Source organism: Mesorhizobium sp. CA4 (genome assembly GCF_020165075.1).
In the GTDB taxonomy this organism is placed as follows: domain Bacteria; phylum Pseudomonadota; class Alphaproteobacteria; order Rhizobiales; family Rhizobiaceae; genus Mesorhizobium.
Genome location: NZ_JAIUHK010000022.1, coordinates 1 through 98,024, shown reverse-complemented (window position 1 = coordinate 98,024; position 98,024 = coordinate 1). Strand labels below are relative to the sequence as shown.

Annotated in this window: 79 protein-coding genes, 2 tRNA genes and 2 pseudogenes; 38 read left to right on the top strand and 45 right to left on the bottom strand. The window is 61.4% G+C overall.

Features of this window, described 5'->3' with window-relative positions:
* From LB528_RS18870 to LB528_RS18855, 4 genes are all read left to right on the top strand, one after another.
* On the top strand, positions 1 to 2,493 hold a 2,493-nt coding region (locus tag LB528_RS18870), incomplete at its 5' end, for a VCBS domain-containing protein (protein ID WP_224715893.1).
* 200 nt (positions 2,494 to 2,693) lie between these two features.
* Complete coding sequence (locus tag LB528_RS18865; RefSeq protein ID WP_224715892.1) at positions 2,694 to 4,367, top strand: type I secretion system permease/ATPase; 1,674 nt, start codon at positions 2,694 to 2,696, stop codon at positions 4,365 to 4,367.
* A complete protein-coding gene (locus tag LB528_RS18860; protein ID WP_224715891.1) occupies positions 4,364 to 5,704 on the top strand; it encodes an HlyD family type I secretion periplasmic adaptor subunit in 1,341 nt (446 codons plus the stop codon). Before LB528_RS18865 ends, LB528_RS18860 begins: the two co-directional genes overlap by 4 nt.
* 511 nt (positions 5,705 to 6,215) lie before the next feature.
* Positions 6,216 to 6,956 carry a class I SAM-dependent methyltransferase gene (locus LB528_RS18855; RefSeq protein ID WP_224715890.1) on the top strand — a complete coding sequence of 247 codons (741 nt, stop codon included), beginning with the start codon at positions 6,216 to 6,218 and terminating at the stop codon, positions 6,954 to 6,956.
* Between the two features lie 269 nt (positions 6,957 to 7,225).
* Here the strand turns inward: LB528_RS18855 and LB528_RS18850 are convergent, their stop codons facing one another.
* The 3 genes from LB528_RS18850 to LB528_RS18840 form a co-directional block, all read right to left on the bottom strand.
* A complete protein-coding gene (locus LB528_RS18850) occupies positions 7,226 to 7,945 on the bottom strand; it encodes a Crp/Fnr family transcriptional regulator (protein ID WP_224517791.1) in 720 nt (239 codons plus the stop codon).
* 520 nt (positions 7,946 to 8,465) lie between these two features.
* Entirely contained in the window at positions 8,466 to 10,802 is a 2,337-nt protein-coding gene (locus tag LB528_RS18845; protein ID WP_224715889.1) for a mannose-1-phosphate guanylyltransferase/mannose-6-phosphate isomerase, read from the bottom strand.
* Positions 10,803 to 10,814: 12 nt separating this feature from the next.
* On the bottom strand, positions 10,815 to 12,362 hold the full coding sequence (locus LB528_RS18840) for a phosphomannomutase/phosphoglucomutase (protein ID WP_224715898.1): 1,548 nt from the start codon (positions 12,360 to 12,362) through the stop codon (positions 10,815 to 10,817).
* A 673-nt stretch (positions 12,363 to 13,035) separates the two neighbouring features.
* Here LB528_RS18840 and LB528_RS18835 point away from each other — a divergent pair.
* Both LB528_RS18835 and LB528_RS18830 read left to right on the top strand, forming a co-directional pair.
* Entirely contained in the window at positions 13,036 to 14,853 is a 1,818-nt protein-coding gene (locus LB528_RS18835) for a GumC family protein (protein WP_224715888.1), read from the top strand.
* A 169-nt stretch (positions 14,854 to 15,022) separates the two neighbouring features.
* On the top strand, positions 15,023 to 15,823 hold the full coding sequence (locus LB528_RS18830) for a sugar transferase (RefSeq protein WP_224715887.1): 801 nt from the start codon (positions 15,023 to 15,025) through the stop codon (positions 15,821 to 15,823).
* 607 nt (positions 15,824 to 16,430) lie between these two features.
* On the opposite strand, the gene LB528_RS18825 is transcribed toward LB528_RS18830, so the two are convergent.
* The 3 genes from LB528_RS18825 to LB528_RS18815 all read right to left on the bottom strand — a co-directional run bounded on the left by LB528_RS18825 (position 16,431) and on the right by LB528_RS18815 (position 19,100).
* Positions 16,431 to 16,673, bottom strand: coding sequence for a hypothetical protein (locus tag LB528_RS18825; protein WP_224517783.1), 243 nt, complete (start codon positions 16,671 to 16,673; stop codon positions 16,431 to 16,433).
* 234 nt (positions 16,674 to 16,907) lie between these two features.
* Positions 16,908 to 18,215, bottom strand: a complete 1,308-nt coding sequence (locus LB528_RS18820) for a polysaccharide biosynthesis/export family protein (RefSeq protein ID WP_224715886.1) — start codon at positions 18,213 to 18,215, stop codon at positions 16,908 to 16,910.
* A gap of 12 nt (positions 18,216 to 18,227) precedes the next feature.
* Positions 18,228 to 19,100, bottom strand: coding sequence for a glycosyltransferase family 2 protein (locus tag LB528_RS18815; protein WP_224715885.1), 873 nt, complete (start codon positions 19,098 to 19,100; stop codon positions 18,228 to 18,230).
* 245 nt (positions 19,101 to 19,345) lie between these two features.
* Here LB528_RS18815 and LB528_RS18810 point away from each other — a divergent pair, with 245 nt between their 5' ends.
* The gene (locus LB528_RS18810) at positions 19,346 to 20,578 is read left to right on the top strand and encodes a glycosyltransferase (protein WP_411962210.1); all 1,233 of its coding nucleotides are present in this window, start codon (positions 19,346 to 19,348) and stop codon (positions 20,576 to 20,578) included.
* Here LB528_RS18810 and LB528_RS18805 read toward each other — a convergent pair.
* On the bottom strand, positions 20,571 to 21,701 hold the full coding sequence (locus LB528_RS18805; protein WP_224715884.1) for a glycosyltransferase family 4 protein: 1,131 nt from the start codon (positions 21,699 to 21,701) through the stop codon (positions 20,571 to 20,573). The genes LB528_RS18810 and LB528_RS18805 overlap by 8 nt on opposite strands.
* A 195-nt stretch (positions 21,702 to 21,896) precedes the next feature.
* Here LB528_RS18805 and LB528_RS18800 point away from each other — a divergent pair, with 195 nt between their 5' ends.
* Positions 21,897 to 23,174, top strand: a complete 1,278-nt coding sequence (locus LB528_RS18800; RefSeq protein WP_224715883.1) for a glycosyltransferase family 4 protein — start codon at positions 21,897 to 21,899, stop codon at positions 23,172 to 23,174.
* Positions 23,175 to 23,307: 133 nt separating this feature from the next.
* On the top strand, positions 23,308 to 24,453 hold the full coding sequence (locus tag LB528_RS18795) for a glycosyltransferase (protein ID WP_224517773.1): 1,146 nt from the start codon (positions 23,308 to 23,310) through the stop codon (positions 24,451 to 24,453).
* A 112-nt stretch (positions 24,454 to 24,565) separates the two neighbouring features.
* Here the strand turns inward: LB528_RS18795 and LB528_RS18790 are convergent, their stop codons facing one another.
* On the bottom strand, positions 24,566 to 26,017 hold the full coding sequence (locus tag LB528_RS18790) for an oligosaccharide flippase family protein (RefSeq protein WP_224517771.1): 1,452 nt from the start codon (positions 26,015 to 26,017) through the stop codon (positions 24,566 to 24,568).
* A gap of 368 nt (positions 26,018 to 26,385) precedes the next feature.
* On the opposite strand from LB528_RS18790, the gene LB528_RS18785 reads away from it, so the two are divergent.
* From LB528_RS18785 to LB528_RS18745, 9 genes are all read left to right on the top strand, one after another.
* Positions 26,386 to 27,834, top strand: coding sequence for a DUF4214 domain-containing protein (locus LB528_RS18785; protein ID WP_224715882.1), 1,449 nt, complete (start codon positions 26,386 to 26,388; stop codon positions 27,832 to 27,834).
* Positions 27,835 to 27,868: 34 nt separating this feature from the next.
* On the top strand, positions 27,869 to 28,738 hold the full coding sequence (locus LB528_RS30585) for a DUF4038 domain-containing protein (RefSeq protein ID WP_411962209.1): 870 nt from the start codon (positions 27,869 to 27,871) through the stop codon (positions 28,736 to 28,738).
* 116 nt (positions 28,739 to 28,854) lie between these two features.
* Positions 28,855 to 30,027 (top strand): polysaccharide pyruvyl transferase family protein, encoded by a 1,173-nt coding sequence (locus LB528_RS18775; protein ID WP_224517767.1) that lies wholly within the window; start codon positions 28,855 to 28,857, stop codon positions 30,025 to 30,027.
* 242 nt (positions 30,028 to 30,269) lie between these two features.
* A complete protein-coding gene (locus tag LB528_RS18770) occupies positions 30,270 to 31,250 on the top strand; it encodes a glycosyltransferase family 2 protein (RefSeq protein WP_224517765.1) in 981 nt (326 codons plus the stop codon).
* 42 nt (positions 31,251 to 31,292) lie between these two features.
* Positions 31,293 to 32,309: a glycosyltransferase family 8 protein gene (locus tag LB528_RS18765; RefSeq protein ID WP_224517763.1), complete on the top strand. Its 1,017-nt coding sequence runs from the start codon at positions 31,293 to 31,295 to the stop codon at positions 32,307 to 32,309.
* A 364-nt stretch (positions 32,310 to 32,673) separates the two neighbouring features.
* Positions 32,674 to 35,979, top strand: coding sequence for a GNVR domain-containing protein (locus LB528_RS18760; RefSeq protein ID WP_224715881.1), 3,306 nt, complete (start codon positions 32,674 to 32,676; stop codon positions 35,977 to 35,979).
* 528 nt (positions 35,980 to 36,507) lie between these two features.
* Positions 36,508 to 38,400, top strand: a complete 1,893-nt coding sequence (locus tag LB528_RS18755; RefSeq protein ID WP_224715880.1) for a PQQ-binding-like beta-propeller repeat protein — start codon at positions 36,508 to 36,510, stop codon at positions 38,398 to 38,400.
* Positions 38,401 to 38,586: 186 nt separating this feature from the next.
* Positions 38,587 to 39,648 (top strand): NAD-dependent epimerase/dehydratase family protein, encoded by a 1,062-nt coding sequence (locus LB528_RS18750; protein ID WP_224715896.1) that lies wholly within the window; start codon positions 38,587 to 38,589, stop codon positions 39,646 to 39,648.
* A 5-nt stretch (positions 39,649 to 39,653) separates the two neighbouring features.
* On the top strand, positions 39,654 to 40,988 hold the full coding sequence (locus LB528_RS18745; protein ID WP_224715879.1) for a DUF4910 domain-containing protein: 1,335 nt from the start codon (positions 39,654 to 39,656) through the stop codon (positions 40,986 to 40,988).
* Between the two features lie 82 nt (positions 40,989 to 41,070).
* Here the strand turns inward: LB528_RS18745 and LB528_RS18740 are convergent.
* Together LB528_RS18740 and rfbC are read right to left on the bottom strand one after the other, a co-directional pair.
* A pseudogene (locus LB528_RS18740) lies at positions 41,071 to 41,163 on the bottom strand (IS5/IS1182 family transposase); the annotation flags it as partial.
* A gap of 274 nt (positions 41,164 to 41,437) precedes the next feature.
* Positions 41,438 to 41,980, bottom strand: coding sequence for a dTDP-4-dehydrorhamnose 3,5-epimerase (rfbC, locus tag LB528_RS18735; protein ID WP_224517754.1), 543 nt, complete (start codon positions 41,978 to 41,980; stop codon positions 41,438 to 41,440).
* 333 nt (positions 41,981 to 42,313) lie between these two features.
* Here rfbC and LB528_RS18730 point away from each other — a divergent pair, with 333 nt between their 5' ends.
* The 4 genes from LB528_RS18730 (at position 42,314) to LB528_RS18715 (ending at position 45,480) form a co-directional block, all read left to right on the top strand.
* Positions 42,314 to 43,609, top strand: a complete 1,296-nt coding sequence (locus LB528_RS18730; RefSeq protein ID WP_224517800.1) for a class I SAM-dependent methyltransferase — start codon at positions 42,314 to 42,316, stop codon at positions 43,607 to 43,609.
* Positions 43,606 to 44,421: a sugar phosphate nucleotidyltransferase gene (locus LB528_RS18725; protein WP_224715878.1), complete on the top strand. Its 816-nt coding sequence runs from the start codon at positions 43,606 to 43,608 to the stop codon at positions 44,419 to 44,421. The genes LB528_RS18730 and LB528_RS18725 overlap by 4 nt, the downstream gene beginning before the upstream one ends.
* Positions 44,418 to 45,071 carry a PIG-L deacetylase family protein gene (locus LB528_RS18720; RefSeq protein ID WP_224517750.1) on the top strand — a complete coding sequence of 218 codons (654 nt, stop codon included), beginning with the start codon at positions 44,418 to 44,420 and terminating at the stop codon, positions 45,069 to 45,071. Before LB528_RS18725 ends, LB528_RS18720 begins: the two co-directional genes overlap by 4 nt.
* A 124-nt stretch (positions 45,072 to 45,195) precedes the next feature.
* Positions 45,196 to 45,480 carry a hypothetical protein gene (locus LB528_RS18715; RefSeq protein WP_224517748.1) on the top strand — a complete coding sequence of 95 codons (285 nt, stop codon included), beginning with the start codon at positions 45,196 to 45,198 and terminating at the stop codon, positions 45,478 to 45,480.
* A 145-nt stretch (positions 45,481 to 45,625) separates the two neighbouring features.
* On the opposite strand, the gene LB528_RS18710 is transcribed toward LB528_RS18715, so the two are convergent.
* A complete protein-coding gene (locus LB528_RS18710) occupies positions 45,626 to 47,050 on the bottom strand; it encodes a glutamate-1-semialdehyde 2,1-aminomutase (RefSeq protein ID WP_224715877.1) in 1,425 nt (474 codons plus the stop codon).
* 248 nt (positions 47,051 to 47,298) lie between these two features.
* Entirely contained in the window at positions 47,299 to 47,991 is a 693-nt protein-coding gene (locus tag LB528_RS18705) for a response regulator transcription factor (protein WP_224517744.1), read from the bottom strand.
* Between the two features lie 424 nt (positions 47,992 to 48,415).
* Here LB528_RS18705 and LB528_RS18700 point away from each other — a divergent pair.
* Positions 48,416 to 48,546, top strand: a pseudogene (locus LB528_RS18700) (IS6 family transposase); the annotation flags it as partial.
* Between the two features lie 238 nt (positions 48,547 to 48,784).
* Here LB528_RS18700 and LB528_RS18695 read toward each other — a convergent pair.
* The 10 genes from LB528_RS18695 to LB528_RS18650 form a co-directional block, all read right to left on the bottom strand.
* A tRNA-Phe gene (locus tag LB528_RS18695) sits at positions 48,785 to 48,860 on the bottom strand.
* 280 nt (positions 48,861 to 49,140) lie between these two features.
* A complete protein-coding gene (gene yacG, locus LB528_RS18690; protein WP_224517742.1) occupies positions 49,141 to 49,362 on the bottom strand; it encodes a DNA gyrase inhibitor YacG in 222 nt (73 codons plus the stop codon).
* Positions 49,363 to 49,375: 13 nt separating this feature from the next.
* Positions 49,376 to 50,002, bottom strand: coding sequence for a Maf-like protein (locus LB528_RS18685; RefSeq protein WP_224517741.1), 627 nt, complete (start codon positions 50,000 to 50,002; stop codon positions 49,376 to 49,378).
* Between the two features lie 129 nt (positions 50,003 to 50,131).
* Positions 50,132 to 50,350, bottom strand: a complete 219-nt coding sequence (infA, locus tag LB528_RS18680) for a translation initiation factor IF-1 (RefSeq protein ID WP_006200926.1) — start codon at positions 50,348 to 50,350, stop codon at positions 50,132 to 50,134.
* 195 nt (positions 50,351 to 50,545) lie between these two features.
* Positions 50,546 to 50,995: a low molecular weight phosphatase family protein gene (locus tag LB528_RS18675; RefSeq protein WP_224517739.1), complete on the bottom strand. Its 450-nt coding sequence runs from the start codon at positions 50,993 to 50,995 to the stop codon at positions 50,546 to 50,548.
* Between the two features lie 100 nt (positions 50,996 to 51,095).
* Positions 51,096 to 51,581 (bottom strand): UPF0262 family protein, encoded by a 486-nt coding sequence (locus LB528_RS18670; RefSeq protein ID WP_224517736.1) that lies wholly within the window; start codon positions 51,579 to 51,581, stop codon positions 51,096 to 51,098.
* Positions 51,582 to 51,583: 2 nt separating this feature from the next.
* Entirely contained in the window at positions 51,584 to 52,876 is a 1,293-nt protein-coding gene (gene hisD / locus LB528_RS18665) for a histidinol dehydrogenase (RefSeq protein ID WP_224715876.1), read from the bottom strand.
* Positions 52,877 to 52,883: 7 nt separating this feature from the next.
* A complete protein-coding gene (locus tag LB528_RS18660) occupies positions 52,884 to 53,318 on the bottom strand; it encodes a DUF2948 family protein (RefSeq protein ID WP_224715875.1) in 435 nt (144 codons plus the stop codon).
* Positions 53,319 to 53,665: 347 nt separating this feature from the next.
* Complete coding sequence (gene murA, locus LB528_RS18655) at positions 53,666 to 54,958, bottom strand: UDP-N-acetylglucosamine 1-carboxyvinyltransferase (protein ID WP_224715874.1); 1,293 nt, start codon at positions 54,956 to 54,958, stop codon at positions 53,666 to 53,668.
* Positions 54,959 to 55,096: 138 nt separating this feature from the next.
* Positions 55,097 to 55,321, bottom strand: a complete 225-nt coding sequence (locus LB528_RS18650; protein WP_224517728.1) for a hypothetical protein — start codon at positions 55,319 to 55,321, stop codon at positions 55,097 to 55,099.
* Positions 55,322 to 55,542: 221 nt separating this feature from the next.
* Between LB528_RS18650 and LB528_RS18645 the strand changes: the two genes are divergently transcribed.
* A tRNA-Thr gene (locus LB528_RS18645) sits at positions 55,543 to 55,617 on the top strand.
* A gap of 45 nt (positions 55,618 to 55,662) precedes the next feature.
* On the opposite strand, the gene LB528_RS18640 is transcribed toward LB528_RS18645, so the two are convergent.
* Both LB528_RS18640 and LB528_RS18635 read right to left on the bottom strand, forming a co-directional pair.
* Positions 55,663 to 56,409: a GGDEF domain-containing protein gene (locus LB528_RS18640; protein WP_224715873.1), complete on the bottom strand. Its 747-nt coding sequence runs from the start codon at positions 56,407 to 56,409 to the stop codon at positions 55,663 to 55,665.
* 260 nt (positions 56,410 to 56,669) lie between these two features.
* Complete coding sequence (locus LB528_RS18635; protein ID WP_224715872.1) at positions 56,670 to 57,449, bottom strand: thermonuclease family protein; 780 nt, start codon at positions 57,447 to 57,449, stop codon at positions 56,670 to 56,672.
* A gap of 132 nt (positions 57,450 to 57,581) precedes the next feature.
* Between LB528_RS18635 and LB528_RS18630 the strand changes: the two genes are divergently transcribed.
* On the top strand, positions 57,582 to 58,118 hold the full coding sequence (locus LB528_RS18630) for a hypothetical protein (protein ID WP_224715871.1): 537 nt from the start codon (positions 57,582 to 57,584) through the stop codon (positions 58,116 to 58,118).
* Positions 58,119 to 58,153: 35 nt separating this feature from the next.
* Here LB528_RS18630 and LB528_RS18625 read toward each other — a convergent pair whose 3' ends face one another.
* The 10 genes from LB528_RS18625 to LB528_RS18580 form a co-directional block, all read right to left on the bottom strand.
* A complete protein-coding gene (locus LB528_RS18625; RefSeq protein ID WP_224715870.1) occupies positions 58,154 to 58,711 on the bottom strand; it encodes a hypothetical protein in 558 nt (185 codons plus the stop codon).
* Positions 58,708 to 59,283 (bottom strand): L,D-transpeptidase, encoded by a 576-nt coding sequence (locus LB528_RS18620; protein WP_224715869.1) that lies wholly within the window; start codon positions 59,281 to 59,283, stop codon positions 58,708 to 58,710. The genes LB528_RS18625 and LB528_RS18620 overlap by 4 nt, the downstream gene beginning before the upstream one ends.
* Positions 59,270 to 60,433 carry a CpaE family protein gene (locus LB528_RS18615; protein ID WP_224715868.1) on the bottom strand — a complete coding sequence of 388 codons (1,164 nt, stop codon included), beginning with the start codon at positions 60,431 to 60,433 and terminating at the stop codon, positions 59,270 to 59,272. The genes LB528_RS18620 and LB528_RS18615 overlap by 14 nt, the downstream gene beginning before the upstream one ends.
* Positions 60,430 to 61,068 (bottom strand): TadE/TadG family type IV pilus assembly protein, encoded by a 639-nt coding sequence (locus tag LB528_RS18610; RefSeq protein WP_411962208.1) that lies wholly within the window; start codon positions 61,066 to 61,068, stop codon positions 60,430 to 60,432. Before LB528_RS18610 ends, LB528_RS18615 begins: the two co-directional genes overlap by 4 nt.
* A gap of 2 nt (positions 61,069 to 61,070) precedes the next feature.
* Complete coding sequence (locus LB528_RS18605; RefSeq protein ID WP_224715866.1) at positions 61,071 to 61,616, bottom strand: TadE/TadG family type IV pilus assembly protein; 546 nt, start codon at positions 61,614 to 61,616, stop codon at positions 61,071 to 61,073.
* A 5-nt stretch (positions 61,617 to 61,621) separates the two neighbouring features.
* On the bottom strand, positions 61,622 to 63,166 hold the full coding sequence (locus tag LB528_RS18600) for a TadE/TadG family type IV pilus assembly protein (protein WP_224715865.1): 1,545 nt from the start codon (positions 63,164 to 63,166) through the stop codon (positions 61,622 to 61,624).
* Between the two features lie 69 nt (positions 63,167 to 63,235).
* Positions 63,236 to 63,532: a hypothetical protein gene (locus tag LB528_RS18595; protein ID WP_224715864.1), complete on the bottom strand. Its 297-nt coding sequence runs from the start codon at positions 63,530 to 63,532 to the stop codon at positions 63,236 to 63,238.
* Positions 63,519 to 64,973, bottom strand: a complete 1,455-nt coding sequence (locus LB528_RS18590; RefSeq protein WP_224715863.1) for a type II and III secretion system protein family protein — start codon at positions 64,971 to 64,973, stop codon at positions 63,519 to 63,521. The genes LB528_RS18595 and LB528_RS18590 overlap by 14 nt, the downstream gene beginning before the upstream one ends.
* A 52-nt stretch (positions 64,974 to 65,025) precedes the next feature.
* Entirely contained in the window at positions 65,026 to 66,063 is a 1,038-nt protein-coding gene (cpaB, locus tag LB528_RS18585) for a Flp pilus assembly protein CpaB (protein ID WP_224715862.1), read from the bottom strand.
* A gap of 69 nt (positions 66,064 to 66,132) precedes the next feature.
* A complete protein-coding gene (locus LB528_RS18580; protein ID WP_224715861.1) occupies positions 66,133 to 66,306 on the bottom strand; it encodes a Flp family type IVb pilin in 174 nt (57 codons plus the stop codon).
* 499 nt (positions 66,307 to 66,805) lie between these two features.
* Between LB528_RS18580 and LB528_RS18575 the strand changes: the two genes are divergently transcribed.
* The 8 genes from LB528_RS18575 (at position 66,806) to LB528_RS18540 (ending at position 73,796) form a co-directional block, all read left to right on the top strand.
* Positions 66,806 to 68,191 carry a CpaF family protein gene (locus tag LB528_RS18575; protein WP_224715860.1) on the top strand — a complete coding sequence of 462 codons (1,386 nt, stop codon included), beginning with the start codon at positions 66,806 to 66,808 and terminating at the stop codon, positions 68,189 to 68,191.
* Complete coding sequence (locus LB528_RS18570) at positions 68,191 to 69,162, top strand: type II secretion system F family protein (RefSeq protein WP_224715859.1); 972 nt, start codon at positions 68,191 to 68,193, stop codon at positions 69,160 to 69,162. The genes LB528_RS18575 and LB528_RS18570 overlap by 1 nt, the downstream gene beginning before the upstream one ends.
* A gap of 99 nt (positions 69,163 to 69,261) precedes the next feature.
* Positions 69,262 to 70,125, top strand: a complete 864-nt coding sequence (locus LB528_RS18565) for a type II secretion system F family protein (RefSeq protein ID WP_224715895.1) — start codon at positions 69,262 to 69,264, stop codon at positions 70,123 to 70,125.
* A 52-nt stretch (positions 70,126 to 70,177) separates the two neighbouring features.
* Positions 70,178 to 70,723, top strand: coding sequence for a tetratricopeptide repeat protein (locus tag LB528_RS18560; RefSeq protein ID WP_224715858.1), 546 nt, complete (start codon positions 70,178 to 70,180; stop codon positions 70,721 to 70,723).
* Positions 70,720 to 71,244 carry a prepilin peptidase gene (locus tag LB528_RS18555; RefSeq protein WP_224715857.1) on the top strand — a complete coding sequence of 175 codons (525 nt, stop codon included), beginning with the start codon at positions 70,720 to 70,722 and terminating at the stop codon, positions 71,242 to 71,244. Before LB528_RS18560 ends, LB528_RS18555 begins: the two co-directional genes overlap by 4 nt.
* 99 nt (positions 71,245 to 71,343) lie before the next feature.
* Positions 71,344 to 72,141: a sterol desaturase family protein gene (locus LB528_RS18550; RefSeq protein WP_224715856.1), complete on the top strand. Its 798-nt coding sequence runs from the start codon at positions 71,344 to 71,346 to the stop codon at positions 72,139 to 72,141.
* Positions 72,113 to 72,799, top strand: a complete 687-nt coding sequence (locus tag LB528_RS18545; protein WP_224715855.1) for a methyltransferase family protein — start codon at positions 72,113 to 72,115, stop codon at positions 72,797 to 72,799. The genes LB528_RS18550 and LB528_RS18545 overlap by 29 nt, the downstream gene beginning before the upstream one ends.
* A gap of 13 nt (positions 72,800 to 72,812) precedes the next feature.
* The gene (locus LB528_RS18540) at positions 72,813 to 73,796 is read left to right on the top strand and encodes a phosphatase PAP2 family protein (RefSeq protein ID WP_224715854.1); all 984 of its coding nucleotides are present in this window, start codon (positions 72,813 to 72,815) and stop codon (positions 73,794 to 73,796) included.
* Between the two features lie 42 nt (positions 73,797 to 73,838).
* Here the strand turns inward: LB528_RS18540 and LB528_RS18535 are convergent, their stop codons facing one another.
* The 4 genes from LB528_RS18535 to LB528_RS18520 all read right to left on the bottom strand — a co-directional run bounded on the left by LB528_RS18535 (position 73,839) and on the right by LB528_RS18520 (position 83,010).
* Entirely contained in the window at positions 73,839 to 75,113 is a 1,275-nt protein-coding gene (locus LB528_RS18535; RefSeq protein WP_224715853.1) for an ABC transporter substrate-binding protein, read from the bottom strand.
* 101 nt (positions 75,114 to 75,214) lie between these two features.
* Positions 75,215 to 75,826 (bottom strand): lytic transglycosylase domain-containing protein, encoded by a 612-nt coding sequence (locus LB528_RS18530; RefSeq protein ID WP_411962207.1) that lies wholly within the window; start codon positions 75,824 to 75,826, stop codon positions 75,215 to 75,217.
* 254 nt (positions 75,827 to 76,080) lie between these two features.
* Positions 76,081 to 76,449, bottom strand: coding sequence for a hypothetical protein (locus tag LB528_RS18525; protein ID WP_224627496.1), 369 nt, complete (start codon positions 76,447 to 76,449; stop codon positions 76,081 to 76,083).
* Between the two features lie 72 nt (positions 76,450 to 76,521).
* Complete coding sequence (locus LB528_RS18520) at positions 76,522 to 83,010, bottom strand: DUF5801 repeats-in-toxin domain-containing protein (protein WP_224715852.1); 6,489 nt, start codon at positions 83,008 to 83,010, stop codon at positions 76,522 to 76,524.
* A gap of 324 nt (positions 83,011 to 83,334) precedes the next feature.
* Here LB528_RS18520 and LB528_RS18515 point away from each other — a divergent pair, with 324 nt between their 5' ends.
* On the top strand, positions 83,335 to 84,285 hold the full coding sequence (locus LB528_RS18515; RefSeq protein ID WP_224715851.1) for a transglutaminase-like cysteine peptidase: 951 nt from the start codon (positions 83,335 to 83,337) through the stop codon (positions 84,283 to 84,285).
* A 92-nt stretch (positions 84,286 to 84,377) separates the two neighbouring features.
* On the opposite strand, the gene LB528_RS18510 is transcribed toward LB528_RS18515, so the two are convergent.
* Genes LB528_RS18510 through LB528_RS18495 form a run of 4 tightly spaced genes read right to left on the bottom strand, consistent with a single transcriptional unit; the run spans position 84,378 to position 89,933 of the window.
* Entirely contained in the window at positions 84,378 to 85,019 is a 642-nt protein-coding gene (locus tag LB528_RS18510) for a ribbon-helix-helix domain-containing protein (protein ID WP_224715850.1), read from the bottom strand.
* Entirely contained in the window at positions 85,009 to 86,298 is a 1,290-nt protein-coding gene (locus LB528_RS18505; protein WP_224715849.1) for an HlyD family type I secretion periplasmic adaptor subunit, read from the bottom strand. Before LB528_RS18505 ends, LB528_RS18510 begins: the two co-directional genes overlap by 11 nt.
* Positions 86,299 to 86,313: 15 nt before the next feature.
* Complete coding sequence (locus LB528_RS18500; protein WP_224715848.1) at positions 86,314 to 88,446, bottom strand: type I secretion system permease/ATPase; 2,133 nt, start codon at positions 88,444 to 88,446, stop codon at positions 86,314 to 86,316.
* 38 nt (positions 88,447 to 88,484) lie between these two features.
* Complete coding sequence (locus tag LB528_RS18495) at positions 88,485 to 89,933, bottom strand: TolC family protein (RefSeq protein ID WP_224715847.1); 1,449 nt, start codon at positions 89,931 to 89,933, stop codon at positions 88,485 to 88,487.
* Between the two features lie 411 nt (positions 89,934 to 90,344).
* Here LB528_RS18495 and LB528_RS18490 point away from each other — a divergent pair, with 411 nt between their 5' ends.
* On the top strand, positions 90,345 to 91,673 hold the full coding sequence (locus LB528_RS18490; protein WP_224715846.1) for an NAD(P)H-dependent oxidoreductase: 1,329 nt from the start codon (positions 90,345 to 90,347) through the stop codon (positions 91,671 to 91,673).
* Here LB528_RS18490 and proC read toward each other — a convergent pair.
* The 3 genes from proC to LB528_RS18475 all read right to left on the bottom strand — a co-directional run bounded on the left by proC (position 91,648) and on the right by LB528_RS18475 (position 94,831).
* Complete coding sequence (proC, locus tag LB528_RS18485) at positions 91,648 to 92,463, bottom strand: pyrroline-5-carboxylate reductase (protein ID WP_224715845.1); 816 nt, start codon at positions 92,461 to 92,463, stop codon at positions 91,648 to 91,650. The genes LB528_RS18490 and proC overlap by 26 nt on opposite strands.
* A gap of 81 nt (positions 92,464 to 92,544) precedes the next feature.
* A complete protein-coding gene (locus tag LB528_RS18480; RefSeq protein ID WP_224715844.1) occupies positions 92,545 to 93,864 on the bottom strand; it encodes an O-antigen ligase family protein in 1,320 nt (439 codons plus the stop codon).
* The gene (locus LB528_RS18475; protein WP_224715843.1) at positions 93,833 to 94,831 is read right to left on the bottom strand and encodes a glycosyltransferase family 2 protein; all 999 of its coding nucleotides are present in this window, start codon (positions 94,829 to 94,831) and stop codon (positions 93,833 to 93,835) included. The genes LB528_RS18480 and LB528_RS18475 overlap by 32 nt, the downstream gene beginning before the upstream one ends.
* 169 nt (positions 94,832 to 95,000) lie before the next feature.
* On the opposite strand from LB528_RS18475, the gene LB528_RS18470 reads away from it, so the two are divergent.
* From LB528_RS18470 to LB528_RS18460, 3 genes are read left to right on the top strand one after another with little or no spacing between them, the layout of a single operon-like run.
* Complete coding sequence (locus LB528_RS18470) at positions 95,001 to 96,173, top strand: glycosyltransferase (protein ID WP_224715842.1); 1,173 nt, start codon at positions 95,001 to 95,003, stop codon at positions 96,171 to 96,173.
* Positions 96,170 to 96,964, top strand: coding sequence for a WecB/TagA/CpsF family glycosyltransferase (locus LB528_RS18465; protein ID WP_224715841.1), 795 nt, complete (start codon positions 96,170 to 96,172; stop codon positions 96,962 to 96,964). The genes LB528_RS18470 and LB528_RS18465 overlap by 4 nt, the downstream gene beginning before the upstream one ends.
* Positions 96,961 to 97,884, top strand: a complete 924-nt coding sequence (locus tag LB528_RS18460) for a DUF6492 family protein (RefSeq protein WP_224715840.1) — start codon at positions 96,961 to 96,963, stop codon at positions 97,882 to 97,884. Before LB528_RS18465 ends, LB528_RS18460 begins: the two co-directional genes overlap by 4 nt.
* Positions 97,885 to 98,024: the final 140 nt, after the last annotated feature.

The following is a 98,024-nucleotide window of genomic DNA, read 5'->3' as shown; positions in this document are numbered from 1 at the left end:
GTCGACACCTTCACGGTGACGGCGGCGGACGGCACCACCAAGGACGTCAGCTTCACCATCCACGGCACCAATGACGCACCAGTAATTGACCTCAATGGTGCGTCGCCGGGGCCGACCAGCCTGAGCTATACATCCGGATCCGCCGCGACCGCCATTGCGCCCTCGGCAACGATTACAGATATCGACTCCGCCGATTTCAACGGCGGGTCACTGATCGTCGCCTTTACCGCAAACGGCACGTCAGCCGACCAGTTGACGATCCAGAACCAGGGCAACGCCGCCGGTCAGATCGGCGTGAGCGGCAGCAACGTCTCCTATGGCGGCACGATAATCGGAACGTACACCGGCGGTACGAACGGGTTGAAACTCGTCATCACGTTGAACGCCGGTGCCACACCGGCAGCGGTACAGGCGCTTGCCGACCACATCCTCTATTCGAATGCGACAAGCGCCACCACGACTAAGACGGTAACCTATACGTTGGTGGACGGAGACGGCGCGGCCAATGGAGGCACGGACACCGGCACCGCCTCGGCGACGATCAATGTGACAGGTGGAGGCCAAGCCCCCGTTGTAGACCTCAACGGACCGGGCATTGGAAACGATGCCAGCGCAAGCTATCCGCATGGGATCACGCAGCTGTTGATCACACCGTCGGCGACGATCACCGATGTCGATTCGGCAAATCTAACATCGCTGACGATCACCTTGACTAACCCGCAGGACAACAGTGCGTCCGGCATCAGAGAGATACTGTCCCTTAATTCAGCTGCGACCTTTGCTGCTGCAGCTGCGGGGCTGACGGTGACATTTACATCCAGTGTCACGAACAACGGCGATCCAGTCACACTGTCAATCACCGGGACCGCGTCGGTCGCCACATACCAAAGCATTTTGCAAGGAGTTCAGTATTCCGACACGAAGCCTGGCTCGCACATAGCTAGTCCTGCTCGAAATATTGACATCGTCGCCAGCGATGGCGCCAACACCAGCGTCGTGCATCACGTCACGATCAGCGTAGCGGCGCCTGCCGGCACCGCCGGCGAGCCGATCAATCTTGCGCTGACCGATCCGTCGGATGGACAGGTCGTCACCGTGACGGTGAAGGATCTGCCTTCCGGCTGGACCATCGACGGCGCCACGCAGAACGCCGACGGGTCCTGGACGGTGCAGTCCAACGCCGTGCACGAACTGACGGTCACCACGCCGGTCGACTTCGCGGGCGCGGCAGTGCTCGATGTCTCGATGACCTGGACCAACGCCGACGGCACCACGGGCAGCTTGTCGATCGCAGACAATGTCGAGGCCTATGCGCCGGGGTCGCCGATCTTCGCCTGGTCGGGCGACGACGTTCTCACCGGCTCCAGTGGCAACGATCTCTTCGTCTTCTCGCAGCCGATCGGCAACGATACCGTGCACAGCTTCGACGCGGCAGCGGACCAGGTCGATCTCATCGGCTATTCCGGCTTCCAGAGCTTTGCCGACGTTCAGGCGCATATGGCCGACGATGCCAATGGCAACGCGGTGATCACGCTCGGCGACGGACAGTCGATCACGCTGGAGGGCGTGCATTCCTCCGCGCTCGGCGCTGGCAATTTCGCCTTCGACCAGACGCCGGTGGTCAACAACGCGGGCACGATGACGATCGGCGACGGCGCACTGCTGCCGTTGAGCGGCACTATCAACAACAGCGGCCTCATCTCGCTGAACTCGACCGGCAGCGAAACACTGTTGCAGGTTATCCAGCATGGCGTGACGCTGCAGGGCGGCGGGCAGGTCGTCCTCTCCGACAGCGCCTTCAATATCGTCTCGGGCACCGGTCCGGACGTCACCCTGACCAATATCGACAACACCATCTCGGGCGCCGGTGAGTTGGGCGATGGCATGCTCGGCCTCGACAACAGGGGGACCATCATCGCCTCCGGCTCGAATGCCCTCGTCATCGACACCGGCGGCAGCGTGGTCGCCAATTCCGGCACGCTGGAGGCGACCGGTTCGGGCGGCCTGGTCGTCGCCGGCGGGGTCGCGAATTCCGGCATGCTGTGGGCCAATGGCGGCAATATCGCCATCCACGGCGCGGTCACTGGCGAGGGCGATGCCACGATCGGCAATCTGTCGAAGCTGGAATTCGGCGCAGCCTCGTCGACGGACGTGACCTTCGCGCAGAATGCGGCCGGCACGCTGGAGCTCGACGATTCCTTCGACTTCAGCGGACGGATCGGCGGCATCACCAACGACGACAAGCTGGATCTCAACGACGTCCTGTTCGGCTCGGCAACGACGGCCGTCTACCAGGCGAACGCCGACGGCAGCGGCGGCACGCTGACCGTGACCGACGGCACGCACGGCGCCACGCTGCACCTGCTCGGCTCCTACGACGCGAACGGCTTCAAGGTCGCAGATGACGGCCAGGGGCATACCGTCGTGACCTATAATCCGGCCGAGTTCACGTTGACCGGCGTCGGCAGCGGAACGAGCGAGTTCGCCGTGTGACGGAAAGAGGGTGGGCCCGCAACCACGCGCGGCTCCCCCTCTTTTACCGCCGGCCGAGGATTCAAGCTTACGAATTAAGGTTTACACAAGGTTTACGAGCGGATCGCGTGGCTAGGGAGTAGGATCGGTTCCGGGCACGCAGTTTGGACAGGGGGCGGTTCTCCGCTGGGTATGTGAATCTCCAGAACAAATCTAGAATCGTGAGGGATGCGCTTCGCGCCTGCCGCCGCTATTTCCTGTTCGCGGCGGCGTTCAGCCTGGCGATCAATCTGCTTTACCTCGCATCCCCGCTCTACATGCTGCAGATCTACGACCGAGTGGTCACCAGCGGCAGCGAGACGACGCTGGTGATGCTCACCCTGGTGCTGCTCGCCGCCTTTCTGGCGCTCGCCGGTCTCGACCTCGTGCGCGCCGCGATCCTGACACGGGCCAGCGCGCGGCTCGACCGGCTGCTGTCGGCGAGGATTTTGGCGGCTTCCGTCGAGACCCCGTCGCTAGGTTCTTCGCAAAGCCAGCCGATCCGCGATTTTGACACGTTCCGGCAGGTGATCACCGGCAGCGGCATCCATGCGCTGTTCGACCTGCCCTGGTCGCCGATCTATATCGGCATCATCTTCCTTCTGCATCCCTGGCTCGGCTTTTTCGCGCTGGGCTCATCGCTGCTCTTGATCGCCATGGCGGTGCTCAACGAATACATGGTGAGGGCGCCGCTGAAGCAGGCCAACGACCTCGCCACGGCGAACTACAATTTCACCGAGATGAGCCTGAGGAACGCGGAAGTCGTCCGCGCCATGGGCATGATCGACGGCCTCGTCCGCCGCTGGGGGCGCGACCGCGGCCTGGCGCTTCGCCGGCAGGGACAGGCCAGTGACCGGGCGGCGCTGATGTCCGGGCTGATCCGCTTCCTGCGGCTCACCATGCAGTCGCTGATCCTCGGTCTCGGCGCCTATCTGGTCATAGAGCGGCAGATCACCGGAGGCTCGATGTTTGCGGCGAGCCTGCTTCTGGGTAGGGGGCTGCAGCCTGTCGAACAGATCGTCGGGCTGTGGCGCAGCCTTATTCTGGCGCGTGCCGCGCTAGGAAGGGTCGAGAAGCTGCTTGACGGCGGCGCGCAAGGGGAACGTTCGTTCAACCTTCCCAAACCCACCGGCAAGATCGCGGTCGAACAGCTCAGTTTCGCCATTCCCAACCTGCAGAAGGTGTTGTTGCGCGATGTCTCGTTCAAGCTCGAGGCTGGCGAGGCGCTGGGTATCGTCGGCCCATCCGGTGCCGGCAAGTCGACGCTGGCGCGTCACCTCGCCGGCATCATGCGGCCGAGCCGCGGCACGGTCAGGCTGGATGGCGCCGATCTGACGCAATGGGGGCGCGAGGCTCTCGGCGACCATATCGGCTACCTGCCGCAGGACATCGAGCTGTTTTCCGACACAGTCGCCGCTAATATCGGCCGCTTCAAGACCGATGTCGACCGCGAGGTAATCGAGGCCGCCCGGCTCGCCAGCGTGCATGAGATGATCATCCGCCTGCCGCAGGGCTACGAGACGCAGATCGGCGAGGGCGGTGCGGTGCTGTCCGGCGGCTATCGGCAGCGCATCGCGCTTGCCCGTGCGGTGTTCGGCACGCCGAACCTCATCGTGCTCGACGAGCCGAGTTCCAACCTCGATGCCGATGGCGATCGTGCGCTCGCCGAATGCGCGCTGGAGCTGAAGCGTCGCGGCAGCACGGTGATCATCGTCTCGCACCGGCCCTCGACGCTCGCCAACGTCGACAAGATCCTGCTGCTGCGCGACGGCGCCGTCGAGGCCTTCGGCATGAGGAACGAGATCGTGGCGCTGCTCAACCAGCGCGCCGCGCCCATCGCGGTGGCGACCCAATGACCGACATCGCCGCAACCTATAGCAGCCTCACCGGCGCCGACGAGGCGGGCGCCAACCCCGATTCGATCCGGGCGCCGGTGTGGATCGGCCTGCTCATTATCGTCGGCTTCTTCGGCATGTTCGGCGGCTGGGCCGCGATCGCGCCGCTCAACGGCGCGGTGCTTGCCGACGCAGTGGTGAAGGTCGAGGGCAATCGTAAGAGCGTCCAGCATTTCGACGGCGGCACGGTGAGGGAAATCCGGGTCAAGGACGGCGATGTCGTCAAGGCTGGCGATGTGCTGGTCGTGCTTGACGACACGCGAGCTCGCTCCGAGTTCAACCTCTATTCCCAGCAATATGCGCTGCTGCGGGCCACCGATGCCCGCATTCGCGCAGAGATCGACGGCCATGAGGCGGTCGCCTTCCCGAAGGACATCACCGCCGAGCATCAGGCCTATCTGCAGGACGCGATGGCCAACCAGATCGCCGATCTCGAGAGCCAGCGCGCCTCGATGGCCGGCGCCAGGCAGATCCTGCAGAAGCGGATTGCCGAGCTCGACGAACAGATCGACGGCAAGGAGGCGCGCGTCGAGTCTTTCCGCGCCCAGCTCGACTCGACGATCGACGAGAAGGCCGGCCTCAACAAGCTGCTACAGGCCGGATTGACGACGCGCACGCGTATCCTGGAACTCGACCGCTCGGCCGCCGACCTACAGGGCCTGATCGACCAGGCGCTCGGCGAGATCGCGGGAAACCGCCAGAGCAAGGCCGAGCTCGAAAGCCAGATCGCGCAGCTCACCAACGAGCGCCGCGCAAAACTCTCGGCCATGCTGATCGATACCCAGTCGAGCCTTGCCGATCTGGTGCCGAAGATGTTTGCCGCACAGGCCACAGTGGACCGCGCCGTGGTGCATGCTCCCTATGACGGCCAGGTGATGAACCTTACGGTCTTCTCTACCGGCGCGATCGTCGCTCCCGGCCAGACTATCCTCGATATCGTGCCGGCCAGGGATTCGCTGATCGTGCAGGCCCAGGTCAAGGTCGAGGACATCGCCAGCCTGCGCGCCGACATGACGGCGGAGGTCCGCTTCACCTCCTACAAGCAGCGCACCACTCCGGTCATCCACGGTCATGTCGCCCGTATTTCCGCGGACCGTGTCACCGATGCCAAGACCGGCTTTCCCTATTACGTTGCCGATATCGCGGTGGACCCAAAGGAACTCGCCGCCGCCTCGCAGATCCAGCTCTATCCAGGCATGCCTGCCTCGGTGATGATCGTGACCGAAGAACGCACCGCTCTGGACTACATTCTGGGACCGCTGACGGCGACCTTGCACACGGCGTTCCGGCAAAAGTAGAGAGCGCACGCTCGGACTGGCCCGGGTGCTTGCTGAATGAGCTTCGTCGACGCGAAGGTCTGCCTCTGCCAGCGATCTGCTGAAGGCAGACCATCCGTTTCCATGAAGAGTTTCGGGCGCCGGCAGGCGTACGAAAGTCCCCGAGGAAGAGGCGTCGGAGGAGGTTGCGTCGAGGTGGTCCGCCGCCGAACATTTTTTTGGGTGGACCTATCAAAAGATAATTGCCGAAGGCGCTTAATTCGCCAAATCGGCACTATGTGCAGTTGCATTGCAGCGCCACGCATTTGAAGGGGCCGCGGCCGAGGAGTTCCCGACGCTCCCGCTCTGCGTTTCGGGCACCGTGCGCCCGACACACTGTTTTCGCCGCCGGGCGGCGATGCTGTCGCCCCTCTCCCCTTTGATGACTCTGGGGTCAAGTGCCGCTTAGTCGCGTGTCTGCTAATGTTTCCCAACTGAAACTCATTGCAGCCAGAGAGCCGTGGAGAACGGGGCGGCGACGTGTGAGACGGCAATGTCAACGCCGTACAATTTTTCGCAAGGCGATGCGCCGATAGATCTGCAAAGATCGTTCTGGAACAAATGGAACACTGAAATCGGGGGGCGCGAAAAGCATCCCATAAGCGCACGTCAATCAGAGGTCATACGAGGCTGGCTCGAAAGACTGGGCCGAAATGACCTCGATATCCTTGATGTCGGCTGCGGCAATAGCTGGTTCGAGCCGGAACTTTCACGATACGGCAAGGTAACGGCGACCGACCTTTCCGACGAAGTTCTGAGTCGCGCGGCAAAGCGTTGGCCACACATCACTTTCACTGCAGGAGATTTCATGGCCCTGGACTTCGGTCGATCGACATTCGACGTGATCGTCACCCTGGAGGTTCTCTCGCACGTATTCGATCAAAAAGCCTTTGTCCGCAAACTCGCCACCCACCTTCAGCCTGGCGGTTATCTGATGCTGGCAACGCAAAACCGTCACGTACTCGAAAAGTACAATGCGATTCCACCTCCTGCGCCGGGGCAGCTGCGTCACTGGCTTTATCAGCACGAGTTGGCAGAATTGCTCGAACCCGAATTTGCGTCGCAGGAACTTTTCACGGTTTCGCCGGTGGCCCGCGTCGGAGTGATGCGGATCGTGAACTCGTGGAAGCTCAATGCGCCTGTACGCGCCCTCTTTGGCAACCGCGTGGAGCGATTCAAGGAGCGCATGGGCTTCGGGTGGACTTTGATGGCTCTCTCGAGGAAACCTTTTTAGGAGGTTGGCGACGATTGCCTGACGGGTCCAGAACCTTACCTTGGCGCTTAGGTTTCCGGAGATTTTTGCGGCAATCCAATGATGTGCGTGGGTCGTGTCCCGCGAGGTGGTGTAGCTGGGCGGTAGCCGCTCCCGAGCGCGCCCTCAACAGCGCCGTCGCGAGCGAGCGGCGCAGCGGTGGTCATCGATGTTCTTCCGTTAGGGGCGGGTTGCTGACACCAATCCCGGCGCGGCGATGGAGAATTGGAATTCGGACCGGCTGATATGCCTCAACGTTCGATGTAATCGCGCTCGAATCGGGCAAATTTTGTCAAGCCTGGTTCATCGAGCATGCGAACATTGCCTTGGCGGAATTCGAGATATTTGCGCTCGCGCAGTTCCCGCAGCATACGATTGACGTGTATCGGCGTGAGTCCGAGCGCGTCGGCAAGATCGTATTGGGTGAGAGGGCATTCATAGCTGTTGCGGGTGACGGAGCCGATCCGTTCCAGACGCGCCTTCAGTTCGAGAAATAGGTGCGCCGTGCGCGCTAGGGCGCTGCGTCGTCCAACGTTTGTAAGATGTTGAGCGATGACCGATCGGTGTTGCATCAGCGTTTCGAGAATAAGCGAGAAAAGATGTGACGACTTCATGGCAGCACGGGTAAATGCCTTGGTCGAAGCCACCAACACCGAAAGTTCGGTCTGGGCCACGAAAGTCTCGAGAGCACTGCCCGCGTATGACTGGGGCAGGACGATGTCGCCTGTCAGCGCAAAATCCAGGATTTGCCGTTGCCCGCCCTCGAGTTCATGGGAAATGCAACCCCAGCCCGACTCGACTATGAATACGCGGTCGCTGACCTCGCCTTGACCGACGATGACCGACTCTGCCGCATAGCGCTTCGGGGTGAACCCTAGCGCCTTGATCAAAGCAATATCGACGTCGTTGACTGCGACGTACGATGAACGTTTTTCATTCCCGCGCAAAATGGGCCGTGAAGGGTACGTCATCTACAACCCCGCCCAACCTCCTTCCCCCCAAGATAAAATGTAACCGTTCCCGGCCTGGCAGCAAGCAGATTTAGGAGATCACCAGTGGCCCTGGCGCGCGGTTTTTTGCCAAAGGTGCGTCTCAACCGTTAGGACAAGAAGGTTCATAGGCTCACAAGTCACAACGCCTCGATTAGTTCCGCGGGGAGATTGGAAGAGGCCGTTCATTTCTCATATTGGCACAGCTTACAGGCATACTAGCCCGCTTTGCAGTCAGCACACAGAGGTAGACATAGAGGTAGGAATACCGAATTCGCCGTAGCCCTGATATCGTAGGAGGTAGGACCTTGGTCGGGGAAGAGACCAAACTGCCGGAACCAGCTTCGCATTCTGTCGACGTCGTGCGCGCCTCGTGGAAGCAGGACCTTGGCGGAATTTTTAACCGCGCAGGCGCCGGTCGTGGCGGGCTTGGACCACTTCAGAGCAATTCCAGGAAGAAGGCGTGACGGTTTTCCGACCAGAATTGCGTGAAAACAAATAGTTAGAGCAGTTCGGATATTCGCTGAACAGCTTCAGAGTCAGCCGCAGGCGTTCCTGAGAGACGGTTTGCCCGCATCGGAATTGGCAGCGGGAAGGGTTCGACCTGTCCTCCGGTCTTATCCAGATATTGCATCAACGCCGTGACCAAGTGGTAGAAAATGCTTGCAGGGACTTCCGTCGCCGCCGACCTTCCGCGCTCGTCAATCCTGTCGACCCACAAGCCAAGCGGCGCGGGATCGATATGCCATCTGAAGAGACGGGCGACGCGCGCTTCGATCTCCGGTTTCAGGTCAGGCCCGCCGATGCCATCCAGGGCGATGGCCGCCTTAATCGCCTCGCATTGCGGCCAACTTCGGGACAGCCGGTCGAGCGGCATTCCCTGCCGCGACACCGCTGCATAAGCCAGGCCTGTGGCCCGGTTCAATCCGCTGGCGACCGCCGACGAATAGAGCTTCCTCGCAAAGGCCACGAGATCCTTCTGCCCGCTCGCCCGGGAGAAATCGACGAGGAGGGACGCCCATTCGAAATGGTGCCCCGGTTCGGTCCACTGTCCTTCGTCTCCCGGCAATGGCTGCCAATCGGCGTCGAAACGTTCGCCGAGCGTCCAGCTTTCCTGGTCGAAAAAATGGCAGCGGAAGAGATCGATGACGCGTGCCGCCCGACGCAGGTGGGCGCGGTCGCCGGTGGCGTCATGCCAGGCAAGGAAGGATTCCAGCATGTGCATGTGCGGGTTCGAGTTCCGTACCCCGTTCCAGCCAGGCGACTCGAGGAAGCCGCTCAGGGAGCCGTCCTCGAGATGAGTGTCGATGAAACAGAATGTCTCCTGCGCGAGCGGCAAGGCGTCCCGATGGCCGCACCGATGAGCATGGGCAAGCGCCAGGAGCACACAGGAATGGTCGTAGGCGTCCTCCGCCGGGTCGGCCACGCTGCCGTTGGAATTGAGAGTGCGCACCCAGCCGCCGCGGTCAGTGCGGCCGTATTTCGCGAGGAAGCCGATACCGTGGTCGATGAGACTGCCGGCCGGTCCTGCCCAGCCGCGTTCCTTCGCCACCGCGAAAGCGTAGATCTGGCGCGCCATGGTGCGCATGCGCTTGGGTTTGTCCAACGGCCTTGCGTCGAAACCGAGAGCCTCGTGGAAGCCGCCATGCACGTCGTCAACACCTGCCGTGGACCACAGGGGCAGGGTTTCGTCGAAGAGCCAATGCTCGACGCGCCTGCGCCAGGCTCCGCTGATGATGACCCGATCTTCCGACGCCGTGAACTTGGTCTCGAGCCGCCCGCTCTTCTCCAACTGCTCGACAACCTTCTTGACGTTCTGGCTCTTGCTGACGGGGGCAACGAACACCGCATCCGGCGTCGCCACCACCGCTACATGCTTCATGCCGATGACGGTCAGCAGCCTGCCCTGACTTCTAAGGTAGGAGCTGTCGCAATCCATGGCGATGACGTCGCCCATCACGACATTGCCGTCCCGGTCGGTCGGGCTGGTTTCGAGCAGCGACTGCCACGATCCAAGATCGTTCCAGCGGAAGGAAGCCGTGACCATCGCGATGTCGTTCGCATGTTCCATGACCGCGTAGTCGATCGATGTCGACGGGACGGTCGAGTAGGCGCCCTGGGGCAAGTAAATGGCCGAGACGTCGGCCCGCGCAGTCTTGACGGCGCGCTCCGCGCCTTCCCAAATGTCGGGCCTTAAGTCGAGAAATGCCTTCCGCATCGTATCGGCGCGAAACAGGAAAATGCCGGCGTTCCAGTAGAATCGCCCCGAAGACACATATTGGCGGGCCGTCTGGGCATCGGGTTTTTCGACGAAACGCAAAACGGCGGCCACGCCATCGCGTTCTTCCGAAACCTCGATGTAACCATACCCGGTTTCGGGATGTGTCGGCCTTATGCCGAATATGACGATGCTTCCGGAAGCTGCCGCCGGCCTGCCCGCCTCGACGGTTTGCCAGAATTGCGCTTCGGTCGAAATCTCATGGTCGGAGGGAACCACGAGCACAAGGGCATCCCTGCCATGTTCGGAAATCGTCTGCAGTGTGGCTATCGCAACGGCCGCGGCGGTATTGCGGCCGACAGGCTCGAAAATCAGCCGGCCGCCATTGAGGCCGAGGGGACCGATATCCGAGATGACGCGGTCGGCGTGCCGCTCGGATGCTATCAGGTGGATGGGGATCTCGCCGTCCGGCCGCGCCTTGAGGCGCCGGATGGTCTTGGCCAGCATGGAGCCGTCGCCCGAAAGGTCGTGAAATTGCTTAGGATTATCTTCACGCGAGAGCGGCCACAACCGTGATCCGACGCCTCCGCTCATGACAAAACTTACGATCCGGTCCGGCATCGGCCAATGCTCTCAGAATGTCTGGTTGTAGGCTCCGACTTCCGGATTACGGCGCAGGACGGCATCGAGGGCCTCGAACATCTCTCGACGTCGTTCGGGCGAGACGGGGCTTTCCACCACCACGACGATTTCCGGTTTGTTCGACGAGGCCCTGACCAGGCCCCAAGTACCGTCTTGGGCAACGACACGAACTCCATTCACGGTCACCAGATCAGCCAGCGGCTGGCCGGCGAACTCGGTCCCGTCCCCCTTCATTTTCGCGAATTCGCCGACAATCTTCTCGACCACGCCGTATTTCTCCTCGTCAGGGCAGTGGGGCGACATCGTCGGAGTGCCGAAGGTCAGGGGCAGATCGCGGTAAACGTCAGCAACGGTCCTGCCTGGGTTGCGGTCCAGCATCTCGCAGACAGCGATCGCTGTGACGAGCCCGTCGTCGTAGCCGCGGCCTATCGGCGGGTTAAAGAAGAAATGCCCCGACTTCTCGAAGCCAGCCATGGCATGGAGTTCGAGGACGCGTCTCTTGATGTGGGAGTGTCCGGTTTTCCAGTAATCCGTCGTTGCCCCGTTTCGCGCGAGGACGGGATCGGTCATGAAGAGTCCCGTAGACTTCACGTCCGCGACGAAAACGGACTTCGGATACAGCCCGGAGATGTCTCGCGCCAAGATGACGCCGACCTTGTCCGCGAAAATCTCGCTGCCCTCGTTGTCGACGACACCGCAGCGGTCGCCGTCGCCGTCGAAGCCGAGTCCGACATCGGCGCCCGTCGCCAGAACCTTGTCCCGGATCGCATGCAGCATCAGCAACTCCTCGGGATTGGGGTTGTATCGAGGAAATGTGTGGTCGAGTTCCACGTCGAGTGGGATCACCTCGCAGCCGATGCGCTCCAGCACCTGCGGCGCGAATGCGCCGGCGGTGCCGTTGCCGCAGGCAACCACCACCTTCAGCTTTCTGCTGATCTTTTTTCCTGCGGTCAGGTCGTCGATATATGTCTCGCGAAACCCCGGCACGAATTCATAGCTTCCCCCGCCCACCAGATCAAATTCACCGGCCAGCACGAGCGCTTTCAAGGCTGTCATCTCTGCCGGGCCGAATGTCAAAGGCCTTTGCGCCCCCATCTTCACTCCGGTCCAACCGTTCTCGTTGTGGGAGGCCGTCACCATGGCCACCGACGGTGCGTCGAGGGCGAACTGGGCGAAGTAAGCCATGGGAGAAAGCGCCAGGCCGATGTCCTTGACGCGCGCTCCGGCCGCCATCAGGCCGGAGATGAGCGCCATCTTGATGGCCATGGAATAGCTGCGGAAGTCGTGACCGGTGACGATGTCTGGACCCACTCCCATTCGGCCGATCAGAGTGCCGAGCCCCATGCCGATCGCTTGCGCGCCCATCAGGTTGAGTTCGGGCTCGTTCTCGGAGCCCGGATACCCGAACCACCAACGCGCATCGTATTCCCGGAAGCCGGTGGCCTTGACGAGGGCACTGGTTTCGAATGCGAATGTGTTTGGCTTGGCTTGGCCGACTATGTTCACGGTCCACTCCGCAATTTCCGGGCACAGTAGCATGCCGCCGGACACGGACCTCTTCATGAATTCGAGTAGCCCTAACGCCCTGGTTCGCGCTCCTTCATCCAATAGGAGAATGCCCGCCGATGGCCGAAAGGATGTTTTCCAAGTGTGGGAGTCTGTGTTCTGGAGAGTGCGTCCTTCTCGGGCGCTGATGAAGGGTGGGCTGCAAGGTGTCGCTGACCGCATTGAGGTTCCCGTCTCGGAAGAATGTCGAAGAAAGGCGGTTCGTCTGACTCGCGTTCTCGGGGTGATCAGGTTGAAATCGAGAGGGACTCCGCGGCATTCCTCTGAGCGCGGAAAGGATGACGGACTGCGCCGCGTTCTCTTTGGAGGCGTTGGAAAATGGCGAGGGCCCCAGAACGTATGGCCGCGCCGATCGCTGCCCTTGCACGGGACCTGGCGCTCAATCGTGGACGGCCGCTCTCGGTGGACAGCAGATATCATTTGTCGGAGAACGAAAGCGGAACTGCCGTGCATTCTCCCTTCCACTAGGGCGTAGGGCCCGTACGCCAATTGGCGGCGTTTACCTTGCGTGACGCAGGCGTAATCTTCTGCGGCAGCCTGGGATCGAGCCTCAGCTTTCAATGGACACATCGGCCGAATGCCATCGACCGCCTGCACGGGAACGGCGTGTTCGCAGGATTTCCCGCACGCCTGCAGGAGAAATTGAATGAACCGTATGTTCCCCGCTCAGTGGCCCACGGCGACGGATCAGGAGCGTCCCGCGGGCCAGGAGTTTATTGGCCTCTCCGACATAACCGAATTTGTACGACGCTATGTTGGGACTATCGTCGTCTGCCTCGCCGCGGCACTGCTGGTGGCTTGGTTCTACAATTCGACCACCGCCCCGACTTTCACCGCCAAGGCGCAGATTCTGATCGAGCCGAAATTGCCGCAGCACCTGCAGGAAGGCGGCGAAGTGAATCTGTCACTGGATACCGCCCAGGTGGAAAGCCAGATCGCGGTCATGCAGTCAGAAAAGATCGCGGCGATGGTCCTCGACCAGTTGAACCTTGTCGACGACCCCGAGTTCAACCGTCCGCAGACTCCGAGTTTGCGGGAGAGGTTCAGGACGTTTGGAGACATGCTGCTTGACGGGTACGGGCTCCGGAAAAGCGCCTGGATCACCTCGCTTTGGGAGCATTCCGGGCTCAGCGCACCTGAAACGCCCGCGCCGTTGACCGACTACCTGAAGTGGCGGCGCAGCATGTTGATCGTCCGCAACAGCCTCGACATCCGCAGGGTCGGCGTCTCCTACGCGATAGACATATCCTTCACCGCTCTCGATCCCGAGGGCGCAGCCAGGATCGCGAACGCCACCGCGGACGCCTTCGTGCGCGAGCAGATCGAAACCAAGACCGACGCCGCAAAGGAAGGCGGCGCATGGCTCGAGCAACGCCTAGGGCAACTGCGCACCGAGATGAACGAGGCGATGGCGAAAGCGCAGGAGTTTCGGTCACGGCACGACTACAGCGTCGGCCATCAAGCCAAGGGCGGGGGCGACGCCGTGCCGACGCTGGAAGAGCTTGAGGTGACTGCTGAAACGTACCAGAAGATGTACGAAAGCTTCCTCCAGGCTTACACCAATTCGGTAAGCCAGCAATCGTACCCGGTTGCCGACGCAAGGGTGATCACAGCTGCGACGGCGCCGCTTTATCCGAGCGCGCCCCGGCCGAAGCTGCTGCTGGCCCTCGCGGCGGTTACCGGACTCATGGTCGGCATCGGAGTTTCATTTGCAAGGCATACGTTTGACTGGACCATCAAGTCGCCACGCCACATCCGGGACAACCTGGGCGTCGACTGCGTCGGAGAACTGCCGCCCACCAGCTGGAGAATGGATTCCGGCCGTCTCGACGAAGTGGTAAGACACCCGCATTCCCGATACAGCCACGGCCTCAGGAAGGCACGAACGGAAATCGCCCTCGCGCAAACCAGTCACCCGATCAAGTTCCTCGGGCTGACCGCCGTTTCCGACGACAGCCCGAAGAGTTCAGTCGCCAGCAACCTTGCCTCGCTTTACGCGATGTCCGGCCTGAAGACGTTGGTGATTGACGCCGACATCCGGTCGACTATGACCTCGCGGCTGCTCGGCCCACTGCGGGCCTACGGCAAACCGTGCCAGGACCCTATCCGGCTCAACATCGTCCCCGCTCCGGGGCGGCCGTTCGACCTGCTCCCAAGTTCGGCCGTGGATGAAAAGCATCTGCTGGTACCGGGCAAGATGAAGGCACTCCTCGCGGAGCTTGCCGCCGGCGACCTTGCCCCTAACCAACTCGCCGCATACGACATCGTAATCGTCAACCTGCCGACCCTCGCCTCGGGCGCCGACGAACTGATTGTGGGATCCGCCCTGGATGGCGTCCTCATCATCGCCCAGTGGGGCAAGACGCATGTCGAAACGCTGCGAGAACTTGTCAGGACACTGCAAGCCGGCAGGACGTCGGTGCTTGGCGTACTCCTGACGATGTCCAAGCGCCGCAAAGCGTGAACCTCGTATCGGGATGTCCTCCTTTGGAAGTCGCAAAATCGCGTAGGGGGATCATTCCTTGGGATTAGGGGGATAGCCCCGGAGCGTCGCGATACCCCCTTTGCCTTTCTTGCCCGCAAGCCTCAGCCTTGGAAGAGTATCGAAATAATTTCGAACCGGCCATCGCCCTATGACAACAGACGCCTTCGAGAAGCAGCCGCATCAGGGAGCGACGATCTGGATTCATCCATTTCTCCCTGAGCCGGCCGATAGCCGAGCGACAGTTCTGCATGTTGTTGCTTCGCCGGATCCCGATAACGCGGGGGCGGTTTTGGCGGATCTGTCGACCCCCCTGAGGGCAGGAACGACGGACGCTCCCTTGGGAGGCGCCTTGAAGCGGATCATGGATCTGCTAATAGCGATCGCAGCGCTTGTGATGGCCGTACCGATTATGGTGGTCGTTGCCCTGCTGATCAGGATAACGGCAGGAGGTCCGGCTGTGTTCTCGCACAGCAGAGTGGGCTTCGGCGGACAGCCGTTCAATTGCTACAAATTCCGCACGATGGTTGCGAACTCAGAAGAAGTTCTCAAAGCATATCTCGAAGCCAATCCCCAGGTCACCGCGGAGTGGGAGGCGATCCACAAGATCAGGGACGATCCCCGTGTCACATCCCTCGGGTGGATCCTGCGCAAGTCAAGCCTCGACGAACTCCCCCAACTCTTCAACATCATCCGCGGCGACATGAGCTGCGTGGGCCCACGACCTATCGTGAAGGACGAACTCAAGCGCTACGGCGATCACGTGGGGGAATACCTGCGGACGAGGCCGGGGCTTACCGGTCTCTGGCAGGTGAGCGGGAGAAGCAGCACGGACTACCCCAGCCGCGTGGCACTGGATATTCAATATGTGCGGAACTGGTCGGTCTGGCTCGATCTCGTGATTCTGATCAGGACCGTCTTTGCGGTGATGCGTGTCGACAGAGCCTCCTAGAACGGGGATTTCTGCGACGCAAAGAGCTTTCGCTAGGTGATCCCCCATAGAATGGCGCATGGGCGCGGCGCGGCAATTTTTGACCCCAAAATTGTTGTTTGTTAAGCTCCCGAAAGTAAAAATGTATAATGGCGGGCGGGGGTGATCAGGATTGCTCCACTCTATTGGCCTGGCGCTCATTGCCGCGTTCGAGATCGCGTTCCGGCGAATGTACTGCAGGCTACAACCAGGCCGACTTGGTCCTTCGTTTCTATTTTACACTAACTCGATGCGTCCATTCTGTCGCTTCGGTGGACATTTTTAATCCACAAATATTTTTCTACTTGGTATTGCAGGTTTCTGGGTTCGAAGCGCGCGCGACAGGGTAGTGGCCATTTCAGCTTGGCTCATTACCAAGAATGACCTATGTGGTAATGCCGCTCGCGGCGTTCACTGCAATCGTTTTGAAGTAGGGGTCCAATTGGGATTGAGGTCCCTCTGACGCGGTGGTTACTTGGATCGGGAACGAGCGGGGAAGATTCCAGAAAATCCAAGGTTCTATGCGGATTGCAAATGAAGCCTTGTTGCAATCCCTTCAGATGTGAACTGCTCAAAGTGCCGAGGCTGCTCACACGTGGGTGCGTTTCCAATGCACAGAAATCGACAGGCCAACGATGTAGGCGCAGGCCAGTGCGAACGCCAGGACGAGGAATTTGGCGATTGTGATGTAACCCGGTAGCCCAAGGCCATTCCAGGCAAAGCTGCCGATCATGAGCAGAGCTGTCGCCGCGATCAGGGCAGGAGCCTTCAACCGCAGTCCCATCAGAACGCCTGCCGCCGATACGACGACTACACCCATGATCACCGACATCTCCAGCGGCATCCGCAGGGCTGACTGGCGCACCGCGGCAGAAGGTTCCGTCAGGGGCTCGATGAGCCCAGCGAGTGCTCACTGATATGCGGCCTGGAAGTGCTAGGCAAGTGGCAAAGGGCGTTGCATGGGTCCGCACAAGCACGGGATTTGGTCTTGCTGCCCGTCCTTCCACGGCCTCCAGCTGGAGCGGCTTCAGCCTTCAGAGCCCCCGTCGCTGAAATACGAGCTTGATCAGTTGGTACCCTGATCCGGAAGCTTCTCGGCCTGAATGCCGCTGTCTGCGGGCAGGGCAGCCAAACCGGGCTGCGGCGGGGGAATTTCAACCTTCACGGTGTCGCCTGGCTTGATCGGTGTCGTTTCCTCAGCGGCCAGTTCTTCCGAACCGCTGCCCGTCGTCCTGACAATCTTGAAGATCGGCTTGGCCCTTTCAGCGCGTTCCTTGAGAGCGAGCAGGGCTGGAGCCGTGACCGCGGTTTCGTGCAGCAACTGCGATGCGGTGTCCGCTTTGGTGGTAACTTCATTGAGCTGCGATTGCGTTTCCCGCAAAGCCTCGGCGATACCGCTGGCGTGCTGGTTGTTGAGATTGAGAATCTCGATATCGGTCTTGCTCATCTCCTGCCTGACCCGTAACAGCGAGGTCTCGGCAGCCAGTCTGTCGCCCTGCATCTGGGCAACCGTCCCTTCCAGGTTAAGTTCCCTCGGTGCAACGGCCAGCCCCTTCTGGACAAGGGTCGAAACGCCCTCCAGTTCCTTCTGGATGAGTTGAATCTGCTTGTCGCGGAAGGTTAGCTGCTGCTGGAGCGACTCCAGTTCCTTTTCCAGGAAGTCCCTGAGTTCCCTTAGCGAACGCAGTTGCGTCATCATCGCTTCCTTGCGGACGGCAAAGATCCTGCTCTCCTGCTCCATCGCCACCGCGACCGTTGGGTTCGAAGCCCTGTCCTTCAGTTCCGCCGGGAAGGCGATCTCATCGCTGTCGGCCTGCTCGGCTTCCAGCCGCGCTTTGCGCGCAAGCAGAGTGACGCTGCTCAGCGCCAACAGACCCACATCGCCCTGGCCAGCGATAATCTCACGCTCGAGCCTCGGAATGTCATCCTCGCGTATCCGCAAACCGCCGGCGATTCCCAGTGCCTGCAGCACCGTCAGTCCGGGTCTGTAGGGAAACTCGCCGGGCTGCGCCACGTAGCCGACGATGTAGAACGGTCTGTACTGGGCGATCTCGACTGCGACATCCGGTTGCCGGCCGAGGCCCATCTGCCGCATCAGGTGGTCGCCGATTGCGCGGGCGAGGTCGCCCGGTGAGGTGCCCTGTGCGCGTATCTGGCCGACAAATGGCAGGAACAGCGTGCCATCGGCGCCGACGACGAAATCATCGTTAAGAGCGGTCCATTCGAAGATCACGTCCCGCGATGCGCGCCACTCGTATACCTTGAGCCTGACCTTGTCCTGAGGTCCGAGGAGATACTCGGCAGCCACCGCCGGCAAGGCGAAGGCGATCGCCGCCGCCAACGAAGCCGCCACCGTCGCAAGCCATTTCCGCATTGTGTTTCCGCCTCAGATTTTCAAGATGTATTCGGGTTCGATCCGCCCCATGGCGACATGCAGGATCGCGAGCATGTTGCCCCTGAGCCTGCCTCTCCGGTCGACATACGGCTCCGGACGCAGGCTCTTTGCCAGGTTGGCCGCAATGTTCCTGAACATCAGCGGCAGCGCGAAAGAGGCCGGAACGGAGCCTTTCTTGATCAGGTAAATAGCGTTCACGACCTGGGAGTAGCCGAACCGCTCTCCGCTCACCCGCCCCGTTTTGAGGCCGAGATGGACCCCGGTGATTGAGGTCACGCAGACCACACGACCCTTGGATCTCATTTGGCTGGTGAAGTCGATGTCTTCCTGCCAGCCATAGAGGACGAGGCGCTCGTCGAAGCGCAGATCTCCCACAAGCGAGGAACGGAGCGACATGTTGCATCCGTACGCACCGATATGGTCGACCACCGGCGGTCCATCGTGTTTTTTCAGCTCGGCCTCCCGCAAGGCGGCCTCGGCGGCTTGCCAGGTGAGGCCGGCATTCGTGGCGCCGTCTCGGACCACCATGCCCATCACTACCGCCCATCCGTCATTTTCCGCGAAAGCTCTCTCGATCTGTTCCAGATATTCGGCGGATGGGACAAAATCGTCGTCGAAGAACGTGATGATGTCGGAGCGCCCAAGGGCCCGTGCGAGCGCGCTGTTGCGCTGCGCAGCCAGTCCCTTCGGACCGAAAACGAGCGAAACGGGGAAGGGACAGCTTTCCGGCAGTTCGACATGCGTTGCGTCGGGTGCCGACAGGATGATCTCGTCGGGAAGTCTCGTCTGACCGCTCAAATAGCGGAGCAGGCGAGCGACCTGTTCGCTGCGGCCAAGCGTCGGGATGATCACGGTGAGTTTCACGGCCGGTCCATATTTGGTTCAGGCCGACCCTAAATCGGCAAGGGGGCCGAAACAGCCTGCATAAAAGGAGACGGAGGAAGCATGGCTTACCTCCTGGCATCGGCTTTCGGAGTAGCCCCGGTGAACGACCCAGCCATAAGTATTAGGCGAACATGCGCCCGGAGCAGCCTGTAGCCGATCGGACAACTTGCCCGGGCCGTTGCAAGGAATCGAGACTGCTAGCCTGCCGATGCAAAGGGGGAACCATGCTCCACGAACGCGCTTCCGATCTGGCCCTCGCGGCCAGGGTCGATATGCCCATCGAGGAGGTGCCGCCCGCACCGGGGCTTCGCGTCGACAGGTATGCCAGGATAGCTGTCATTCATGACTGGTGCCCGAATTTCCGGGGTGGTGAACGGGTACTGGCGCAGATATGCAAGCAGTTCCCCAATGCTGAGGTTTTCACGCTTTTCGATTTTTTGCCGGCCGAGGTGAAGGAGCAATATTTTCAGGACGTGGAATTCCATACGTCAGCGGCCAACCGGATTCCGATGGTGCAGAAATTCTATCGCTCGCTTTTCTTCTTTTGTCCCTTCCTGATCGAACAGTTCGACGTGACGGGCTATGACGCGGTGATCTCGTCTTCGGCCGCCTTTTCGCGCGGCGTGATCACCAGGCCGGACCAGCCGCATCTCTGTTATGTGCACAGCCCAGTTCGTTACGCCTGGGACGAGCAGTTTTCCTATCTTCAACAAGGGCGGCTTGGCTTCGGCCCCAAGGGGATGCTCTATCGGTACATGCTCCATCGCCTGAGGACGTGGGATACGAGAACCGCGCATGGCCCGGACCTTATGCTGGCCAACTCGAATTATGTCCGTTCCCGGATCCAGCACATCTACGGACGCGAGGCGCGCGTCGTCTTCCCTCCGGTCTCGCTGAGAGAGCTCCCTTGTGTGGAGGACAAGGACGACTACTATGTTTCGGCGTCATTCCTCGCCCCCTACAAGCGCACCGACCTCGTCATCCGAGCTTTCAATGAGATGCCGTCGCGGCGCCTGGTCGTCGTCGGGGAAGGCCAGCAATCGGCCAGCCTGCGGGCGCTTGCCGGTCCCAACGTCACCTTTGCGGGATACCTGCCCCGGCAGGACTATGTGGACACCCTGGCGCGGGCAAAGGCGATGGTCTTCGCCGGCTGCGAGGACTTTGGCATAGCCTTGGCCGAGGCACAGGCCTGCGGAACGCCGCTGATCGCTTTCGGCCGCGGCGGGGCGGTCGACATCGTGCAGCGCCTTGGGTCCTCTCCCGAACCCACGGGCGTGCTGTTCAAGGCCCAGACGGTCGATCACCTCAAGGAGGCGGTCGAACGCTTCGAAGAGAACAGCCATGCCGTGACGCCCCGCGCCTGCGCCAGGAACGCAGGACGCTTTTCGGAAGAGAACTTCGATCGCGCCATCCTGGAATCGCTCGGGGCCGTCCAGGCGCTTCACGAGATCATGTGAGTTCGGGTACTCTGACGACCTTCGTTAGCGTATCGGCGCCGTCTGCGGCGGCCATCGCCTCGAGATAGCGCAAGGCCGTCGCTCGCCAACGATATGCCGAGGCTCTCGCTCGTCCCCTGCGTATCATCTGCTTGCGCTTGTCCTCGCAATCGCGCAGCTGCATGAAACGGTCGAACCATCCTTCCGGGTCGTCGGGCGGCACAAACAGCGCTGCGTTTGCGCAGACCTCGGGCAGGCTGGCTCGGTCGGACACCACCACGGGGCAGCCGACGGCCATCGCCTCGAGGGCGGGAAGGCCGAAGCCCTCGGTGAGCGAGGGGAACGCCAAGCATAGCGAATCCGCAAGGAGAGCCGCCAGTTCGCCGTCCGAGATGCGGCCGAGCCAGTGGATGTTTTGCGCATTGGCCTTGGGTGATCCCGACCTGAAGACGCGCGAATCCGACATGCCGACAACCGCAATCCTGAGCCCGGCCGCGGCAAGGCGCTCGGCCATGTCCAGGATGAGCCTCACATTCTTGTGGGGTGCGGCGCTGCCGATCATGACGATGGTTTGCGGCGAGGCGGCCAGCCGTGTTCCCGCGGAATGTTGAGGCGTCCATTGCAAGACATGCTCATGGCCGTTCGGGGCTAAGAAGGCCCGGTGCACGGGGACGACGCCGCTGCGGACCAACTCCCCCAGCGAATAGTCGGAAACGGTCGAAATGGCCCATGCGGTCCGGCCGAGGCATGGCAGCAAGATACGGTAGAAGCTCCGGAAGGCAAGGGAGTAGCTCTGCGGAGCATTCCAGACGTTCGCATCATGGATGCAGACGATATGCTTGCGGGAAAGCAGAGGTCCTGTGTTGCAGAGGCTGAGCAGTCCGCCGCCGCCGAGAGACGAGGGGAGTTGCGTCTGCTCCCAGATATGGCCGATCGTGCGGCCGATCTCGAAGCGTTCAATGAAAGCCAGGGGAATATCCTCCGACCCGGGCGGGCAGTGCAGTCGAACGTCGAGACCGCGCGCGAGAGGCCCCTGTTCCGCGAGCAAAGCGTCGAGTGAACGGACGACCTCGCGCGCATAGCGCTGGACGCCTGTTGTCGGCTGGGAAAGAAAACGCCCATTGATTGTCCAACGCCGCGCCATGTCGTCCCCCCTTGAACCTTCAATGTGGGGCTGCGAAGGCCTCAGGTCACCATGGCCATCGGGTCATCCGGTAACCCGGAAATCATCCGGATAGGCGAGGATAGGTAGTCCGCCTACCTCAAACATTCGAGGCCCTTCGTGCCTCCCGCGATGCTAGTGTGGTCCGGGCGCCGAAAAGGCCCGGGGGAGGTGGAGATGGGCAAAATCGAGTTCGACACAACGCAATCTCTACCAGCACGATCAGCCGAGCTATTGGATGGACACCGCCCCAGGACACCGCTCGCGACCTCGCTTGCCGGGGACGCCGCATCCTTGATCGGACATACGGCCTGGACATGGTCGGACCGGGAATCGCCGACACGGCGCTGGACGATAAACGGGGATTTCACGACGCTTCGGCCGACCGGCGTAGCCCGCTACGCCAGCGAAGTGACCATGGCCCTCGATGCTCTCCTTTCGGAAGGACATCCGCTTGGCCGCGACATGGAGATCGATCTCGTGGTTCCGCGTCCGCTTCCCGAAACCTTCCGCCTCGACGCCATCTCCGTCCGGATCGTGCCCGAATTCAGCAGGCCACGTCTCCCGCAATTCTGGGTGCAGGCGCAGTTGCCCTGGCATATACCGGGAGGATTGCTGAGCTTCTGCAACCTCGCTCCCATCGCACTGAGGCGCCAGATCGCGTGTATCCACGATATGCACACAAGGCTCATGCCATCGAGCTATGGGCGGGGTTTCCGGTGGGCCCACCGCCTTATCCTGCCGGCGCTCGGCAGGCGGGCTGCCCGCATTACCACGGTCTCGCAGCTCTCGCGCAGCCATCTGGTGGAGTTCGGCATCGCGCCGGACGAGAAGATCGTCGTCACCTACAACGGCAGCGACCATGCGAAGAGATGGGATGCAACGAGATCGTCCCTGACAGTCGACCGAGATAGACCGTATGTCCTCTGCCTCGGAAGACGGGACCAGGAGTACAAAAACATGGCGCTTCTCGCCAGGCTGGCCCCGCTCCTCGACGAGATGGGTCTCGATCTCTGGATGCCAGGCGATGTCGACGAGAAGACGATCCTGCGATACCTCCCGGACATGCCCGCGAACATAGTCCTCCTGGGACGGATCGGGGACGACGACTTCAAGAAGGCGCTCGAAGGCGCCCTGTGCTTTCTGTTTCCGTCACGCATCGAGGGGTTTGGACTGCCCGCCGTCGAGGCGATGGCCTCGGGCTGCCCGGTCGTGGCCTCGACCTCGCCCTGTTTGCCCGAGATCTGCGGGGATTCGGCTCTCTATGCCGATCCCGATGACGTCCAATCATGGGCCGAAACCGTCCGCCTGCTGATGCTCACCCGGGATTTGCGGGAGCGGCTGGTCGCCAAGGGATATGCCAGGGCCAGCAGTTATTCCTGGCGATGGATCGCATGGAAATACCTCGAGCTCATGGTTCACGTCGACGCCGACTTCGGGGAATTCGGCGGTTAACCGGGTTGGCACGGATCAACCCTGCCGGGATGTTCAAGCGGCGAGACCGGGCGGCTCGTTATGCATGCGCGGGAGTGGAATTATAGCTGGAGCGGCATCGCACTCTATCAGATGGTGGCGTGGAGAAGGCAAGATGAACGAACGGATCGGTCCGCGCGGATTACGTGGTCCGGGCGGAATTGCCTGCGCCGGCACCCTTCTCTTCGACAACTCGCTGTCGATCCTGAACAGGACCGGAGCCTATCACATCGCCAAGGACCTGACCCGGGAATTCGTCCCGGCCAGGGCGGGAATCCGGTATTGGCGGCTGGGTTCCTTCGCTCCCGAGGGCCTGGTCCGCAAGATTGTCGCCCGGTTGATGATGCTGGAAATCAACTGGTTCCGGGACAGAGAAATCTTCCTCATCCGTGATAAGGTCGACGAACGCGGCATCCGGCTGTTCCTGGACCCGCTCTACGTCCTGAGGTCACGCCTGACGGAAAACGACATTGTCCTTTGCCACGATGTCGGCCCGCTGACGCATGGCGATCTCTACGACGAACGGACCTGCACCAATTACCGGCTTGCCTACGAGAAAATTCGGCGCGTCGGGCCCGGCATCGTTTTCGTCAGCAATTTTTCCGCAAACAACTTCGGGATCCTTTTCGGGTCCGGTTTCCGATTCCTGAAGACAATCCCGCTCTATCTGCGCACTGAACTGTTCGACGGCCCGGCAGAAGCACCCCCCGGCGTGCGCGGTCCGTTCTTTCTCACCGTCGGCGCGTTCGAAACCCGCAAGAACCAGATCGCCGCCCTGAAGGCGTATCGAGACGGCGGATTCCATGGCCAGGGTGTCGGATATGTGCTGTGCGGAGCGCGCGGCGACGGCTACGCGAAGATTGCGGAACTTGCGGGAACCGTTCCGGGTGTGAGGCTCATGGGATACGTTCCCGACGCACAGTTGCGCTGGCTCTACGGCAATGCCGAGGCATTCGTACTGCCAAGTCTTCTCGAAGGTTTCGGCATGCCGGCACTGGAGGCAGCCTATATGGGACTGTTGCCGATAGTATCCACCGGCAGCGCCCTCGCCGAGGCCGTCGGGGGCGTGTGCTCCCAGGTGCAGCCGGATAGCCCCGCCGCGATCGCGCAGGCGATGGGGACAGCGCTTTCGCGAAGCGCCGCGGAGAAGGTGCAAACGAACCGCTTGCTGCGCGACATCGCGTCAGCTGCAACCAAGGTTTGGTTCCTGCAGCAATGGAGGGAACTGCTGGCCGCGGCAGCAATTCCAAGAAAGATGTGAAACGGGTTTCCGTCCGGAATTTCGGCAAAACCAGCGGATGAAGCGCTTCGCCTTTTCATGAAGCCCAAATTGCGTCACCCGTCCGGGAAGGTGTTCGCAACAGCACCGACAATCATGCCGGAGCAACTGCATTACGGAAGATTCGACCGGCAATCACGATTTCGTCGAATAAGCGATGGCTGGTCACGAACACTCCGGCCAGCCAGCCGGCCGCTGCAAGACACCCAGCGAGTATCGCCTGTCCCAACGACAGGTCGAAGCTGAAGCCGCCGGCAACGACCATGCCCAGTGGACCGAGTACGGTAAACGCGGTAACGACGCCGCTCTTTCGGACGGCGACAGCTATCTCGTCCCACCGCAGCGAAAGCCTGCGACGCACGAAGCTCAAGGACACAAAGGCCTGGAACGGCACAATGAACATCAGGCTCAACGCCGCGCCCATAAGTCCGGCAACCAAGACCGCGCTCGTCATGACGACTGCTGAGACAGGAACGACGATCAACGACCGTACGAACATGTCCCTGATCGAGCCTATCGCCATCATCACCGGGTGGTTCAGCTCGAAGCTGAAGGTGAAAAGGGACGCCAGGGCGATGACTTGCACCAGCGGTGCGACTGCCCGCCATTGGTGGCCGAGCACGATGTCCACGACAGGATAGGATAGTGCGGCGAGGGCCAGCAGCGCAGGCCATTGAAGTCCGGTGATGATTTCGATGGCATGCAGATAGGATCGTTTAAGATCGCCGCCCTGCCTGGCCGAGGCGGAAAAAGCAGGAAGCACGACTGCCATGGCTCCGCCAAGGATCAATTTGTCGGGTATCTGGCACACCGTCAGTCCGCGGCTGAAGAGCGCCGCCGCATGTGGCGACAGGACACGGCCCAGCAACAGGAGGGGCAAGGCTTCATACGCCCTGTAAAGAAACACGATCGCGCCATTGTAACCGCCGAAAGCGGCTATCCCGCGCCATTGCTTGAATGTCGGCCTGAACATCCAGAAATCCGGCCGGAGCGCGATGGCCAGCATGCCGGTGACCGTGCTGCTCGCCAGCCAGGCCCAGGCAAAGCTCATATAGCTGAACCCCGTTAGCGCCAGCGCGATGGTCGCCACCCCTCCCGTCGCCGCCCCGGCAACGTTGATCATGGCGACCTTTCCAAACGCCATTTCACGGCGCATCAGCGTGATGACTTGGATGGAGATCAACTCAACGAACAGGCATACGGATACCAGCCGAAGATAAGGAACCAGCTTTTGTTCGTGGAGGGAGGACGCGAGTATAGGAGCGGCTGCAACCAGAAAGGCTGCAATTGCGGCCGTGAGGGCGAGCATTAAGCTGAAAGTGCCGCGGATGTCCTCCCTGCTCAGGACCGGGCGCTGGATCATGAAACTCGAGCTGGCGAATTCCCGCGCCGACAGTGCGATGCCGAGGATTGCCAGGCTGATCACCGAAATGCCGATTTCCTCGGGAGTCAGGATGCGGGAAACGGCCGCGATGGTGAGAAAATTCACGCCGATCACGATGTAACGATCGCCCGTGCTCAGCAGAAGTGCGCGTTTGACGCTCATGATGGTCCCGGACGCCGGCTGCTAGTGAGCAAGCGCCGACGGTGACGTCCGGGTCCGCCCACCGTTCCCAAGGCAGAAAAACACAGGCCGGCGGTTCGAAGTAGAAACCAAAAGGGGGTAGGGCCATCCCACATTCGGTTGAGACCGAAGAGGCGCCTCAACCCGCTTCTCCGGCGGCAAACACCGCATCCGGAGAAGGTCTCGAAAGCGGTCGCTCTTTACTGGATAGCGTCGCCGCGCGGCCGAAAGGCTATGATGAACCGCATTCGAAAGACGTAGTCGGATGAGGGCGGTCTCCCAATATAGACAGATTGTTGCGACCCGCGACGAGGATAGTGTTGCAGAACTCGTTAGAACGGGGCACTGAAATGTTGAAATGTGCGTTGATCGGGGCGGCTTGTCTGCTTGCCATGGTATCGTCGGCCTCCGGCGACATCCTCTGGGGGGCCAACGGCCACCCGATTACGGCCTATCCGGGCATTTCGGTCGAGCGTCAGTTCGACTACCTCGAAGACTTGGGGATGAAGTCCTACCGCGTGAACATTTCCGACCTTCCCTCGGCAGACAGGTTGGCGGAACTCGTGGCGGAGGGCAAGAAGCACGGCATCGAGGTGCTGCCCGTGATCACCCCCGGCAATATCGATCTTGATAAAGACAACACCGACGAGCTCTACCGCAAGGCGCGGGCTCTGGCAGTCGCATTCGGATCCCGGTTCAAGGATGACATCCGCGCCTGGGAACTTGGCAACGAGATGGAGAACTATGCCATCATCAAATCATGCGAGAAGCGCGACGACGGCACGACTTACCCCTGCGAATGGGGTCCAGCGGGCGGCTCCGGAGTGCTGGATTACTTCGGCCCGCGCTGGGCCAAGGTCAGCGCCGTCCTGAAGGGATTGTCCGACGGCATGAGCGAAGTCGACCCGGGCATCCGCAAGGCCGTGGGCACGGCAGGGTGGGGTCACACTGCGGCATTCGAACGAATGAAACAGGACGGCATCAAATGGGACATTTCGATCTGGCATATGTATGGCCAGGATCCGGAGCCTGCCTTCAAGATGCTCGCCAGCTACGGGAAGCCGATCTGGGTCACCGAATTCAACAATCCTTATGGAAGTCGGCAGGGCGAAAGGCAGCAGGCCGAAGGGCTGATGCGGGCCATGCTGCGCCTCCGCCAACTGCAGGCCAAGTACAATGTGGAAGCGGCCCATATTTATGAGCTTCTGGATGAAACCTATTGGGCGCCCGACTTCGAAGCGTCTATGGGATTGGTGCGGCTTGTCGGCTCCGCGGACCGTGGCTGGAGCCCGGCAGGACCCAAGGCCGCATACATTGCAGCGAGGGACTTGATTCGCGGCCCGCAGCCGCTGCCGAGGCCGCAGCGCAGTTGCGATTTTGCGGACAGCGATAAGATCGTGACCGTTACGATGCGCCAGGCGAGTTTCGCCCATTGCTTGATACTGGGGCGCAAGGCAAGCGACGAAGATGTCGAACGGTGGTCAGTAGCCCTGGACGACGGCTCGGTCGACGTTCCCAAAATGATGATTGAACTGATGCACTCCAGGGAATTCTTGAAGAAGTATTCCATCATCGGCCTGAGCGACCGTACCTATGTCGGCTTCCTCTACCGGCTGCTCATGGACAGAGACAGCGACGGGTACGGGCTAGACGTCTATTCCAAACAGCTGAGGGACGGCTCGATGTCGAGGGATTCCATCGCTCGCGGCATGATCACCTCCAGCGAATTCACCGACAAGTATTCCGTCCACCTCGCCGCGAACGCGAAAACGGCTCATCCCGCCGGAATGGCAAACTAGCCTGCGGTGCGGCCGAATAGAGGTCTGGACTGTCATGGATCTGCGCTTCTGTGGTTACCTGCTGGCTGCGACGGCCTTGGCCGGCCACGCCTGCGAAGCGCCCATGGCCGCCCAGATCCAGCAGCCGTTCCCTCTCGTGGAACCCGGCAAACGATATCTGGAAGACGCTGTCGGCTGTGCCTTTCTGATCAATGGCGACGGCGCGTGGGCGCTGATCGCCGATTTGACGCCCCGCCAATTCCTACGGGGACCGCCCTTTCCTTCGCGAGGGCGACTTCGGCCCTCCCAACGGAGCCTATTTCAGGCAAGCGGACTGGGTATTGCGCACGGCACGCGAATCTCGGTTTCGTGGTGCGGCACGTCCCTTCCTGTCGTGGCTATGGCGACGGGGACCGGGCTGGTACCACGAGATGACCGCTCAGCGCGAGAAGCCCGGGAGCCTACGGCCAATTCGTCGGACAGCGGAAACATCATCTGGGTGGAAGGCGGGGATTACAACCCGCCGGACAGGAGCCTTGTCAGGGCGGTCGAAGAGGGAATCCAGGAAACCGACCCGGATGCCCTGCAAAACGCCCACGGCGCACCCGAAACGGCAGCTCTGGACTGGCGGGAACAGCCTTGGCTTTCGGTGAGCGATGTCTACATCTACGAATCCGTCCACGCGGAGGGCACTTGTCCAGCACGCCTCGGGCGACATGCCTTATTTCCTGATCGAGAGCGCCTACGAACACGAGTTCGGCGGGGACGCCCGTCGCGTGCGGGTGCGTGTCTACCAGGCGCTTCTTTCCGGGGCTTTCGGGCATTCCCGGATCACCCGTTTGCCACCAATATTTTCGCGTCGCCAAAACGCGATCACGCCGATTGGATACCGGAACTCTATGCGCGACCAGTACTAAGCCAATGAGTGCCAGGAACGACGCTGCTGACAGCTCCGACAACCTGGCCAGCGCCGGCGTAATCGCAGGGTCCCGCCAGCTAAGCGGCCGCAACGGGGTGCGCCGAACGCCGCGAAGAATAACGTTGTTCGGGCTCTTCGGCTCCGGCAATTTCGGCAATGAAGGTTCACTCGAAGCAATGGTCGGGTTTCTGAGGAGAGAGAGACCCGAGGTGAAACTGTCATGTGTCTGCGGTGAACCCGACGTGGTCAAACAGGCATTCGCGATCGAGACGTCGCCCATCCGCCGGAATGGCCCGGCGACGGGCCTGTCCGGAAGTATCAACCGCCTCCTCCTGAAAATCCCCGGAAAACTTGCCGATTTCGCGCAGACGATCCGCCGCATCCGCAAGTCTGACGTGATGATCTTCCCGGGCACCGGCATTCTGGACGATTTCGGTGAAAGGCCGGCAGGTATGCCGTACGACATCTTCAAATGGTGCCTTGCCGCTCGCCTCGTGGGGACGCGCATCGCCTTTGTCAGCATCGGGGCCGGCCCGATTAGGAACAGACTAAGCCGCCTTTTTATGACCTCGGCGGCCCGTCTGGCTCACTACCGGTCCTACCGAGACCTGCAATCCAGGGAATTTATGGAAAGTGTCGGGTTCGACACCCGTGGAGACGCGATCTATCCAGACCTCGCCTTCGGCCTGCCCGCGCCAATTCCGTCTCCCCGGGTACTGCCCGAGGCGCTGAGGGTGGGTGTCGGCGTCATGGCCTACCGCGGCTGGTACGGCTTTGCCGAGGGCGGCCAGTCGATCCTTTCCGGTTACATCGGAAAACTGGCGCATTTCGTCGTCCACCTCCTCGACAGCGGCCACGACGTCCGGCTTCTTATAGGTGACGAAGAAGACAGCGTCGCCGTCGACGCGCTCCGGGCAGCCGTGAACGTCCTCCGGCCCGGCTCAAGACTGGCGCACGAACAGGTTCATTCGCTGGGCGACGTCATGGGGCAGATGGCGCTTACCGACATTGTCGTCGCCACACGGTTCCACAACATCGTCTGCGCATTGATGATGAGCAGGCCGACCATCTCGCTGAGTTACGCGAGGAAGAATGATGTGCTGATGGAAGAAGTGGGCCTGGGCGAGTACTGCCACCATGTCGAGACTTTCAATGTCGAAACGCTGATCGCGCAGTTTTCACAGCTGATGGCGGCCAGGGAAAAACACGAACAGGCAATCGGCGGGCGGCTCGTCGAGTTCAGGAAGCAGGTCGACAGGCAAGGCGCCTGCCTTCTTTCCAGCGTGGTCGGTTGAAGCGCAAGGTGTCGATCGCCCCCACGGCGTCTCCAGGTGATGCGTAACCGGTATTCATCCGAAAGTCGCGGACCAGGAGTAAGGGCTACATCCATCGTCTGAAGGTCAAGGACGGCGTCGAAATGCTAGCCTGTTGCGGTCTCACTCGTGCGAGCAGCATCATCGGTGGGAACAATGCTGAAGAAGCTCAAGAGGACGTCGGCGAGCTTGGCGATCCGCATCCTCATCGGAGGTTGTGATTGATGGCTAGCGTCGACATAGTCATCCCTTGCTACAATTATGCGCACTTCCTGCCGCAATGCGTTCAAAGCGTTCTTGTCCAGGGGATCGAGGATGTCAGGATCGTCATCATCGACAACGCCTCCACTGACAACAGCGTCGAGGTGGCGCATCGGCTGGCGGCGACGGACGACAGGATCGAGGTCGTTTGCCATCAGGTGAATGTCGGTTCCCACGCCTCGTTCAACGAAGGCGTGGATTTGGCCCGTGCAGATTACTTCATGATCCTCTGTGCCGATGATTTGCTTATGCCGGGAGCCCTTCGCCTTGGGATGACTCTCCTCGACCGTTTCCAGGAGGTATCGTTCGTGCTGGGCAAGCACATGGCACCATGGGTAGGGAACGACTTTCCTGCCCTGCCTGCGCACGCCGACGGCTGGACCCTGACGGATGGGGATCGTTTGATCGAGACATGCTGCCGGAAGATGAAATTCAACCTGACTGCCCACGCAATGCTTGTGCGGACATCCGTACAGAAAGCGGTCGGCCACTATCGGCCGTCCGTGCCGCTGCTCGACGACCTGGAGATGGCGCTGCGCCTGGCCCGCCACGGATCGGTTGCGGAGCTGTCTGTGCCGCTGGCCATAACGCGCGAGCACGCGACCAACATCTCTCAGGTCATGTGGCACGACGCGCTCCGCAGATTGCAGGAATACGAAACTGTCTTGAGGAGCTTCTTTGCTCACGAAGGCGGCACCATGCCCAACGCATCAACGCTTCATCGCACGGTTCGACACCATTTGGCGGCGGCCGCCTATTGGTCGGCAGTATCGCATCTGGTGCGGGGCAAGCGCGCGGCCGGCGTCGAGCTTTTAAAGTTCGGCCGGAGGCTGGCCCCGGCCTCCATGCTTTTACCGCCCATCGGTCATCTGTTCAGAATGGAAGGCTCCCTCAAACGGGCGAGACAGGTCATTTTACAAGTTCTCGCGAGCACGCGCCCTTAGCCGTATTTTCAGCGTTTTGCAAAGCAACGATTGGGATAGCAGATGTCGGATCTGACTATACCTCCGCCAATTCCCGAACAAAACCGGTGCCCGAAAACCACCGGGAAGGCAGCAGTAGTTCTGATTACTGATCAGAACTACTTTCTTCCGACTTTTGCAACAGCATTGTCCGCGGACGCCCATACCGGAGGCGGCACCCCTATCTGTCTGTTCGTCGTCAATGCGGAACAGGCATGGTTGCAGCAATTCGCCGCGGCTGTTTCCGGGACGAAGATTTCAATCAGGGCGGCGAGCTTCCCGCAATTGGCCGAACTCTCCCGATTTCATCGCGACGTCGTTCCCCCAATCGCGCTGGCGCGGTTGTGGGTCGGTTCACTGTTGGAAGAGGATATCGGACGTCTTCTGTATATCGACGGCGACGCCATGGTGGACGGCGAGCTCGACAGCCTGTTGGCAATTTCGCCGCCCGAGTACGGTCTAATGGCGGTGCCTGATTTCATGAAAATATACATTGACGAGGTAAGTTTGTCTAAGGGAAGAGACATAGACCATCTTAGAGGCTTGGGGTGTAGTCCGACTGCATATTTCAATTCCGGCGTAATATATGCGTCGAAAAACGCATGGAATTCCATCGCATCGTCGGCTGTCAGCTTTCTGCGTGAGCATCCGGAACGCTGCATCGCGTCGGATCAAAGCGCGCTTAATCACGCCGCGCGGGGAAACGTCGACTTTCTGCCTCTTCGCTACAACTATCAGAGCGAATACATGATGGCGTTGGACCCGCGCGAACTAGGAATCAAACCGACGATCTGGCACTTCGTCGGCGCACCCAAACCCTGGGACGCGTCCGACTGGCCCTGGGGTGAGTATTTCAACAAATTCTATCGCCAGGCAGAGTCGCGGCTACGAAACTGCGATGTCACGCTTCCGGTACCCCCAGAGGCGCAGATAGTCGCGGGTCTCTCCCACCGGGAGCGCAGCAGATTTCGTATGAAGTGGGTGTATCCTTGGCGGAGATATACACGCAGGCGGAAGATACTGTCTTTGCTTTCGCAGTGATTGACGAGCAGGCCGAATGGAGGGCGCTCGATAGGACGTTTCGTGCAGCGTTCGTCAAGGGAGCCGCCAACGCATCGAGGCGGCTCCCTTGCTGATCGCAAGAGCCGATGAATAGGTTTGATGGAGGTACGGCAATACGGCAAAAGAATAGTTCGCTCATCCTTGGCGCCGTCTTCTACTCCTATTGCTCCGCTTGCCGGTAAGGCATTGCTCCCCGAAAGTCAGGCATCGGCAACCGCGTCCGGACCAGGGCATTGCTGCGGGTAGCCGGCCTGGAAATTGTGACATACGCGTGGACGCGCCGGGAACCAGCCGTATGAAGGAAACGCAGCGCTGCGGCCGGCTCGGATGGGCCTGACGACAGATGGAGCTCTCGCCTGTCGGTTTCATCGTCTGTGCCGCAGTTCTGCTGACCGCGATTTACTACCGGGCGCCTCTGATCATAGGACTTATCGCATCGCTGGCTTTCGGTTCGACAGCCTTGATGACGCTCAGTTCGCTAGGCGGGTCGTCGCCGCTTATCTATACCTTCTTCGGCGGCCTCATGGTGACGGGGGTCGCCGCCAGGAGGCGGCTCTGGCAGGACCTAGGTGATGTATTCGGCAAGATCCGGGCCATCTGGGTTCTCTCTGGCCTTATGTTTTATGCAGTGGCCGGCGCGTGGCTTTTCCCGCGTCTGTTTGCAGGACAGACCAGCGCTTTCGTGCAGTCCAAGACGCGCCACGGTGTCGTCATAGAGGCCTCACTCGAGCCGGTCTCGTCCAATATCTCGCAAACCGGATATTTCATTCTTGGCGGCCTTGTCGTCATCGCCCTCTGTATCCTGCTCCTGAACAAGAACAGGATGGACGAGATCCGTCGAGGTTTCTTCATCTGGTGCGTACTCCATGTCGCCATGGGAATGCTCGACGTGGCGGGCAAGCTCGCGGGAACCGGGGACCTTCTGCAGGTGATCCGGAGCGCTAGCTACGCGATGCTCACAGACCAGGTCCAGGCAGGCTTCTTCCGCATTGCCGGAGCCTATTCCGAAGCGTCGGCCTTCGGCGGCGTCTCCCTGGCGTGCTTGTCGTTCTGCTATGTCTACTGGCGCAAGACAGGCTCGCGGCTGGCCCGCTGGCTGTCCGGGCTACTGCTGGTCCTGCTGCTTCTTTGTACGTCGTCGACAGCATATGTCGGCTTGGCCGTGCTGAGCGTTCCCGTTGCTTTTTCCCTTGCACGTTCATTTCTGGCCGGTCGCGTCACTGCTGACGAAATCCTGATCGTCACCCTGCTGACGGCCGGGGTCTGCGCGGTAATGGCAATCATCCTCTACAACGAACGAATCCTCGATCCGGTAATTGAGCTCATCGACTCGACCGTCATCAACAAGGGCAGTACAGACTCCGGCCATGAACGGGCTTACTGGAACATCAAGAGCCTCCAGTCCTTTGCCGATACCAGTGGCCTGGGCGTCGGGTTCGGCAGCTCTCGCGCTTCCAGCTGGCCGATTGCCGTTGTCTCGCAACTCGGTTTAGTCGGCAGTCTGATGATGGCGACGCTTCTGGCCGTGGTGATCCGCGGGCTTGGAGGATTGAGGTCTCACGTTGATGGCGAAACCGAAGCGGTGGTGTCCTCCGTCCAGGCATGCGCCTTGGCTGCTATGGTTGCCGCTTCCATTTCGAGCGGGACCGCGGACCCGGGCATCGTTTTCTTCATCGCTCTTGCCGTCGTCGCCGCCACCAGGGTCCGCGCCCGCAGGAACAGGCAGGCCTTCGCGCGGCAGTCGCACGGATATCAGAACTCCCCAGAATTGATCGACGACTCAGCTGCCTCGAGACGCGCGACGACATCCGGGCAGTGGCCGCCGGCGTCCAACAGGCAGGATCCCATCGACCGCGAATTCATCAGCCTGTCGGACATCGCATCCTTCCTGAGGCTGTACACGCGCTCCATCATAAGTTGCTTGGCGATGGGCATCCTTGCCGCGGGATTTTATGTCGTCACCACTGACCGGATCTACATGGCGAGCACCCAAATTCTCATCGAGCCGAACCTTTCCAAGCTCCTCCAGCAGCAGTCGGGCGAAGTAAACCCGTCCCTGGACAGAGCGCAGATCGAAAGTCGGATCGCTCTCATGAGGTCGGAAAAGACCGCGATGATGGTTATAGACGACCTCAACCTGCGGGACGACGCGACGTTCAATCGGCCGCAAAGTCTTACCTTGGCCGAACGATTTGACCGATTCGGCGCGCTCTTGCTGCAAACGCTCGGCTTCCGAACAGGTGAAGATGCCGTCGGGTCCAAAGGCAATAGAAAACCGGCTCCGGACGGCGCCGACAGCACAACGTCCGAGGTCGCGGAATTCGAGCGCAGCCGCCGTACGATGCAGGCTTTTCAGAGCGGACTGGACATGCGTCGGGTGGATGGCTCTTACGCGATCGAAATCTCTTTCAGCTCCCGCGATCCCGAACTGTCCGCCAGGATAGCCAACGCCACCGCGAATGCCCTCGTGCTCGAGCAACTGGGGACCAAGGGAGCGGTGGCGCACGAGGATGGCGTATGGCTCGACCAGCGTCTGGGGGAGTTGCGGAGCCAAATGAACAATGCCACGCGGATCGCCCAGGAATTCCGCGCCCGGCACGACTACAGTGTCGCCAGACCGGCGAGCGTTGCGCTGGCCGAAGGCAATAGAACCGATACGGGAGATGCAGGCGGTGAGACCCAGGAGCGTACGCTCCAAGAACTCGATCTCACCGCGGACATTTACCGCAAGATGTACCGCAACTTCTTGCAGGCCCATACAAGCTCGCTCAGCCAGGAGACGTTTCCGATTGCCGACCTGCGGGTCATCACACCCGCCTCGCGACCGCTGTCGGCCAGCTATCCGCGGCGCGAACTGGTGGTGGCTTTCGGCGCTCTCTTGGGCATGATGGTCGGAATGGGCCTGGCTTTCATCCGCAACATGTTCGACAAGACCATTCGTTCGCCGCGACAAGTCCGCGAGGAGCTCGGGCTGGAATGCGTTGGCGAGCTCCCGCCATTCGGCCGGAAAGGACACATCGGTCCGATGGAAGAGGTGACAAGCGCTCCATACTCGCCATTCAGCCATAGCCTCAGGCGGGTCAAGACTGCGATCGGCCTCGCCGTCAGCGACCGACCGATGAAATGGCTCGGCATTACCTCAACGGCGGATGGCGACGACAAATGCTCGGCGGCAATCAACCTCGCTTCGCTCTATTCGATGTGCAGGCAGCGCGTGTTGCTCGTCGACGCGGACGTCGCTCACCCGCAGTTGACCAAGCTGCTGCTGGCGGGATCCCCTGCCGCTCTCGAGCGGGCAGCGGGCCTTGTTGCGCCAGACATAGTAGCTGTGCCGAACCGGCAGTTCGACATGCTTCTATGCTCGTCCTCCGACGCCAATGAGCTGCTTGTCCCGGAGACGGTGCGAACCGTCCTTGAAGGATTGGAATCGTACGACATTATCATCATAGTTCTTCCGTCGTTCACTTCGGGATCCAAATTGGCGGCCAGCTCGGTTCTCGATGGCGTTATCCTGGTCGCCAGATGGGGCAGAACCTCCACGGACGTACTGAAGGAACTCGTACGGTCGATGCATGCGAGCAGGGCGCCGATAGCTGGCGTGTTGATCACGGGGGCCCCGACACGGTCCCTAAAGCATCTGGCTGCCTAAGGATTGCCCTCGGCAAGCCGGCTTTTCCTCAGCAGGCTGCCACTCTTGTTGCACGAATCGGCAATGCGGCTAGCAAACTCCATTCGTACGGCTTAGGGCACTAGCACAGGTACTCCTTTTGCCGTTCTTGCGGGTAAGGCCCGCTTGCTGGGAGAGTGCCTCGACAAGCAACAGGCGTGGCCACCGTATCGGGACGAAAGGATGGGATCGCCCTTGGCTCCTCTCGGCGATCAATGGGGTCTCGATCTGACTTCTTCTCGTGACAAAGTAAGCGGGAAAAACTGTCGATTAAAGAGAATGGAACGTTCAGTCAACCGAAGGAAGCCGAAGTCACGGCTTATCTATGCTGTCGCGATATCTACCTTTGTAGCCGTGATAGTTGGCGCTGTATTCTACAACAGCCTGCCACAGCCGGCGGATGGGCCGAAGAGTACAAAAATCTTGCACTCTTTGACCTGGAGGTTACAGCTCTATATGCGCAAGGGATTAGGGGGGGTTCCGGACCTTTCCTGGCACGAGCTTCTTCAGATGACGAACCCTTCGAGTGGATTCGTTTTGACGACAACGGTGACGGAAGGGCGCTCCCTGGATGCCGCAGTCAGCAATCCTTTTGTCAGCCCGGAGGATCGGGCCGGCGGCGCTGAGATATTTCAAAGGAACTGCGCGGCCTGCCACGACGGATCGGGGGCACATGCTCCCCTTCTCGATCGGCCACTCAGACACGGCGACAGCGATCTGGCCATTTACAAGGTCGTGCGCGACGGTATTCCCGCCACTTCCATGGCTTCCCACGCTGATCTGTCGTTCGACGACCGTTGGAGGGTTGTAGCTTACATCAGATCGCTTCAGGCCAAAACTCCGGCCACGAGCGACGACACCTTGTTTCACCTTGATATCAATGTGAAGGGCGACGATCTGCTTGCTCCGAACTCGGGCCAATGGTTGACCTATTCGGGTTCTTTGGACGGTCGGCGCTATTCACCGCTTTCCGAAATCACCAAGGAAAATGTGTCCCGACTTCGTGCCCGCTGGATTAGCCAGTTCGACACCGACGACCGGCTTATGGAGGCAACACCGCTCGTCGTCGGCGGAACGCTCTTCACCAGCGTTCCTCCCGCCGGCATCGTTGCCTACGACACGAAATCGGGCAAGGTGATCTGGAAATACGAACGGCCCTTACCCGATAACCTGCCCATGTGCTGTGGCCGCGTAAACAGAGGACTTGCCGTTCTCGGCAACGTGCTGTTTCTGGGCACCTTGGATGGCGTCCTGGTCGCTGTGGACGCCAACCGCGGCAAGGAGATCTGGGAAACCGAGGTAGCCAAGCCCTCCGAAGGCTTCTCAATGACCGGGGCGCCTCTGGTCGCGAACAATGCCGTCGTGGTCGGCGTTGCCGGCGGCGAGTTCGGCATTCGCGGATTTCTGGCGGCCTATGATTCCGCTAGCGGCAAGCAACTGTGGAAATTCAATACCATTCCTGGTCCTGGCGAGCCGGGGCACGAGACGTGGAAGAACGACGCCTGGCGAACCGGCGGCGGCCCGACATGGGTGACGGGCAGCTACGACCCTTCCCTTGATCTCTTATACTGGGGCGTGGGCAATCCGAGTCCTGACTACAATGGCGACGTACGCCCCGGCGACAATTTGTACACTAACAGCGTGATCGCGCTGCGTGCGAGTACCGGGAAGCTCGTATGGCACTTCCAGTTCTCGCCACATGATGAGCGGGACTGGGATTCGAACCAGTCGCCTATTCTTGCCGAACTCGCGATCAACGGCGCCAACCGAAAGGTGATCTGCTGGGCGAACAGGAATGGATTTTATTATGTGCTCGACAGGGTCACGGGCGAATTCCTGACCGGCGTAAACTTTGTTGAGCAGAACTGGGCCGATGGCCTGGATCACGCGGGCCGGCCGATCTTATCCGCGGGCGCTTCGACGGAGGGACGCCTCATATGGCCAGGCGGCGGTGGAACGAACTGGCAAAATCCGGCCTTCGACCAAGGCCAAGGGCTGGTCTTCGTGCCGACCAGCGAAGGGGCATCGATCTTCACGAAAACCGATCCGGACAACGTCCAACGAGGGGAAGGGGGATTGTTTGTTGCAAGCGGGGCAGCGTGGGTCACTCCGCCCGTGCGGGCCGTGCGTGCGCTCGATGCCGCGACCGGCAAGAGGAGGTGGGAATTCCGTTCCCCCACGGCAAAGGACTCAGGTTACGGCGGTCTGCTCGCGACCGCCGGCGGACTGGTTTTCGGCGCCTCCGGAGGGGTGTTGTTCGCGCTCGACTCCGCCACCGGACAAGAGCTTTGGCACATGCCGGTAGGCGGAGAAACAAGAGCAGCTCCGATCTCGTTTGTCGTGGACGGCCAGCAGGTCATAGCGATCGCAGCCGGCCGGGCACTGTTTGCCTTCGGACTGTAGGACCGCCGCCCAGAGTCCCGCTGAGGGAACACCCCAAAGGAGAAGGCGCGCACCATCCAAAAGAACTAATCGGCGGCCAGGCTTCATCCAACAGGGCATTCCGACCGCCTATTGGCGTTCTCGCCCGGCCCTTTCCGCCTCAGTAGGCTCTGCGCAATCCATATCCAGCTTGCGAAGAGATGCGCTATGAAAGTCATGGTAACCGGCCATCAAGGTTACATCGGCTCGGTGATGGTGCCGATGCTGCTCCGCGCGGGGCATTCGGTGACGGGTTACGACAGTGATCTATACCGGCGTTGCACTTTTGCTTTGGGCGGCGAGCAGGCCCCCGTTCCCGCCATCCAAAAAGATGTCAGGGACGTGCATGCGCGCGACCTCGAAGGGTTCGATGCGGTCATCCACCTTGCGGCTCTTTCCAACGACCCGCTGTCCGATCTCGATCCGGACATCACCTACGAGATCAACCACAAGGGCAGCGTCCGCTTTGCAAAGGCCGCCAAGGAGGCCGGCGTGACGCGATTCCTATTCGCATCATCGTGCAGCAATTACGGACAGGCGGGAGAGGCGATGGTTGACGAAACGGGCGATCTGAACCCCATCACGCCTTATGGCTGGTCCAAGGTGCTTTCGGAGCGGGATATTTCCGAACTGGCCGACGGCGGCTTCTCTCCCACCTATTTCCGGCCCGCCACGGCCTACGGCCTGTCGCCTCGGCTCCGCTTCGACATCGTGCTGAACAATCTCGTCGCCTGGGCAGTGACGAAAGGGATGATCCTCCTGAAGTCCGACGGGACACCCTGGCGGCCGATCGTCCACATCGAAGACATTTCCACGGCATTCATCGCCGGACTGGAAGCGCCACGCGAGACAGTCCACAACCAAGCCTTCAATGTGGGATGCACGCAGCACAACTACCGGATCCGCGACATAGCCGAAATTGTCGCCGACGTCGTGCCGGGCTGCCGGCTCGAATTCGCGTCCGACGCCGGACCCGACAAGCGGTCCTACCGCGTCAGCTTCGACAAGATTGCGCGCACCCTTCCTGCCTTCAAGCCGCAATGGGATGCACGCAAGGGGGCAGAGCAGCTTTACCAGGCCTACCGAAAGTCGAATGTCACTCTCGAGGAATTCGAGGGGCCGCGCTTCCAGCGCATCGGCCATATCAGGCATCTTCTAGCCAATGGACTACTGGATGCGCGCATGCGGGTCCCGGAAGCCTCGAGAACACTGGAGGCGGCGGCAGGATAGCCGGCATGGAGCACGTGAAACCCGACGGGACCTGCCCACCGCCGGCCTCCATTGGCGTCGGCCAGCGAATTTACGCCTTGGCCGAACAGCTGTTCCCAATCTGCAGGAGCATCACCGGAGATGGCGTGCGACGGACTCTGGATATCCTGTCACGGCATGTCGATTTGGAGCGGCACGAGGTGCCCACGGGGACGCAGGTGCTCGACTGGACTGTTCCGAGGGAATGGAATATCCGCTCGGCTAGCATCACGGGACCGGACGGGCAGAAGGTCGTCGATTTTGCAAGCTCCAACCTGCATGTCGTCAACTACAGCGTGCGCTTCAACGGTATCCTGCCGCTCGATCAATTGAGAGCGCACATCCATACGCTGCCTGAACAGCCGCAGGTGATCCCCTACCGCACCTCCTATTACGCTCCGGCTTGGGGCTTCTGCATGGCTCACGACCGGCTGGCCCGGATGCCCGACGGTTTCTACCGGGTGGAGATCGATGCCGACCTCGAGGACGGCAGCCTGACCTATGGCGAATACCTGCACCGCGGGTGGACGGATCGGGAATTCCTTCTCTCGGCGCACATCTGCCATCCTTCCCTGGCCAACGACAATTGCTCGGGCTTAGCCCTGCTGGCGACCCTTGCGAGAAGCCTGAGGACAAGGCAAACACGCTACAGCTACCGCTTCTTGTTTGCCCCCGCCACGATTGGCTCGATCACTTGGCTGTCCCGCAACGAGGACCGGGTACATCTCATCGACCACGGTCTGGTGCTGTCTTGCGTGGGCGACGCCGCAAGCCCGACATACAAGCGCAGCCGCTGCGGTGATGCCTTCATCGACCGCGCGATGGCGCACGTGCTCGGGCGGGAAGCCGGGGCTAGGCTGATGGATTTCTCCCCTTACGGCTACGATGAGAGGCAGTATTGTTCGCCGGGCTTCAATCTTCCGGTCGGCATGTTCCAGCGCGGCGTCCACGGCACTTTCCCCGAATACCACACGTCGGCCGATAATCTCGATTTCATCGGGCCGGAGCACCTGGAGGACTCCTTCCGTATCCTGACGGACGTCATCGACATTGTAGAAGAGGACTGGACGCCGTTGAACCTTTCTCCCAAAGGCGAACCGCAGCTCGGCAGGCGCGGTCTCTACGCGGCCCTGGGAGGGCAGAAGTCTTCGGGGGCAACCTCGATGTCCTTGCTTTGGGTGCTCAATCTCGCCGACGGCCGGCATTCGCTTCTCTCTATGGCGGAGCGCTCGGGGCTGCCGTTCATGGAACTGGCGGCCGCGGCAAGATTGCTGTTGGATCATGGTCTGTTGGCCGAGGCCGCGCCTGAGGCGGCTCGCTAGCTGGTGGTGGTGAGGAATTAACTTTTGCGTCGGCAGGATATGGATCGCGCCGAGTGTGACCAAGCCCATCAAGTCAGCAAACCAGCTTGTCGTGGCGGGTTGCGATGCGTCGAAACTGCTTGAGCTTGTTGAAGAAGCGTTCGACCAGATTGCATTCCTTGTAGAGATCTTTGTCGTAGGCAGGATTGCCGACGTGCAGTTTGGTGCCAAGCCGCCCATCTATCAACAGCCGGTTGTTGGTGCGGACCGCCCTTGCCCTTATTCAGCCACCAGGCGTCAGAGGGGCCACCCGAGCCCATTGCGCGTCATTCAACCGATCCGGATCGTAGCTCTCGGCCAAGACTGAAGCACTCTTGAATCTGATTGCCCCAGCCTGCGAATCCCAACCTTAAATCCTCATCGCCACCTGGAGCAGTGTGGAACCGCTTCTGTCCGGCATCACAACCGCGCTAGCACTTCTTCGGCGTCTTCAACAGCGGCCAGTTCATGTCCCTTTGCGATATCGCGGTCGGCATGAAGGGCCAGTTTATCGAAAAGGCGGGGTCGTTGTAGCGGACGCCCGTTGATGCGTGGGGCGTATAGAACTGCGATATGAGGTAGGAGACCTCGACGTCGTTCGTCAGGGTTTGGAGCCCGTGGGCGAAGCCGGCGGGGATGTAAACCTGTTTCATGGTTTCAGCTGTCAGCTCGAAGCCCAGCCAATCGAAGCGTGTCGGCGAGTTCGGACGCAGGTCCACGACCACATCGAAAATCGCGCCTCTGACACAGGAGACGAGCTTCACCTCGGCGTATGGCTCCTCCTGATAATGCAGCCCTCGGAGGGTTCCCCTTCTGATCGAACGCGCCCGGCTGTGCTGGACAAAGCGCGTCACCAGCCCGCAATCGGCCATCTCTCTCTCGCAGAAAAGACGGGTGAACGAGCCGCGGTCGTCAATCACGGGCGTCGGTTCGATCAGCCAGACACCCTTCAGCTCCGTTTCGGTAAACCGCATGTTGCCCCTAAACCCTCGGTGACCGGGCAAGGACCGGCGGTTCGATTGTCGGCACCGGGTGTCTGGACTGAAAGGTCTACCTAAGCCTTAGGTGGCCTCTCCGATCGCGTTATGCCCGGCGGACCGCATTAGCCATTCGGTGGTCCGGCGGCGTCATCGACGCCTGCCGTTTCTCTATAAGAATTAAGGCTGACAACGGATTGGGAAATCGAACCCGGGGGCGCCCCGTCCTAACCTGCATTGAAACAGCAGCACTCTCCACGGGCGCGCGGCGGGTTCACCTTCGGGCCACCGCGCGGCCGTTTTTTCGAGCCATCGCGACAGGAGTACCGAATGAACATTCAGGCTGCCGAAATTGTTTGCGACCCCAAGACGGCACGCCGGAATGTCGGTTGCAGGCTCTGCGGATCGCGCCTGCGCCACACTCTGGTCGACCTTGGCATGTCGCCCCCTTGCGAGAGCTTCCCGCAGGCCGACCAACTTGACCAGATGGAACTCTACTACCCGCTCAACGTCCTGGTCTGCGAGAGCTGCTATTTGGCCCAGCTCAAGGAGTATGTGAGCCCCGAGACCATCTTCGGCGAATACGCCTACTTTTCTTCCTTCTCGACAAGCTGGGTGGCCCACGCGAAAGCCTATTGCGAAGCGATTACCAAGCGACTTGGACTTTGCGCGGACAGCTTTGTCGTGGAACTCGCAAGCAATGACGGTTACCTGCTGCAGCACTTCCTGCCCCTCGGCATTCCAGTCCTCGGTGTCGAGCCGGCGGCCAATGTCGCACGCGTGGCGGTCGAGAAGGGCGTGCCCACCCGGGTCGACTTCTTCGGGGTGCGGCTGGCGCTTCAGATGGTGGCCGAGGGACTGCTCGCCGATCTCATTATTGGCAACAACGTCCTGGCGCAGGTGCCCGACCTCAACGACTTCGTCGCGGGAATGAAAATCTTGCTCAAACCGGAGGGCGTGATCACGCTCGAGTTCCCGCACATCGAGCGGCTGATGGCCGACAACCAGTTCGACACCATTTACCACGAGCATTTTTCATATTTCTCACTGCTGACGATCGACCTGATGGCGGCCCGCCATGAGTTGCGGCTGATCGACGTAGAGGAACTGCCCACCCATGGCGGGTCGCTCCGCGTCTATCTCGCCAACGAGGACAGCAACTGGCTCACCGATGACCGTGTCGCCGAACTCCTCGACCGCGAAAAGCGGCGCGGGTTGACGGAAATGACGACCTACACCTCCTTCGGATACAAGGCGCAGCGCGCGAAACGCGATCTCCTGGCGTTTCTGATCTCGGCCAAAAGCGAAGGCAAGAAGATCTGCGGCTACGGCGCGCCCGGCAAGGGCAACACGCTGCTCAACTACTGCGGCATCGGCACTGACTTCCTGGACTTCACGGTCGACCGCAATCCCTACAAGCACGGCCGTTTCACACCGGGCATGCACATCCCGATCAAACCTATCGAGGCGATCGAACAGGCCAAGCCGGATTACATCTTGATCCTTCCGTGGAACTTGAAGGACGAGATCATCAAGCAGTTGCACCACGTTGCCGCCTGGGGCGCGAAGTTCGTGGTGCCGATTCCTTTCGTAATGGTGATTGATCCATCGGAGTTGCCGAGATGAAAGTCATCCTTTTCTGCGGCGGGCGTGGAACCCGGATACGCGACTATTCCGACAGCATTCCGAAGCCGATGATTCCGCTCGGCCACCAGCCGATCCTGCGCCACGTAATGCAATGGTACAGCGATTACGGGTATGACGACTTCGTCCTGTGCCTGGGTTACAAGGCCAACGTCATCAAGGATTTCTTCCTGAACACTCGGCCGCAGACCTTTTCCGACTGCGTGGTCTCTCGGGGCGGCCAGGACGTGCAACTGCTCGGTGACGCGGTCAAGGACTGGAGCATTACCCTGCTCGACACCGGCATCTGGCGCAACATCGGAGAGCGCCTTTGGGCCGCCAGGGATCATGTCAGGAACGAGAAGATGTTCCTGGCCAACTACTCCGACGGCCTGACCAATGTCGACCTCGACGACGTGATTGCGAAATTCGAGGCAAGCGGCAAGATCGGCTGTTTCCTCGCCGTGCGCGCGCCACTGACATACCATTTGGCCGACATCGCGGAAGACGGGCGCGTGCGCGAGTTCCGCACGACGGACACTGCCGAGATATGGATCAATGGCGGCTACTTCGTATTCCGTACCGAAATCTTCGACTACATGCGCGACGGCGAGGAACTCGTTCTCGAGCCCTTCAGGCGGCTGATCGACGACAACATGCTCATGGCATACAAGCACGAGGGATTCTGGCGTTCGATGGATACGCTGCGTGATTGGCAATCGCTCGAAGACATGGTCGAAAAGGGCGACATGCCCTGGAACAGGAAGATCACCGCCGAGAAGAACAGCCGCAACAGGGTTTTGGCCGCATCATGAAGGGGCTTGGCCTCGCTCGTCGCGGGGAGGAACTATCGATCCTCTGCCTTGGCGCCCATTCGGACGACATAGAGATCGGCGCGGGAGGCACGATACTCGGCCTGATCGCGTCGGGGATGAAAGTGGACGTGCACTGGTGCGTGCTGAGCGCGGGCGGCCAACGGTCGGCGGAAGCCAGGGCTTCGGCCGCGGCTTTCCTCGAAGGATCGCGCTCGTCCAGGGTCGACATTGCGGATTTCGAAGACAGCTACTTCCCCGCCCATAGCCGATCGATAAAGCAGTGGCTGCTAGATGTGAGATCACGGGTTCATCCCGACGTGGTGTTAACCCACGCAAGGTTTGACGCCCATCAGGACCATAGGGAGGTCAACCAACTGACCTGGAACGTCTTCCGCGATCATCTTGTGCTCGAATATGAGATCCCAAAATGGGATGGCGACCTTGGCCAGCCCAATGCCTACGTGTCGCTCACGGCCGACGTGTTGGAACGCAAGATCGAACTCCTCCACGAGCACTTCGGGACGCAGCGCTCGAAGGATTGGTTCGATCGCGAGACATTCGTTGGGCTCGCGAGATTGCGCGGAATGGAATGCCGCGCACCCGAGCATTTCGCAGAGGCCTTCACGCTCCGGAAGGCCAGAATTTTGTAAGAAAAAAGAGCAGTGGATCTGCTAGTAAACTCGCCAGTCGCATTCGGCGAACAGATTTAAGAAGGCCAGCGCGGACGCCAGCTGTGCAAGCCAGAGCCTTTTTGCGATACGCTCTCAGGGGAATATGATCAAGGTGAGGAAACTTGCTCCTGGATTTTCGCTCAGCAAGGTTCGGATCGGAACGATCGAGGGCGGAGAATCCGGGTTTCTGGTGTGGAAATCCAACCATCTGGTTGCCGTCCTTACCCAGATCGACGAGGAGGCGTACTCCACGAAAGGCAAATGGTTCCTTGAGACAGGCTTCGGGCTGCTAACCGGGCAGCACAAGAATTTCGACACGATCGAGGAAGCCGTCATATGGCTGGGCAGACACACCTTCCCGCGGTCTGTTCCCGTTGCGGCGGATTGATAGGCGGGTCCGAGGGGACAAGCTAGCCCGCGCTCTCCCTAGCCCGGCTGGCCGTGCTACGTTTGTCAGTGCGCCTTACATTACTGGACGGCGACAGAGGTGAGATCCTGATCCTCAGCCGAGCGAGAAGGCAGCGTTCACGGCGTCAAGATGTCGCCGCGAGCCGTGTTTCCGGTTGCCTCTTGGTCGTATTGTTCGCGGTTTGAGAATTCTCCGGGTCCGCAACTGTTTCAGCTCGTTCGTCGCCATTGTTGAAGCGGCGGAAGACGACCTGCGAGGGACGGCCTACCAAGAAACGGCTCGTCCCAGACTCCAGGGCCTGCGCGTACACCGCTAACGCATCGTCGACGGCCTCTATAGTCTTCATGAGGGCCGCGTCGTCGTGGGTGAAGCTGACGACGAGAGAGGGCAGAAGCACCCCACGCCTGATCGTCTCCTGCAGGAACAGGGAGCGATATGCCTGCGACGGTTTGCCGTTGGGGTTGAGCGTGGCATAGGCTAGGCAGCAGGCACGGCCGACGACCTTGAAGTGACCGTCTACGCCACGCCGTTTGGCGGCCTCTTCGATCCCTTCCCTTAATTTCGTTCCCTGACGGTACAGGTGCTCGATGACCGGCTCGCTCTGGTAAGTCCGCATGGTCGCGATCGCCGCCGCAAGCGCATGGGTCTCCGCGCCGTGCGTGGTGGACAGCAGGAACACCCTTGGGCGGTCCGTATGCTCAAGGCCGCCGAGCCGCATGTATTCGCGTTTACCCGCGAGGGCGGAGACCGAAAATCCGTTCCCAAGCGCCTTGCCGAATGCCGACAGGTCCGGTTCGATGCCATAGAGCTTCTGCGCCCCGGCCGCATGCCACCTGAACCCTGTGATCATCTCGTCGAGGATGAGCAGCGCGCCCTTTTCCCGACAGAGACCCTGGACTTGATGCAGGAAACCGTCCTTCGGATCGTCGCCGCGGGAAGGCTCGAGGATCAGGGCGGCCAGCTTGCCGGGGTATCTGTCGAACAGGTCCCTTACGGAGGCGATGTCGTTGTAGCGGAAAGTGACGGTCAGGTTTCGGGTCGCCTCCGGAATTCCGGCATTCATCGGCGTTGTCCCGATGAACCAATCGTCCGTCGAAAAGAAAGGGTGGTCGGCGCAGCAGGCAACGAGATCGCGGCCCGTGTAGGCCCGGGCAAGGCGGACGGCTCCCGAAGTCGCGTCCGATCCGTCCTTGCAGAACTTCACCATCTCAGCGCCGATGAGCTCCAGGAACGTCTCGGCGCAGCCGACCTCAATGCTGGCGGGCCGCGTGAAATTGGAGCCGCCGTGGAGGGCCGCCTCCACCGCTCTGAGCACGGTCGGGTAGGCATGCCCCAGCCCGACCGAACGGTTGCCCATGCCGTATTCGATGTACTCGTTCCCGTCGACGTCCCAGACATGGCATCCCAAACCACGCTCGATGAAGCCTGGCGCCAGGACGGGATACTGGTCCTCGCCTTTTGCGTATGTGTGGCTGCCGCCCGGGATTAGCTCGCGGCCGCGTTCCTGCAGGCGGACGGATTCGCGAAAACGAAGGCTTTGCTCAGACATGCGGACCATTCCATCCGGCAGGAAGTCTATAAGTTCGGCTCAGGATTTCGCGTTGTCCATAAGGTCATCGGTTAGCACTTTGGGGGATATCCGGCGCGCACGAGCCGAGCTCTTTGCGCGATGCAACAGCTTTTCGGGGACGGTTAGACCAAGATTATCGCCGCGGATCTCGGCCAGCTCCCAACAGATGATCCACGGAAAACAAAACGGCCCGCTGGATTGACCAGGGGCCGTCTTGCCGCTTGCGATCACTCTTCAGCCACAGCTCCGTCCGCGAAGAGGTCGTTGACCTTATAGGCAACTTCCGTGCGGTTGGTCGCTTTCAGCTTCTTCATGATGTTTCGGATATGGACCTTGACGGTGCTTTCGCGCAGGTTCAGTTCGTAGGCGATGATCTTGTTCGCCTTGCCACGCCGGAGCGCCTGGGCGACCTCAGCCTGCCTGAGCGTGAAAATGCCCGTCAGAGGCCGCGTGTCGCAGTTGCCTGAATCAATCAGGTGCCGCATGGACAGGACACTGCTCGCCGGGACGAAGATGCCTCCTGCCGCTGCAAGGTTGATCGCCTCAACGCAAACGTCGATCGCGACCGAGGTCGGAATATAGCCGCGTGCGCCGCATTCGAGAGCCGCCAGTATCTGTCCAAGGTCCTCGGTGTCGGCCAGGATGACAACAGGGACTGACTTGAATTCGGACGAAATATGCCTGATCTCGTCCGCGATGCCATGATCGGTGACCTTCCGGCCGCCAAGGTTGAAGAGTATGGCGGCGAGAGGAGGGGCTGATGCCTTCTTCACTCGCCATTCTTCGATCGAACCCACCGCGACGACCGCCATGCCGAGTTCGTGATCCTCGAGGGCCGATCCGAGACATTCGCGATCAAGGGCCCTTCCGTCCAGGATAAGGAGGCATTGCCTGCCTGCTTGCTCGTGGACATTCTCCATCCCCCTCAAGGGGATCCCCAACTGATTTGTCGAAGTGTAGTTTTGCAATCCTACTGTAGAACTCATACTCGCACCGCCTTTCCACAGAACGGCTCGCCTTGCGGCGGCCAACCAAAGCCTCCCTCAATCTTTGGAACGTGAAAGTTTGATTCCCAACCTGTTAAAGGCTTCAGGCTGGATCACCCAGCTTGGAGCCTTGAGCAATTTTTTGCTGCCCCCCACCCAGAACAACTTGGGTCAGTTTATGGTCTGTTTATAAGTAGTCTCTAATCTAAGTTAATTTTCAGTAAATTTTTGGGCCATCGAAAGACCGAAGCCAGGCTGGACCCTAATGCGGCGCGCTCCCGGCGGCAGCGCAGTCGCTCGCGAGCGCGCCCTCAACAGTGCCGCAGCGAACGAGTGGTCATCGCGCGGCACGATCTGCGACAGTTGGAGACGCGTTCGCCGGGTACGGCCGATGCTCGGCTTCAAGTCGTTCGCAAGCGCGACTGCAGCCCTGGCCGGGTTCAGATGGTCCATATGATGCGCAAGCGACAGGCAGAAGGCGCGGCCTGACCATCGCATCGGCAAGAGGGGAAACGCTCGCCTCTATCCTGCTCGCCGGTCAGAGGCTCGGCATAAAGGAGGTCGACGACGGCATTTGGCTCGTCAGCTTCATGCACTATGATCTGGGATATATCGACTTGGAACAGAGGACCTTGCAGACCATCGACAACCCGTTCGGCACGAGGTTGTCACCCATGTCTTAGGTACATTCTGTTACCCATGTTTCCGGGCCGTACAAATAAGCTGATGGTGCCCAGAGGCGGATTCGAACCACCGACACGCGGATTTTCAGTCCGCTGCTCTACCAACTGAGCTATCTGGGCCTGCGCCGGCTAACGTGAACCGCCCGCCGGATTTCAGAGGAGCGCCAAGCGGCGCCCCTTGAAAGCGCGTGGGTTATAGCACGAGTATCTTGGCTGTCCAGAGCAATTCCAGGAAAAGTGTGCAGCGGTTTTCCGCCCCGGAATTGCGTAAAAAACAAGAGCAATTCCCGGAAAAGTGCGCGGCTCCATGCCGCTCCTGACCTAAGTAAAAACAAGCACTTAGCTTAGGTGCTGACTTTGTCGCAACGAAAAATTGCTGGATAACAGCGGCCGCCGCCGCTCAATCCTCGTCCTCGGGCGAGGGACTTGGCTTGGCCGCGTCGTCCTCTTCCTCTTCCCCGTCACGGCCGGGGATGACATAGGCGCCTTTCAGCCAGCGATTGAGGTCGATGTCCTTGCAGCGCGCCGAGCAGAACGGATAGTGCTCGCGCGCCGACGGTTTGCCGCATTCGGGACAGGGCCGCTTCGGCCTCAGTGGCGTTACTTTGTCGCCCGAACTCATGTGTAACCTATGCTCATGAGCGCGCGGCGTGCCAGTTCTGGTGCGCCTTGAAGCCTTCGCCGGAAAGCAGCGCCACGCTCTCGTAGAGCGGCAGGCCGACCACATTGGTGTAGGAGCCGACCAGCTTGACGACGAAGGAGCCGGCTAGGCCCTGCACGGCATAGCCGCCGGCCTTGCCCCGCCATTCGCCGGACGCGACATAGGCGTCGATCTCCTCGCGCGGCAGCCGTTTGAAGCGAACCCTGGTCTCCACCAGCCGCTGGCGCAGCTTGCCGCTGGGCGTGATCAGGCAAATGCCGGAATAGACCCGGTGCGAGCGGCCGGAAAGCAGACCGAGGCAATTGATGGCGTCGTCGATCGTCTCGGCCTTGGGCAGGATTCGCCGCCCGACCGCCACCACCGTGTCGGCGGCGAGGATGAAGGCAGGCGCATAGTCCTCCTCGCTTTTCAGCGAGGCCAGCGCCTTCTCGGCCTTGTCCTTGGAAAGGCGCTTGGCCAGCGAGCGCGGATGCTCGGCGCGCAGTGGCGTCTCGTCGACATCGGCGGGCAGCACCCGGTCGGGCTCGATGCCGGCCTGCTGCAAAAGTTCGATGCGGCGCGGCGAACCCGAGGCAAGCACGAGCTTCTGCAGGATGCTCATGGGAGCATGATGCCGAAAAGTGTGAAGCGGTTTTCGGACGACATCGTGCTCCACTCTTTGATTTGGAGCCGGATCTGGATTTCAGGTCGAACAGACCTGAAATCATCCGGCTCGGTGCGCGCCGGACTGTTACTTGAAACGGTAGGTGATGCGGCCCTTGGTCAGGTCGTAAGGCGTCATCTCGACCAGGACCTTGTCGCCGGTCAGCACGCGAATGCGGTTCTTGCGCATGCGGCCGGCCGTGTGGGCGATAATTTCGTGTTCGTTTTCGAGCTTCACGCGGAACATCGCATTGGGCAGCAGTTCGGTGACCACACCTGGAAACTCGAGGACTTCTTCCTTCGGCATTCGATACCTTTGCTTGGATTGCGGTTCCGGCGCCTAGAGCCTGACGCCGAAAAGTGTGAAGCGGTTTTCGGACGGCATCATGCTCTACTCTTGATCTGGGGTCGGATGATTTCAGGTCGAACAGACCTGAAATCATCCGACTCCAACCGGAATTTGCGCGGAACCTATATGATAATCATCCGCTTGTGAACAAGCTTAATCCGGGGCGCTTTCCGCCCCCGGTGCCGCAAAACGTCGGCTTATGCGCGCTTTCAGCCGCTCGCGCACATCGCGATAGGCGGCCATGATGTGTTCTCGGGTGCCGCCTGTGTCGGTCGGGTCGGGCATCGGCCAGTATTCGACCTCGACGGCGAGCGAGCGAGTGAGCTCGAGCGCCGCATGATGCGCCTCCGGCGCCAGTGTGATGATCAGGTCGAAATAATCGTCCTCCATATCCTCCAGCGTCCTGGGTTGGCGCTCGCCAAGCGACAGGCCTTCTTCGGCGAGCACTGCATCGACGAACGGGTCGCGCTCGCCCGCGCGCACACCGGCTGAAGCGACGAAGGTGGTGGCGGGAAGCATGCGGCGCGCCAGTTGTTCCGCGATCGGCGAGCGCACGGCGTTCATGCCGCACAAAAACAGGATCGAGTGGGGCAGGGCGGCCACTAGAGCATGATCCCAAAAAGTGGGAACCGGTTTTTGGAAAAGATCATGCTCCAATAAAGCACTGTATCAGGATGGTGTTTCAACGAAACATCATCCTGATCTAGCCCCGCCAGTGCAGCACGCACACCAGCGTGAACAGCCGGCGCGCCGTGTCGAAGTCGATCTCGATCTTGCCGGCAAGCCGGTCCATCAGCGTCTGCGAGCCTTCATTGTGCAGGCCGCGCCGGCCCATGTCGATCGCCTCGATATGGCTCGGCGTCGAGGAGCGGATGGCCTCGTAATAGCTTTCGCAGATTAGGTAATAATCCTTGACAATGCGCCTCAGCGGCGTCAGCGACAGGATGTGGGTGACGACGTCGGCGCCGTTCTCGCGGCTGACGGCAAAGACCAGGCGCGACTCGGCCAGCGAAAGCTTGAGCTTGTAAGGACCCGCGCCGTCATCATTGACCGGCCGAAAGCTGTTCTCTTCGATGAGGTCGAAGATCGCCACGGCCCGCTCGTGCTCGACGTCGGGCGTCGAACGTCCAATCGATTCGTCGAGCTCGACGTCGATCAGCCTATCGCGGGTTTGGTGATGGCCGGACATCGCTACATGTTCAGCCTGATCGCGACGGAGCGGGCATGGGCATCGAGCCCCTCGGCTTTGGCGAGCGCGATCGCGGCGGGCGCCAGCGCCTTGAGCTGCTCCGGGCCGAGCTTCAGGATGGAGCTGCGCTTGACGAAATCGAGCACCGACAGTCCCGACGAGAAGCGCGCCGAGCGCGCCGTCGGCAAAACGTGGTTGGAGCCGCCGACATAGTCGCCGATCACTTCCGGGGTGTGGCGGCCGATAAAGACGGCGCCTGCGTTGCGCATCCTGGAAAGGAATGCCTCGGCGTCGTCGAAGGCGAGTTCGACATGCTCTGCGGCGATCCTGTTGACCAGCGGCAGCGAGGCCTCGAGTGTCGGCACCAGGATGACGGCGCCGAAATCGCGCCAGCTCGCCCCGGCCGTCTCGCCGCGCGGCAGGACTTTCAGCTGGCGTTCGACCGCCTGCTCGACCGCCTTGCCGAACTCTGCGTCGTCGGTGATCAGGATCGACTGGGCCGAAACATCATGCTCGGCCTGCGCCAAAAGGTCGGCTGCGATCCAGTCCGGATCGTTGTCTGCGTCGGCCACCACCAGCACTTCCGACGGCCCGGCAATCATGTCGATGCCGACTGTGCCGAACACTTGGCGCTTGGCCGCCGCGACATAGGCATTGCCCGGTCCGGCGATCTTGGCGACCGGCCTGATCGTCTCGGTGCCATAGGCGAGTGCTGCAACGGCCTGCGCTCCGCCGACCCGGTAGATCTCCGAAACGCCGGCAAGCTCGGCCGCCACCAGCACCAGCGGATTGATGACGCCGCCCGAGGCCGGCACGACGATGACGATGCGCTCGACGCCGGCGACCGTGGCCGGCACGGCGTTCATCAGCACCGAACTCGGGTAGCTCGCCGTGCCGCCCGGAACGTAAAGGCCGACGGCTTCGATCGCCGTCCAGCGCGAGCCAAGCTCGACGCCGGCGGCGTCCGTATAGCGGTCGTCCTTCGGCTTCTGCCGCTCATGATGCGAACGGATACGGTCGCGCGCGAATTTCAGCGCCTCGACGGTCGCCGGATCAGCCGCTTCATAGGCCTTGGCGATGTCGTCCTTCGACACGGCGATACCGAGCTTGCCGAGGTCGGCTTTGTCGAACTTCAGCGTGTAGTCGATGAGCGCCTTGTCGCCCTCAGCGCGCACGCGCGCGATGATATCGCGAACCACGTCGTCGACATCGGCCGACACTTCCCGCTTGGTGGTGAGAAAGGCCGAAAAACGCTGTTCGAAATCGGCGTCCTGCTGTCGGAGCGTAATCGCCATTGCGTCTTTAGCCTCTGTGCACGGGTCGCGAGGTGGCTTCCCAGGAGCCGCCGACATCGGCAAGCCGCGCCTCGACGCATTCGACGTCGAGCATGATGGTGCCGCCGCCCGAAAACACCAGTTCGACAATGCCGGCCGGCTTGCTGATGGCGATGAAGCTGACCGCCAGCAGCGACAGCACCTCGGCCGGCTTGTCGCGCGAAATGCCGCTGGTCTTGGCGCCGAGCACGCGGTCGAAATGCAGAACGCTCTGCCGGCGTTCGTTGTGCTGGCGGAACAGGCCCGATTTCGCCTCCCAGACGAAGCGGTTCATCGTCATCACGAAACGCTTGACCGCCGGCAGATATTCTAGATCGGAGACCTTCATCACGGCGTCCTGGACGTGCGCCGAAATGATGCTCAGATCCTGGTCGTCGAGCGCGATGAGCTTGAGAGCTGCCATGCGGAATGCGCACCTAAGGTTGGTTTCAGCCTTCTGTTAGGCGGTCTTTCCAGTCCGTGCAACCTCGACACGGACGCAGCAAAAGGCAATCACGTCAGCTCTGCGCTGCCCCTCATCGCCCTGCCGGGCACTTGTCCTCGCATAGTGGCGGGAAGAAGGGTGCTTTTCCGCCGGCGACTTCGCCAATCGCGAACGTTTCAGGAAGGGCGCCAAGACTGCGGACAGCGCTTCTTCCCGTTCACGGGGAGAAGATGCCGGCAGGCAGATGAGGGGCGGCGCCGATTCGAAAATTGGCGGCCCCAACACGCGAGAGGTTTCTTTTGTCTCGGGCACCTGTTTCGTGCGTATCAGCCCGAAATGCGCTCAATCACCGCGCCGCAGCCGGAGAGCTTCTCTTCCAGCCTCTCGAAGCCGCGATCAAGGTGATAGACGCGGTTGACCGTGGTCTCGCCTTCGGCCGCAAGGCCGGCGATGACAAGCGACACCGAGGCGCGCAGGTCGGTCGCCATCACGGGAGCGCCCTTGAGCTTGGTGACGCCGTCGACGATCGCCGTCTGGCCGGAAAGCGTGATGTGGGCGCCGAGGCGCGCGAGCTCCTGCACATGCATGAAGCGGTTCTCGAAGATCGTTTCGGTGATGCGCGACTTGCCCTTGGCCATGGTCATGAGGCCCATGAACTGCGCCTGCAGGTCGGTCGGGAAGGCGGGGAAGGGGGCGGTGGTCACGTCGACCGGTGCGATGCCCGAGCCATTGCGCTTGACGCGGATGCCCTCATTGGTCGGCGTGATCTCGGCGCCGGTCTCGACAAGCACGTCGAGCGCGGTCTGCAACAGGTCTGGGCGGGCGCCGGCGAGCATCACGTCGCCGCCTGTCATGGCCACCGCCATGGCATAGGTGCCGGTCTCGATGCGGTCGGGAATGACGCGCACGCGAGCCCCCGACAGCGCCTCGACGCCGTGGATGGTGATGGTCGAGGTGCCGGCGCCGTGGATCTTGGCGCCCATGGCGATCAGGCATTCGGCGAGATTGACGATTTCCGGCTCGCAGGCGGCGTTCTCCAGCACCGTCTCGCCCTTGGCGAGCGAGGCCGCCATCATCAGCACGTGGGTGGCCCCGACCGAGACCTTCGGGAAGACGTAGCGATTGCCGATGAGGCGGCCGTTCTTGGCCTTGGCGATGACATAGCCATTGTCGACGTCGAGTTCCGCGCCCAGAACCTGCAGGCCCTCGAGGAACAGGTCGACCGGGCGCGTGCCGATGGCGCAGCCGCCGGGCAGCGACACCTTGGCTTCGCCCATGCGGGCAAGCAAGGGCCCGATCACCCAGAAGGAAGCGCGCATCCTCGACACCAGCTCGTAAGGCGCGGTGGTGTCGACGATGTTGCGGGCCGAAAAATTGATCGTGCGCGAATAGCCTTCCTGCTGCTTTTCGCGTCGGCCGTTGACGGAATAGTCGACGCCGTGATTGCCGAGGATGCGGATCAACTGCTCGACATCGGCCAGATGCGGCACGTTTTCGAGCGTCAGCGTGTCGTCGGTGAGCAGCGAGGCAATCATCAGCGGCAATGCCGCGTTCTTGGCGCCCGAGATCGGAATGGTGCCGGCCAGCGCGTTGCCGCCGACAATTCTGATGCGATCCATGAGAAAATGTCCCCTCGGCCCGAACAGGCCGCTTCAATCGGTTGAGTGTGCCCGGCTTAGACCATTGGCCGGCTTGGTTCAAGAAATAGGATTTCTTGAAGCCGGACCGATCCTGGCCGGGCAGTATGGCTGATTTGGTCAGTCCTTGTGCATTTTTCCAGCAGCCGGCAACCCTTCGGACCTTTGATCCGCGTCGCGGGCGCGCTGCTTGTCAGCGTCGCGGGCGCGCTGTTTGTCGGCGTCCCCGGCGCGCCGCGACCGCGTCTGCGCCTTGCGCTTCTGCAGATTGGCGCGTAGCGCTTCGGCCAGCCGGTCCTTGCGCGCGCCGTCGCCTTTTTTCGGTGGATTTGCCTTGTCGTTCATCGTCCGATCCTGACCCGCTCTCGCCGGCCGCGATTCCGCATGGCTAGCATTTTCGCGCCGCCATGTCATGAAAGCGGGCGAGAGCCGGTGTCGCGCTGTGGATCATCCGCGCATGCCGCCTCAAACCCGCTTAATCGTCGGCCAGAAACAGATGCGACGCTTTGGGTTTTTCTTGGCCTTGCGCTTGCCGGTTCGATATGGCAGAAGCGCCGCCATCGCAGGCTGCGGTAGCTCAGTGGTAGAGCACTCCCTTGGTAAGGGAGAGGTCGAGAGTTCAATCCTCTCTCGCAGCACCAGTTTTCCGAAACATCGACATGAGCCCTTCCGGCGATCGCGCCGGCTCAGTTGGTGACATGCGACAGCCGCAGGCCGGCTTCGTCCGGGGCCTCGGCCATGCCTTCCTCCGCGAAGCGGAACATGTCCTCGAAATCCAGCTCCCGCTCGAAAATGACGCCGCCGACTTTGATCGCAAGCACGTCCTTGTCGCCTTTCGGCGCGAAATAGATCTCGCCCACCGTGCCGCGAATGCGCTCGCCGACGTCCTTGGCATCGTCTTCGCTCGCGCCCGGCAGGAAGACGCCGAACATCGAGGTTCCGATCCGGCCGATCAGATCGTCCTGGCGCACCGCTGCTCGGATCGCCGATGCGATCAGCCGCAAGGCCTCGTCGCCCCATTCGAGACCGAAGCGCAGGTTGATCGATGCCAGATGTTCCGGATGGATGACCAGAAAAGCGCCCGAGCGCGGACCGGCCGGCCTCTGCGCCCTCCTGTCGACCATCGAGGTGAACACCTTGCCGTTCAGGCAGCCGGTCAGCTGGTCATAGGTGCCGGAGCGGGTGAGTTCCTGCCGGTAGCGGCGAATCTCGATCTGTTGCCAGCCGACGAGGGCAAACAGCGGCAGACCGATGACTATTGGCACGATGATTGCCGTAACGGCCCCGCGGCCAAAGGGTGTGAGGCTGTCGCTGAAAAGCAGCAGGTAGTTCAAGCCGAGCGAAAGGCCGACGCAGGCGGCGGTGCCAAGCACGGCCAGCAAAATGAGGTGCTTCCACGTTTGAACCGGCGCGGTCGGTATTCTCGTGGTCAAGGGCCAATCTCCTGTTCGACGCATGGCTTACAGGAGGTCCGTTACGATTTCGGTGTCAGAGAAGCATACAATTTGATGCAAAATCGACATCTTCTCCATGGCAGGCTGGATCCGGCACACAAGGCTGCCGCAGCCGGCGGCTTGCGCATTTGACGACCCGGCCTGGCCAGTCCAGGCTTTAGAAAGGCTGAACCGCCCTGACCATTCCGCTTTCACGCAGGTCCGGGACGGAACCGGTCGCCGGCTTTGCGGCAGCGGCGCTATTGCGGCGGGCCGAAAATGCCCATCCGGGCGTTTCTCGCCACCACTTCCGCCTTGCCGTAAACACCTGTGGGAGCCGCCATCGCCCAGCCGTTGGAAACCAGCCAGGCGCCGACATCCTGCTTGCCGAGGACGCAGGGCGCGGCGATGGCGAAACGGTCGGCATCCGGCGGCAGGAGGCATTTGAGCGCCCGGCCGCGCAGCCAGGCGTTGAAGGCGGCCCGCGCCCGCTGACCGCAGGGCCAGGCGATGTCGTCGAACATGCAGGTCCTGTTGGGGCCTATGTCGACCGTGCCGCTGATGGCGACCGTGCGTCCCATGGCTTCGAAGACCGCCGAGGAGGTCGCGACCGGACGGAAGAGCAGCGTCTGGCGCCAATCCTGCGGCATCGGCGTCTTCGGCGCCGGCGCAAGCCCGAGTTCGCTAAGCGGAGGACGCGGCTCGATGCGCTCGATCCCGGATATGTCGAGCGGCGGCGGCGCGATGAGGTCCTCGGCGATCTTGCGTGCCGGCTGGCCCAGTTGCGTGTCATGCATCGGGGTGGGCGAGGCCGGCTTAGGATCGCCGGCGTCCTGGAACGGCGCGATCGAAGCCGGGTCGGACGGCAGCCAGCGCCCGCCCTCGGCGATCAGCACCATGCCTGCGAGCAGCCCGAGGCCGCCGAGGGCGGACGCCAGCAGCGGGCGGCCGGGCGGATTCGCCGGGCTGACGCGCGAACCTTCGCCGGGTCGTGCCGGCTGTCGATGATGCTGCTCGAGCCCGTTAGCTCCTGCCGACACGGCGCCACCCACGACCGTTGGACCGGATCACACATTAGACATGAGCGACATTCCTTGAAAAGCAAGGCGTTGCGTTAAGCGTCGCGCAACCAATGCGGCCTAGAATCGCTCAACGGATGTCGAGGGGATGACATGATGCGCAAGCCGATCCTGCTTTTTGCCTTTCCTGCCCTGATGCTGCTTCTGCTGGTAGCGGAGCGGGGGGCGGCGCTGCTGCTCGGCTTCTATCCCGCCAGCCCCGCAGTGTGGCACGCCTGGCTCGAACTGCGCCCGTTCTCGACCATGTTCTGGCAGCAGGCGCATGTCTATCTCGGCGGATCGATCGCGCTCGATACGGCCATTGTCGTCTTTGCGGCAGGCGCCTGCTGGATGGCCAGCCGCTCAAAGTGGTCCGGCGGTTTCTTCATCGCCAATCATGCTGCAATGATTTTCGCCGGGTTCATGATGGCGCTGAGCAGCAACGCGGAAACGGCGAGCACTATCGCCGCCTTCGTCACGCCTCATGGCCTTCAGTTTTCGGTGATGGTCGACCTAAGTTTGCAGAACTGCCTGGTGCTGTGCCTCGGTCTTGCGGCCTGCGCCTATTGCCACGTCGCTTTTTTGCGCGAGGCAAGGCTGCGCGCCGAAGCCCGCGCGGTCCGCATGTTGGCGCTGCAGCGCGATTTGTAACCGGCTGGTTCGGTCGGCCGCGAGGGCCTGCAGGCTCAGTTGATCTTCTTGTAATAGACCTTGCCGTCGGGCTGCTGGATGCGCTGATAGGACGGATTGGGGCCGGGAGGCGCGACCTTGCGCTTGAACGCAGGCTGCCCGTCTCCGGCGCCAGCGCCTTCATCGGCCGCTGACGCATCCGCCACAGTCGTGTTGTCGAGCATGGCCGGCAGCGTCGCGCCGGGCGCTGGCTCGCTGGCTGCGACCGGCTGGCCTTGCTCCAACTTGGCGATATTGCCGTTGATCTGGCCGAAATTCGCCTGCAACTGGCGGTCCAGCGTCTCGAACCGGCTCTGGAAACCATTGTTGACGGTGTCGATGCGGGCGCCGATGCGCTGCTCGAACTGGCCGAGCTGTTCCAGCCGCGCTTCCATCGTCCTGAGGTTGCTGACGCCGCGATAGAGATAGACCGCGGCCGTCACATTGACGACGGTGACGAGCAACGCGCCGGCCGCGATGACGCCGATCATCTTGGCCCGGCTGGGTTTTCCCGGAGCGGCTTCCTGGTGACCGAGTTCGATTGCCGGAGCGTCCGGCTCGCTGATCATCGTCATTCAACCACCACCTTTGCGCCCACCGCGACGCGTTTGAAGAGATCGATCACATCGGTGTTCGTCAGCCGGAAGCATCCGGACGTGCCGTCGAAACCGACGCCCTTGGGATCGTTGGTGCCATGGATGCGATAGAGCGTGTCGCGCCCGTCGCGCGACAGATAGAGCGCCCGGGCGCCGAGCGGATTGTAGGGACCGGCCGGCACCATCGCCGGCAGTTCCGGCTGGCGCGCGCGCATCTCCTTGGGCGGGCGCCATTCCGGCCATTCGGTCTTGGAAGCGATTTTGACCGTTCCGGTCCAGCCGAAGCCGTCGCGGCCGACGCTGATCTGGTAGCGCAGCGCATGCCCCTGTGCGGTCACCAGATACAGCGCCTTCTCGTTTTTGCGAATGATGATGGTGCCCGGCTGCTCGCCGGTCTCGAAGGCGACCGCCTTGCGCAGGCTTGGCCCCATCGCGGGAAGCGGCGGCAGGCCCGATCCGGCTTCCGCCAGACCGCAGGCCGACACCAGCACCAGCCCGGCGAGGCACGCGCCGGCCAGATGCATCGCAGCGAAGCGCCTAGCGCTGGGCATTGTCCAGCCGCTCCTTGAACATGCGTTTGAGGTCCTTGTTGAAGCGCGCGCGGCCGTCCACCTCGGAAGGCAGGATGGCGCGGTTCAGCGCGTCGGCCAACAGCGCGTTGTCCAGCGCCAGCGACTTGATGTGCGGCGCCTTGAAGATCTTCTCCAGCTCGCTGCGCGAGAAGTGGTTGCCGAACCATTTGCGCTTGTGCTTGTTGGCGACCAGCGTGATCGAGACGCCATTGCCGCGCAATTCGCGGATCTTCTTGTAGAGCCGCTTGCCTTGCCTGAGCGAAGCGACGTTGAGCTCGAAGACGATGAAGATCTCGTCGCTCGTGCGCAGCACCGAATCGTGCCACGGCGTCTCGATATTGGGCAGGTCGATGACGATATCGTCGAAGCGATAGGCGACGAGGTCGAGCAGCCGGAAGACGAAGTCCGATCCCTGCGGCTCGAATGGCAACTGCGGTCGCTCGAAGGAGTAGAGCGTGAGGCCGGATGGCCGCGACAATTTGATGACGTCCATCAGCTCGACGTCGAGCCGGTCCGGCTGGCCGATGATGCCGGAGAGGTCGAACTGGTTGAACTGGTTGAGATAGGCGCCGCAATTGGCGCTCTGGAAATCGAGGTCGACGAGGCAGGTCGCGGCCGCCCGCTCGGCCGATTTCGAGGCGAGGTGCTCCGCGGCCGAGATCGCCAGCGTGGTGGCGCCCGCGCCGCCGCTCGCGGCAATGAAGGTAATGATGCGGCTCTTGGTGCCCTGGCTGCCCGTGTCGTGGAAGGTGACGGCGTTGAGCAGCTCCTTGGCGTCGAGCGGCTTGTGCAGCCAGTCGGACGCATTCATGCGCACCAGCACGCGCGTCTGCTCGGAGGTGAGCTCGTCGGAAATCGCAATCAGCGGCACCGACGCCCAGGCCGCGCGTGCCTCGACGATCCCCGGATTGCCAAGCAGCTCGCCATTGCCGAGATCGAGGACGATGATGCCGGGCCGGCTATCGACCGGCGGCCCCTTCAGGAACTCCGCCGCGTCCGCGACCTTGACGTCATAGATCGCCAGCGCGTCGAGCCGCGTGGTGACATCGCGCTTGAAATTTGGATCGCCGGAAAACAGCGCCACCTGCTTGCGCTTGGTCGGGAGAACTCTGGTGTCGATGGCGTTCATGGGTACGTACTCTTTAAATCTTCACCCGTTACAGTACTCAGCATGGAGGGCATGGTGATATTGTTGAATCCCATCAGTCCCTGCAGGAAGAAGAACTGGAAGGTCACGTTCTGAAGGCTGACTGTGATGGTAGGCACTGGGCCGCCTGCGCGCGTCTGATAGCCCAGTCCGGTGGCTGTGTATCTTACAACTACGTTGGCCGGCTGCAGCCTTGGAAAGAAATGACACATCCCCGGCCGCTGCCCAGCGGCAAGCGCCGGACAAGCGCCTACTCCAGTCGCGTCTCCGCGAAAAATTCGATTGAAATTCGCGGCAGTAAAGGTCCCAGCCACACATCCTGAACCCGCGCAGGTGCATGCGCTTGTGGCGCCATTGCATGTATAATCAAAATTGCCCGCCGGTATCGGAGCGCCCGGCATCGTCGTAATTCCAGCTGTGGCAATCTGAGGCGCGATTGGATCCGAGATCGAGGCGAGCCGGGCGCCGATCTGCACCGCCTTCGTCGCCGCGTTCCATTGATAAAAGGCATTGCCGAAATCGACGAAGCCCAGCACAAGGGCGAACAGCAGCGTTGCCACGATGGTCATTTCGACCATTGCCGCGCCGTCCTCCGATGTTGCGAAAATCCTAATCATGATCAGAACCGGATCAACCGCTCCTCATGCGCACCGCTCAAGGTGATTGGACCGATGCCGATAATCGACAGCATACCGATGCCGGTATACGGGTAGTTGCCCGACGCTCTGACGATGCAGACTTGTGCCGTGGTGGAGCGGTACTGGGTGACACCGGCTTGCACAGCATCGTGGCAGGAGGCGGCGGCGGCAATGGTCACCGTCGCGTTGTTCGATGCTCCCCCAGATTTCTGCCAGCCGGTGATGCGCGCATTTCCCGATCCAGCTGCATTACCGAACACGGCTATATTGGCGGCCACGGAGGCGCAATTGATGGCCCCGAAGCCAGCATATTGGGTATAAAGCTGACTGTTACAACGCGCCCCGAAGCGAGCGGCGTCGGTCAGCCCGGCTTCCATCAGCAGCTTGTCATGGATCAGGTTGCCAAATTCGAACACACCCGCTGACAAGATCAACATCAAAGGCGTAATGAGGGTCATTTCTACCAACACCGCGCCTTGGGTGTCGCGTCGAAACTTGATCAGGCGCCGGAACAACGTTCTGATCATCGTCATCACCGGTAGAGCTGCGCTTCGTCACGCAGGAAATTGTTGAGGGTCCCTTGACCGTTGGCCCCGGTGACGTCGACCAGTTCGACCATGACGGAAGCATCGTCCGAAGCAGATGCTACGGGTTCCGTAAGGAAGAAGCTGCCGAAGGCTTCGACTGGCAGATTGATGCTGTGCCCAGATAGGTCGTTGCCCGCTGCCTCGAGCGCGTTGCAATTCAGGATGGCCCCATAAAGGAGGCGGCGATCCACAGAGGTGATGGGCGGCTGACACGCGTTGGCTGGTGTGCCGACTTCGCCCCCGGTTGAGGCGTGGCCAACCAGACTGTTGGCAATTTCGTACTGATAGACCTGATATCGTGTCGGTTTGGTTGCATCCCAGGAAGGCGGATGGCTGGTGGAACCAAAGTTAGTGCTCCAATAGCTCGAAAGGTTCCAATTGCCATCGCCCATCCGTCCATTCATGTACGGCGTTGTGGCATCTCTGGGCAGCCCCATGTTGCCAGGACCATTAAAGGTCAACTGGTTATACTGAGGGCACTGGTTGCCCTTGCTGCTAGGCACGGCTCCCTTCCGGACATTCGAGGCCGGCCCATATTGGGCGCTGTTGAAGCCGCCGCCGGTTGCCCTGATCCCGAAACGGACGTTGAAAGCATCTTGCACAGGTCCCGCGTTCTGTCCCGTCTTGGTTGATACATGGCCGGATTCGTAGCAGCCAATCGGCTTCGAGGTTGCGATCGTCTCGGCGAGGGCCTGGGCTCCATTTCCCACGCCGGGGGGAGGCTCAAGGAAGCCGAAGTTGCCCGGACCGGCAGCGGCGCCGTTTCCGACCTTTCTCAGTTCGATCAGCCGACGGTGAACGACCGGGTCGGAAACAGCCTGCTGCAGCGTGTATCCACCAGCGCTGTTCGTTCCGTTGGCATTCATTTCATACGGGTTGCAGATGAAGACCGGAGTGAAATCGCAGACGCCGGAGACGAAGCCTGCAACGGAGACCGCGCTGACGTTGAAGCCATTGTTGGCGGCGTTGCCGGTGAGGAACGAAGCCGGGAAGATTGCCGCGAAACCGATCGGCGTGACCGTCACTTGAATGAAGCGCGTTTGCGCTTCCCCGGTCCCAACGTTCGCATCGGCCACATAGGTCGTTAGGTTCGCCGCCGTTATCTGGGTGCTGTCGGACGCCGGTATTCCCTTGAGAAAGCACCAGGAAATGTTCCCGGCGGCGTTGCAATTGGCAGTGCCGCCTGGTTGGCCGGAGGTCAGAGTAAGCTTGCCATTTATCCCAACCGTCGAAAAATAGCTGTCGTTGCTAACCAGCGTCGCCATAGCGCGCTCGGCCCGGATCCAGGAGCCGCTGCTGCCATCCAGCTCTGCAGCGCCGGCAAGCGCGAACGCGTCCGCCGCCTTCTGCAAGTCGTTGTGCAGGTTGTTTACCCGGCTCATGTCGATAGCTAAGAGCGAAAAGCCGATGATCACCGGCAACATGACGCTGACGAGTATCAGCGCTATACCCCTCTGATCGTGCCAGAACGCGCGTACAATTCGCAACATGGCCCTACCCTTTGCCCCTCGGTGTCAGGCTCCTCGCATGCCTAATGCAACTGCTTCCTTTCATTCAATTCACTGCGTAGTCACCACGCCAGAATTGCCGACATTGACTGTGATGTTGGGCGGCGGCGGGGACGCCGGCAGAAGCTTGTATTTCTGAACGACCGCCATTGAGCGCGCGCCGTCGCCTTCGATCTTCGTATTGTTGGAAGCCGGATTGTACGGATCGACCGTCTGCAGCAGCTGGTTGGCTTTCTGCGAGTCGCCCGAGGCCAAGGTCATTGTGTCGTAGTTGTTCAGATAGTCCGCGGCGCAGCCTCCAAGCAGGCTGGAACCTAGCAGGACGAGCAGGAGCTTATTTCTTGACATAGGCAAGCTTGTCCTTCGATTTCACATCCAGCATGTGGCCGTAGGGGCCGATGACGCCGTCGCCATGCTCATACTTGCGGATCATGTCCTTGCTGACTTCGAGCTGGCCGAGCAGGAACAGTTCCGGATCGTTAGCGGGTTTGGTCTTGTCGAACGGTGTCGCCAGCTGCTCGCCGGGCTTCACCGGCCGCACGACGTGTGGCGTGACGATCACTACCAGTTCGGTCTCTTCCTTCTGCGTGCTCGAATTGTGGAACAGGGCGCCGATGATCGGCACCTGACCGAGCCATGGCACCTGGTCTTGAAGCCTCGTGTTCTTGCTGGACAGCAGACCGCCCACGGCGAAGCTCTGGCCGTCGCGCAGATTGACGACGGTCGCCAGCTTGCGGTTGGTGAAGATCGGATCGCCGGCGGGCGTGAAGCCGGTGAGGTCGCTGACTTCCGGCGCTAGCTTGATATGTATCTTGCCGTCGTCGAGCACGACCGGGGTGAAGTTCAGATTGACACCGAATTGCTTGAACAGGATTTCGATCTCGCCCTGGCTGTTGACGCTGCGGATCGGTACTTCGCCGCCGGCGTTGAAGCTGGCGGTCTCCCCGGAAACCGTCGTGAGGTTCGGTTCGGCCAGCAGTCGCACAACCCCCTTCGATTCGAGCGCCTCGATGATCAAATCGACCTTGACGTTGCTATCGATGATGCGGGTAATCAGCGCTCCGAAGGGACTGGCGGTCGACAACAGGCCACTAAGTAGCTCTCCATCGCCAAGCACCACCGAATTGCCGTCGTCGTCCTTCGATATAGCGCCGATTCCGGTTCCAGTGCGGGTCGTGCCACTTCTATTTGTGCTCCTGAAAGAAACGCCAAGATCCCGCCCGGCGTTGCGCTTCGCTTCCAAGATTCGAACCGAAAGATTGACCTGCTCGCTGTCATCGATGGTGACTGCGTTGATGATCGAGTCGGGTCCATACTGCTGTGTAACTTCGACGATTTGCGCCAAGGTCGCGGCGTCCTTGACATGGCCGCTCAGCCGAACCTTGCCGTTGATCGAACCGATCTCGATGCGCGCCTTCGGCGCCACCTGGCGGATAGCTGCCGCCATATCGCTGACATCCTGGCCGACCTCGATCTGGATCGCACCCAGCGAGCGCTTGTCCTCGGAAAAGAGATTGACCGTCGTGGTGCCGAGGCTCTTGCCGATGATGTAGAGCGTCTTGTCTGTCATCGGCTGCGCATCGGCGATCTTCTCGTCGCCGACCACGATGTCGCCCAGTGTGGCGTTGACCTGGATCGTCGCGGATTGCGAGACCGGGATGAAGATGCGATGGAGCGACGGGCTCGACACGTCGATGAAGCGGTCAGCTGCTCTCGCCGAATGCCCAGAGACCATCGACAACGACATAGAGAATAGCGCCGCCGCCATCCTCACACAGAACCCGTCCATCCTCGTCTCCCCACTTGCTGCCGCTTGGCAGCCCCTCGTCTTGCGGCCGCTTTCAGCGTTGGCGCGGCACTTCATAGGTCTCAAGCTTGACCCCCCGGAACACTCCGATTGTGGCCTGTGCCGGCGGTTCGGGCTGTACGTACTTCACCACTTCCTTGACAACCTGCTGGGATGCCGCAGTGACCGCCGGCGCCGGCTTGACCTTGCTCAATTCGTCTATCCGGCTGTCGACCCGCTCGACTGCCTGGGCAATGCCATCGATCTTATCGTTGGCGCGCTTTCGTTCCTCGGCGGCGGCGGCATCGGCGGCTTTCTGCCGGTCGAGATCGGCCTGCCTCTTGGCGACGTCGTCGGGCGTGTCCCCGGTCAAATCCGAAAGCGTTACGCGTTCGGTGGTCTCGCCCTTGTTCGCTGCGGCTTGGCGGAGGGCCAGCGACAGCTGGCCGGCGCCGGCGGCAAGGGTCAGTTTCTGCGCGTCCTTGGTACTGACTTCAACGGTAACTGCCTTCACCACCGTCGGGCTTTCCTTGCTCTCGTCGGCAACCTGGTCCACGGCAAGCACTTTGACGCTCTGCAGCAGCACATCGACAAAACTCTTGTCCGGGCCTTCGTCGCTGCGAACGGTGCGAGTCAAAAGAACGTCAACCCTATCGCCGGGAAAGACGAAGCCGGCGACGCCGAGCACGTCATTCACACGGATCGAAACTGCCTTCATGCCTTCCGCCAGCACGGCCGAAAGCGTGGCTCGTTGGCCGGGGCCGGTGATCTTGGTGGCGAGAACGGGTTCATTAGTGCCGATCGCCTGAAGTGCCTGCTTGGCGCCTTCGCCCGCCAGCAGGTCCTTTGTTGTCTTGAAAGCTCCGGCTGGAACTGCGCCGGAGGGCCATGCGACTTCGCGCAGCTTGTCCGCTGACAACGTGTCGCCAAACTTCAGCGGGACCGCTGCCACCACAACTGTGTCGCGTTGAACACCGTCCTCCGTGCGCGCCATGGCACTGCGCTGGTTGGCCAACCAGAGGTTGGCCAGCACCACAGCCAGCACACCGAATACGCTAGCCAGAACGATCATAATAACTGTGTTTGCGCGCATCCTGTTGCCCTGCCCGAGTTTACGTCGACGCCGGGAAATTTCCCGGCGTCGATCATGCCAATCAGGATATCATGGCAGCGTCGTCGATAACGTCGTCCACTGGGTGCCGACCCAGGCGCCGACAACAATGACCGACGCGATAACTGCCACGGTGATAATGCCGAGAAGGATCGTGTATTCGACCATGGCAGCACCGTTTTCATCGTCGCGGAACTGCCGGGCCATCGTCATGAGTTTCTTCATGCCAATTCTCCCTTTGGAGGTTTGAACCCGACGAGACAGAGCCAAGGAATGAACTCCATACCCAAGCATCCCCCGTCACGTTCAATCCTAGGTCCCGCGAAAAAGCCGAGTCAAATGGATTAACAGTCCCTTAACCCTGTAATACTCGGTCTAAGACTTTCTCAATTTTGACAACAGCTTGATTCGCTTGGATTTTCAAGCGCTCTTAACCATTCGTTCACAATTCGGCCATACCCGTGCCTGCGGAGCAACACATTAGACATTTGACATATATATTTATATTAAACGGCTTAGTTGCGCTCCCGGCTATAAAATGAGACAAAGGTCTTAGGACTTTGGTCGATCGGCGCCGAGTGGGACAAAATAAAACGATTTCCCGAACCTCTATTTTTTAACTATGTCGCAAGTAATAAGTCCAGTTTATCCCCCGGGCCGCTTGTGCCTCTCGTGGTTAACGCTTAGTTTCGACATCAGGGGAACCGCTAGGGGATTGGGCGGCATGTTAGGTCGATTCATCAAGGGGGCAGGTGAACAGCGCGCACCGCAATCAACGCAGGTGCCCCTGGTACCCAATGGCGCGGCAGTCGTGCAGCCGGTCCAAACCGAGCCAGCATCGGACGATTTCCTTTCTCTTAAGGTCGAGCTACATCGCCATCTGATCGACCGCTTCAACCTGACGGCGCTAGAAAACGCGTCCAAGGACGAAATCCTGAACGAGATCCGGCCGATCGTACGTGAATTCGTGCGCGGTCGGAATGTTCCGCTTAACGCGCGCGAGCTCGATCAGCTGACCAGCGACACGGCTGACGAGATGTTGGGTCTCGGGCCGATCGAGCCGTTGCTCAAGGACGATTCGATCGCCGATATTCTGATCAATACCCACAACCACGTTTTCATTGAACGTCGCGGCGTACTCGAGGAGACCTCGATCCGCTTCCGCGACGAGGCGCATCTGCTGCGCGTTGTGAACAAAATTGTTTCCAATATCGGTCGAAGGGTCGACGAATCCGCGCCGATGGTTGATGCCCGTCTCGACGACGGTTCGCGCGTCAACATTGCCGTGCGGCCGATCTCGGTCGATGGCCCGCTGGTGTCGATCCGCAAATTCTCCAAGCATCCCTATTCGCTGGAACGCCTGATCGCGTTCAACTCCATTCGTCCGCCCATGGTCGATTTGCTGAGGGTCGCAGTGCAGTCGCGCAAGTCAATCCTTGTTTCGGGCGGCACCGGTAGCGGCAAGACGACGCTGCTCAACGCGCTCTCCAGTTACATTCCCCCCAAGGAGCGCCTGATCACCATCGAGGACGCAGCGGAGCTACAGCTGCAGCAACCGCATGTCGGGCGACTGGAGACGCGCCCGCCCAATGTCGAAGGCAAGGGCGAAGTTCGCCAGCGCGAGCTGGTGAAAAACGCGCTGCGCATGCGGCCAGATCGGATCATCGTCGGCGAGGTCCGCGGCGAGGAAGCTTTCGACATGCTCCAGGCCATGAACACCGGTCATGAAGGCTCGATGACGACCATTCATGCCAACACGCCTCGAGATGCGATCTCGCGCCTCGAGCAAATGGTTGGCATGGCAGGCATGCCAATGACCAATGACTCGATCCGGGCGCAGATTGCCTCGGCGATAGACATCGTCGTGCAGACGCAGCGCCTTTCCGATGGCGGGCGGCGTGTTATCTCAATATCGGAACTGACCGGCATGGAAGGCAATGTCGTGCAGCTTCAGGAGATCTATCATTTTGTTCGCCGCGATGTTGGAGCGGACGGTGCCATCGTCGGCGAGTTCCGTGCCACCGGCGTTCGCCCGCGATTTGCTCAAGAAGCAGCAACACTCGGCCACCATTTTGGGAAGGACGCTTTCAATCCACAGGTTCCGCTCTGATGCCGACAGGTCAAACCCTTCTCTATTTCATATATGTGTTGGCAGCTGCATCGATCATTCTAGCCGCGGAGTCTTTTTACCTGTCGTTTGCCAGCCGGCGCACGCGAGCCGGAGTGATCAACAGGCGGCTCCAACGCCTGGGAGAAGACGCCCCAGCGGAGCAAAGCCTGCATAGTCTGCTGCAGGAACGGGGTTTGACGGCATCTGGTGACTTCCTTTTTGGGGCAGTGGGGCTCAATCGCCTCTACACTCAATCGGGCATAACCGGCAATCCATTGGCATTTGTTACGGTGTTCCTGCTGGCAGGCCTGGTTCTTGCCTTAATGCTGCCGCTGCTGTTTGGCTTTTCGGCTGTAACAGGGATCATAGTTTTCGCGTTGGTAGGTTTAGGCTTGCCTCTGCTCGTGCTGCGTAGAGCACGGAACAAGCGCATCCAGAAGTTCGCTGCTCAACTCCCTAACGCACTCGATATGATCGTGCGTTCGCTGCGCGCCGGTCACCCGACAACGGTAGCGATCGGCCTTGTTGCACGAGAGATGCCCGACCCGTTGGGAACCGAGTTCGGCATTGTTTCGGATGAAATCACTTTCGGGCTTAGCCTTGAGCAAGCTGTGCGGAAATTATCTGAAAGAGTGGGTTTTGAGGGTCTACACTTAATGTCGGTCTCTCTTTCCATTCAGGCAAAGACCGGCGGCAATCTAACAGAAATCCTTTCAAACCTGGCTTCCGTATTGCGAGAGAGGCAAAAACTGCGGCTGAAGATACGAGCACTTTCCGCTGAAGGACGCATGTCAGCTTGGATTATCTCTTTGTTTCCAGTTTTCATGTTCGGCATTTTGATGGGCATTGCCCCGAGCTATTATGGCGATGTCTGGGGCAGCTCGCTGATCTTACCGGTGTTCACGATCTTCGGATTTTGGGCATTGCTGGGAGTTTTTATCATGTATCGGATGGTCAACTTCGATTTCTGAGGAGCGCGATCAGACTTGCTGACCAATATCGGAAATTCGCCTACCTTCTCTCTTGCCGTTTTTTTGGCAGCTGCGGCGCTTTTCATTTTCGCTTCACTGATGATTATGCCGGTTCTTCAGACAAGACGAATGGTATCGCGAGCCCTCTTATCCGAGGGGATTGCCAATCGCCGTTCGCTCGGTGCCCAGCAAGAACTCAACAAAATTTCGGCACAGCGGCCGGTCGATGCCTATTTTCGCGCTTTGGAAAAGGAGCGTGGCGAGCCCAATGCACTGGAAGCGAAGCTATTTCGGGCAGGATTTTATCAACCAAGCGCGCCAGTTATCTATACTTTGACTCGTCTTGTCTGCGTGTGTGCCGGATTCTTGGGGACATACGCATTGCTATCGCGCGTGGTGCCGCCTCAATTGCCTGGGTTCATCGCATTCGCGGGCTCGGCACTGATAGGTCTTGGCTGCATCGTGATTCCCAGCATTATGCTCGACCGCTTCGAAAGTGCGCAGAAGCAGATCTATCGCCGTGGCTTCCCAGACTTCATGGACATGATGACTACGTGCGCAGACGCTGGCATGAGCCTCGAGGCGGCAGTAGAGCGTGTGGGCGGCGAAATCGCCGGTACTCACAAATGGCTCGGTATTCAGCTCTCGATTATGAATCTGCAACTGCGTGCCGGCAAACCTCTGCGCGAGGCGCTGCGCGAGCTTGCCGATCGCATCGGCTTGGATGAGGCTAAGGCCTTGGCCGTGCTGTTCCGTCAGTCGGAAGAACTCGGCACCAGCCTTACCGAGGCTTTGCGTGTCTACAGCGATGAAATGCGTAATCAGAGAATCATGCGCGCGGAAGAGCAGGCCAATGCGCTACCGGTCAAGATGATGATCCCTCTGGGCGTTTGCATTTTTCCAGTTGTGATGATGGTGATCATGCTGCCGGTGATCATTCGCATGAAGGGCATTTTCTTCTAAGTCGTCGTATGATTAGCTTCTAAAATAGAGTCGGGGACTCGTGGGACACACAATGACAAAGCGCCTCGCAGTCGCGGCCAGCCTGCTGCTTATCTTCCTTGCAGGTTGCCAGACGAATGACTCCACCGGCGGCGTGGTTCGCACAAACGAGCCTGCAAAAGGCGACTACACCGCCTTTGGCGATGCTTTCGATGGTCTGAAGACGATTGGCGATGTCGACTATTATGCTTCGGACCAAGCTGTTGCCGAGGCCAAAACCCAGTTCCGCTCCGAGAACTACGGCAATTCCGGCGCCTTGTTTTATAAGGCGACCCGCCTGGCACCCAACGATGGAATCGCCTGGCTAGGGCTCGCCGCGTCCTGCGACCGCATCCGCCGCTTCGACCTAGCCGACTTGGCCTATGGCCGAGCCTACCGGCTGCTCGGCGCGACGCCGGAATACTACAACAACGTCGGATACTCCTATTTGCTGCGCGGCAAATTGCAGGACGCGCGAACAAATTTCTTGAAAGCCTATGAACTCGCGCCAAACGACCCGACGGTGGCCAACAATCTCAAGCTCCTGTCGTCTAGTGTACGCAACATCGAACGCTCATGAGCCTTCTGCTGGCTGCTTCGCTGCTGCTCAGGGCGCTGGCTATTCCACTGCTGGCCAGGGTCGCCTGGATCGACTTCTCCACCCAGAAAATCGCCAATCGTGACGTTCTGCTACTGCTTTGCCTGGGTCTCGGTTCGCTGCAACTTTTGTCTCTTCAGTCGGGATCGTGGTGGGATATGGGCCTGAGCGCCATTGCCGGCCTAATCCTGTTCATCGCGCTCTTTCCGTTCTGGACTATGCGCAAAGTTGGCGCCGGCGACGTCAAGCTGATGGCCGCGATGCCGTTTGTAATCGGCGGCAGCAATTTGGCGGTGTTCTCGGTTTTGCTGCTGATATTCGCTGTGATCACGGCAGTGGCGGTCAAGAACCCGTTTTTATTGCCGGCCGGAATGTTTCGCGTCTACATCCAGCATCTGGACAGAAAGGGCGTGGTGCCGTTTGGTGTGCCGATTTCGGCAGCCGCGATCTGCACGATAGCTGTGCAGATTGCATACGGTCTGAATGCATTTGGCCAGCCATAGCGTCGGAAGTCAACCAAGCCGATTAACCCTTCGGAAACCATCACCTTGCGCTAAAGTAATTGAAGTGGTTGGATCGGAAGGTGTCGGCGGGGGCGCCGTATGGATGTCTTGAATTTCAAAGCTCTTTTGATCACGGCGCTGATCTTTGTGCCGCTCGAGCATCTTTTCGCTCTGCGACCGGGCCAGAAAATTCTCAGGAAGGCTTTCCTAAACGATCTGATTTACGCCGTGTTCAACGGGGCCCCAATAACTCTTGGATTGATTGCGACCGTTACGCTTGCAACCAGCACGTTGGGGCGGCTTGTGCCAGGCTTTGTAGGCGCCGCCATATCGTCTCAACCGGTCTGGCTCCAGATCATCGAGATCATCGTCATAGCAGACATCGGCTTTTACTTCGCTCACCGGGCTTTCCACGCCATCCCGTTTCTTTGGCATTTCCACGCCATTCATCACAGTATTGAGGAACTTGACTGGCTTGCTGGGCATAGGATTCATCCTGTTGATCAGGTTTTGACTAAAAGTGCTTCGTTCGTGCCGGTCTACCTGTTGGGATTTAGCGGCGAAGCAATTGCCCTATTTGCATTTATCTTCCATGCTCATGCCCTGCTGCTGCATGCCAATGTAAAATTAAATATCGGTCCACTCCGATGGCTGATTGCTTCTCCTCAGTTCCATCATTGGCATCACGCAAATGAACGGGCAGCGTATGATAAGAATTTTGCCGGGCAGCTTGCCTTCCTCGATGTTGCCTTTGGGACGATGCACCTCCCTGGCAAGACAGTGCCTGAGCGATATGGCATCGATGATGCCATTCCGTCGAACTACATCGAGCAACTCGCTTATCCACTAGTTCCAAGAGGCAGGGTCAATGAAACTCCCTCCGCCAACGACGCGTGATTTCATCGGTCGCGCGGCCATGACGCTTTACTTCACGGTCTGTGCGACCTTGAAGGCGGCAACAACGATCGCGGACATCAGCACCGCGGAATGGACGGTGTCATGGTCGATTGACATCGTGGCGAGCATTGCTGCGCTTGGCTTTATGATGCTCGTGGTCGCAACTACTGTGACACGACTCCCCCCTGTGAAGACAGCGCAAGGGGTCGAACCTCGCATTTCCGCACTGATCGGATGCTTCGCCACTGTAACCTTGATCGCCGTTCCCAGAATCCAGATTTCACAGCAGGTCGAGCTTGTAGCCGATATCATCACCATTGCCGGTTTCGGCCTATGTATTTGGTGCCTATGGTGGCTTGGGCGATCGTTCAGTATCCTTGCCCAGGCAAGACGGCTCGTTACGGCGGGTCCATACCAGATAGTGCGACATCCACTTTACGCCTGTGAAGCGATCGTTCTGCTCGGCATTGTCTCGCGCAATCCGACCTGGCCAACGGTTGCTGTCGGCGTGATAGTCCTTGCGTTCCAATATCGACGGATAGTCAACGAGGAAAAGGTCTTGCGGGCGGCCTTTCCCGAGTATCAAGAATACGCTCAGCGTGTCCCCATGCTGATTCCGCGTCCTTCTGGTCAAGCGTTGCCGGCGTCCGATCCATGATAGGAAGAATATTATGGGAACAAAAAACCATCTTTGTACGACGCTCATCATATCAGCACTATTGGGGATCATTGACCTGGTTTGGCTGTCCCATTCACAAGTTCGCTTTTCGCCGCTGAACTGGCCTGCCATTGGCGCAGTGGCACTATGTGTCTGCTTGGCTGGGATGGCTTCTCGGCTCGTTGCCTGGCGCGTGCGGGGCGACAATTCGAGGATGGGCCAATTTATTCGTAGGGCGTCCGATTTCCTTGGTAACCTAACGCTTGCCGCCGCGGTCTTTGTCCCACTGCTGATCTGCTCGACCATTCTAATGCATCTTGCTAGCGCAACGGATCGCCCGTTAGCCGATCCGACGCTTGCTTCCATTGATGCTTGGCTTGGATTTGACTGGCCGTGGTTCCTTTCGGTCACCAACAACAGACTGACAGCCCCTGTCCTAAGCGTCGCCTACCATGCGCTCGGACCACAGGTGCCGCTCGTGTTTCTGTTGAACATTGCCAGACGCAGAACCGACAGGTTGTTGGAGTTCATCACGCTGCTAGCCATGTCATCCATTCTGGCGGGCGGGATAATGGCATTTGTACCCGCAGAGGGCGCCTATGCCTACTTCAAGCCGACTGCGGATCAGTTCAACCACTTCACCGCCCAAGCAGGGATGTGGCACTATAAAACTCTGATGGCGTTGCGATCAGGTGAACGGTTCGATCTGATCATGGCCAATAGCAACGGGCTGGTCACCTTCCCCTCCTATCACACCGCGCTCGGCATCATGATCGTCTACGCGCTTCGGGATTATCGCTGGCTGTTCTGGTCCGTAGGTTGCCTGAACGCCGTAATGATCATAGGCACACTTCCAGAAGGCGGACACCACCTCATCGATGTGATTGCGGGCGCGATTGTTGGCGTTGCCTGTATTCTCGCCGTCAGGAAGATCGGCTCCTACAATCGTGAGAAAGCCTTCACAACTCCGGCGGCGTATCCGCTACCTGAAGCATAGCCCTGTTCCTACAGCGCAAAACGGCTCAGCGGTCGGTGACAGTCAAAACCCCGACGTCTGCTTCTCCACCAGCTTCAACTGGCCCTTCTCAACCCTGAAGAAGGGCATCGACCTCTGGCTCGAGCCGTCGCTGCGGAAGCGGAAGAGGCCGGTCGAGCCGCGGAAGCCGGTCGTGTTCTCCAGCACCTGCTTGTTGAAGCCGTCGGGGCCGGCCGCGCTCGCTATGCCCGCGCTCAGCGCCACCATGTCGTAGGCATAGGCCACGTTGACATCGGGCTGATACTTGTAGGCCGCCTTGAAGCGGTCGGCGATCGGCCCTGTCTCGCTCTCGTCGAGGGTCGCTATATAGGCGCCCTCATAGAGCGGATCGATCGGGCGCTCGAGCCAGCGGTCGGTGCCGATCACCGTCACCGTCTTGCCTGGAATGCCCTTCGCCTTCAGCGCCGCCAGCACCGTGGCCGGGCTGCCGCCGCCGCTGGCGACGACCACGGCGTCGGGCGCCTCGACCAGCGAGCCCATGTCCGACACCACCTTCGCGCCGCCGTCGGTCGGCGAATAGGGCAGCGTCACCGCAAGCGTGGCGCCATAGATGCTGAGCGCGTTGGCCACCCGGGATTCAATGGCGCTCGAGTCCGCGCCCGCCGGCACCAGCAGCACGAATTTCTTCGCGCCCTTGCTGGCGATTGCCGCGGCGCCGGCCGCGGCGCTGTCGGCTTCGCTGAGCCGCACGGAATAGACGCCGGGGCCGCCGGCGAAATTGTCGGCCAGCGCCAGCACCGGCGGCCGCTTGGAGCCCGAGAGCTTGGCAAGGTGCTGCGCGGCCGCAAGCTCGGACGGCCCAATAACGGCCTTCGCCGTGCCCGAGGTGATCGCCTTCACCGCGAGGTCCTTCGCGTAGCCGCTGTCGCCGCGCGTATCCTCGATCGTCAGCGTCAGAAGCTTGTCGCCGAGATCGGCCATTGCGAGGCGCGCGCCGTCATACATTTTGCGGCCGTTCTCGCCGGTGCTTCCGGGCGCCGAAAGCGGCAGCAGCATGGCCACCTTGGTCGGCCCCGTGCCGAGCGTCAGCTGGGCCTTGGCGGCGACGGCCGATGTCGGACCGCCCGAAGTCGCGCTGGCCAAGGCCGAACTACCGGAGATCTGGCCACTGGCCTGCTGCGCCGGCGCCGCGGCGGCGCCCGCCTGGCCGGCGGGTGCGGCGATCGCCGACGGATCGAGCACGTCCGACGCGCCGCTCTTGGACTGGCATGCGCACAGCGTCGCGACGAGCCCGAGAGCGAGAGCCAACAGACGCGGATCGTGCCGCTCACATTTCATTTGATGCTTCCATCCATCTGCCGCCAGTATTCGCCTTGGTCTGCCTTCACTTCTCTTAACGTTTGCCTGCCCGGCCGTCCCGCAATTCTTGCATCATCGCTTCAGCCGTCGAACAGCCGCGCTCTCAGCGCCTGTATCGTCCTCGCCTGCGCCGGGCTGCGATAGTCGGCGCATTTCATGTAGCGCGGCCCCGGCACGAACGATCGTCGCGCGCAGACGCGTTTCTCCTGGCCGGCGGCGGAGAAGCCGATCGTCGAGACGTCGGAGAATCCGATCGTCGCCACCGGAAGCGGCCCGGCCACATCGAGCCCTTCCCGTGCCAGAATCGCGCGTGCGCGCCGGCAGTAGTCGACCGAGCGGACCGAGAAGCGGGTCTCGCCGTGCCCGGCGCGGTATTTCATCACGGTGGTGCAAAGATCGCCCGCGGCGAGCCTGTTTGCCTGCGCCAGATATCTGACGCCGAGCGCGATGTTGGTGGCCGGCTCGCCAAGCTCGTCGAACGAGCCGCGAAAGCCGAGCATCCGCGCCGTTGCCGGCATGACCTGCATCAGGCCGATCTCGCCGTCGGCGCCGCGCACGCCGGGATCGAAGCCGCTTTCGATCTCCATCACCGCATGCGCCAGCACCGGCTCGAGGCCGTAGATCGACGCCTGGCAGGTGGCGAATGCCTTGAATGTCGCGCGCGTCCGCTCGGGCGCCGCGTCGCAGCGCACGGGCTGCGTCCCCGGCGGTTGCGGTCGTTCCAGCCAGTTGGCGTGGACAGGTGTTTGCCCCGGGCCAAGCAAGGCGACCGCCAGGGCAATTCCCGGAAGACTGCGCAGCGGTTTGCCGCTCGCAATCGCGTCAAAACAAAGAGATAGACCGGTTCGCCGTTTCCGTGAAACGGCGAACCGGTCCAGGGCGATCGCCTTCGCCGGTTTTCCGTTGGCCACCATCGTAGCCAGCCGGCGCTCGATGGGCCGTCAGCTCAGTGCATGTACTCGACCATGCGGTCGTGGAAGCACTCGCATTTGTTGAGCGTGTCTTCGTCCTTGTAGTTCGTCTTGAGGTAGCCATAGGCCATGCCGCAGGCGACCTTGGCTTCCGAGGCCCAGACGAAGGCGGGACGCGACGAGTTGATCCATTCCGGGCTGTTGGCGACGGCGACCGATTCGTCCATCAGCTTCACCACATGGTCCTTGAGCTCAACCATGTTGTCGGTCAGCACCAGGTCCGAGGTGCCGACGGCGCGGCAATAATTCACCGCCGGCTCGCCGATGATGTCGGCGGCGAACCCCGTCGACCCGGCCACCAGAAGCGCCGCGGCCGAAGCCAGCAATCTTACGGAATGTTTCATGTAAACCCCTCTCCGAATTGCGAATTCACGGTTCTCTAATGGGTAGCATGGAAGCGTGGCCACGCATAAGTGCTAAATCGTGGCCGTGTGCTGCGCATGAGTGTTGTCATCGTAAAGGATCGTAATCGTGCCGGCGGCAGGTGTGTTCGTCAATTGCGCGACGTCGACGAAATTGGCCGCGTTGCCTGAACCGCTGGTATCCACGCTCAGCGCGCCGGTCGCGCTGTCATAGTGCACGTAATTGCTGATGTTGCCGGTCGGCGCTGCGTCGAACAGCGCAGTCAGATCGATCTTATCGCCGTCACCGCCGACGCCACTATAGTCGGTGATGAGATCCTTGATATCGAGGTGATCAAACTTGAATGTGTCGGCGCCAGTGCCGCCGGTCAATGTGTCCTGGCCGAGGCCGCCAATCAGGGTATCGTTGCCGCCGCCGCCATTCAGCGTGTCATTACCGACGCCCCCCGCGAGGTAGTTGTCGCCGGCATTGCCGAAGAGATAGTCGTTTCCGGAGCCGCCGATCAGCCCTTCGATGCCGGTAAGCGTATCGCCAGTGGCGTCGCCGCCGCCGACTGAGCCCGCAGTCGGGTTGCTGAAATTCACCGGTGCGCCGGAGGCATGTCCGTCGTCGGCCAGGTGAATGGAGACGGCACCAATGCTGCCCGAGTAGTCGACAATATCGGTTCCAGATCCGCCCGAGATCGTGTCGGTATGTGTGCTTCCGGCGATGACGTCGTTACCGGACGTCCCGGTGAGCGTGTAATTGCTGGAGCCGTCTGCTGCCACAACGTGAACGCCGAGAGACTGCGTGGCCGTGGTATCGCCGTCCTTGTCGGTCGCCGACACTGTGAACGCCAGGTTCTGATCCTGGGGCAAGACGTTGTGCGTCAGCGAGATGTTCGAGAACTGCGCACCCTGCCCGGAGACATTGACTGCGCTTATCTGCAGCTGGTTAAAGCTGATCGACGGATCGATTACAAACGTGCCCGTTGCAGTGATGGAGATGTCGCCCGACACAGACGTATTGGTAAGAGTGTTCGTTGCAACCCAATGATAGGTTCCACCTGCGCCATTCAACGAATTGACGACCAAACTCACGGAGTCATTCAACTCGGCATTGGTGCTGGGCGGATTGTCGGCGCCGATACCAGTGCCTGGGGTGTGGAACTCCATCGTGAAGGATTCATTTCCGCCGACGAAAGTGTTTGCGACGCCGAATCCGTTGTTGTTGGAGTTGATGCCGTCCGGGCTTGAAAATTCGATATGGCCGTCACTGGTTTCGCGCCAATTCGGTCCGCCCGCAGGCAGGTTTTGCAGCGAATAGGTGACTGTAGTACCAGCATCGGGCTTGATAAGGTCGAACTCGTAAGTCCCATCGGTCCTCACGGCGAGGTCGAACACTTCCGTCGACCCCGACATCGCGTGGAGAACCGTTGTGCCGTCAGCGGCGATCGTGGTGTTGTAGGTGATGCCGGCAATCGCGGGACCCACGATGTTGAAGTGATCGATGCCGTCCGCTCCTGGTACCAGCGAAAAGAAGCCGGCGACCGAACCAACCTCGTTCGGGATAGTGCCCGAAGTGAAGGAACTCAGTGCCGGACCGTCGTCATGGAAAGTGGCCTTGGAGCCAAGATCAATCGACTGCGAGGCCTTGTCGCCATCGCCGTCGGTCACGGTTGCCGTCAGCGTCACCAGGCCTGAGGCCAGACTGATGCCTTCGGAGGTGTCCGTTGGATTGTCCACGGTATTCTGGTGTACGGCGCGGAACTCCGTTAGCGTCGTCTGGCCGCTTGTGGTGTTCACCGCGAGTGTGAACACCAGATAGGCTGCATCGCCGCTGTGGCCGGTCACGTAACCCGAAACAGTGCCGCCGCTTTGCGTCAGCACCACTGCCTGGCCGGTCGCCGAGTCGATCAGGTTCGAAGTCACACCCTGCGAGGAGACGCTTACACCGTAGCTAGTGGTGGCGCCGTCGGCACCCTGTACCACAGTGAACATTCCCGCAAAGGCGGCCGTAGCTGCGGTCAGCGCCGCGTTCGGCGTTGAGCCATTCAGCAGGTAGCTTTCATCGACATCCAGCGTCGGCGCAGCCGTGCCGCTCAATATGATCGAGGGCCCGTCATCCTTGATGCTAAGCGCGTTGCCGATGTTGAGCGACTGCGAGGCCTTGTCGCCGTCGCCGTCGGTCACCGTTGCCGTCAGCTGGATCAGGTTGGCCGTCAGGCTGGTGGCGTCGTCGGGGGTGTTGGAGGCATTGTCCTCATGCACCGCCCGGTCGAGATCGAACGACACCTTGCCGTTGGCATCCACGCTGGCCGTGAACACCAGCGGACCGCCGACGCCGGCGTGGCCTTCGACCACGTTGCCGTTCATCGACAGCACCACCGCCTGGCCCGTCGCCGTGTCGATCAGGTTGGAGGGGCCGGCCGTCACGCTGAGCGCGTAGCTGGTCGTGCCGCCGTCGGCGCCCGTCGTCACCGTGAAGGCGCCGCTGAAGGAGCCTTCCGCATGCGTCGAGCCGGCAGGGCCGGTGCCCGAGCCGTTGACGCCGTTGTTGGTCGCAGCCGTCAGGTAGCTCTCGTCCACCGTCAGCGTCGGCGCAGCCGTGCCGCTCAATATGATCGAAGGGCCGTCGTCCTTGATGCTCAGCGCGTTGCCGATGTTGAGCGACTGCGAGGCCTTGTCGCCGTCGCCGTCGGTCACCGTTGCCGTCAGCTGGATCAGGTTGGCCGTCAGGCTGGTGGCGTCGTCGGGGGTGTTGGAGGCATTGTCCTCATGCACCGCCCGGTCGAGATCGAACGACACCTTGCCGTTGGCATCCACGCTGGCCGTGAACACCAGCGGACCGCCGACGCCGGCGTGGCCTTCGACCACGTTGCCGTTCATCGACAGCACCACCGCCTGGCCCGTCGCCGTGTCGATCAGGTTGGAGGGGCCGGCCGTCACGCTGAGCGCGTAGCTGGTCGTGCCGCCGTCGGCGCCCGTCGTCACCGTGAAGGCGCCGCTGAAGGAGCCTTCCGCATGCGTCGAGCCGGCAGGGCCGGTGCCCGAGCCGTTGACGCCGTTGTTGGTCGCAGCCGTCAGGTAGCTCTCGTCCACCGTCAGCGTCGGCGCAGCCGTGCCGCTCAGCGCGATCGTGGGTACATCGTCCGTGATATTGATCGAGATGGTCGACGTCGATGTATTGCCAAAGCCGTCGGTTACCGTGAACGTGAACACGTCCTGGCCAGGCTGCACGTTGGCGCCGTCGTTGCCCGCCGGGACATTCGCCTCCGGCGACGTCAGCGTATAGCTATAGGTGCCATCCGCGTTGACATGCAGGATGCCATACGTGCCATTGATGTTCGTGCCGACATTGCCGCTGACGTCGCTGCCGACATTGCCGGCGGCAACACCGGTTACGGTCGCCCCGTCAGGATCCGAGAAGGTCAACTTGCCCGTCGTCGTCTCCGAGCCGTCGCCCGCATGCGAGCCGTCCACCGTCCCGGGGCCAAGGTCGCCGACCGGCGGCGTAGTGTCGATGCCCGCTTCGTTGACCGCCGCAACCTCCGCCACCACACGCGGCTGGCTGCCGGTCACCTCGATCGTCAGCGTCGCCGGCGAGGTATCGCCGTCGCCGTCGGTGATAGTGTAGTTGAAGACGTCGGTGCCAGTGGGCGTGTTCGGGGTGGCCTGATAGCTGTAGTCGCCATTGGCGAAGACGGTCAGCACGCCATGCGCGCCGGTCACCGTCGTCACGCCGGCGTTAGTTACCGAATTCGTCCAAGCGATCGACGCGATCCCGTCCGCTCCAGCCGTGTCCGCCGCGCCGAGACCATGGGTGCTTGTCCCGGCCTCGACATTGCCGGTCACGGTCTCGCCGGACTGCGCCGCGTCGGTATCGTTACGTGCCGTCGGCACGTCATTGACGATGTCGATGGTGAGCGTCGTGGAAGCGGGGTCGCCGTCGGAATCGACCACCTGCACGGCGAAGTCGTCATGCGTGGTGTTGCCCGAGGTGCTGTCGAGCAGCGTGTAGGAATAGGTGTAGCCGGCCGCTGGCGTGCCGGTGATGGTCAGGTCACCATACTGGCCGTGCACCAGAATGCCGCCGGCCGCGTTCGTCACCTCGACCTGAGTATTGTCCTTGTCGGTCACATAAAGATGGCCGATCGTGTCGCCACCAGTGGTGATCGCCAGCGCGCCGGTCGTCGTCTCGCTGGTGTCGCTGTTGTTGTTGGCATCGTTGTCGGCGATTTCGCCCGAGCCGGCCGGCAGGCCGTCATGCGGCGGAAGGCCGGCTTCGCTCGCCACGCTGTGGCCGTTCGCATCGGGATTCTGCGGCGTCACATCGATGGTGGGCGTCGAATCCGGCTTCAGATTGATCGTCACCGTCGCCACCGAGGCGTCGCCATCGCCATCGACGATCCGGTACTGGAACGTCACGGTTCCTTCTTCGCCGGCAGCCGGCTTATAGGTGAAGGTGCCGTCATTGTTGTAGGTGACCGTGCCGGTGCCGCCGTTGAGCGAGTTCGCCACATAGCTGACCTTCGTCGGGTCGGCGATGTTGACGCCGTCCGCGCCGGGCACATCATTGGCGAATACGTTCACCGTCACCGGGGCATTTTCGGTGCCTTGCGTAGCCACATCGTCATGCGCCGTCGGCACGTCGTTGACGATGTCGATGGTGAGCGTCGTGGAAGCGGGGTCGCCGTCGGAATCGACCACCTTGACGGCGAAATCGTCATGCGTGGTGTTGCCCGAGGTGCTGTCGAGCAGCGTGTAGGAATAGGTGTAGCCGGTCGCCGGCGTGCCGGTGATGGTCAGGTCACCATACTGGCCGTGCACCAGAATGCCGCCGGCCGCGTTCGTCACCTCGACCTGAGTATTGTCCTTGTCGGTCACATAAAGATGGCCGATCGTGTCGCCACCAGTGGTGATCGCCAGCGCGCCGGTCGTCGTCTCGCTGGTGTCGCTGTTGTTGTTGGCATCGTTGTCGGCGATTTCGCCCGAGCCGGCCGGCAGGCCGTCATGCGGCGTAAGGCCGGCTTCGCTCGCCACGCTGTGGCCGTTCGCATCGGGATTCTGCGGCGTCACATCGATGGTGGGCGTCGAATCCGGCTTCAGATTGATCGTCACCGTCGCCACCGAGGCGTCGCCGTCGCCGTCGACGATCCGGTACTGGAACGTCACGGTTCCTTCTTCGCCGGCAGCCGGCTTGTAGGTGAAGGTGCCGTCATTGTTGTAGGTGACCGTGCCGGTGCCGCCGTTGAGCGAGTTCGCCACATAGCTGACCTTCGTCGGGTCGGCGATGTTGACGCCGTCCGCGCCGGGCACATCATTGGCGAACACATTTACCGTCACCGGTGCGTTCTCGGTCGCTTGCGTGGCAACGTCGTCATGCGCCGTCGGCACGTCGTCGATGATCTGGACCGAAAGCGTGCCGGGAAGCGAGACGTCGCCGTCGCTGTCGGTGACGGTGACCGTCATGTTGTCGAAGATGGAATCGGTGCCCGTACCCGAATGCTGCTCGCTGTGCTCCAGCGTATAGGTGTAGCTCACCTGGCCGGTCGCGGCGTCGTAGCCGTTGATGGTCAGCGTGTTGCCGAAGGGCGTCGCAATGTTGATCGGTGTCGATCCGCTGTTGGCGAGCTGGGCACCCGAGATCACCTGGCCGTTGATGGTCACCGAGCCGATGCCGTCGGGCGAGGTGATGGTGAAGGTGCCGGTGTTGTGCTCGGAGGGGTCGTTGTCGACCGCGGTACTGGTGCCCGCTTCGCCCGAACCTTCCGAGCCGGCACTCGCCGGCAGGCCTTTTTCATTGACGATGGTGTCGCCGCCCCCGACCGATGGCGTCAGATCGAGGATCGTCGGCGTGTGGTTCGGTGCCAACCCCGGGAACAGATCGCGATGTTCCGGCTGGCCGAACGCGAGGTCGGTCGGCGGCAGCAGAGCGGTGAGGCCGAAGCCGTCGCCGATCCCGCCTGCGGGGTGTTCGAAATTGCCGCCCGCGCTGCCCGGCGAGCCGTTGCCGCCGGCCGAGATCGAGCCGTCGGCGCCGAAGGCGACATCGACATGGCTGGCCTCGAGCGCGGCGATCAGGGCCACGCGCGGCACCTCGACATCGCCGAGGATGAAGGTCGGCACGTTCAGCGCGCCGTCCTTGATCACGATCTCGGATCCGTCGGGCTGCACCAGCACCAGATTGTGGCCGTCGACCTTGATATTGTCGATCGAAACATCGGCCGGGAGCTTCACGACATTACCGGCTTCGGCGTGGTATTCATGCGGAACATTCGTAGCGGTGGCGTTCGCCGCCGGCGCGTTTCCTTGGGCGGCATTGGAAGCCGGGGCATTGGCAGCAGGGGCATTCGCATTGGCCGCCGGCTGGTTCGCGGCCGGCGTATTGGCTGCGCCTTGCGCCGGCGCGCCGCTGCCGACATCGACCGGCACCGGCTCGCTCGCCGGCTGGCCCGTGGTCGCCTGCGCGACCCGGACACCCGTCGAGATATGATTTTCACCAGCGCTGGTGTGCTCGTCCCAGGAATTTGAAACGGCGTCGAATTCGATATTGGTCGTCATAGCTAAAGCCCCTCCGGCATTTCCCGGAAAGAGACATGTCAGGCCCGGGCTTTGCAACAGACGTTCAATCTATTTCATATATTCGAATATGTAGAGAATCGCATTTTTTACACTTGGTAAATTGCGATGATATATCTGGATATGTATGATCTTAACGAGGGTGGGAGTGACCGCGCCGCACGCCTCGCGCCTTGGTAAATGGAAGTATAATTTTGAATAAAATTTGATGCAAAATAGAATAGGGTGATTCGCAGAAATTTACCTACCTTCCTTTCCGATAATTTGAGACAAGATTGGTAGCGTCCACAGTCAAAGGTGGGCGTTATGAAAATACAAAAAGCAGCCCCGACGGGGATCAAGGTACTCTTGCTGGCGATCGGCCTTGCCGTTCAGGCGAATCCGTCATCCGCCAGCGTGAATTCGGCCGTGGCTCCGACCCTGCAAAAGGTGCTTGCGCCGGCGAGTCTCGGCGGCGTTTCGCTAGCCCGGCCGCAGCCCTGGCAGCCGGCCGCCGCCTACTGGATCGCGGAGGTTTCAGCGGGCTATACGCCGACGGCATCTTATCAGGTTGAAGCGAACGCGACCGCCATGGCCGGTCCCGGCATCGACCCGATCCAGACTGCCGCGATCATTCCCGGCGTCTTCGGCTCGGTCGCTTTGTCGATGCGCAACTTTCCGGTCGCGGCGCGCTGGGCTCCAGTCTACACGGCCATCGCCGATTGCACCGCCGGCAGCGCCTGCGACCACGAGAGCCCGGCCTTCGCCGAGATCGTCAAGATTGCCGCCGAGAAGGGCTTTCGCGAGAAGCTCTCTTTCGTCAACAGCAGCATCAACCGCCTGATCGCCTACAAGTCGGATATGGCCGTCTACGGCAAGCTCGACTACTGGGCGAAGCCTTCGGAAATCCTCGAGCATCGGGCCGGCGATTGCGAGGATTTCGCCATATTGAAGATGGCGGCGCTGCTCAGAGCCGGCATCCCGGCGCAGAGCATGTCGCTGGTGGTGCTGCAGGACCGCCGCCGCAAGTTCTTCCATGCCGTCCTGTCGGTAAGCACGGGAAGCGGCGCCTTTATCCTCGACAGTCTCGGCAACGCCGTCATGCGCGACAGCGATCTGCCCGACTATGTTCCGCTCTATTCCTTCAGCACCGATCGCGCCTGGATCCACGGGTCGAAGTCGGGCGCGCAGATCGCCGACATCGCCGGCGGCTTCACGACGGTCGCGCCGGGCGAAGGATCGCCGGAACCATCAGTGGCTTCGAATCCGAAGCAGTAGCCTGCGGCGGTTCAGCGTTTCACGCAAACGGCAACCGTTCCGTTCTCCGCAATTCCGGACGACAAAACCGGCACGTGCTTTCTGGAATGGCCTCAGCCGTTGTAGACGAAAGCCATCAGCAGTTCCGGCTCGGTGACGGGTGCACGCACGGCGCTGAGCTGGCCGCGATAGCGGCGCTCGCCGGCGCCGATGACGAAACCGCTGGTGACGGGTGTTTCGCCATTGGCGTCGAGCCGGGCGAAGATGTCGGGAACGTTGAGATCGAGCGCCAGCTTCAGGTCCTGGCGCCCATCCTCGCCGGGCGCGTTCGGCAATTGGCGTCTGACCAGTTGCTGGAACGGGGTGTTGAAGGCCAGGATCTTCTTCGACGAAGACAGCGCGAAGGCGGGCGAGGGGCAGGCGACCAGGATCGCGTTGATCGTTCGGATTGAAGCGAGCTTGCGCAGCTCCATGCTCTCTTCGGCAAGGCCGCGCATGCAGGCGACGCGGATTGCCGAGGTGAGATTGCCCTGGTCGGGATGATGTTCGGCGATCTCCTCGACCAGCATGCCGATCGTGCATTTGCGGCTTTCGGCCATCTGCTTCAGCGTAACCCAGAAGGCGCGCTCCAGCCGGATGCCGCGACGCACGCCGCCGCGCGCGACGACGCGGAATTCCGGGCCGAAATCCTCGGCCGCGAGCGCCGGCAACAGCCGGTCGCGCGATGTGTCCGGATGGATGGCGCTACCGCTCACTCATTGCCTCCTGACGCGCCTTGTTGATGGGCTTCAAAAGATAGTTGAGGATCGTCTTGCGTCCGGTCTTGATGTCGACCGAGCAGATCATGCCGGGGATGATCGAATAGGTCTTGCCGTTCCTTGTAAGCGTCGATTTGTCGGTGGCGACCCGCACCTGGTAATAGGGCTCGCCCGTCTTTTGGTCGACGAGACTGTCGGCAGTGATTGTGGAGACCTTGCCCTCGATGCCGCCGAAGATCGAGAAGTCATAGGCCGTGACCTTGATCAGCGCCTCCTGGTTCGGCTGGATGAAGGCGACGTCGCGCGGCGAGACCCGGGCCTCGACCAGCAGCGTCTCGGAGGTCGGCACGATGCCGGCCACCACCGCGCCCGGCTGCACGAAGGCGCCGAGCGTGTTGACGTCGAGCGTGTTGACGATGCCGTCGACCGGCGAGCGGATGTCGGTGCGCGCCACCTTGTCGGTGGCGCCGCGGATGGTTTCGTCGACCACGGACAGATCGGCGAGCGCCTGCGTCAGGTCGCTCAACGCTTCCTGCTGCAATTGCAGCCCCAATTCATTCACCTGAAGCTGCGCTTCTGTGATTGCCCCCTGGGTCTTCTTGATGGTCTCGCCGGCAAGGGTCAGCTGTCCGCGAAGGTCGGTCTGTTCCCGCTCGACGCGGATCTGTTCGGTCCTGGCCATCAGGCCTTTCTTGACCATGGGTTCGACCAGGGCCGCTTCCTGGTCGGTGACGGCAAGGCTCTTGGACAGGCGGTCGGCATTGGCGGTGGCCTCGTCGAGCTCCTTCTCGCGCTGGTCGAGGCGTGATTTGAGAACCGACAGCTTGACCTCGAAATTGTCGCGGCGCGCGACGAGCAGCTTCTGCTCATTGTCGCAGATCTCCGGCGCGACCTTCTGGATTTCCGCCGGACAGGGAAACGACCCTTCGACACTACCGCTCTGCTCGAACTGCAGCCTGGCGATGCGCGCCTGCAGCGCCCGCGCCTTGGCCTTCTCTTCGCCAAGGCTCGAGGTGTTGCCCGAATTGTCGAGGCGGATGATGAGGTCGTTCTTCTTGACGGTCTGGCCGATCTGGACGGCGATCTCCTGCACCACGCCGGCTTCGCTGGCCTGGATGATCTGCGTCTTTGAAGCGGGTATCACCTTGCCGTCGCCGCGCGCGATCTCATCGACCTCGGCGAACGAAGCCCAGGCCGTGAAGCACACGAACAGCGCTCCGACAATGTAGACGGAGGCCGAGGCGAATAGGGGTGGCCGGTCTTCCCTTGCTAGCATATCCATACGTTCCGGTCAGGCATTTGCCTTCTGCAGCGCCTGGATGACTTGTTCCTTCGGCCCGTCGGCGACGACGCGGCCCTGGTCGATGACAATGAGGCGGTCGGCAAGTTCCAGCATGCTGTAGCGATGGGTCGACACGATCAGCGTCGTGCTGCGGTCGAACGCCACCTTGAGCTGCTTGATCAACTGCCGTTCGGAAGCGAGGTCCATCGAACCTGACGGCTCGTCCAGGAACACGATCTTCGGTTTGGTCAAAAGCAGCCGCGCGATCGCCACCGCCTGCCTTTGCCCGCCCGACAGATTGGTGCCACGCTCGCCGACATTCATGTCGTAGCCGCGCGGATGTCGCGAGACGAAGTCGTCGACGCCGGCGGCTTTCGCCGCGTCGATGATCTCCTCGTCGGTCGCCTCCGGCGCCGCCATCAGGAGGTTCTCCTTGATGGTGCCCGAAAACAGGTCGCCGGCCTGCGCGACGATGCCGACCGCGGCGCGAACCTCCGAGGGGTGGTACTGGCGGATATCGATGCCGTCGAGCAGCAGTTCTCCCGACGTCGGCAGGAAGAGCCGGCCGATCAGCCGGCCCATCGTGGTCTTGCCGGAGCCGATGCGGCCGATAATGCCGACCCGTTCGCCGGGGCGGACCGCGATGTTGAGCCCGCTCAGAACCTCATTTTCCGTGCCTGGATAGGCAAAGCCGACATTCTTGAAGACCAGCGCGCCGCTGCGGATCGGCCGGTTGACGAAGCCGACCGTGTCGGGGCGGTCCTCCGGCTGCGACATGATCGTGTTGATGATCTTGAGCGACAGCATGGCCTGCCGGAACCGGGCAAGCGTGATGGCGATCTGACCGAGCGGCGCCACGGCGCGGCCGGCGAGCATCACGGTGCCGATGATGGCGCCGGTCGACACCTGGCCTTCCGAGAACGCATAGGCGCCGGCCACAACCAGGGCGACCGTCACGAATTGCTGGATGGCGCCGGTGATGTTGCCCGCCGCCGCCGAAAGCTCTTTGATTTTTTCCGACGTGTTGGCCGCATTCTTCGAGTGCTCGCCCCATTTGCGCAGCAGGTAGGCTTCGGCGCGCAGCGACTTGATCGTCTCCAGCGTCGAGATGGACTCGACCAGCAGGGCCTGGCGCTGCGACGCCTCGTTCATCGACGCCGCGACCCGCTTGCCGATCCGCCGCTGCGTGATCAGCCCGACAATGACGGAGATGACGAAGGCCAGTGCCGGTATGATCACCAGCCAGCCGCCGATGGCGTAGATCACAGCCAGGAAGACGAAGACGAAGATCGTGTCGATGAAGACGCTGATCGTGTTCGAGGTGAAGAACTCGCGCACGAACTCATATTGCGTGACGCGGTTTGCATATTCGCCCGTCGATCCGGGCCGCGCCGAAAGCGAGGAATTCAGCACCTTCTCGAACAGCAGGTAGGAAATTCGCAGATCCGCCTTGCGGCCGGCATAGTCGATCAGCGACGCCCTGGCCGTCTTCAGAAGCAGGTCGAACAGGATCGCGGCGCCGATGCCGAGCGCCAGTACCCAGAGCGTCGAGATCGCCTTGTTGGGCAGGATTCGGTCGTACACGTTCATGGTGAAGATCGGCGAGGCGATCGCCAGCAGGTTGATGAACACCGCCGACAGCACCACCTTGGAATAGGTGCGCCAGAACGCCCCCATGGTGCCGGTCAGCCAATGGCGCCTTTCGATCCGCGCGGCGGTGCCGACCGTCATCTCCTCGGCCTGGTTGGCATAGGTGATCGAGAAGGACGTGCCGCCGCTGATATAGCTTTCGGCGAGTTCCGGCCTGCCGATCGTGGTGCGGCCGTTTTCCTGCGGCGCGGTCAGATATTGCCCGCCCTCCATTTCCGCCAGGAGAGCGATCGGCAACTGGCTGGCGCGAAAGACGATCGCCGGAAGATCGAAGCGGCCGCGCAGGAAATCGCGATGGCTGAAATCCTGAACCTCCAAGCCGATGCGCTCGGCCAGATGGCGGATCTCGTCGGGCCCGATGCGCGTCTCCGAGATCGGCACGCCGGCGAACAGCACCGTTTCCGCGCTCGGCCTGCCGAGATAGGCCGCGACAGCGCAGAAGCAGGCTTTGAAAGCCTCCTTGGGCGATAGGATATTAGGTTGCTGGTTCACGATCCGCCCCGAAGGACCGAAGATCGATACTACATCGGCTACTTTTTCCTGACCGGCGCGAGGATGTCGAACGGCAGATCGTTCTTCTGCTCCGACGGCGTGCGCGCATAAGTTTCGGTATCGGCCGTAGCCGGCGCGCCGAATTCCTCACGGGCGTAGGCCGCGGACTGCTTGGCCGGCTGGATGTTGAGCGTCTTCAGCAATTCCCCGGTCGCGGCCAGAAGGCGGTATTCTGCAAACAGCGACGCGTAGGATGATGTGTCGGCCAGTGTCGCGGTGTTGAAGCGCGTGTTCTGGGCATCGAGCACGTCGAGCAGCGAGCGCTGCCCGACCTTGAACTGCTCGCGATAGGAAGCAACCAGCCTTTCATTGGTGGCTGCCTGCTGGCGCAGCGTCTTTGCCAGTTCCGCCTGGCGGAAGCGGCGGTCCCACGAGGTACGGACGGCTTCCTCGATCTCGCGCAGCACCTGGTGCAGCGCAAGGCGCTGCTCGCTGGTGCGGCGGATCTGTTCCTGTTCGTTCGCCTTGTCGATGCCGCCGCGATAGAGGTTCCAGCGCAGCACCACCCGGGCCTGCAGGTCGCTCGCATCGCCATTGTCGCCGTCGATGTCATATCCGCCCCGGGCGACACCCTCGGCGGTAATCGTCGGGCCGTATTTCGCCCGCGCTGCGTCGACCAGCGAAGCGGCGGCGTCGATGTCGCTGTTGGCCATGTGGACGCGTGGATTGTTCTGCCTGGCGAGCCCGATCGCATCATCCAGCGACCGCGGCAGGGCGGCTGCGACATCGGCCGGCCGCGAGGCGTTGGTCAGCGGCTTGCCGACATTCTTGAAGAAGCGGATCTTGGCCGCCTCGAGTTCTTCGGTCGCTTCCTGCATCCGCGCCTTGGCCGCATAAAGGCGTTCCTCGGCCTGCTGCCGGTCGGCGTCGTTGAGCGCGCCCCCCGCGATGCCTTGCCTGATGTCGCTGAGGATGGACTGATGGAAGCCGAGGTTCTTCTTGGCTTCGACCACGATCGAAGCCTGCAGCATGTATTCCAGATAGTCCTGGACGACTGCAAGTCCGATGAACTCGGAGCGTTCCAGAACCCTGAAGGAAGCCCCATCGACCCGCGAGGCCTGGCGGTTCAGTTCGGCCCGCCTTGCGCCGCTGTCATAAAGCGTCTGCGAGACCGTGAGATCGGCCTCGTTCGGATAGAGGGCTTTGTGATCCTCGTCGAGCGCGCGCCGCGTGTCGTTGTCCAGGCGCCGAACGCCGGTCGATGCTTCCAGATCGACGCTGGGAAGATAAAGGCCTTTGGCCTGCCGCAGCTCGAATTCAATCGCTTCGCGGTTCTCGATCGCCTGTCCAATCTCCGGATTGGATTCCACTGCGACGGCAACGGCTTCCTTGAGTGTGAGTGCGCTGGCGCTACCACAAGCCAGCATCGACACCGTAACAGCAAGCGCAACGCGCCAGCCGACGGTAACTTTACCCGTCCTGGTCATTTCTACCCCGTGACTATCCCCGCGCCATTGCTTTTTTATTGGCGCTTATTTGCCCAAGCCTGCCACCGGAGCCTTCAGCCAGTATCTATCAGATTTTTCGAGGTTGTGAGCATATAATGGATTAGACACGCGCTAAAATTGCGATTTCCGGCATTAGGGTTAAAGCCTGTAGCAAAAATGGCACAGAAACCGGGTGCGCTCGCCAGGACTCTCCCAGTTCAAAGCGGGATGCAATGTCAATGGCCTGAAAGAACGGCGAATCGTGCGGCAGCCATGCACAAGCTCCCGTGAAATCTGCTGCGGCCTTGCAAAGCATGCGCAAGAAATCGCCATTTCAGCCTGGTTTGATTGGCAAACGCGGATCGTTCCCGGTATTGCGGGTGCCGAGCAAACAGCCTTGGATTTTCTTGCATGACCAATATCGCCCTGACCGGGCTTGCCCGCGATCTTGCCCGACGCGCCGCCGAGGGCAGGCCGGTGCGGCTCGGTGTCATCGGCTCCGGCGAGATGGGGACCGATCTGGTGACGCAGGGCATGCTGATGCCGGGCATCTCGATCGCGGCCATCTCCACGCGCCGTCCGCATACCGCCCGAGAGGCGATCCGCATCGCCTATGGCGACGAGGCGATGGCGGTAGAGGCCGAAACCGCTTCCAAGGTTACCCGGGCCATCGAAGGCGGCAGGATCGCCATCACCTCGAACGAGATGCTGGTCACCAACCCGCTCATCGACGCCACCGGCAAGCCGGGGGTCGCAGCCGATTTCGACCTGATGGCGATGGAGCATGGCAAGCATCTGGTGATGATGAATGTCGAGGCCGACGTGACCATCGGCTGCTATTTGAAGCAGCAGGCCGATCGGCTGGGTGTCGTCTACTCGGTCGGCGCCGGCGATGAACCTTCGAGCTGCATGGAGCTGATCGAGTTCGCCTCGGCGCTCGGGCTAAGCATCGTCGCGGCCGGCAAGGGCAAGAACAATCCGCTCAACCACGACGCCGTTCCGGATGATTACCGGGAAGAGGCGGCGCGCCGCAACATGAACCCGCGCATGCTGGTCGAGTTCGTCGACGGCTCGAAGACCATGGTCGAGATGTGCGCCATCGCCAATGCCACCGGCTTGGTCCCGGATGTTCCCGGCATGCACGGCCCCAAGGCCGACCGCGACCAACTGGCCAGGGTGCTGGTCCCGAAAGAGGATGGCGGCCTCCTGTCGAGGAAAGGCGTCGTCGACTACACAATCGGCAAGGGGGTTGCGCCCGGCGTCTTCGTCATCGTCGAGGCGACGCATCCGCGCGTCGTCGAGCGCATGGACGATCTCCATGTCGGCAAAGGCCCCTATTACGGCCTGTTCAGGCCCTATCACCTGACTTCGCTGGAGGTGCCGCTCACCGCCGCCCGCATCATGCTCTACGGCAAGCCCGACATGGTGCCTCTGCCGAGGCCGGTGGCGGAAGTCTGCGCGGTCGCCAAGCGCGACCTTGCCGCCGGGGAGACCTTCGACGCCATCGGCGAGACCTGCTACCGCTCCTGGACCATGACCGTCACCGACGCCCGCGCCAGTCGCGCCGTCCCGGTCGGCTTGCTCGAAAGCGGCAAGGTGCTGAAGCCGGTGAAGAAGGGCGAGCTGTTGACCGAGGACAATGCCGTGCCGGACCGGACAACAAGGCTCTACGCCCTGCGCCGGCTTCAGGATGACATGCTCTACGGAACGAAGGTTATTTCCCCAGCTCTATCGACCTAAGCCGCGCGGCTTCCACGGCTTCGGTGACGAGCTTCGTCAGGCGGTCGCCGCCCATCAGCACGGCCAAAGCCGCGGCGGTGGTGCCGTTGGGGCTGGTCACCTGCTGGCGCAGCACGCCCGGCTCCTCGTCTGCTTCCGCGGCGAGCGAGGCGGCGCCGAAGACGGTTTGCATGGCAAGCAGCTTGGCGGTTTCAGCGGGAAGGCCGGCCTTCTCGGCTGCAACTGTCAGCGCCTCGATAAAGTGGAAGACATAGGCCGGGCCGGAGCCGGAGACGGCCGTCACCGCGTCCATCAGGCCCTCGTCGTCGATCGTCGTCACGACGCCGCTTGCCGAAAGCAGCTCAAGGACGAAGCGGCGGATGTCGTCGGAGACCAGCGGGTTGGAGAATACCACCATCATGCCCTTGGCGATCGCCGCCGGCGTGTTCGGCATGCAGCGGATGACCGGCGCGAGCTCGCCCAGGATTTCCTCGAAGGTGGCGACCGGCGTGCCGGCGGCAACGCTGAGAAAGCTGGTCCTGCCGTCGCCGAAGCGCTTGTACTGCGCCGTCACCTCGCGGATCACCTGTGGCTTCACCGCGATGACGACGAGATCGGGCACGGCGTCGGCCGGGATGGCTGCGGCGTCGGCAGCGGCGCGGCAGCCGAGATGTTCGGCGCGCTGGCGCAATTCGGCATTGGGTTCGACCACGAACACTGCCTGCGGCTCGAGCCTGGCGGATTTCAGCCAGCCCGAGAGCATGGCGTAACCCATATTGCCGCAACCGGCGAGAACGAGCCTGATCGTCATGAAAGCCTCCGAAAAGAAGGCTTCCTTAGACAATTGCGGAGCGCTGGAAAAGTCCAGTGGCGGGAGATCGACAGCCCAGGATCAGCGGGAGAGGCGAACCGGGATCGGCCGCAGCGAGACTTGCCTTAAGCCAAGCACGCCAAGCACGAAGAACAGCCAGACGGGATCGCCGCGATGGAAGAAGAAGCTTTCCAGGAAACCGTTGAGCGCCGTGAACAGCACCACCATCATGAAGAAGTCGCCGAGGAAGATGTTTTCCTTACGCGCCGGGATGCGCATGTAGTCGCGCAAGGGGGCGATCAGGAAGGTGTAGGCAGCGACGCAGAGCGCCGGGATGCCCATCAGCACCGCGATGTCGAGATAGCCGTCATGGCCATGCACGATGGTGCGGATATCCCAAGGCCGATCGAAGGGCTGGTCCTGGTTGAGCAGCAGCGGCGTCCCCCAGAAACTTTCGTAGCCGTAGCCGGTCCACGGCTTCTTCGCCAGCATCTCGCCGGCGAACTCCCAAAGCGTCGTGCGTCCGGTATAGGTCAGGTCAGGGAAATAGATTGCCGCCAGATGTTTCACTGGGGGGATGAAGACGATGCCGAGCGTGCCGACGGCGGTCGCGATGATCGCCAGCGCGAACAGGATCGGCGTGCCCAGCCGTATGCCGATGAGGCTCGGCAGCACGACGATCATGATCGAGAAAGGGACGAGGCCGGCGGTCGTCTTGGAGCCGGTGTGGAGCATGAACACCATTGCCGCGCAGAAGATGCCGGCGCCCCACCAGCGCTGGCCGCGGCGGAAGAGATAGAGTCCGGCGAAGCTGAAACAGGCCATGACCGGCCCGGCGATGTTCTTGTGCGTGAAGACGCCGCGCCACAGGCCGGCATGCTCCGGCTCCTGCGAGTCGGCGGTGTGCAACGCTTCGTGCGGAAAGACGATCAGGCCGACATAGGAAAGGCCGATCACCACGACGGCGGTGAAGATGACCACCCTGGCGAAAGAGTCAGCGTCGCGCGGCAGCACCAGGATCGTCGCCATGGTGATGATGCCGATCATGGTGAAGGAGGCGGCGCGCATCGCCGCGGGCGGATCGGTGGCAAGCACCACCGACAGGAAGAAGAAGCCCAGCATCAGCGCCCAGGATGGGCTCACCAGCGAGCGCACCACGCGCGGATCGGCGAAGGCGAGCAGCGAGAAGGTGGAGACCGCGCCGAGCGAGCCGAAGCCGAGCTGGTTGACGATGTCGCCGCCGTCGCCGGTCAGTTCCGCGCCTGCCGGCTGGAAGGGCCGGAACGAGACCATGATGACGGTGAACAAGAGCGCGGCAATAGCCGTCGCCACACCTTCCCTGGTGAAGGCGGCGCTGAGCGGCGCGCGCTCAATTCTTCTCAGGCTGCCGGTACTGCTCATTGGCATATCCGAATTCGGCGAGCACCCGGCCGAGCGCGACATAGACCGGATAGAGGCTCGTCGGCAGCGAGCCGGTGCGCGCCAGCCGGACGGCGCCGCGCAGCGGCGAGGCTGCAAGCAGCGCCATGCTTTTGAGGAAAACTTTGGCGCCGGCAAACGGCGTGCCGGCCCGCTTCTTCTTTTCGACAAGTGTCGAGATCACGCCGTTGCGCAGGCTGCGGGCGCGGATCCAGTCGGCCTCGACGCGCCTGGCCGGCACGGTCTCGTTGACTTTTGCCTCGGCGCACCAGCCGAGTACGAAGCCCTTCCGCGCGGACCGGCTGAGAAAGTCGGAATCGCCGCCGCCCATGAAATTGAACCTGAGGTCGAGGAAGGGCGGTCCCATGGCCTTGAGCACGTTGCGCCCCACCAGCAAATTGCCGGACGAATAAAGCGCCGGCACGCGCCCCGTTTCCCGATAGGGCGGTGCAAAGACCGGATGCTCGGCCCATCTGGCATGCGAGGCGTCGGCAAAGATGGGTACCTGCGGGCCGCCGACAATGTCGGCTTCAAGCGTCTCCGCGGCGCCACACATGCGCTCCAGCCAGTCTGGCTCGGCCATCTCGTCGTCATCGATGACCAGCAGGTGGCGAAAATTGGGAAACTGCAGGATCGCCGTCTGCCAGCCGGCATTGTAGGCGCTGCAATTGCCGCGTTCGTGCGCGATGATGACCAGGCCGGGTATCTCGCCGCCTTCGAACAGCGGCAGCACCGCGGCAGCGCCCTCGCGCGCTTCGGCCTCGTTTTCCATGACGATGACGGCGAAGCGCCGGTCGGTCCGCTGCGCCTTGAGCGAAGCCAGGGTTTCCAGCACCTGCTTCGGCCGCTTGAAAGTCGGCAGCGTCACGACCGCTTCGACGGTCTCGGCGGCGAGCCCCGGCGACCGTCCCGCGATCGATACAGAAGCGTCGGACGGCAAAGGGATCATCCGTTTCCAGCAGCGTGGGTTTGGGCCCTCGATAGCATCGCGGTGATAACGTTCCGTTAATCACCTTCTCGCCCGTCTGTCGGAAAAGTCGGGTCCTCGGCCTTTGACGGTGCCATTTAATCAAGGCTTCACCGCGTGTTGCTACCGGATGCAGCCAAGGATAGGTGAGATGCATCTGCTGTTCGCCACATCGATCGTGCCCGATGGCGCTCTCGCCTCGGGCTACGAGATTGCCAATGCCGCGATCATCGATGCGCTGCGGCGCGCCGACGTGCGCGTGACGGTGATCGGCTTCATCTGGCCGGGGAAGACCCCGTCCGATCCGCAAAACACCATCGTGCTCGACGCTGTCGAAGTTCGCACCGAAAGCGCTTCGGCTTTGCGGAAACTTGCCTGGCTGGGCAAGGCTGTCCTCTCCGGCCTTACCTTCTCCTCGGTCAAGCTGCGCGTCGTTTCCGACGCGCAAGTCCGCGACGCCATCGAGCGCGCCGGTCCTTTCGACGGCTATGTGCTGAATTCGGTGCAGTTCGCCGGCGCCTTTGACAAGGTTCTCGCCGACCGTCCATTCGCCTTCGTCGCGCACAATGTCGAGCACCGCTCGGCCGAGGAAAATGCGGCCGCGGCCGGCAGCACGCTTCAGCGCTGGATGTTCCGCCGCGAAGCCAGACTCCTCAAGGTCATGGAGGAGCGCCTGTGCGGCGCCGCCAGCTTTGTGTTCACCCTGGCTGAGGAAGACCGCGCGGCGCTTGGCATCGCCTCCGACAGACGCTCGGCGGTGCTGCCGCTGGTGACCCGCGCGCAGGCGCCGGCAAGCAAGGCGAGGCGCCATATCGATTGCGACGCCGCGCTGATCGGCACCTGGACCTGGCAGCCCAACCGCATCGGCCTCGACTGGTTCCTGGCGAAGGTCGTGCCGCATCTGAAGCCGGATTTCCGCATCAAGATAGCGGGCAACCTGCCTTCCGGCGTCAGCTCGCCGCATCCCAGCGTCTCCTTCGTCGGCAGGGTTCCGGATGCGCAGGCCTTCGTGCGCGGCGCTGCCGTCATCCCCTTGATCAGCACCGCCGGCAGCGGCGTGCAGCTGAAGACGATCGAGACCTTCGAGCTCGGCCTGCCGTCCGTCGCCACCAGCCGCTCGCTGCGCGGCATCGGCTATCGACCCGACAATTGCGTTGTGACCGACGATCCGATTGCTTTCGCGGCCGCGCTGCAGGCGGCAGCGGCCAATGTCCGGGACGTCGATGGCAGCGCCTTCCACCGCCGTCAGTTGAAGGCGCTCGACGCCGCGATCGGCCTTGGCCTGGAGAAGCTCGGCGCCGTCAGGCAGGAGGCCGCCGCATGAACATGCACAGCGCGCGTGCCGCCTTCGGCTTCGATACGCTGAAGACCATTTTGGGCATTCCGGTGCTGGCCATAGGCTGGGAAGAGGCCATCGCTCTGCTCACAAGGCTGATCGACGAGCGCCGCTTCACCAAGGTGAGCTTCCTCAATGCCCACAACGCCAATCTTGCCTGCACCGACCCGGTGTTTGCCGAGGCGCTGGAAAACTTCCTCATCCTCCCCGACGGTGTCGGCGTCGACATGGCGGCAAAGCTGCTTTACGGCGCGCCTTTCCCCAGCAATCTCAACGGCACCGATTTCATTCCGGCCTTCCTGCAGGCCTCGTCGCACCCGCTGACCGTGGCGCTGCTCGGCACGACGCGCGCCAATGCCGAAGCCGCATCCGCGAAGCTCTCGACGCTCGCCATGCAGCACAAATTTGTCGTCGTCCATGACGGCTTCTTCTCCGTCGCCGAGGAGCCGGCGATCCTCGAGCGCATCGCCAGGCTGCGGCCGGATGTGCTGCTCGTCGCTATGGGCGTGCCGCGCCAGGAATTGTGGATCGAGCGCCACATCGACAGCCGCCATTGCACGCTGCCGGTCGCCGTCGGCGCGCTGCTCGATTTCATGAGCGGCTCTGTGCCGCGCGCGCCGCTATGGCTGCGCCGGCTGCGGCTCGAATGGCTTTTCCGCCTGTGGATCGAACCCGGCCGCCTGTGGCGCCGCTATATCGTCGGCAATCCGCTCTTCCTGTGGCGCGTCGTCAAGCAGAAGCTGTCGCTCGGCCCGCGACGGCTGGAGGCGCGCCGGTGAACAGCCGCTTCGTGCCGGATACCGCCACCGCTATAGAACCTCTGCCGCGCGCTCCCGCGGCAGCGATCGTCACGGCGAGCTACGCCCCCGATTTCGAGCGCTGCCGGTTGTTGTGCGAAACTATCGACCGCCACGTCACCGGCGTAGCGCATCACTATATCCTCACTGAACATCGCGACGTCGCGCTGTTTCGCCAGCTGGAAGGCAGCCGCCGCAGCGTTGTCGACGAGCGGGACCTGTTGCCGCGCTGGCTGCATGTCTTCGACGATCCGCTGAGCGGTTTTCGCCGCCGCGTCTGGCTGAGCCTCAAAACGCAGCCGCTGCGCGGCTGGCATGTGCAGCAGCTGCGCCGCATCGCCATTGCCGGCCATGCGAAGGAAGACGTGCTGATCTTCTGCGATTCCGACGTTGCCTTCCTGAAACCGTTCGACACCGGCACCTTCTGGCGCGACGGCAAGGTGCGGCTGTTCCGGCGCGACGGCGTGCTGTCGAACGATGGTCATGACGAGCATCGCATCTGGTCGCGCAACGCGAGGCGCGCGCTCGGCATCGATCCCGCCAATCCATCGAGCCACGACTATATCTCGACGCTGATCGCCTGGCGCCGCGAGACGGTCAACGCGATGTGCGAGCGCATCGAGAAGGTGCATGGCCGCGACTGGGTCGGCGTCGTCGGTTCGGCGCGCCGGTTCTCCGAATGCATGATCTATGGTCGGTACGTCGACGACGTGCTTGGAGGTGCAGGCCATTTCCACGGTTCGGAGGAGTTCTGCCGCGTCCACTGGAACGGCGAGCCGCTCTCGGATGACGAGTTCCGCCGCTTCGTCGACACCATGGCGCCGGAACAGGTGGCGATCGGCATGCAGTCCTTCATCGGCACCGATATCGGCCGCATCCGCCGCCTGATCGGACAGTTCTGACAGATCAGGATCGCCTGCTCCAGCAGATCAGAAGCTTTGGAAATGGCAAAAGCGCCTCTCCTTTCGTCATCCACGGGCGGAGCAAGGAGCGAAGCGACGCGCGCAGACCCGAGGATCCTGTGTGTTGGTTCTGGTGTATG

Coding starts and splice junctions, on each gene's coding strand:
- LB528_RS18750 (WP_224715896.1), top strand. CDS start 38,587: ATGAAAGTCATGGTAACCGGCCATCAAGGTTACATCGGCTCGGTGATG.
- LB528_RS18575 (WP_224715860.1), top strand. CDS start 66,806: ATGTTAGGTCGATTCATCAAGGGGGCAGGTGAACAGCGCGCACCGCAA.
- LB528_RS18615 (WP_224715868.1), bottom strand. CDS start 60,433: ATGAACGCCATCGACACCAGAGTTCTCCCGACCAAGCGCAAGCAGGTG.
- LB528_RS18835 (WP_224715888.1), top strand. CDS start 13,036: ATGAACCGTATGTTCCCCGCTCAGTGGCCCACGGCGACGGATCAGGAG.
- LB528_RS18515 (WP_224715851.1), top strand. CDS start 83,335: ATGAAAATACAAAAAGCAGCCCCGACGGGGATCAAGGTACTCTTGCTG.
- LB528_RS18755 (WP_224715880.1), top strand. CDS start 36,508: ATGACGAACCCTTCGAGTGGATTCGTTTTGACGACAACGGTGACGGAA.
- LB528_RS18745 (WP_224715879.1), top strand. CDS start 39,654: ATGGAGCACGTGAAACCCGACGGGACCTGCCCACCGCCGGCCTCCATT.
- LB528_RS18850 (WP_224517791.1), bottom strand. CDS start 7,945: ATGACGTACCCTTCACGGCCCATTTTGCGCGGGAATGAAAAACGTTCA.
- LB528_RS18620 (WP_224715869.1), bottom strand. CDS start 59,283: ATGCCCAGCGCTAGGCGCTTCGCTGCGATGCATCTGGCCGGCGCGTGC.
- LB528_RS18795 (WP_224517773.1), top strand. CDS start 23,308: ATGAACGAACGGATCGGTCCGCGCGGATTACGTGGTCCGGGCGGAATT.
- LB528_RS18845 (WP_224715889.1), bottom strand. CDS start 10,802: ATGCCGGACCGGATCGTAAGTTTTGTCATGAGCGGAGGCGTCGGATCA.
- rfbC (WP_224517754.1), bottom strand. CDS start 41,980: ATGCGGTTTACCGAAACGGAGCTGAAGGGTGTCTGGCTGATCGAACCG.
- LB528_RS18720 (WP_224517750.1), top strand. CDS start 44,418: ATGAAGGGGCTTGGCCTCGCTCGTCGCGGGGAGGAACTATCGATCCTC.
- LB528_RS18470 (WP_224715842.1), top strand. CDS start 95,001: ATGCATCTGCTGTTCGCCACATCGATCGTGCCCGATGGCGCTCTCGCC.
- LB528_RS18545 (WP_224715855.1), top strand. CDS start 72,113: ATGAAACTCCCTCCGCCAACGACGCGTGATTTCATCGGTCGCGCGGCC.
- LB528_RS18840 (WP_224715898.1), bottom strand. CDS start 12,362: ATGCTACTGTGCCCGGAAATTGCGGAGTGGACCGTGAACATAGTCGGC.
- LB528_RS18595 (WP_224715864.1), bottom strand. CDS start 63,532: ATGTCAAGAAATAAGCTCCTGCTCGTCCTGCTAGGTTCCAGCCTGCTT.
- LB528_RS18715 (WP_224517748.1), top strand. CDS start 45,196: ATGATCAAGGTGAGGAAACTTGCTCCTGGATTTTCGCTCAGCAAGGTT.
- LB528_RS18505 (WP_224715849.1), bottom strand. CDS start 86,298: ATGCTAGCAAGGGAAGACCGGCCACCCCTATTCGCCTCGGCCTCCGTC.
- LB528_RS18605 (WP_224715866.1), bottom strand. CDS start 61,616: ATGATCAGAACGTTGTTCCGGCGCCTGATCAAGTTTCGACGCGACACC.
- LB528_RS18770 (WP_224517765.1), top strand. CDS start 30,270: ATGGCTAGCGTCGACATAGTCATCCCTTGCTACAATTATGCGCACTTC.
- infA (WP_006200926.1), bottom strand. CDS start 50,350: ATGCCGAAGGAAGAAGTCCTCGAGTTTCCAGGTGTGGTCACCGAACTG.
- LB528_RS18810 (WP_411962210.1), top strand. CDS start 19,346: ATGCTCCACGAACGCGCTTCCGATCTGGCCCTCGCGGCCAGGGTCGAT.
- LB528_RS18565 (WP_224715895.1), top strand. CDS start 69,262: ATGATTATGCCGGTTCTTCAGACAAGACGAATGGTATCGCGAGCCCTC.
- LB528_RS18495 (WP_224715847.1), bottom strand. CDS start 89,933: ATGACCAGGACGGGTAAAGTTACCGTCGGCTGGCGCGTTGCGCTTGCT.
- LB528_RS18730 (WP_224517800.1), top strand. CDS start 42,314: ATGAACATTCAGGCTGCCGAAATTGTTTGCGACCCCAAGACGGCACGC.
- cpaB (WP_224715862.1), bottom strand. CDS start 66,063: ATGCGCGCAAACACAGTTATTATGATCGTTCTGGCTAGCGTATTCGGT.
- LB528_RS18520 (WP_224715852.1), bottom strand. CDS start 83,010: ATGACGACCAATATCGAATTCGACGCCGTTTCAAATTCCTGGGACGAG.
- LB528_RS18465 (WP_224715841.1), top strand. CDS start 96,170: ATGAACATGCACAGCGCGCGTGCCGCCTTCGGCTTCGATACGCTGAAG.
- yacG (WP_224517742.1), bottom strand. CDS start 49,362: ATGAGTTCGGGCGACAAAGTAACGCCACTGAGGCCGAAGCGGCCCTGT.
- LB528_RS18725 (WP_224715878.1), top strand. CDS start 43,606: ATGAAAGTCATCCTTTTCTGCGGCGGGCGTGGAACCCGGATACGCGAC.
- LB528_RS18570 (WP_224715859.1), top strand. CDS start 68,191: ATGCCGACAGGTCAAACCCTTCTCTATTTCATATATGTGTTGGCAGCT.
- hisD (WP_224715876.1), bottom strand. CDS start 52,876: ATGGCGATTACGCTCCGACAGCAGGACGCCGATTTCGAACAGCGTTTT.
- LB528_RS18765 (WP_224517763.1), top strand. CDS start 31,293: ATGTCGGATCTGACTATACCTCCGCCAATTCCCGAACAAAACCGGTGC.
- LB528_RS18830 (WP_224715887.1), top strand. CDS start 15,023: ATGACAACAGACGCCTTCGAGAAGCAGCCGCATCAGGGAGCGACGATC.
- LB528_RS18475 (WP_224715843.1), bottom strand. CDS start 94,831: ATGATCCCTTTGCCGTCCGACGCTTCTGTATCGATCGCGGGACGGTCG.
- LB528_RS18525 (WP_224627496.1), bottom strand. CDS start 76,449: ATGAAACATTCCGTAAGATTGCTGGCTTCGGCCGCGGCGCTTCTGGTG.
- LB528_RS18855 (WP_224715890.1), top strand. CDS start 6,216: ATGTCAACGCCGTACAATTTTTCGCAAGGCGATGCGCCGATAGATCTG.
- LB528_RS18685 (WP_224517741.1), bottom strand. CDS start 50,002: ATGAGCATCCTGCAGAAGCTCGTGCTTGCCTCGGGTTCGCCGCGCCGC.
- LB528_RS18670 (WP_224517736.1), bottom strand. CDS start 51,581: ATGTCCGGCCATCACCAAACCCGCGATAGGCTGATCGACGTCGAGCTC.
- LB528_RS18610 (WP_411962208.1), bottom strand. CDS start 61,068: ATGATTAGGATTTTCGCAACATCGGAGGACGGCGCGGCAATGGTCGAA.
- LB528_RS18625 (WP_224715870.1), bottom strand. CDS start 58,711: ATGACGATGATCAGCGAGCCGGACGCTCCGGCAATCGAACTCGGTCAC.
- LB528_RS18790 (WP_224517771.1), bottom strand. CDS start 26,017: ATGAGCGTCAAACGCGCACTTCTGCTGAGCACGGGCGATCGTTACATC.
- LB528_RS18630 (WP_224715871.1), top strand. CDS start 57,582: ATGATGCGCAAGCCGATCCTGCTTTTTGCCTTTCCTGCCCTGATGCTG.
- LB528_RS18490 (WP_224715846.1), top strand. CDS start 90,345: ATGACCAATATCGCCCTGACCGGGCTTGCCCGCGATCTTGCCCGACGC.
- LB528_RS18555 (WP_224715857.1), top strand. CDS start 70,720: ATGAGCCTTCTGCTGGCTGCTTCGCTGCTGCTCAGGGCGCTGGCTATT.
- LB528_RS18560 (WP_224715858.1), top strand. CDS start 70,178: ATGACAAAGCGCCTCGCAGTCGCGGCCAGCCTGCTGCTTATCTTCCTT.
- LB528_RS18825 (WP_224517783.1), bottom strand. CDS start 16,673: ATGTCGGTGATCATGGGTGTAGTCGTCGTATCGGCGGCAGGCGTTCTG.
- LB528_RS18480 (WP_224715844.1), bottom strand. CDS start 93,864: ATGAGCAGTACCGGCAGCCTGAGAAGAATTGAGCGCGCGCCGCTCAGC.
- LB528_RS18650 (WP_224517728.1), bottom strand. CDS start 55,321: ATGAACGACAAGGCAAATCCACCGAAAAAAGGCGACGGCGCGCGCAAG.
- LB528_RS18710 (WP_224715877.1), bottom strand. CDS start 47,050: ATGTCTGAGCAAAGCCTTCGTTTTCGCGAATCCGTCCGCCTGCAGGAA.
- LB528_RS18580 (WP_224715861.1), bottom strand. CDS start 66,306: ATGAAGAAACTCATGACGATGGCCCGGCAGTTCCGCGACGATGAAAAC.
- proC (WP_224715845.1), bottom strand. CDS start 92,463: ATGACGATCAGGCTCGTTCTCGCCGGTTGCGGCAATATGGGTTACGCC.
- LB528_RS30585 (WP_411962209.1), top strand. CDS start 27,869: ATGGATCTGCGCTTCTGTGGTTACCTGCTGGCTGCGACGGCCTTGGCC.
- LB528_RS18705 (WP_224517744.1), bottom strand. CDS start 47,991: ATGGAGAATGTCCACGAGCAAGCAGGCAGGCAATGCCTCCTTATCCTG.
- LB528_RS18590 (WP_224715863.1), bottom strand. CDS start 64,973: ATGGACGGGTTCTGTGTGAGGATGGCGGCGGCGCTATTCTCTATGTCG.
- LB528_RS18860 (WP_224715891.1), top strand. CDS start 4,364: ATGACCGACATCGCCGCAACCTATAGCAGCCTCACCGGCGCCGACGAG.
- LB528_RS18600 (WP_224715865.1), bottom strand. CDS start 63,166: ATGTTGCGAATTGTACGCGCGTTCTGGCACGATCAGAGGGGTATAGCG.
- LB528_RS18540 (WP_224715854.1), top strand. CDS start 72,813: ATGGGAACAAAAAACCATCTTTGTACGACGCTCATCATATCAGCACTA.
- LB528_RS18660 (WP_224715875.1), bottom strand. CDS start 53,318: ATGGCAGCTCTCAAGCTCATCGCGCTCGACGACCAGGATCTGAGCATC.
- LB528_RS18805 (WP_224715884.1), bottom strand. CDS start 21,701: ATGGCGCGGCGTTGGACAATCAATGGGCGTTTTCTTTCCCAGCCGACA.
- LB528_RS18535 (WP_224715853.1), bottom strand. CDS start 75,113: ATGAAATGTGAGCGGCACGATCCGCGTCTGTTGGCTCTCGCTCTCGGG.
- LB528_RS18800 (WP_224715883.1), top strand. CDS start 21,897: ATGGGCAAAATCGAGTTCGACACAACGCAATCTCTACCAGCACGATCA.
- LB528_RS18785 (WP_224715882.1), top strand. CDS start 26,386: ATGTTGAAATGTGCGTTGATCGGGGCGGCTTGTCTGCTTGCCATGGTA.
- LB528_RS18760 (WP_224715881.1), top strand. CDS start 32,674: ATGGAGCTCTCGCCTGTCGGTTTCATCGTCTGTGCCGCAGTTCTGCTG.
- LB528_RS18550 (WP_224715856.1), top strand. CDS start 71,344: ATGGATGTCTTGAATTTCAAAGCTCTTTTGATCACGGCGCTGATCTTT.
- murA (WP_224715874.1), bottom strand. CDS start 54,958: ATGGATCGCATCAGAATTGTCGGCGGCAACGCGCTGGCCGGCACCATT.
- LB528_RS18820 (WP_224715886.1), bottom strand. CDS start 18,215: ATGCGGAAATGGCTTGCGACGGTGGCGGCTTCGTTGGCGGCGGCGATC.